Below are 114,906 nucleotides of genomic sequence, written 5' to 3'. Positions count from 1 at the left end.
TACCTCGCCTTTGTGAATCTCGTATTACCACGGACTTTATCCGGGCTTTGCATTAAGGGCCATCAGTGGCCGTTAATAGTCGACATGCCTGTCATTGATTGGGCCCCTGGCGAATCGGCAAATTGGCACCCGGAAAACGGTGCAGGGTAACAGCCTTTGCCCGTAAGATTCACCCCTGCCCCATTTCCAGGCGAGCTGCACCGAATGAATCGCAACGACCTGCGTCGTGTAGACCTCAATCTGTTGATCGTGTTCGAGACGCTGATGCACGAGCGCAGCGTGACCCGCGCCGCCGAAAAGCTGTTTCTTGGCCAGCCGGCGATCAGTGCCGCGCTGTCGCGCCTGCGCAACCTGTTCGACGACCCGTTGTTCGTGCGCACCGGCCGCAGCATGGAACCCTCGGCCCGCGCCCACGAGATCTTCGCCCTGCTGTCGCCGGCGCTGGACTCGATCTCCACCGCCGTCAGCCGCGCCGCCGAGTTTGACCCCGCCACCAGCAGCTCGGTGTTCCGCATCGGCCTGTCCGACGACGCCGAGTTCGCCCTGCTGCCGCAGTTGCTCAAGCGCATCCGCGCCGAAGCCCCAGGCATCGTGCTGGTAGTGCGTCGGGTCAACTACCTGCTGATGCCCGCCCTGCTCGCCTCCGGCGAAATTTCGGTGGGGGTCAGCTACACCAGCGACCTGCCCGCCAACGCCAAGCGCAAGGTGCTGCGCCGCAGCCGCCCCAAACTGCTGCGCGCCGACACCAAGCCCGGCAGCATCACCCTGGACGACTTCTGCGCCCGGCCCCATGCGCTGGTGTCGTTTGCCGGTGATCTATCTGGGTTCATCGACGAAGCCCTGGCTGAAATCGACCGCAAACGCCATGTGGTGCTGGCCGTGCCGCAGTTCAACGGGCTGGGGAGCTTGCTGGCGGGGACGGATATTGTCGCGACAGTGCCGGATTACACGGCGGATGCACTGACAGCGGCGGGCGGGTTGCGGGCCGAAGACCTGCCGATTGAGGTGCGCAGTTTCGAGCTGCATATGGCGTGGCGCGGGGCGCAGGATAATGACCCGGCGGAGCGGTGGTTGCGGTCGCGGATACAGATGTTTTTTGGCGACCCAGATAGTCTTTAAGGGGAATCCGAACAGGTCCCCCAACACCCGACAATTGCTGCCCCCGGGCTCAGAAAAGCTCGATTCGCATGCGCGAACTATTGATAACCGGGGCAGCGCCTAATACCCGTCAGTTAAGCCCATCAGGGCCGCTTTGCGGCCCATCGCGGTGGTTCAACGGTGTGCCGGGTGCGATCGAGCGCTGCTGGCCTGTTTGTCTCTACCGGTAGCAGGCAAGGCTTGACTCTACCGTTAGGGGCAGACTTTACCCTTCGCACTTCATTATCTGGAGTTCGTCATGAAGAGCAAACGCGTGCTCGTAATCCTCGGCCACCCTTCTAACCACAGCTTTTGCGGCGCCGTGACCGAACGGTATGTCGAGGCCGCCACGCAAGCAGGGCATGAGGTGCGGCTGCTACGCCTGGACACCCTGAGTTTCGATCCGGTCTTGCACGACGGCTATAACCAGACCCAGTTGCTTGAGCCCGATTTGATCAACGCACAGAACGACATTACCTGGGCGGAACATTTGACGTTCGTGTACCCGATCTGGTGGGGCGGTATTCCGGCGTTGCTCAAGGGGTTTTTCGATCGCGTGTTTCTGCCCGGTTTTGCCTTCAAGTATCACAAGGGCTCGGCATTCCCGGACAAGCTGCTCAAGGGCCGCACGGCTCATCTTCTGGTGACCATGGACACACCACCGTGGTACTACCGATGGGTGTATCGCATGCCGGGCCTGCACCAAATGCGCAAGACCACCCTGGCGTTCTGCGGCATAAAAACCCTGAAAACCCTGACGTTCGGTCCGGTATTGGGGTCCAAGCCGGAACAACGTGAAGCCTGGCTCAAGCAAGCCCAGGCGGTCGCCAGCCGCTGATCGGGGCGGTTGGGCTGCACCTGCGCTGCCCTGCCGAGTCTCCCTCCTGTGACAGCTTGTCCAACCTGACTTCCCGCTCTTTGGCAGTTGTGCAAAGATGCCGAGCGCTCTTATGAGCGCGAGACATTGTTTGTGCTTCTGATGCGTCAAAAAAGGGATTTTCATGTACATCGGCAAAGCAGCCCAGCTGTCGGGCACCACTGTCAAAAGCATTAGGCATTACGAAGAAATCGGCCTTTTGCCACCCCCGCAACGCCAAGGTAAATACCGGATCTACAGCCAGCAAAGCGTCGAGCTGCTGACCTTCATCAAATGCGCTCAGCAACTGGGTTTCAAGCTCAAGGAGATGCAGGCCATTCTGCAGGATCACCGCGGCCAGGAGCTGCCGTGGGATCTGGCCATGCAGGCCATCGAAAACAAAAAACAGGAACTGTTGGGGCAGATCCAGGCTTTGCAGCAAGTGCATGACGGCCTGGTCGAGTTTGAACTGAACCTCAAGAATGCTCAGGTGCAATGCCAGTTCGAACACCCGGCAAATGCCCGGTGAATCCGCACCGCCGCCCTGTACAACTATTCTTTGGCGCCTCCGACAGTCTGTGAACAGCTGGGCTACCTCTCAACTGCATTGATAGCGCCCGCCAAACGGGTCAACCATTCCCGCGCGTTTTTACCGCCAGATCCATTTGAGCATGGGCGCAACGTCGCACGCCGTGCCGACGGTGTTCGCCCCGAGCATGATGGGCACCGTTCAAACCACCTACCCTGCCCCCCGTTAACGGCGTAACCCTCAAAAACCAACCACCCGTTCCCAGGGAAGCCCAGCATGCCTGTCGACTTCAGACCCGCTCAAACCACGGACGCGCACGATATTGCACGCTTCTTTCAACTGACCTCGGAGGGCATGGCCGATTACATATGGAGCAAGCTTGCCGAGCCGGGGCAAGCCTTGCTCAGTGTCGGTGCCTCTCGCTATGCACGGGAACAGGGCGACTTTTCCTACAAAAACTGCCTGATGGCCACGTCCGAAGGGTGCGTCATCGGCATGATGCATAGCTATGCCTTGCGCGCGAACCCCGACGGGCCTGTCGAGACCGACCCGGTCCTGGCGCCTTATTCCGACATGGAAATACCCAACACTTTGTACATATCCAGCCTTGCGCTGGATGAGGCCTGGCGCAGCCAGGGGTTGGGCGTTCAGTTTCTTCGCCATGCGCAGCAACGGGCTGAGGATGCTGGGTTGGAGGGGCTATGCCTGATCGACTATGCAGAAAACCACGGTGCCCGCCGCTTCTACGAACGCCACGGTTTTCGAATTGTTAAAACCTGCCAGATCATTGCTCACCCGATGCTGCGCGTAACCGGTGAAGCCTTTTTGATGTATCGCCCTCTCCACGACGTGCTCGAGAAAAACAGTATGAACAAGCAACTGACCGTATTCCGCGAACTGGATATTCAACCGCTGCGCGACCTGCCCTTTTTTGAAGAAGTTCTGGAAGGCAGCCCCCACACGCTGACGTCCAAGTACTACCACGATGAACAGCAAGGTCGCATTTGCGGAGAGTGGGAAGCCAGCACCGGCGCGTGGCGCATCGACTACAAGGTTTGGGAGTTCTGCCACGTTCTGAGTGGGCGATGCGTCATCGAGCTTGAGGGTTGCGCCCCCGTCACGCTTGCGGCTGGCGACACGTTCATTATCGAACCGGGCGCCAGGGGCAAATGGACCGTGCTGGAAGACATGAAAAAGAACTTTGTGATTCTTCTGCCTGCGAACTAGGGTCTGTCTGAAATGTGTCTGCGCGAAGGCCAGACACATTTCAGACAGACCCTAACAATCAGAACGAGGCTTGCACCTTGATCCCGCCAACCCAGGCGTCCTCCACCGCGCTCACCCCTCCGGGGTGGTGAACGTACTGCAAGTTGGGGCGTACGGTCAGCCAGTCGGTGACATGTACGCCATAGTTAAGCTCGGCGTTGTACTCGGTGTCCTGCACCGGCAGGTAATCCGGGTCATCGTAATCCGCGACGCCATTGGCCAGGTTGGTCAGCTCGGCGTTCTTGCGATACGCAGGGTTCACATGCACCTCGGAAATGGCCAGGCCGATATCATCTTTTGGCCGGCCCGCAAACAGCCCTTTGTACACCGCGCCGACCGACACATAGTGGTCGACCTTGCTGGTTTTCTTGTCATGCACCGTGGCCATGGCAAACAGGCTCAGCCCACGCGTGGCATCACTCGCCTCGCGCGTGACTTGCTGCATCGCGCCCAGCCACAGCCCGTGCTTGCTCGATGAACTGCGGTAAGCGGCGCCGCTGATGACCGCAGGCTGACCGTTGCTGTCCTTGAGCACGTCGCTGGCGTTGGCGCTGCTGTAGTAATAACCAGCGCGATACTCGCCTGGCAGCCCGTCGATGCGTGGCTGCCATACCAGCTCAACCGGCACCACCGCCCCTTCTGTGCCACTGCCGCTGAGCTTGAAGCCGTTGCCCGACTCGGTGTTGGACGGGTTCTGCTCATACACGCCAACCTGCGCAAACAGCTCAGGGCTGATGGCGTATTTGACCCGCAGCGCCCATTGGGTGATAGGCCAGTTGTACCAGATGCCGCCCCAGTTCCCGACCTGCGAGCCACAGAAGGTCAGGTTCTGGAAATTGCAGTCGAAGCTGTTGAAGTCTTCACCTTCGCCAAAACGCCCGGCCTTGATGTCCAGGCGTCGGTCGAAAAAGGCCTGCTGGTAATACAGCTGGGTCATGCGCCAGTGCGAGCCACGGCCCCAGACTTCCTGGGAAGAGCTCAAGGTACCCACGCGCGGGTCACCCACCCGCTCGTTGGAAATGTTTTCACCATTGCGGTCGGCGACGGTCAGCTGAAACCGTGCGTCGTGCCAACCGAGCAGTTTTTGCAGGTCGAAACGCGCGCCCAGCGAATACTGGTCGCTGTAACTGGCACTGCGGTCATTGTTGTAGCCGCCACCCAGGTTGGCGCCTATTTCACCGACATAGGCAAATTCGAAGTCGATGCCCTGCTGGGCCAGGTCACTGCGCGTGCCGTTCCAGTCGCCCAGGGCCCAGGGGGAATCGCTGGCGAACGGTTCAGCGGCGTGGGCGGCCGGGGCGCAGGCGATGGCGGCGAGCAGAACTCGATGTTTGATGGTGAGCATGGGGTTCTCTTTGTTATTGATTTGCTGCCTGCCAGAGCCCTTTCGCCGGCAGCCCGGCAAAAGGGTTGATGCAGGGACTTACTGAACGCTGGCGCGCATCTGCGCCGGCAAGCCGAGCTGCTTGCGCATCTTCGCCACCTCCTGCTCCGTGACGGCCGTGGCGCTGTTGCCCCAGCTGTTACGGGTGAAGGTGAGGATGTCGGCGATGTCGCTGTCGCTGAGTTTCCAGTCGAACGCTGGCATGCCCGCCCCGGTCACGTAGGTGTGGGTATGCACCGCCTTGGCGCCGCCCAGCACCACGCTGGTCAAGGTATCGGTGTTGGCTGCAAGCACGGCCTTGTTCCCCGCAAAGCCGGTGATCATGTGGCTCACACCCTCACCCTGGGTGCCATGGCACGCCGAGCAATGCACCTCGTAGCCCTGCCCGCCACGCTGCATGCGCGCATCAGTGCTGGCCAGAGCAGCCGGCACCGGTTGTGGCTTGCCGGGTAGCGACTTGAGGTACACGGCAATGGCTCGCAGGTCGGCGTCGGTCAGGTGCTGGGTGGAGTTCTCGATCGCCTCGGCCATTGGCCCGCTGGCCACCGCCACGCCATCACTGCCGGTCTTGAGGTAGTCGACGACCTGCTCGACGCTGCTATCGCCCAGGCCCTGATGCGGGTCGTTGGTGATGTTCGGCGCAAACCAGGTGCCGACCAGGCCACCCTGCAGCGCGCTGGCGGCAATCGGCCCGCCCAGCGCGTTGCGCGGGCTGTGGCAGGCTGCGCAGTGCCCGGCGCCATCCACCAGGTAACGGCCACGGTTCCACTCAGGGCTTTGCGCAGGGTCCGGGGCGAACGGTTTGTTGTCGAAGAACATCCAGTTCCAGCCGGCCATGAGCAAGCGCTGGTTGAACGGGAAATTCATGCCAGCCAGTTCATCGACCTTGTGGTTCTTCGGCTCGAGGGTGCTGAAGAACGCCCAGAGTGCGCGCAGGTCGTCATCGCTCATGCGCACATAGTCGGTGTAGGGCATGGCCGGGAACAGCAGCCCGTGACGGCCCTGGCCCTGACGCACGGCATTGAAGAAGTCGCGCTCGGTGTAGTTGCCGATCCCGGCTTCGCGGTCAGGGGTGATGTTCGACGACTGAATGTCACCGAACGGCGTGCCGATCACATAGCCGCCTGCAAAATCGCCGCTCTTGGCGGTGTGACAGGCTGCGCAGTCAGCGCCGCGCATCACGTACTCGCCTTGTTTGATCAACGCAGCGTCGGTGGCCTTGAAATCGGCCAGGCGCACGACGTCGTCAGCCACGGCCGAACGTGCGGTGGAGTTCGCCTGAATCACCAGGCCAAGCATGACGGCGCCGGCCAGGACCGCCAGCCCGCCGCCAATCAGGGCAGTTTTTTTCTTGATCATGGCGGGCCTCAGACCAGGGAGCCGGGGTTGTGCTGGTACTTCTCGTGGATCGCGCGGGCGGTACGAATCGCCAGCGCACCGACCGTACTGGTCGGGTTGTAGCCGGCGTTGGTCGGAAACGCCGAAGCGCCAACCACGAATACGTTATGCGCGTCCCAGCTCTGCAGGTAGGTGTTGACCGCGCTGGTACGGGGGTCTTCGCCCATGACCATGCCGCCTTGGGTGTGGTTGGAGTTCTCGTCGTACGGGCTCCACGACTTGGCCGCCGAGTTGAAGGTGTGCACATGTTTTGCGCCCATCTTCTTGCCGATATCCACTGCGCGCTGCTCGATGAAACGGGCCATGTTGCGGTCGTTCTGGTTCCAGTCAAAGGTCATGCGCAGCAGCGGCGTGCCCCAGCGGTCTTTGTAGTTGGGGTCCAGGGACAGGTAGGCATCGCGGTCCGGCATCGAGGTGCCTTGGCCGAAGATGATCCCGTAGTTCTGGTAATTATCCTTGTAGGTCTGCTTGAAGCCCTTGCCCCAACGCGGGCTGCCCGGTGGCAGCAGCCCGGAGCGGCCGATCGGCATGCCTTCACGGGACACGGTCAACAAACCCGCGCCACCGATGAAATCCAGGTTGCTGTGGTCGAAGTTGTCGCCGTTGTAATCGTCGACCTGAATGCCCAGGCCGCCAGCACCGATGAACGGGTTTAGCGTTTCGTCCTCGAACCACACATGTGCACCTGCGCACGTCTGGTAGTTGTAGGCGCGGCCGATGGTGCCAGTCTGGGTGACCGGGTCATATTGCTTGCCAATATCGCTAAGCATCATGAGGCGGGCGTTGTCGTAGGTGAAGGAGCACAGCGCAACGATGTCGGCAGGTTGCACCACTTCGCGCCCCTGCTCGTCGAAATAGCTGACGCCGGTGGCGGTCTTGCCGTCTTCGGCCTTGTGGATCTTGGTCACGTAGCCTTGGGTGATCAGGGTAAAGTTCTTGCGCCGCATCAGCGCAGGAATCACACAGGCCTGGGGAGAAGACTTTGAGTAGTTGCCGCAGCCGTGGAACATGCAGTAGCCGCAGTAGGTGCACGGCGCCATGCTGACGCCCAGCGGGTTCACATAGGCCGACCCCACGTGGGCGACCGGGATGTAGAACGGGTGCATGCCCATCTGCGCGGTGCTGTCGCGGTACATCTGCATCAGCCGCGAATCTTTCAGCGGTGGGGTCGGGAACTCACGGCTGCGCGGCCCTTCGAACGGGTTGCCGCCCGGGCGGATTTCGCCATTGATGTTACCGGCGACGCCGGAAATACCGGCAATGCGCTCGAAGCGATCATAGAACGGTTCGAGGTCGGCGTAGGTGATGCCCCAGTCCTGCACCTGGTCCAGGCCCTTGAGTTTGGCAGCGCCGTAGCGCTCAAGCGTGGCCGAGCGCACACGAAAGTCCCACTCGGAGAAACGCCAGGCCATACCGGCCCAGTGGAAGCCTGCGCCACCGACCGACTTGCCCATCTGGAAGGCTTTCAGCTCCCGAGTGGGTACGGCGGTCTGGCCGGAGTTGTTGCGAAACGTCAGGGTGTACTCGCCCGGTTGCAGCAGCAGCTCCCGGCGAATCGACCAGCGCAGTTCATCAGGATCGACGGCTGGCGGCGTGTCGGTTGCAGTGTCGAGCCAGGGGCCGCGGTCGATGGCGACTACTTCCAGCCCCGCACGGGTCAGTTCCTCGGCCATCAGCGAGCCGGCCCAGCCCAGGCCGACGATTACCACGTCAGCTTTCTTGCGTTGAATTGCCATGTTGTTGTCCTCTGGGCTCAGCTAACCGGGATGAGACTGATGGGCTCAAGGCCCAGGTCCTGTCCGCGACGGTCGATGTACTGGCGGTAGTCGTAGCGGGCGCCGGGGAAGCCCACCAGCTTCCAGCCGACCATGCCGCGGTTGCCACCGTACAGCGGGTCGGCGAAGTACCCTTCGCGCACGCTGAGCAGCAGGAATTCAAACAGGCGGCTGCCGCTGCCGGCGCCCTCCCAGTCAAGGCGGCCTTCATCCAGCTGCCGCAGGATCGCGTCCATCTGCTCGCCGTCTAGCTCGGCGAAGGCACGGCCATGCAGCTTTTGCGCGTGGTTGTCGATGAACAGAAGGCCAGCCAGGGTGTAGTCGCGACGGGTGCGCAGGCTGATGGTCAGGCCCATCAGTGCGGACTCGTCGGCGCGCAGCGGGCGGTCCAGGTAGAGGTCCTTGGACTCGCCGTAAGGGCCGTTCATCTGGGCATCAAGGTAGTCGACGCAGCCGGCTTCGCTGGCTGACGCACCCAACTCATCGTGTGGAATCAGGCGATCGAATACGGCAGTCAGGGTGGCGCGGGCCTGGCCCTTGAACACATTGCCCTGGCCGCCGCTCATCACCGGTGACGGCAGCATTTCGCGGTTCAGGCCGGTTTGCGGCGGCACCGACTTCAGTTCGACCGCGCCGACCTTTGCCAGGCCGGCGGCGGCAAACAGCGCACCCATTGAACGCAAGGCGTCCCTACGTTTCATGGAGTTCTCCTTATGGACAATCACGGGGAGCCGTGCGGCAGGTGGCGGATGTTCGGGCGCGCAAAAGCACACGCCGAGCCAGGTCGAGCTCGACGGGTCAAGAATATTGGGCGGACAAACGATAAACGCAGCGCGTTCTGGGGCGTTGCTGGCAACCTGCCGGTTACGGCGGCGCCAGTCTATGGCGCGACAATCCGCCGCGCCATCAAGGCTTTGACGTGTTTACGTCAAAACACCTTCAGAAGGCTGAACCTTCAAGCGTTTCATCGATCACGATGCGCAACTGCGGCTTCACCTGGGGTGGCGCATCGAGGTCACCGTTGGCGTACAGCAGGTGCTGGATAGCCGCTTCAGCCTGGCCTTCGGGGTCTTGATCGAGCACCAGCGACAGCACCCCTTCGCGGAGCATGCCGGCATGCTGCGCAGTGGCTTCATGACTGATCCAGACCGGCTGCCGGGAGCCGCCGAGCAGGGCTCGATGCACGCCGGTCGAACCGCTCCCGGTGGTATAAAGCCCGCACACACCGTGAGGGCGGCTGAGAAAATCACTGATTTTCGAGGCGTTGAGGTCGTCGTCGTCAAAGCACTCAATCGGCCCGATCACCGGCACCTGCGGAGCGCGTTCGGCCATCACCTCCAGGAACCCCTTCACCCGCAGCTGATGCGCGTGGTAAAGCAACGAATTGGTTACCAGCAGTACCGCCCCCTGACCCGGCCCGATCCACTGACTCATCAGCCGCCCTGCCGCGCGGCCAGCTGCGTGGTTATCGATGCCAACATAGGTCGCACCCGGCATCCCCGGCAGGCTGCTGGTCAGCAACACCACAGGCACACCGGCAGCCATCTGGGCCTGCAAGGCTTCGCGTACCTGCGGGGTATCCTGAGCTACCACGATAAGGCCCTGACGGGGCACCCGAGGCTGGCTTATGAGCTCTGGCAGTTGCTGAGCAGCGCGCTCCTGCCAAGTGCTGCGCTGCAGCACCAGCCGCGAGCGGTGCATCTGCGCCTGTTTGGCGAAGGCCACCGCCAGACGCCGAAAATGATCGGTCGCGCTGTCTACCAACAGCAGGTCGAACCGCAGCAGCCCATGCACTGCAGAAGGCAACAGCCGTTTCAAACCCAGCGCTTGGGCGGCCTGTAGCACCTTGCGCCGCTTGCTGTCGGAAACGCTGCCGCGCTCGTTCAGTACACGGTCCACGGTACTCAGGCTCACACCCGCCTGCTGGGCGACATCGGCCATGCCTTGACGGCGGTCAGTCTTGTCCACGGCGAAACATCCAGTAACCAAAAGCGCGGAGTCTGCCACGGCCGCAGATTTTCGCCTACTCCGCGGGCCCGGCTGGCAGCCTCAGGTCAGGAGGACTGGCGATGCGAACATGGGCACAGCCTTCACCAGGCATCATTTCGCGTTCACCAGTTATAACTAACCGCCCCCACCAAACTGCGCTCATCGCCATACCGGCAAGAATTAGCGCAATACAGATACCGCTCATTACCCAGATTCTGCGCCCGTGCGCTCACCTGCCAGTTCTCGTCCACCCGGTAGGTAATGCGTGCATCGAACAAGGTGTAGGCCGGGATCTTGCGGTCGCTGATGCTCGGCACGGTGTGCGTAGTGCCGTTGTAACGAGCGCCGGCGCCGACACTCAGGTTGGGCAAGCCCAGCAAAGCCAGGCGGTAGTCCAGCCACAGCGCGGCGCTGTGGTAGGGGGTGCCTTCGATGCGCGAGCCTTCCAGCGTCTTGTCGTTGTCGGAAATGACATGCGCATCGGTGTAGGCGTAAGTAGCGTTCAACCCAAGGTTTTCGCTCAGTTGCGCCTTGGTTTCCAGCTCGAACCCGGTGCTGCGCTCCTTGCCGGTCTGCTCGTCGAAGTCCGAGCCTGGAATGGAGGTCAGTACATTGCGCTGGGTCAGCTGGTACACCGCAGCACTGATCAACAGCTCGCGGTCGGCGGGCTGGTAGCGCACGCCTATTTCATATTGCTCGCCTTCGGTAGGCTCGAAGGTGGCGCCACTGCTGTCGGTTCCGGCGGACGGCAGGAACGACTGACTGTAGCTGATGTAGGGCGCCCAACCGTTGTCAGTGAGGTACACAAGGCCGACCCGGCCGGTGGTCTTGCTGTCACTGACGGTGCTGCGCGAGCCGTCGCGGTAACTGCGGGTGTTGTTTTCAGCCCAATCCTGGCGTACGCCCAGCATCACTACCCAGCGCTCATCGAACTTGGCCTGCTCTTGCAGATAGATGCCCATCTGCGTGCTGTGCAGGTCTGACCCGCTATCGACGGCGGTATTGACGGTGGGCAGGTTGCCGTAGACCGGGTTGGCCAGGTCCAGGGTCGGCGCGCTGCCGCTGTGGCGGTGGCTGTCGTAGGTCTTGCGGTAGTAGTCGATGCCGCCCAGCAAGGTGTGTTGCCAATTGCCATGGGCGAGGTCCAGCGTCAGGTTGCTGTCGCTGGTCCAGCCGGTGGAAATGTCCTCGCGGGAGTTGTAGCTGCGGGTCAGGTTGTTCAGGTTCGCCCCGGTGACGCGGCTGTTGTTCAGGGTGATGTAGTCGTAGTCGCTGCGCGATTCGAAATAACGGGCGGCATGGCGCAGTTGCAGGTTGTCGCTCAGGCGGCGCTCGAACAAGTAGCCGAAGGTCTGCAGGGTGCCGTCGTAGTCGTCGTAATCCGGCTCGCCGGGGAACAGGTCGTACGGCACCTTGTAGCCGGGGGTATCGCTGAACGTGGTCAGGTTGTAGCGGATTGGCGGGGTGAGCGTGGTTTGCGTGCGCTGGTGGCTGGCCAAGAGCGTGAGGCGCGTGTCGTCGTCCATCTGCCAGGTCAGGGCGGGCGCGATGTACTGTTTATCGTCATCGATCGCATCGAACTGGGTGCCGCTGTCACGCACCAGGGCCGTCAGGCGGTAGCTGAAACGGCCCTCCTCATCCAGTGCACCACTGTGGTCGGTGGAGATCTGCCGGCGCTGATGGTTGCCGTATTCCAGGTTGAGCTCATGCAGCGGCGCCAGGGTCGGGCGCTTGCTGATGGTGTTGATCAAGCCGCCCGGTGCCAGTTGCCCATACAACACCGATGACGCGCCCTTGAGCACTTCGACGCGTTCCAGGCCGTACGGCTCCTGGCCGCCTTCAAACTGCGTGCTCTGCATTTTCATGCCGTCGCGCAGCACGCTGCCGGTCCGCGGGCCGATGTCGAAACCGCGCAGCCGGTAGTCGTCGGCCACTCGGCTGTAGCCGTTGGGCTGGGTGACGACACCTGCGGTGTAGCCGAGCACGTCGGCCAGGCTGTCGTGCTGGCGCGAAAGCATTTCTTCGCGGGTGATGACCGAAATCGACTGGGGGATTTCCACCAGCGGGGTGTCGGTTTTGCTCATGGTTGCGCTGCGCCGGGCCACCTTGCTGTAGGCCGGCCCCCAGGCATCCTGCTCGAACGCCTGGGCCGACACGTTGATGTCAGCAAGGTGCAGCGCGTCGGTTGCGCGCGGCTCGATGCTCAAGGCGCCGCTGGCAGTCACATTGAGCTGCAACGCGGTGCCTTGCAACGCGTGATGCAGGGCCTGCTCGGGGCTGAACTGGCCACGCAATGCAGGCGCGTCGAGCCCTCGGGTCAGCGCAGCGTCATAGGAAATGCTGCGCCCGCTGTACCGGGCGATGGCGGTCAGGGTGGCATCCAATGGGCCGGCTGGCAGGTCGAAAGCCAACTGTTGCTGCTGCGCATCGGCTTCGCTGGCCAGCGCGGCACATACGGGCAATGCGCTCAGGGCCAAGGCCAAGGCCAGCGGGGTCAGGCTGAAACGGTGTGTCCGGTACATGGGCGGCGGTCCCGATAGGTAGTCGATACCCGCTATGTGGCGCGAGGGGCTGCGTTATTAAGGGGGCAACGGAAATAAAATCAGCGCAGGCTCACCTGGGTCCACAACGGCAGCGGCTGCTCGACACGCACCGGCAAGGTTTCTTGCAGCGTGCGTAACACGTGTGCGCTGTCGTCCAGCAGAAAAACCCCGGAAACCCGCAATGCAGCAGCCTCAGGGCTGATGCGCAGCAAACCCCGCCGATACGCACGCAAGGCATCGATCACCACGCCCAGCGGCTGGTCATGGATTTCCAGGTAGCCGTCTTCCCAACGGCCTTCTGCGGCGCGATTGGGGTCCAGGGCATGAACGGCGTTGCTCGTCAGTACGGCGCCCTCCCCGCTGCGCAACTGCACAGTGGCGCCATTGGGTGCTTTTACCTGAACGCGCGATTCCTGCACCCAGACATCGGCTGCGCCTTCACGCAGCGTGACGGTAAAGCGCGTGCCCAGGGCCTGAGCCTCACCAAAGGGGGTGACTACGATCAGCGGCCGCTGCGGGTCGGCAGCAACCTGGATGCTCAACCCGCCCTCGCGCAGGATCAGCGTGCGGGTGTTACCAGCAAACGCCAGGTCCACCCGGCTTTTGGCGTTGAGCACCACACGGCTGCCGTCGTCCAAGGTGAATGCGTGGCGCTCGGCAAGCCCGGTGTGCAGGTCGCCCTGGGCAAAAGGTAGCAAGCCGGTGCGCTGCAACCACCAGCCGCCAACGCCGATACCTGCCACCGCCAGAGCCCCGCGCAAAAGCCCGCGCCGGCTAATCGCCGGGCTGCTGAGCACGTGATGAGCAAGCGGTGGCACATCGGCGAAGGCCTGGCCAACACGTTGTTCAAGGCGTTGCCAGGCAATTGGGTGATCGGCGCTTAAGCGCAACCAATGCTCAAAACGCTTGCGATCTGCATCGGTCATGCAGCCTGAGCGGTGCAGCGCCAGCCATTCGATAGCTTCGGCCACTGCCGGTGGCAGTCGGTTGTGCGCCATGCTCACTCCAGCGCCAGGTAGCACAAGGCCAGTGCCTTGGCCACGTACTGATGCACCCGCGGTGCGGAGATGCCCAGGCGTGCACCGATTTCGGCGTAGGTGAGGTTTTCCAGCTGGCTGTACAAAAAGGCGCTGCGCCCCAGTGGCGACAGCCCGTCCAGGATGCGGTCAAGGCTGGCGAGGGTTTCGATGGCCTGCACCTGCTCCTGTGCCGACGGCTCGTACCCCGGTATCTGCTGGGCCAGCGCTTCGAGGTAGGCACGCTCCAGATCGCGGCGTCGCCAAGTGGCGAATACCAGCCGCTTGGCGATGGTCGTCAGTAGCGCTCGCGGCTCTTGGATAGCTTGCGGGTCGGGCAACTGGACCACTTGGGCAAAGGTCTCCGACGCCATGTCGGCCGCATCATGGCAGCAGCCCAGCCGCGCTCGCAGGCGCTGCAGGAGCCAGTCATGGTGGTCGCCGAACATCTGATGCAACACACAGTTGCGCAGGGCCAGACGCTGGTCGTCGAGGGGGATGGAGGGCATGCGGTGATTTGCTAATGGGAACTATTAGCAAATGATGCCGGGAGATTGGGTTTATCGCAACTGAAGGCTGGTGAATCGCAGGTTTTGCGGTGCTGGAGCTAGTTGACCTTCGCTGTATGGCACCGGCGACGCCGGTGATCGCGGGGCAAGCCCGCTCCCACGCTGCCCGGTTCTCTGCGCGAAAGCACAAGCCCATTCGATTCGGACCGGGCGCAACCTAGTGTAGGAGCGGCCTTGCGTCGCGAAAGGGCCGCAAAGCGGCCCCGGCAATATCAGCTTGAAGCACAAATCCAGGGGCGCTGCGCACCCCTTTCGCGACACAAGGCCGCTCCTACACGAGAGCGTGTTGAGTAATTAACCCGGCACGCCGCTAATCCGCGGCACCACCACCGCCCATTGCTCACAGCGGCAACTCTTGCGGTACGGCTCTTCTGTCTCGTGCGCATACCGAACCAGCACCTCTGCCACCTCGCAGCGCTCAATGGCAAAACCCGGCTTGAACGAACTGGCGGTCCTTCCAACCACGGTGCCATAAGCATCCATAAGCAAAAACCGCCCACCATCGGCCTGCAAGGTCAGTTCCTCGCCCCGGCGCAACCGACGCAGTGCCGAATGGATAGCATGCCCCTCGGCATGCCGGCCCGCGTACCCAATATCGATGTCCTTCAAGCCAAGCTGCTGATAGAGCTTGCCCAGGCTCGGCACCGGCTCGCCGTGGAACAGCTGGCGCGGCACCTGGGCCGGCAGGCAGCCGCTGAATGGGTTTTCGGCGCTGAATTCGCACAAGGTCAAGGTCTGTTCGGCGCGGGTCATGCCGACGTAGTACAAACGCCGCTCATCATCCAGGCCCTCTTGCTTGGTGTTCCAGCCGCCGTCCAGCAGCACCACATGGCGGAACTCCAAACCCTTGGCCGAATGCACGGTACCCAGGTACAGCCCGCTGCCCGGCTGCTCGCGCACCTCGCGGGCATAGTCATACAACCACTCGATAATCGCCTTGCACTGCAACTGGCAGTCACCCAGCTCCACTTTAAGTTCGTCGAACGCAGTTTCGAAGAACGCAGCCGAAAACTCATCAAGCGCTGGCTGCGCCTTGTACAGCGCCTGTTCGGCAGTCAGCGCATCGCGCTCTCGCTCCAGCAGCCCGACCACTTCGACAAAACTGCGCTGGCGGGTCAGCGGCAGGCTGCTGTCCTTGTCCGCCGCCAGGTGGTAAGGCACGCCGTGCTGCTCGCACCAGGCCTGCACGGTCAACAGATAGTGATGGGTGCGGGCCAGTACCGCGCAACCGTCCCATGCCCCCTCCTCCAGCGCCAGCAGGCGCTGCAACTCGTGCATCGCTGCCTGGGCCTGGCGGTTGCCGCTTTCGCGGTCGGCCGGGTCGATCAGCAGGCGCAACACCTGGCCACGGCGCTGTGGGTCCAGGGCGTGCCATTCGCCACCTGCAGGGTCAGCGGCGCGGCGGGTATCGATAGCGACGGGGGTGTCGATCTTCATGCGCTGGGCATTGCAGCCAATCAGGTGATTGGCCGCTGCGATGATGCAGGCGCTGGAGCGGTAGTTCTCGACCAGAAACGCGTCCTTGGCAACGAAAGTGCTGCGAAATTCCTCGATATAACGGTTGTTGGTGGCGCGCCAGGCGTAGATGTTCTGGTCGTCGTCGCCCACGGCGATGATGCAAGGCTTGCCCTCATCGGACGAGCCGCGATGCGCCAGGGCGCTGACCAGGCGGTACTGCACCTCATCGATGTCCTGGTATTCATCGACCAGAATGTAGCGGTAACCCCGCAGCAATGCGGCGCGCTGGTCGGCGCGGGCATCGTCCAGGTCGTCCTGGGTCAGCGCTTCGTCATCGTCTTCATCGGCGTGGGCGGCAAGCGAGCCCTCAAGCAGCTCCACCGCCTCCTTCATGAGGTTGCCCAAGGTGTGCTCGTCCACCTCGTCGCCGCGTTGCAGGCGCGTGCCAGTCAGGCGCATGGCCAGGCTGTGGTAGGTCATCACACTGACCCCATAGGCATCGGCGCCAACCAGCGCCAGCAGGCGCTTGCGGATCTGATGGGCGGCGTGACGGTTGAAGGTCAACGCGACGATGGCGCCGGCCGGTACCCGCCGCACCCGCAGCAGATAGGCGATGCGATGCACGATGACCCGCGTCTTGCCGGAGCCTGGGCCTGCGAGCACCAACCGATTGCTGTCCAGGTCATCGGTGACGATGGCGCGCTGGGTGTCGCTCAACGCCTGCACGATCATCCGCCAGGACGCCTCGCTGGTCGCGTACTTGAGCACGCCCTCGCGGCCGGCGAAGTACTGCTTGAGGAAGCTCGACTTGTCACCATTGAAGTAGTCGGCCACCAGTTGCCGGGCGGCCTGAGGGTTGCCTTGGGCAAGCTCTGCGTACTCACGCATCACATGCACCTGGAAGCGCTTTTCGCGGTAGTGCTCGTCCAGGCGCTGGTAATCCTCGTTGAGAAAACGCGTGCGCTGGGTATCGACCTTCAAGGTCATGGCCCGACGCATCACAGTCATGCCGTGATTGAGGCTGAACACCTCCTGGCGATGCAAAAACAACAGCACCCGCTCTATGTAAGTGCCCCGGTTGCTTGGCACCCGGTCATTGAGTTCCAAGTCCTGTTCGATCAGTTCAACCAGTTCACCGAAAGTACCCTCGGTTGTCTGGTTCTTGCGCTGGCTGGGCAACTTGGCCAGCAGATGTTCCAGCACTTTGCTGGCAACTACCGCGCGGGTTGCGCGCACGTGCTCCAGCCGGCTCCAGCCACGCGGTTCATGGATGCGCAGGCGGATGTAATCATGGCTGAGCTGGCGCAGCTCGAAGCTGTTGACGCGCCGCTGGCCGCCATGACCATCGCGGTCCGGGGAGAGCCCACGCAGCAGCCGCAGCACGCCCAGGGGCAAAATGTCATTACGCTCAAGGCGCACTTTCAGCGCTGAGGTGAGCACCGCGAGGTTGATATCCTGCCAGGTGCCATCAGTGGCATCGGGCGCCTGTTCGGCCAGGGTTTCCAACAGGGCTTTTTCCAGTGCCAGCAGCGCTTTGAGTTGCTGGCGCGCGTTTTCGGTGCGGCCATTGCTCAGCACCACCGTGAACTGCGTATCGCTGACCAGCAGCTTGCGGGCTTCAAGGTCCTTAAGCACATGGGCGACTTCCTGGGGCTCAAGGGCGGTCAGCGTCACCAGGTTGTCAGTGTTGATCCGTTCAGCGCCATTGGCGCTGTACAGGTAGCGCAGAATGGCCAGGTACTCGGCCTTGCGCCGATCAGGCAGATTGGACTCGCGCAGCTCGCGCTCGGCATCTTCACGCGCCTTTGTCAGGCGCGAGGCGAAAATCTGCGTGTGGTTTTCTTCACGGGCCAGGTACCCCCCACGGTCCAGCCAGGCCACGGCGGTAATCACCTTGGTTTCGGCGTCCAGGGCGTCAGCCTCGAACGAGGTCTGGATGCTGTCATCCATAAGCACCTCGCCGGCGGTAATCACCAGTTTGGCCTTGCCCCGGCGCCTGGACTCGGCGATGACCTTCTTCAGGATCTGCTGAATGTCGCGCTGGCTCAGGCAAGCCCTTTCGCACAGGCCAAACTGGGTCTCGATATCCTGCGGGTCGTAGAGCAATACTGCATGCGCGGGCTGCTGGTCGCGCCCTGCCCGGCCAGCTTCCTGCAAATAGTTTTCCAGAGACCCCGGTATGTCAGCGTGCACCACCAGGCGGATATCCTTCTTGTCCACACCCATGCCAAAGGCATTGGTGGCAACCATGATCGGGATCCGGCCGTGTTTGTAGTCCGACTGCACGGCAAGTTTCTCGGCTGCGTCCATGCCAGCATGAAAGTGCCTGGCATCAAGCTCCTGCTGGCGCAGAAACTCGGCCAATTGCTCAGCCGCCTTGCGGCTTGCAACGAATACCACGGCCGCGCCCGGCAGCTCGGTCAGGTACTCATGCAGCAGGCGATGCACCCGTGGCCATTTTTCGGCGCGCGTGCAGGGCATGACTTCAAGGGTCAGGTTGGCGCGTTCGTGGCTACCGATATATTCCTTGAAGCTGACCCGCAGCTCATCTTTGAAGTGCGTGCGGATATCGGCCAGCACCTCAGGCTTGGCCGTGGCGGTGAAGCAGCCAATCGGCGCCGGCTTGCGCCCTGCATGGTACCTCGCGATGTAGCGCGAAACGTAGTGGTAGTCCGGGCGGAAATCGTTGCCCCATTTGGACAGACAGTGGGCCTCGTCGAACACCCAGCCGCCGACCTCGCGTTGCTCGATGGCGGCGCAAAACGCGCGGTTGCGAAACTGCTCCGGCGACACCAGCAGGATACCGATATCGCCCAGGCGGATTTTCTCCAGCACATCGGCGCGCTCGGGCATGTTAAGCAGGCCGTTGAACGCCGCAGCGCAATGGATACCTTTTTCCAGCAAGCCATCGACCTGGTCTTTCATCAGCGACTGCAACGGCGAAATGACCACGGTCAGGCTGGCGTTGCGGTGGTAACGGTTGAGCGCCGGCACCTGGTAGGTGATCGACTTGCCACCTCCGGTGGCCAGCACCGCCAGCACATGCTCCCCGCGCATGCCCGCCAGGGTGATGTCATGCTGCAGCGTTGCGCCAGAGGGCTCGACACGGAAATCCGGGTAGTTGAAATAGCGCTGCAGTTCGTGGCGTGGGTCATGGGTGGTCAGGCAGTACTGGCACGTTTCATCGCCGCAGGGCACATCACGCAGCTCGCGAATCAGCGCGCCGACCTTGGGGAACTGATAACGCACCCAAGGGGCCAGCACCGAATTGCCGCCAGAAACCCGCAGCCAGGCCAGCACGTAGGCCAGCGGCAGGTGCGCCTGCGGGTCGTGCAGGTCATCGTTGAGCAACGTGTTCAGGCGGGTGCGGCAGACTTTGAGATCGCGGTCGGCGTGGGCGTCGCGCTCGGCCATCTGCTGTTCGATCAGCGGGCCGATTTCTGCAACAGGCACCGATTCTCGGCCCGTCAACGCCGCAAACAGCTGGCCGGCGTCCTGGGCTGTGGTGGGCGCCAACAGTGCCTGGTAGCACAGCAGCTCAGCGGGCTCCAACTGCTGCAATTGGGCAAAGGCCTGGCGCTGGTCATTGAACAGTGTCAGCGTCAGTCGGCAGTCTGCCAGTGGCGAATTGAGCGTGTCGCGCACCAGTTTGTAGTCTTTCACCAAGCGGTGATAAGGGTTGCGCGGAAAAGCCAGCGGCGAGAGGCGCAAGGTATCGAGGGTGGGCAGTTCATGCAGCAGCATGTTCGACGCCTGCTCACGCAGAATGCGCAAGTCATGGGCAATCAGGTTATGCCCCAGCAGGTAGTCCGCGCCTTCGGCCAGGTCGTCGACTTGGGCGAGCACCTGGGCCAGGTCTTTGTTTACATCGCATTCGAGCGTTGCGTCCAGGTCCTGGCGCAGCGCCCCAACCTTGAAGATTTCCTCGGGTTTGCCCGGCTTGGCGGGGATGACTTCGAGGTCGACGACCAGACTTTTATCCTGACGAGATGGGAACATGCCTTACGCAATCCTTGCTTGCAGCCTACAAAGTTCGCAGGTTACAGGCAAAGGGCCACAGGCAAAACCCTGTTGCGCGCCGCGTCAGTCCGTGCTCGGCGTCAACTTTTTGATCCCACCCAGCAACCCCTCCAGGCTGAACGGCTTGGTCAGTACAGCGGTCGGCCCCGGCAAGATGCACGCGTCCGCCGGCTGTGGCTCGGCGTAACCGGTCATGAACAGCACCGGCAGTGCGGGCCGTGCGCTGCAACCGGCGTGGGCCATCTTGCGGCCATCAACCCCACCTGGCAGGCCGATATCGGTGATCAGCAGGTCGATCCGGGTGTCTGAGCGCAGCAGTTGCAAGCCGGCCAGGCTGTCGGCAGCCTCGATCACGACATAACCCAGTTCATTGAGTGCTTCACTGACAAACAGCCGCACCGAGGCTTCATCGTCCACCACCAGCACTGTGGTACCGGGCGCAGGCTTTGCCGTTTCGCTACTGGCCAGGGTTTGCGCTGCCGGTGTGCAAGGCTGCGAATGGCTGGGCAGGTCTAGGTACACCCGAGTGCCCTGCCCCGGTTGCGACGCGATGCGCACGCGCCCACCGGACTGCTTGGCAAACCCATAGACCATCGACAGGCCAAGGCCGGTGCCCGCGCCGACCGGTTTGGTGGTGAAGAACGGCTCGAACACCTTGCCCAAGGTCGCCGAGTCCATGCCGACCCCGTCGTCGGCAACGCAAACCGTGAGGTAACGGCCAGCGGCAAGCTCGCCATCGGCGGGTGGCTGCTCGGCAAAGCTGTGTTCGACCGTGCTGATGGTGATATGCCCGCCCCCGACCAGCGCATCGCGGGCGTTGATACACAGGTTAAGCAGCGCATTCTCGAGCTGGGTCGGGTCTACCAGGCAGGTGCTGTGGGAGGTACCGCGCTCAACATTGATTGCCACCGAAGGCCCAACCGTGCGGCGGATCAGCTCTTCCATGCCGTCGATCAAGGCATTGACGTCGGTAGGTTCCGGGATCAGCGTCTGCCGCCGGGCAAAGGCCAGCAGCCGATGGGTCAGCGACGCGGCGCGCTGGGTCGCGCCATGGGCCACAGCCAGGTAGCGCTCCAGGTCCTCGGTACGGCCCTGCTTGAGCCGCAACCGCATCAGGTCAAGGCTGCCGGCAATCCCGGCCAGCAGGTTGTTGAAGTCGTGGGCAATGCCACCGGTCAACTGGCCTACGGCTTCCATTTTCTGCGCCTGGCGCAGCGCGGCTTCGGCGTTTTCGCGCTCGGCGATGGCTTCACTGATGCGTGTTTCCAAGGTCTGGTTGAGCTCGCGCAACTCGGCCTCGGCTTGCTTGCGCGCGGTCACATCAATGGAGGAGCCAATCAGGCCGATCACCTCGCCCGCGTCGTTGAACAGCGGCGCCTTCACCGACAGCCAGCAGGCTGCCGAGCCGTCCGGCATGTCCACCTGCTCTTCAACCTGCACGGTTTTGCCGCCAGCCATGATGCGCTGGTCGGTTTCCATTACCTGGCGCGCCTGCGCCTTGTCTTCAAGGAATTCGAGGTCAGTCTTGCCGATATAGAACTGCGGCGGCTTGCCGATCAATTGCGTCGCACCATGGTTGGCAACCAGCATGCGGCCGTCACGGTCCTTGGCGTAGACCACCCCCGGCACCGCTTCGGTGAACGTACGCAGCAAGGCAGACATGCGGTCGCGCTCGGCCTGGGCATCGCGCCGCGATTCGATATCCATGAGGATGCCGGGAAAGCGCACTGCGCGGCCCTGGGCGTCCATCTCAACCCGGCCGCTAGCTTCGACCCAGCGGTAGTAGCCGTCCTCCTGGCGCACGCGGTACTCGCAGCGAAACGGCCCGCCCCGCGCCAACGCTTGATCGATGGTCTGCGACACGCGCTCGCGGTCATCGCCATGGATCGAAACGAAGGCTTCGGCTATCGGGATACCCGCCAGGCAGCGCTCGGCGGGCAAGCCGAACGAACGGGAAAAGCGCTCATCGGCGGTGACGCAGTCGTTGGCCACGTCCCACACCCAGGTGCCGATGATTGCACCGGCATCCAGGGCGAGCTGCAGCCGCTCCGCGGCATCCACGGCGAAGGCCTGCACCGGCGCAGGCTGGCTGGCAGCACCGGCCTGGTCTGGCCGAGCAATGCGCTGTTGTTCCATGCAGACCTCAAAGAAACACGCGTTGAATGCGAGATGCGGCGTTGGTGAAACGCTTAACGAATGTGCCACAGCATATATAGGTAAAGCGCTTGTGGGTACTGCACTTCCCAGCGACTCCTTGTATCCTTGCGCGGCGCCAGGAATGGCCTTTTGCTATGGGGTTCAGCCACTGAACGCCCACTCCGGGACTCGGATTTCCATCAGGTATCAACGTGAAGCGTGACATCCAACTCGTTATCCTTCTGCTGTCGGTCATTGGTTGTTCGCTTGCCTCGTTGACGCTGTGGAAGGTCATGGCCTCCCGCGAGCGGGCGCTGGAAGAAATCAACACTCACGGCCTGAACCTGACCCAGGCGCTGGTGACCTATTCCGAAGGCATCGTGCGCCAGAGTTCGGTGCTGTTGCTCGGCTTGGTGGAGCGCCTGGAAACCGAAGGCAGCGGCCCTGCGCAGATCAAGCGCTTGCGCGAGCTGGTTGGCCGCCAGCAGCCACTGATGCCGCAAATGAGCGGAATCACCGTCTACAGCCGCGACGGGCATTGGCTGATGTCGTCCAACCGCGCTATCCCGGTCGGTGCCAACAGCAGCGACCGCGCCTATTTCATCCACCACAGGGACAACCCGTCGCGCGAACCGTTCATTGGCCTGCCCATTCGCAGCCGCGCCAACCAGGAATGGGTCATCACCATCAGCCGACGCTTCAACGACGCCCAGGGTGAATTTGCAGGCGTGGTGGCAGTAACCCTCGGGGTGGAAAACTTTCTGCGCCTGTTCGGGCAACTTGATGTCGGCCAGCAAGGCGCCATCAGCCTTACCTACACCGACGGCTCGTTACTTGTGCGCTACCCGTTCCGCGAGCAGGACATGGGCCGCAATTTCTCGCACTCGCCGATTTACGCCAAGTACCTGCAGGGCCAGACGGTCGGCACGGCCTCGTTCAGTTCAAGCCTGGACGGCGTCGAGCGGCTGTATGCCTTTCGCAAGAGCGACAAGCTGCCGCTGGTGACCACCGTGGCCCTGGGCAAGCGCGAAGCCTTGGCCGCCTGGCAGTTCGAGGCGCTGCTGTCGTTGCTGGTGGTGAGTGGCCTGCTGGGCCTTACCGGGGCCATTGGCTGGTTACTGATTGGCGCCATGCGCAGGCGTGACGTGGCCGAAGACGAATTGCGCGTGGCACAGCAGCAACTGGTGGCCAGCAACCAGCAGCTCGAACAGCTGGCCATGCACGATGCCCTGACCGGGCTCGCCAACCGGCGCAGTTTCGATGAAACGCTGGCCCAGGAAAGCGGCCGGGCGCGGCGCAGCGCTACGTCGCTGGCATTGCTGATGATCGATATCGACTATTTCAAGCGTTACAACGACCACTACGGCCACTTGGCCGGCGACGCTTGCCTGCAGCGAGTGGCCACAATGCTGGCCAGTTGCACGCGCCGCCCTCCCGACCTGCTGGCGCGTTATGGCGGCGAGGAAATGGCAGTGATCCTGCCGGAAACCGACAGCGCCGGCGCCGCGGTAGTGGCGCGCGCCATGCTTGAACGCCTGAGCCTGGAACCTATCGCACACCACGACAGTCCGTTTGCTCAGGTGACTGTGAGTATTGGCATCGCCTGCGCCAGTGGCGCCGATGCCGACAGTTTGCAGTCGCTGGTGCAGCGCGCTGATGCGGCGCTCTATGTTGCCAAGGACGCAGGCCGCAACCGCCTGCATATCGGCTGAATACGGCGCGCCCCGGCGCGATCCCCTGGCCCTTTCGAGATTGCACCCTTGGACACTCTCCAGCATCGCGATTCGCACAACCGCGCCCTCGACTGGCTGAACTTCTTTCTCGCCGACGTGCGCGACGGCCTCGGGCCTTATCTTGCGATCTATCTGCTTGCCGTGCACCAGTGGCAGCCGGCAAGCATCGGCCTGGTGATGACCCTGGCCGGCGTCGCTGCGCTGCTGGCGCAGACCCCAGCCGGCGCGCTTATCGACAAAACCCCGGCCAAGCGTGCAGTGGTGGTGATCGCCGCCGTGCTGGTCACGGGCAGTTGCCTGTTGTTGCCGCTGCTTTCGTCGTTCGGCCTGGTCGCCCTGACCCAGACGGTCAGCGCCCTGGCAGGTTCGGTGTTCGCCCCGGCGATCGCCGCGATTTCCCTGGGCCTGACGGGGCCAAAGGCGTTCACCCGCCGGGTGGGCCGCAACGAGACCTTCAACCACGCCGGCAATGCCTGCTCGGCGCTGCTGGCGGGTGGGCTTGCGTACCTGTATGGGCCGGTGGTGGTGTTCTACCTGATGGCGCTGATGACGGTGGGCAGTATCTTTGCAGTCAGCCGCGTGCCGGCAGGCGCCATCGACCACCAAGTGGCACGAGGCCTGGCCCATGGGCCGGGTGGCGATGATCATCCGGCCGGGCTTGGCCTGCTGCTGCATAACCGCACCTTGCTGCTGTTCGCCGTGTGCTGTGGGCTGTTTCACCTGGCCAATGCGGCAATGCTGCCGCTGGTAAGCCAGAAACTGGCGCAGGTCGACCTGCGCCTGGCCACGCCGTTGACCTCGGCCTGCATCGTTGCTGCGCAACTGGTCATGGTACCGATGGCGTTGCTGGTCGGGGCCAAGGCTGAGCATTGGGGGCGCAAACCGTTCTTGCTGGCAGGTTTTCTGATTCTGCCGCTGCGCGGAGCGCTGTATGTGCTTTCGGATAACCCGTTCTGGCTGGTCGGGGTGCAACTGCTCGACGGCATCGGCGCGGGAATATTCGGCGCGTTGTTCCCCATCATCGTCAAAGACCTTACCGAAGGCACCGGGCGCTTCAATGTGAGCCTGGGCGCGCTAAGCGCGGTATTTGGCCTGGGCGCGGCACTGAGCCCAGGCATTGCAGGCCTTGTCGTGCAGAGCGCCGGTTACAATGCGGCGTTCCTCACCCTGGCCGGCATCGCCGCAGCCGCCTTCACGCTGGTGCTGCTGGCCATGCCTGAAACCCACCCCCGTTCGCGCCATGCGCCCACGGCCATGCCTGACCCTGCCGGAAACTGAACGCACCATGCCTGTCTCCTCTACCGCATTGATCATCTGGGCCGTTGCCGCCCTGGCCACCTGCGGCGTCATCCTGCGCCCATGGCGCATTCCCGAGTACGTCTGGGCCATGGGCGGTGCGCTGTTGCTCACCGCATTCGGCCTGATTGCCCCCCACAGCGCCCTGGCAGCGGTTGCCGAGGGCGGCGATGTGTACCTGTTCCTGATCGGCATGATGGTGCTGGCGGAACTGGCCCGCCAGGAAGGCCTGTTCGACTGGTTGGCCCGCTATGCCGTGCGCCATGCCCGCGGGTCCGGGCAGCGGCTGTTCGACCTGGTGTTTCTGGTGGGCACGCTGGTCACGGTGTTCCTGTCCAACGACGCCACGGCCGTGGTACTGACGCCTGCGGTGTACGCGGCGTGTAAAGCCGCTCGCGCCGAGCCATTGCCTTACCTGTTCATCTGCGCGTTCATCGCCAATGCCGCAAGTTTTGTGCTGCCGATCTCCAACCCTGCCAACCTGGTGGTGTTCGGCAGCAAGATGCCGCCGCTGCTGGACTGGCTAGCGCAGTTCACTCTGCCGTCGCTGGCCGCCATCGGCCTGACATACCTGATGCTGCGCCTGACCCAACGCCGGCAGATCAGCCAGCCGTTGGCCCTTGATGTCGATGCCCAACCCCTGCCCTACGGCGCCAAGCTGTGTGCCGTGGGCATTGTGTTGACCGGTGCACTGCTGCTCAGCGCCTCGGCCTTGGACCTGGCACTGGGCCTGCCGACGTTCTGCGCGGGGCTGACTACCACAGCACTGATCCACTTGCGCCAGCGCCGCAGCCCGATGCCGGTACTGTGCCATGTGGCGTGGGGCGTGCTGCCGCTGGTGGCCGGGCTGTTCGTGCTGGTCGAGGCCGTGGCGCAGACCGGTGTCATCGAACGCCTGGCACACGCCTTGGCAGGCCTTGCCGAACGCTCGCCGGCACTGGCCAGCTGGGCTGCAGGGGCCGGTGTAGGCATTGCCAGCAACCTGATGAACAACCTGCCCACTGGGTTGATTGCCGGGTCCATGGGCTCGTTGGTGGAACTGCCGCAGCAGACCACCGCAGCGCTGTTGATTGGCGTGGACCTGGGGCCGAACCTGTCGATTACCGGCTCGCTCGCCACACTACTGTGGCTGGTTGCCATTCGCCGCGAAGGCGAGCATGTCGGCGCCTGGCAGTTCCTCTGCCTGGGGCTGCTGGTAATGCCGCCCGCCTTGATCGCAGCGCTGCTGGCCTTGACGCTTTGACGGGCAGCAATGCCCGTCTGTCGATCTCAACGCACGGGGCGGTGCAGTAGCATGCCCAACGCAAGGTGAACAACCAGATAGGGAGATTCACCATGAAGATCATCAAAGGCCATTCATTGCTGCTTGCGCTATGCCTTACCGCCGGCGCGCCCTTCGCGCTGGCCGCCACAACCCCCGAAGATCAGCGTCCACCCGGGGCGCCACCGCATGATAGCGGCCAGATGAACGGCGCCGGCGATGCGACCGGTTCCGGTACGCCCGGCGATGGAGTGGGGAGCGGATCGGGTGGGACCGACGACAACGGCACCGACAGCACCGGCGGCGATGGCACTACCAGCGGGTCAGGGAATGGGAGCAGTGGTTCTGGCGGGAATGGCTCCGGTAGCTCCGGTAGCGGTGGATCGGGCTCCAAATAAGTCAACAGCGCCGCCCCTGCACTGACCGGGTAGAGTCGGCCTCTGCGACAAGATGGCGCACCGCTGAACTTTTACAGACGCATGCAAATACGGCTTAATGCCCACCTTACCGCTGTGGGAAGGTTCATGCGTCTACGCTGCCGCACTCATCTGTTGCTCATCGCCTGTTTTGCAGTGTTGTTCAACCTGCTGGCGATGCCGCTCGACCGTGCCTTGCGTGAGCCGGTTCTCGACGAGTCGCTTATCCTCGGCAGCTTCTGCAGCCTGCATGGCGTACAAAGCCTGCCCAAAGCCTTGCTGGCTCAGCTCAAGCTCGACCAGCACGCCCTGACCGAACACGGCGACAGCAAGATGCAAACCGGCGACTGCTGCTGTGGCCACGCAGGCCAGGCCGCGCCGCCTGGCGACTATTTCAAGCACCTGTTCCCGCGCTTCTGGCCTGATGCGCTGCTGCTGGGCGACGCCCCGGTGCTGCCCCTGCCGCGCCAGCAAAGGCCCGGCCTTACTCCACGCGCCCCACCCCTGGCCTGATCCGTCGCCACCAACGCCCGTTGCGCCGCTTGCGCGCCACGGCCGTACCCGACTTTCCAGCCAGGAACCGTTTTGATGAATGCGTCCGCAACCCCCGCACGTGCCGTGCTGCCCGTGCTCGCCCTGACCTGCGTGTCTGTTTTAAGCCCATTGTCCCAAGCCGTGGCCCAAGGCCTGGCGCAGGACAACTCCACCCTCACCCTAGGCGCGGTAACCGTCACCGGCGCCAGCACCGGCCCGCTGGCCACCAGCAGCGTGCTCAGCTCGGTGGATATCCTCGGCGGCGACATCCTTGAGAAGATGCCCGTCGCTTACAGCTGGGAGCTGTTCAACCGCGCGCCCGGCGTAATGCTCACCGGCTTCAACCAAGGCACCACCTCCGGCAAGCTGTCGTTTCGCGGCTTCAACGGCGAAGGTGAAGTCAACGCCGTCAAACTGCTGATCGACGGCATTCCCAGCAACACCAACGATGGCAACATGCCCTTTATCGACTCGGTGTTCCCCATGGACATCGACAGCATCGAGGTGGTACGCGGCACCAGCGACCCGCGCTACGGGCTGAACAACATCGCCGGCAACGTCAATATCAACACCCGCACCGGCGGCAACTACAACAAGGCGCGACTGCGTTACGGCAGCTTCAACACCCGTGAAGCGCAATTGGCCAAGGGCATTGAAACCAGCAACTGGACGCAGAACTATTTCTTTGCCCGCCAGCAGGTCGATGGCTACCGTGACCACGGCGATACCGAGCGCTACAGCTTCAGCGGCAAGTGGTTCTACACCCCCGATGCCGGCAATTACCGCCTGGGGCTGATCGCCCGCCACTATGAAGCAGACGCCCAGGAAGCCGGTTACCTCAGCGCCGACGATGCCCGCCACCACCCACGCATGAGCAACGACTTCAACGCCACCGACAAGGGCACCCGGCGCACCAACCAGGTCAGCCTGCACCTGGACGCCGACCTTGCCGACAGCCTCTCGTGGTCGGCAAAAACCTACCTGAACACCTTCGACGACCGGCGCTGGACGCAATACTGGCGCACCAGCTCACAGCAAGAACGCGACGCCTACGAAACCCAGTACGGCGCCCTCACCTCGCTGACCTGGCGGCCTGAAGTGGACTGGCTGCACGCCTTTGCCCTGGAAGGCGGCAGCGATGTGCAGCAGCAGCAAAACCGCAGCGAGCGCTACCGCACCCTAAGCCGCGTGCGCCAGGCGCAGACCCGCGACCAGCAGTTCGACTTCAATACCGTCGGGGCCTATGTGCAGGCCGAAATCGAGCCGTGGGAGTCGCTGAAAATTGTCCCGGCCTATCGCGTCGACAAGCTCAGCGGCGACTTCACCAACGAACTCACCGGCCAGAAGGCGGACATCAACAATTACGGGCTGATCAAGCAGCCCAAGCTGAGCGTGGTCTATAGCCCGTGGCAATTCGCCAGCCTTTACGCCAACTGGGGCCGCACCTTCCAGGTGGGCACGGGCACTGCAGCCTACAAAGTGCCGCCGCGTAACGAGGACCTGGCACCGTCGATCAACGAAGGCTGGGAGACCGGTGTCAAGTTCACCCCCGCCAGCTGGGTTGATGGCCGTGTCGCCTATTGGCGCCAGGACGCGACCGGCGAAGTCAGCCGGCGCCTGAACGACCCCAGCGGCGAGTCGGACAACGTTGGCCAGACGCGGCGCTGGGGCTATGACCTGCAGGTGAACCTGCACCCGGACGCGCGTACCGAGGTGTGGATGTCGTATTCCTGGCAGTACTCGAAGATTCTCGAACCCAGTAGCGCCCTGCCCAGCAGCAAGGGCCAGGAAATCGACCATGTGCCGCACCATCTGTGGAACACCGGGGTCAGCTACCAGGCCACCCCGGCGCTGCAGCTCACCGCGTGGATGAATGGCCAGACCAACTACTACCTGGAGCGGGAAAACACCCAGGGCACCTACGGTGGCTATGTGCTGATGAACCTGGGGGCTACCTACCAGGTCAGCGAGACGCTGAGCGTGGATGTGCAGTTGAAGAACCTGACCAACCGCTACTACGAATATGTGTGGTACGACCCCGATGGCGCCGATGCATCGCTGCACTCGCCGGGTGACGGGCGTGCGCTGTATGCCGGGTTGACGGTCGAGTTCTGAGCTCATCGCAACAAGCGACGCGGCCAGTGCAGGAGCGGGCTTGCGTCGCAACAGGGCTGCGTAGCAGCCCCCGCCCCGCTACATCCGCACCACCCTGGGCACCACCCGCACATACACCAGCTCACTCACCAACTCTACCAACGTCTGGGTAATCACCGCCGCCGCCGCCAACCCGCGGATCGGCTCCGGCAGCGCCAACGCCAACGGCAGCACCACCAGCGAATTACGCGTCGCCGCACTGAACGTCACCGCCCGCGCCGCGCCAGTGGGCAACCCGAACACCCGCGCAGTGCCCCAGCCCAGCAAGGGCGCCAGCAAGGCAAAGCCCACATATACCGGTAGCACCGGCAGCAGCTCATCCAGCCGGCCGACCACCACGCCCACCTGCGAGCCAATTACGGCCACCAGCACCAGCGCCATGGCTGGTACCGGTAGCCATGCCCAAGCGTCGTTCCAGGCCGCGACCGACGAAAAGCGCCGTCCCCCCGCGCTGGTCGCCACCGCCAGCAGCAGCGGCACCACAATCAGCAGCACAAAGGCTTCAACAAACGGCGCCAGTTGAATGTGCACCTCGCTCGCCCCGCCAAGCATCAGCGCCAGGTACAGCGGCAGCAGCGCCAGTTGCACCAACAACAGCACCGGCGTGGCCGCCAGGGTCAGGCGCGAGTCTCCCTTGCCGATATGGGTGAACACCACCACGTAATCGATGCACGGCGTCAGCAGCACCAGCAAGGCGCCGGCTAGCAGCGCCGGGTGCGCGCTGAGGCCGCGGGTGGTGGCCCAGACCAGCAAAGGCACCAGCACGAAGTTGGCCAGCAGCAGCGCGGCCATGAAGCGCCGGTTGCCCAGCCCTGCGCGCAGGTCAAGGAAGGGGATCTGCAAGAACATCGCGTACATCAGCACGGCGATGGCCGGGGTCACCAGTAGCTCCAACGCCCGTGCGGCGGCGGGGGCCAACAGGCCAATGGCGGCGGCAAACGCTACGGCAATGAAGTAAACGGGGATCTGGTTGCGTTCGAGCTGCTCTCTGTCCACGGGGGTCCTGGCATTTGCGGGTAGCGGGTAGGCCCGGCAGGGTACCCTCTGACGCAATGCAAAGGGAGTGGCTGGCACGCAAAAACCATTGGCAGATGGGTGGGGCCTGCGCGCAGCTTGGAGCCTTACAAGGCTGCGCCTACACCGACCGCATTCAATTCGCCTCAGCGCCTGAGCAGCACGATAAAGAACAACCCACCCAGCGCCGCTGTGGCAATGCCGATGGGCAGGTCCTCCGGCGCGATCAACGTGCGCGCGGCTACATCCACCCACACCAGAAATATCGCCCCAAGCAGCGCACTCACCGGCAGCAAACGCCGGTTGTCGGCCCCCACCAGTGCCCGCGCCATGTGTGGCACCATCAGCCCGACAAAACCAATCGCCCCGGACAGCGCCACCAGCACCCCGGTCAGCAACGAGGTGCAGATAAATACCTGCAGGCGCAGCCGGCGGCCGCTGAACCCCAGGCTGATCGCGGTCTGCTCACCACTCATCAGCGCGTTCAGGCCGCGCGCCATGGCCTGCAATGCAAGCAGCACCAGCACCACGCACAGCGCCGGCAGCCAGATCACATCCCAGCGCGCCGCCCCCAGCCCGCCAAGCATCCAGAACACTACCGAAGCGGCCGCATGCTGGTCGCCGCTGTACAGCAGCACGTTGACCAGTGCCATCAGCACGAACGACACCGCCACCCCTGCCAGCAGCAAGCGATCGCTCTCCATGCGCCCGCCGCGGCGCGCTACCGCGATCACCAGCAGCATGCTCCCGGCAGCGCCCATGAACGCCGCCAGAGGCAAACTGAACACGCCCATGAACTCGCCCAAGTAGAGCATCACCAGCACAGCGCCCAGGGCCGCGCCCGAACTCACACCGAGCAGGTGCGGGTCGGCCAGGGGGTTGCGGGTAACCGCCTGCAATGCTGTGCCCACCAGGGCCAGCCCCGCACCCACCAGCGCCCCCAGCACTACACGGGGTGCGCGGATCAGCCAGACGATATGCGCCTGGCTTTTGCCTGGTTCCCCGGCAATGTCCAAGCCCAACTGCCCGGCAACCACCTGCGCCACGTTGCGCATCGGGATCGAGGCCGGGCCAAAGGCCAGCGACATGACGCAGGACGCCAGCAACAGCACCACCAGCCCCACCAACAAGGCTCGCAAGCCTGTCGGGCTGCGCACAGGCATCATGGCTGCGCGCCCTCAAGCGGTTGCGGATGCAGGGCGTCGGCGAGTTTCTCGATGGCCTGGGCGTTTTCGACCGAAGGCGTTACCTCGACATAGCTCAGCACCACGAAACGCTGCTCGCGGATTGCCCGCACGCCCTTGAGCGCCGGCTGACGCAACAGGAAATCGCGCTTCTGCTGCCAGGTGAGCGGGCCGTAATCGACGATCACGATGACCTCAGGGTCGCGCTCGACCACGCTTTCCCAGTTCACCTCAGTCCAGCTCGCCGCCACATCGCCCATCACATTGACGCCACCCGCGGCATCGATCAGCGCTTGCGGCATGCCTAGCCGGCCGGAGGTGGTCGGGCGGTCTTCGCCGCTGTCGTAGAGAAACACCTTGGGGCTGTGCCGAGCCTGGCCAACCCGCTGTTGCACCTGGGCGATGCGGCTGCGCATCTGCGCGATAAGCGCGCGGGCCTGCCCCTGCACGGCAAAGATGCTTCCGAGGTTTTCCAGGTCGCGATACACATCGTCGAGGCTCGCCCGTTGCTGCGGCATTACCCACGAGCACGACTCGCTCAGTTCGTAAACCGCCACGCCGAACGGCGCAAGGGTTGCCGGGGTCAGCGGGCCGCCGACATGCATGCCGTAGTTCCAGCCAGCAAAGAACAACTCGGTGTCTGCCGCCAGCAGGGTTTCGATGGACGCCGAGCGGCTAGCCAGCTGCGGCACGCCTTCCAGCGCCTGGTCGATCCACTGCTCGCGGTGTTTGCTGCGGGTGAACCCGGTGTAGCCGACAATGCGCTCACGCAGGCCCAGGTGCAGCAGCATCGCCGTCATGTTCACATCGTGCACCACCACGCGCTGCGGGGCTTGGGTGAAGGTTACCGAGCGCTCACAACTGTGTACGCTCACGGGGAAGTCGCGGGCAGCGGCAGGCAGCAAAAACAGCAGCCAAAGCAGGCCAAAGAGGTAGCGAAAGGTCATGAACGGGTAACCCAGGTAATACGTGGATAGGGGTGCAGCGGGTGCTGGTCAACCAATGCATCGACGCCGAACACCTGCCTGAGCAGCTCAGGGGTCAGCACCTGGTGCGGTGTGCCGCTGGCGACGATGCGCCCGCCATCAATGACATACAGCCGGTCGCAGAAGGCAGCCGCCAGGTTGAGGTCGTGAAAGCTTGCCAGAATGCTCAACCCTAGCCCGCGCAGGTGCTGCAGCAGCTCCAGCTGATAGCGCGGGTCGAGGTGATTGGTGGGCTCGTCGAGGATCAGCAGTTCGGGCGCCTGGACCAGCGCCCGCGCCAGCAGCACGCGTTGTTTCTCGCCGCCCGACAGCGTGGCGAAGGTGCGCCGGGCGTGCTCCGCCAGCCCCACCTGTTCCAACGCCTGTGCGCTGCGGGCCCGGTCCTCGGCGGTTTCACCGTCGAACAGGGCCTTGTGTGGCGTGTGCCCCATGGCCACCACCTCGGCAACGCTCAGGCCAAACTCTTCGGGAAATTCCTGCAGCACCACTGCAATGCGCTGCGCGCACCAGCGCGGGCTGCGCTGCCACAGGTCTTCCCCGCCCAGGCTGACCCGCCCGGCCGTGGGCTGCGTGGCGCGGTAGGCGCAACGCAGCAGGCTGGTCTTGCCGCTGCCATTGGCGCCGATCAGCCCGACGAATTCGCCTTGTTGCACCTGCACGTTCACGCCATTGAGCAGCAGGCGCGGCCCAGGCAGTGCCCAGTGCAAGTCGTCGATGGTCAAACTGGTCATGCTCGGCGCCTCCTGCGGCAACGGTCAGAAGCTGTAGTCAGCCGTCACGAAGAACGAACGCGGCTCGCCCAGGTACCACTGCCGGCCGCCGTTCTCGCTGGTGGTGGCGTACTGGCGGTCGAACAGGTTGTTCAGTTGCAGGCTCAAGGTCAGGTCCGGCTGCACATGCCAGTCGAAGCTTGCGTCGAGCACGGTGTAGCTCGGCACCTTGACAGTGTTGGCGTTGTCGCCATAACGGCTGTCGACGTACCGCGCGCCTGCACCTGCGCTGAAGCGTTGGGCAAAATCCTTGCTCAGCCACAGGTTGGCCGAACGACGCGGCACGTTGGTCGGGCGGTTGCCGCTGTAGTCGTTGCCGTCAGCGGTAAAGTCGTCGTACCTGGCGCGCAACCAGGCGGCGTTGGCAGACAACTGCAGCTCATAGGGCAGGCGCAGTTCAAGGGTGGCCTCGATGCCGTCCGAGGACTGTTGGCCAACCTGCTGCTGCACTTTGGGGTCGAGCGGGTCGGTGCTGAGCAGCTTCTTCTTGACGATGTGGTAGGCCGCGAGCGTCCACTCGCCACGGCCTTCGGGCAGCATCTGCTTGATGCCAACTTCGGTCTGCTTGGCGGTACTCAAGTCCCAGCTTTGCTGCTCCGAGCTTAGGGTCAACAGGTCGCTGACCCCTTCGGTGCTGGTGGCGTACTGGCCGTACACCGACAGCTCTTCGCTTAGCGCAAACACCAGGCCCGCGCGCCAGTTATCGCCTGTCAGGCTGCGGTCGCTGCGGGTGTCGTCATCAAGGTTGTCGCGGTTCAGGTGCACCTGGTCGCGGCGGGCACCGGTGACCAGCGACACGCGTTCGGTCAGCTGCGTGCGGTTTTCGGCAAACAGCGAGAACTGCCGCGCCTGGTTGGCTTCGCGCGAGCGGAACGGGTCGTCGCTGATGTAGCTGCCGCCGCCAGAGCCTGCCACCGGCACGGCATCGGCCAGGGTATTGCCAAAATCGTGCTTGCGCAGGAAACGAATGGAATTGTAGTCCGCGCCCACCACGGTCTGGCTGTCCAGGCCAAACAGCGGGTGCTGCAGGGTGAACGACTGGCGGTCGCCAATCTGCTCCTGGGTCTGCTTGATGCTGATGAAGCTGCTGCGCTCGATCAGGTTACCGGGCTGCCAGGTGTAGCTTTCGGCGTTGCGCCAGCGGCGTTGGGCCTTGAGGTAATACAGCTGGTTGCTGGCGGTGAGGGTGTCGCTGATTACCCAGTCGGTGACCAGGCGTGTGGACTGGTCGTTGTAATGCAGCTCGGCGTTGGCCACGTTGTAATTGTGGTCGCGCAACGACTCGCGGTAATGCCCGTCGATCAACGGCGTGCCGAGGTACTGCTGCGGGTTCTGGTCGCCGTAATCGTGACTCAGGGTCACGCTCAGGTCTTCGTTGGGCTGCCAGCGCAGCGCACCGCTGAGGGCGATGCTGTCGGACTCGCCGCGGTCCACCCAGCCATTGCTCGCCAGCTTGTTGAGGTTCAAGCGGTAGCTCAGGGTGTCGCTCAGCGACCCGCCGCTGTCCAGCGCCATCTGCTGGCGGTCATTGGAGCCGTAACCCAGGCGCAGGCGATTGCGGATGTCACCTTCGAACGGCTTTTTCGGCACCACGTTGATCACCGCCCCCGTGGCGCCCTCCCCGTACAGCACCGATGCTGGGCCGCGCAGCACGTCGATGCGCTCCACCGCCCAGGTGTCGACCGGAAAGGTCACGGTGCCGGCGCCGACATACAGGCGGGTGCCGTCGTACAACTGCATGGTCGAGCTATGGCCGGTGAAGCCACGTGCCGACAGCGCCGTGCCGCCGTTGCCGGGCGTGCCGATGAAGGTGATGCCAGGGGAACGGGTGACGGCGTCCTGCACGGTGGCGTTATTGCGCGCCTGGATCTGCTCGGCGCTGATGCTGGTGACGCTGGCAGGGGTTTGCAGCGGCGTGAGGTTCAGCCTAGAACCGCTGGTGCCAGGGGTGCGCAGGTCGGGCTGGGCAGCCGCGTCAGCGAATTCGGTGATGGCCGTGGCGGGCAATGCCAGCGGCTCATCTTCAGCGGCTTGGGCGCCTGCGCTGAGGAATACACAAGGCACCAGGCTTGCACGCAGCATGTGGCCAGGGAAGGAACGGAACAACGAATAACGGGACATATCTTTCCACTTGAAACAGGAATGAAAGAATCCCGGAGGGAACAACGCATAGGGAAAGCGCAGGCGCACGCGCCTACGAAAACCGGCCTGCGCCCGCCCACCGCGGGTTTGCCAAACGATGCTTCAGGCCGGTCTCCGGGCTCACGAGGGTCATGAAACATTCGCCTTCCCATGCCAGAGCACAGTGGCGTATCGAATGCTTCGCTCGTATACCGTTGCGGGGGCAGCGCCGGACTGATCACCGCAAGGATGACGAACCGGCTTCCCGTTTCACCCCATGCACGGCGGCAGGGGGCACCTGAAACAGGCGCGCAGATGACCATCAAAACGGCCCGTGGTCAACAGGCACGTTGCCATCGTGCGGCGATAGCGTTTTAGTCAGCACAGATGTTATGTTATTACATCTACCATGGAGAACCCCCTGTTGAAACATCACGCACCCCTGCTGGCCGGTTTGACCCTCGGTATGTTTGGACAACCGCTCTACGCCGCAGAACCCCTGACGCTGGAAGCCATCTCGATTACCGACGCCTACGTTGAAGAACGCGCCGACGGCCCGGTGCAAGGCTATCGGGCGACCCGTTCGGCCACCGCCAGCCGCACCGATACCGACATCCGCGATACCCCGCAAAGCATCGAGGTCATCCCGGCGCAGGTACTCAAGGACCTCAATACCACGCGTATTGACCGAGCCCTGGACTTTGCCGGCGGCGTGGCGCGGCAGAACAACTTCGGCGGCCTGACCTTCCTCAACTACAGCGTGCGCGGTTTCACCACCGGCGAGCTGTACAAGAACGGCTTTGCCGTCAACCGAGGCAGCTACAGCGCCCCGGACACCTCCAACATCGAGCGCATCGAAGTGCTCAAAGGCCCGGCGGCCAGCCTGTACGGCCGTGGCGACCCCGGCGGGCTAGTCAATATCGTGACCAAGCGCCCGCAGGCCGAGACCTTCAGCAACCTGAGCCTGAGCGCCGGCAGTTGGGACCGCTACCGCACCAGCCTGGACGCCAACGCGCCGCTGGACAGCGAAGGCAACCTGTTGGGGCGGATAAACATGGCCGTCGAAGACAACGGCAGCTTCCGCGACCATGTGAACAGCGAACGGCGCATCGTCAGCCCGTCGTTGAGCTGGCAGTTGTCGCCCGATACGCGGTTGCTGCTGGACACCGAGTTTTCCCGCACCGAGTCGGTATTCGACCGGGGCATTGCGGCCGTCAACGGTGACCTGGGTTCGGTCAAACGCTCGACTTTCCTCGGTGAGCCCAATGATGGGCAGGTCCGCAACGACAACCAGACCGTGGACCTGGCGCTTGAGCACATGCTCAGCGATGACTGGAAGCTGCGCCTGGCCAACCACTACACCCAAGGCACGCTCAAGGGCGCCAGCTCCGAACCACAGGCGGTGGTCGGCAGCACCATCACCCGCTTCTACCGCGAGCGCGACTTCGAGTGGAACGACAACATCACCCAGGCCGAGCTGCACGGCACCTTCAATTGGGCGGGCTGGGAGCACCAGACGCTGATCGGCCTTGAATACGAGAATTACCGCAACAGCCAGAAGTACCCACAAAGCGCCACCCTGCTCGGCTACGGCCTGGACATCTACAACCCGGTGTACGGCCAGGCCAAGCCCGCGCTGACCCGCGCCAACGATTTCCACGAGCACACCGAAAGCTACGCACTGAACCTGCAAGACCAGATTGCCTTCACCGAGCGCCTGCGTGGCTTGGTGGGCGTGCGCCTGGAGCACATCGAGCAGACTTCCCTGAACCGTACCAGCGGGGTCAGCAGTAGCCAGGAGAAGGACGTTGCCACCCCGCGCATCGGCCTGCTTTACCAACTGACGCCGCAGGTGGGCGTGTTCGCCAACGCCTCCACCTCGTTCAAGCCCAACACCCTCGGCACCCAGGGCCAGGTGTACAAACCGGAAAAAGGCTTGGGGTACGAGACCGGCGTGAAGCTCGACCTGCTCGACAGCCGTCTTGGCGCCACCATTGCGCTGTTTCGCATCGACAAGGAAAACGTCCTCACCACCGATGCCCTTGGCGACAGCGTTGCCGCTGGCAAGGCGCGCAGCCAGGGCCTGGACATGCAGTTCAGCGGCCAGGTCACCGACGCTGTGCGCGTGATAGGGGCGTACGCCTACATCGATGCAGAAGTGACCAAGGGTGATGCCAGCCTGCCTGAGGGCAGCGACCTGCTGGGTATTGCCCGGCATAGCGGTAGCCTGCTGGGCGTTTACGAGTTCCAGGATGGTGCGCTGCGCGGCTCGGATGTCGGCGCTGCATTCAACTATGTGGGCGAGCGTTCAGGCCAGGCCGGCGGCAACTTCACCCTACCCGCCTACAGCACGGTTGACTTGCTTGCGCACTACAAGGCCAGCGAGCAAGTCACCTTGGGGCTGAACTTGAACAACCTGTTCGATCGCACGTACTACGAGCGTTCGTATAACAGCGCGTGGGTAGTGCCGGGTGAGCCGCGCAATGTGAGTGTCAGCCTGAGCCTGAGCCTGTGACTCAGCTGCTGGGTGCCCCGGGCCCGCCCCGTTCTCAGGCAGCACGCGGTCCTAGCAGGAAATCGCCCAGCTCTTTGGGCTGAGCTGTCACGTAGAGAACTGGGCTGCGTGTGAGATTCGATGGTTTTGTACAGCCCTGTTCTCGCCAGGCATATCTCCTTGTGGCGAGCGGGCTTGCCCCGCGCTGGGCTGCGCAGCAGCCCTGAAAACCCAAGGGTAATCCTCAGGGGCTGCTGCGCAGCCCAACGCGGGGCAAGCCCGCTCGCCACAACTGTCTACCATTTCCCACTGGATTGGGTCCATCAAGCAATGTTGCGGTTGAGCAGGGCCTGGGAGGGAGATTCTATGGTTCTGTACAAGCCTGCTCTCGCCGGCACTGCCCTCAGAAGCTGTACTTGACGTTGAACATCACATTGCGTGGGTCGCCATAGTAAGCGGTGTTGTAGTTGCCAATGCCGCTGTAATAGACCCGATCAAACAGGTTATTGACGTTCACCGTACCCTTCAGATGCTCGTCGAAGTCGTAGCTGGCCATCAGCCCAACCACCGCGTAGCTGCCGCGCTCGAACTTTTGCGGGCCAACTGCGGCGGCAAAACTGTCATCGCCGAAGAAAGTCGCACTCTGCCACTGCACATTACCGCCCACGATCGCCCGGTTCAGCACGCCCGGCAGGCGGTAGGTGGTTGCGGCCTTGAACAGGTGCTGAGGCTGGGTGGTGGCCACACGCACATGGTCGGCATCGTAGGAAGCCTGGTACACGTAGCCTGCATTGATGTTCCAGTCAGGTAGCAACTCGCCGGCAACCTCAAGCTCTACGCCGTTGGTGGTCGCGCCCGACACCGCACGCATTTCTTCAAAACCTTCGCTGTTGGTACGCCCGGTGCTCTGCGCCAGGTTGTCCTGTTTGAGCTGGAACAGCGCAAGGCTTGCGTTGAGGCGCCCATCAAAGTACTCACCCTTGATGCCCAACTCGTAGCTCTGCCCGGTCAGCGGCTCGATGGGGTTGTCGTTGGCGTCCTTGTTGTAAGGCTGCGGCTTGAAGATATCGGTGTAGCTTGCGTACACCGTGTATTGCTCATCCAGGTCATACGTAATACCGGCGTACGGAATGACCTCACCGCTGTTGGTGGTCGGGTAGGACCTGCTGATACCCGCGCCGTTGATGCTGTCCAGCGACCATTCATAGTCGTTGACCCGCGCACCCAGAATGACGCTCAAGGCATCGGTGGGTTTGAGCACCACGGCGGCGTAGCTGACTTTCTGCGTGGCTTCGATCTGCTGCGTCGACCACCAGGCCCAGTCGGTCGGGTACGCGGCGTTGTTATCCCAGGTAAACGGGTTGACGCTGGCGTCGGTGGTGCCGTCAGTCCGTTTGGAGGTCGAGCTATTGCGCGCATAGTTGTAGCCGACGACCAATTCGTGGGTGCGGCCAAACAGCTCGAATGGCCCTTTGGCAAACAGGTCGACGGATTTCTCGTCGGTGTCGGTATTGAACTTGGACGCGCCGCCGGCATAAAAACCGTGATCGATGGTGTTGGTCACCGGGTCGATATGCGCGCCCGACAACCCCGCCAGAATTTCGCGAGAGGTGTACTTGCGATAGGACACGGTGCCTTTGACCACCCAGTCGTTCTGCAACTGGTGCTCAAGGCCTACGAACGCGCGGTGGGTGTTCTGGTTGCGGTACGCCCACTTGTCGCCGGGGTTGCTTGAGCGCGACAGGTCGACCCGCCGGCCATCGCTGTAAAACACCGGCAGGTGGGCGTTGGTAGTCGCGTCGTTATTGTTCTTCTGGTAGTCGTAGCCAACGCTCAGGGTGGTGGCATCGTTCAGGTCGGCCTCGACAATGCCGTAGAACACCTGCTGCTCGCCCTTCTGGTAGTCGATGAAACTGTCGTGCTGCTCGGTCCCGGCGACCATACGCCCGCGCAGGGCGCCGCTATCGACCAGCGGGCCAGACACATCCACCTCGGTGCTGTAACGGTCCCACGAGCCCGCTCCTGCCGCCACATGGCCCTGCGCCTCGCGGGTTGGGCGCTTGCGCACCATGTTGATCACCCCGGATGGGTAACCCACGCCGTTGACCAGGCCGGTGGCGCCCTTGAGCACTTCGATGCGGTCATAGATCAGCGAGTTGCCGATGCTGTAGTTGTCGCGCACGTTGCCGCCATCGCTGCTCAGGCTGGGGATTCCGTCGTACTGGAAGGCCTGGATCTCGAAGCCGCGGGCGTAGTAGGTGTAACCTTCGGAGTTTTCCCGGTTGACGGTGATGCCTGGGGTTTGTTGCAACACCTTGGCCAGGTCGACCAGGCCCTGGTCATCCATTTGCTGACGGGTGATCACACTGACCGACTGCGGCGTCTCGCGCAGCGACAATGCCATGCGCGTGGCCGAGGCGCTCTGGCCGGTGGTGTACGACCCGCTGCCTTCGGTGGTCAGGCCCAGCGCTGCGCTGTTGATGGTGGTGGCGCCCAGCTCTACCGCGCCGTCGGCTTTGTAAAGCGGGCGCAGCGCGTAGCTGCCATTGCTTTGCGGTATGGCTTGCAGCCCGGAGCCTTGCAGCAGCACAGCAAAGCCTTCGGCGACGCTGTAGTTGCCTTCAAGCCCTGCAGATTTCAGCCCGTCGAGCAGCGCCGCATCGAACGACAGCGCACTGCCTGAGGCCGAGGCAAAGGCACTGAGCGCGCGGGTCATGCTGCCGGCCGGCACATGGTAGTACTGCGCGCCGCTGGCCTGCGCGGCGTGTGCCACGTTCGGCAGGCTGGCAACGCCCAGGCCACAAAAACTCAGGCCAAATGCAACGGCAGCGGGCTTGAGCAGCCCATGGTGCGGGTATTTCATTGTTTCCCTTCCCCAAATTGAATCGATCAATCGATACCTGTCAGGGGATGAGCCGAGCGAAGGGTGCAAACAGTGCAATGCGAATGAAAATATTTTTCAATGGGCCGGTCATGCTGGTAGCACGGTCACCCAGTAATCGGTGCGGCGCACGATGCGCAGGCCGAAGCCGCTGTGCAGGGCCGCCAGGGCAAGGTCGATGTCATGCAGAGGAAACGCCCCGGAGATCTTCAACCCGGCGATGGCGGGGTCACACCTCAGCCAGCCATGGCGGTAGCGCGCAAGCTCATCGAGCAGGTCCGCCAGCGGGCGCTCGATGGCGATCAGGCTGCCGGTGCGCCAGGATGCAGCAGTTATGTCACTGTTCCAGGGCTGGCCCAGCGCGTTGGCATCGAAACGCACCTGCTCCCCGGCATTGACCCGCAACGAACCCGCAGTCGCAGCCGGCCGTACCAGAACCGCGCTTTCCAAAACCGCCACTTCGCAGAACTGCGCTTCGACCTGCACGGTAAAGCGCGTCCCCAGTGCCTCGACCTGACCCTGCGCCACATCCACGCGCAACGGCCTGCCCAGCGGGTCGGCAGCGGTTTCGACCAGCACTCGCCCACTCAGCAGATGCAGTAAGCGCTGCGCGTTGTCGAAGCTGACATCCAGTGCCGATTGGCTATCGAGCAACACCCGGCTGCCATCGGCAAGCAGCACCTGGCGCTGCTCACCGACCCGCGTGCGGTAACTGGCCATCAGGCTTGCCCGCCAGTCGCTGTGCCAGCCGTTCCAGCCGACCACGCCGAACCCCGCCAACATCAGCAACTGCTGCAGTACCCGGCGCCGGGTTTCACCGGTATGTTGCAGCACCGGAGCGCCAAGTTCGCCTGGCACACGGGCAATCATCTGCTGCACAGCTTCCACCTGCTGCCACGCCTCGCGGTGCAGCGGGTCGGCGTTGTGCCACTGCTGCCAGCGGGCCTGTTCGGCGGCGCCGCCCTGCCCCGACGACAGCCGCGCATACCACTGCGCCGCGCTGCGCAACGCCTGGCGCTCGGCCAGCCCGAGCACGGCACGTGGCGTAGTCATAGCAGGCCCATGCGCATCAGGCAGCAATGCTCCATGGCCTTGGCCATGTGGTTGTTGACGGTGCGCAGCGAGATACCCAGGCGCTGGGCGATGGCCGGGTAACTCAGGCCTTCGAACTGCGACAGGATGAACGTCTGCCGGACCTTGTCGCCGAGGCTATCGAGCATGCGGTCGATCTCCATCAGCGTTTCCAGCACCAGCGCCTGGGTTTCTTCGCTGGGGTAGACATCTTCGGGCAGCGCCGCCAAGGCTTGCAGGTAGCTCTGCTCCAGGGCACGGCGCCGGTACAGGTCGATCACCAGGCCCTTGGCAACTGTGCTCAGGTACTGCCGAGGCTGGCGCACATCCAGGGCCTGACGGGCTTTGATCACCCGCACGAAGGTGTCTTGCACCAGGTCCGCGGCATCGCAGCTGCTGCCAAGGCGCTTGCGCAGCCAGTTGCGTAGCCATGGGCTGTGGTCGGCATAGAGGTTATGCAGCGCGGTGCTCAGCGCAAGGTCGAATGAGGCCATGAAGATCAAGTCACTAATGAGAATTAGTTGCAATTTGCCATTTTATTGTGTGTCTTGGCAATGCCAACGCCATGCCCACCACTGGAACAGTTCACCTGAACTTTCCCTCCCCCATTGGCTTCCCCTGCATAGACCACCTCAAAAACAGGCCTCTGCAGGAGTAGAACAATGCGAGCACTGACCTATCACGGCGCCAACGATGTCAGGGTCGACACCGTCGCGGACCCGATCATTCAGGATGAGGACGACATCATCCTCAGGGTGACTGCAACCGCGATCTGCGGCTCTGATCTGCACCTGTACCACGGCAAGATTCCGCATACCGAAGCGGGCGATATCTTCGGTCACGAGTTCATGGGTGTGGTGGAGGACACCGGGCGCGGCGTTACCGACCTGCAAGTCGGCGACCGTGTGGTAATTCCCTTCGTGATCGCCTGCGGCAGCTGTTTTTTCTGCCAGCTCGACCAGTTCGCCGCCTGCGAAACCACCAATACGGGCCGGGGCGCGATCATCAACAAGAAAGGCATCCCGCCGGGCGCCGCGTTGTTCGGCTACAGCCACCTGTACGGCGGCGTGCCTGGCGGCCAGGCCGACTACGTGCGCGTGCCCAAGGCCAACGTCGGGCCGTTCAAGGTGCCGGGCACGCTGAACGACGATAAAGTGCTGTTTCTGTCGGACATCCTCCCCACCGCCTGGCAGGCCGTCACCAATGCACAAATTGGCCAAGGCTCGACGGTTGCCATTTATGGCGCAGGGCCCGTCGGCCTGCTCAGCGCGGCATGCGCGCGCATGCTGGGGGCACAAAGCATCTTCATGGTCGACGACAACGACTACCGGCTGGCCTTCGCCCGCGACACCTATGGCGTGATCCCGATCAATTTCACCCAGGACGACGACCCCGCCGACAGCATCATCCGTCAGACCCCGGGCATGCGCGGGGTGGATGCGGTCATCGATGCGGTGGGTTTTGAGGCCAAAGGCAGCACCACCGAAACGCTGCTGACGGCGCTGAAGATCGAAGGCAGCAGCGGCAAGGCGTTGCGCCAGAGCATTGCAGCGGTGCGCCGTGGCGGGGTGGTCAGCGTGCCGGGGGTGTACGCGGGGTTCATCCATGCCTTCATGTTCGGCGATGCGTTCGACAAGGGCCTGACCTTCAAGATGGGCCAGACCCACGTGCAGAAGTTTCTCCCGGAGCTGCTCGATCATATCGAGGCTGAGCGCTTGCACCCCGAGTTGATCGTCACCCACCGCCTGGCGCTGGAGGAAGCGGCCTTGGGCTACAAGCTGTTCGACCAGAAGCAGGACGACTGCCGCAAGGTCATTCTGGTGCCCGGTGCTGCCTCTGGCACGCTGGGCGATTTTGGAGGGGCGCGGCCATGATTGACTTGGCAACCGGCATGCGCCCGGGTGAGCGTTATCGCATCGAGAATACGGAGCGTGCGCATCCTTTCCCGGGGTTCTTTCTGGACGGCAAGTACTACCTGGGCCCGGAACTACTCACCGCCGTCGGCTGGCTTGAAGGGACCCGATTCATCTACGACGCGCTGGACCCGACCGGCGAACCGGTATTTCCCAACCGCGCAGCGGGTAATATCGAGAACCTGGTGTTAACGCTGGTTGACGGCACCCGCCTTGAGGTTTCTCGTCTCAAACAGTGGCCCCCTGAAGACGCCGAGCCGGTGGCGGGTGATAGTGCACAAGGCAGCGGTGACGCCGACGCAGGGCTGGCGCCGGAAACGGACGCTGGGCAGGCTGGTGGGCGCCAGCGCACGCCAGCCGTGTCGCGCTTGTGGGTGGCAGGTGCGCTTGTGCTGGTAGGTGCATCCGTGGTGCTGGCCTGCTTGCGTGGCCGGCGCTGAAACCAAGGTGGGCACGGCGTCTGTAGGAGCGGCCTTGCGCCGCGAAAGGGCTGCGCAGCAGCCCCTATGATCTGCAAATCATGCAGAATCGCTGGGGCTGCTTTGCAGCCCTTTCGCGGCACAAGGCCGCTCCTACATTGACCGTGTTGACTCAACGGTGCGTTTTGTTTTCAACCTCTGCCAACTGCCGCTTGATCGCTTCTGCCTGCTCTTCCTGCTCTTTGATCGAGGTCGGCGTAATAACCTTGTCCACGGTCTCGGTACCCGGTTCTGGACGCTCCAGCACTGGGTCAGGGGAACCCTCGCCACGCTGCGCCTGCTCGGAAGAAATCGGCCGAGGCACTTTGTCGGCCGCTTTGCTTTCGGTACGGTTCATAACGCTCTCCTGATGGGCTGATGTCCTTCAGAAGAGCCCTGGTCTGCCGCAAAAGTTTGATTTAACTGCCCCGCACAGCGGTTGAATGTTAAAAAAGATTTCTGCCGCACGCTGTGGTCCGACTATGGAACGATCACACGGAGGTAGCTCATGAAGTTCGCGCAATTCTGCCAATGGCTGTCCAATCAGGCCGGCCGCCCTAGCACATTTCTGATCGCCATCGTGCTGATCATCATGTGGGCAGTATCGGGGCCATGGTTTCATTACAACGATACCTGGCAACTGATCATCAACACCTCGACCACCATCGTCACCTTCCTCATGGTGTTTTTGATTCAGAACACCCAGAACCGCGACAACGACATCATTCATGTGAAGCTCGACGAACTGATCCGCGCATCGAAATCGGCGCAACGCTCGGTGCTGGACCTCGAAGCCATGGACAGCAAGGCGCTGCGCGAACTGCGCAAGGAATATCGCGCTCTGGCGGGGGATTGCCCTGAAAAGGATGACTGCACGCCCCCGCAGGCTTGAGGCCGCTCAAATACCAATGCTTGCGACGCCCCTGCTGGCCGGGGCCGCAGTTGCCTTGCGCCGGGCGTAGCCCACTCCCCAGACCATTGCCCGGCTGACACTCTCACCGGGCCGCTGGGTGTATGCACGCTCGCACACCACAGCGCCATCGGCGCGATACACGCCAATGAACAATTGCGTTGCGCCTGTGCGTGACAAGCGACCCTGGACCTCTATGCAGGTGCCGTCATCCAGAGTTTCTTCGTGGATCTGGTGGTGCAGAATCACGTCGCACCACTGCCGATAGACCTCGCCTCGTTTTTTCATCGATCTGCCCTCGTTGTCATTGTTCTGGGTAGAGCGTCAGGCACCTGTAAAGGGTCGAAATGAATCAACGCCAGCAGACAGTCGGGCGCCCGACTACAGCAGCCTGGCCCTCACCTGCCAGAACATTGGTCTGCCAGTCGGCCCTTGGGTGGCCATAAGCCGTGGGGTAAACTGCCTTCGCAGTCTTATCGAGCAATTGGCCAGTGCCATGATTCAACCTGATCTCGACCTGTTTGGCCCTGCACCGCAGCAACTAGCCGCCCATACGGTGCTGCTGCCAGGGTTCGCCGTGGCGCAGACCGAACCGCTGCTTGACGCCCTGCGGCCAGTGCTCAGGGCCGCGCCTTGGCGCCATATGCTGACCCCCGGGGGGCGCAGCATGGCCGTGGCCCTGAGCAACTGCGGCGCGTTGGGCTGGGTGAGTGATGAGCGTGGCTACCGCTACAGCGCACTCGACCCACAAAGCGGCGCGCCTTGGCCTGCCCTGCCCCCGGTACTGCTGGCCTTGGCCAGCGCCGCTGCTACACAGGCCGGCTTTGAAGGCTTTGTGCCTGACGCCTGCCTGATCAACCACTACCTGCCCGGCACTGGCCTGAGCCTGCACCAGGACCGCGACGAACAAGACTTCAGCCAGCCTATCGTGTCGATTTCTCTGGGGCTGCCGGCAGTGTTTCTGTTCGGCGGCCTGCAACGCGGTGATCGGCCCCAACGTATCGCCCTCAATCATGGGGACATACTGGTGTGGGGCGGCGAAGACCGGCTGCGCTTTCATGGAGTGATGCCGGTCAAGCCTGGCGTGCATCCGCGCTTGGGCGAGCGACGGATCAACTTGACTTTGCGCAAGGCCGGTTGAATCGGGGTATGGATAGCCCGCCTGATAACGCGCGCTCGTTTTTACGAGCCTGGCACCTAATAGTTTTGTCAGTTTCGGCTGGTGCCCGGGTTGGTTAAGGTCAAGTCATTGTGAGACAAGTGGAGGTGACCTATGGCAGGTAAACTTAGAGTGTTCTATTTAGGGGACCAGCCCGTAACCTTGATCAACGAACAGAAAAAAACCCAGTTATTCCGATCAGGATCGATGCCTTTGGCGCAGGCCACGCAGCACCTCGACTTGAATACCCTAGCGCTACTGGGTTGCGACGCCATAGACTCTGTGATTGGATCTATACCGTCGAGTACTCAGTCGCGTGGATACACAGCCTACGGCTATAGCAAGACAATCGAGACAATAGCCCAAGGCTTTGCCGGGCAGCTAAATTTCTTTCTGCAAGGGATCTACTATTCAGGAAATGGCGTACGCCTTTTCAGTCCGACACTGATGCGCTTCTACAATCCCGATATTTCATACAGCCCATTTGGCGCTGGCGATATCAACTGTTACGGGTACTGCTCAGGTGACCCGATCAACTATTCAGATCCTTCTGGCTTTATGAAACGCTCGCCCTCCCTAAAACTCCAAAAACCCGCTAAGCGCATCAAGACCTCCCCTTCCGGCAGTGTGACAGCGCCATCTACAAGCGCATCGCAACATGCATCAGCCAATTCAAAAAATACTCCATCAAGCGCTTTAAAACCTAACGTGCCACCATCGGAACCAGATTCTCAGGCTCCCCCCCCGAGCCACACTGCCTCTGCGGATACAGAAACAGATATTCTCCTCAGCTGGAACTTCCAGTCCAATAGAGCGGCTCGCTACTTAACCCTAGAAGATACGCTAATAGGGAGACAACTAATTATTCTTGCAAAATGGGCTAAGACCTCTCCTTCCTCAGCGCTCAGAGAAGCGGGAATTGGCCCCGAAATAGCGAGATCAAACCTAATCAAAGCAGTCGACAGAAAAATTCACCTTATTCGCCACCCTGAAAAATCACGCGAAGCCGATGCCAAACCGACAACTACTGGCAGGCCCCGACATAACAGCAAATAAAAACTTCGCACCGCATACATACGCACTTGGCATATAATTTCTACACAATTGGGTATGTATGGATCGTGCGTTACCCCTTAGGACCCAGCCTACTTCCGGGGGAAAGGAGCCCTTAACGGACAGCTATAAAAACAAGACCCGAAACTATACTTCGAGCATAGTTAGCTGGGACAGCAAGCCATACAGTCCGGGAAACTCCTAGGTGTTCCGCCCCCAAGCCTTGGGCCGGCACCGAGTTCAGGTCACTCTTCCCGCTGTTCAGCAAACGCCCGCTGCTCATCCCACCCCCCACCCAATGCCGCAATCAACTGCACACTGGCGAGCAAGCGCCCTTGCAGCAATGTCAGTGCACTGCGCTCGTTGCTCAGGGCCGTGGTCTGCACGTTGACCACGTCCAGGTAGCCGATAAGCCCGGCCTTGTACTGGTTCTCGGTCAACCGCAACGATTCGCGGGCCGCTTCCAGCGCCTCCTGGCGCACCACGGCTTCATCGGCGTACACCTTCAACTGCACCAGGTAGTTTTCGACCTCCTTGAAACCGTCCAGCACGGTCTGGCGGTACTGGGCGACGGTTTGATCGTAGACGGCCACCGTGCGGTCCACCTCGGCGCTGCGTTTGCCGGCGTCGAACAGGGTCAGCGCCAACTGCGGGCCGACCGACCAGAAGCGGTTGGGCAGTTCGATCCAGTTGTTGAAACTGCTGCTGGAATAGCCGCCGCTCATGCTCAGCGACAGGTCCGGAAAGTACGCCGCGCGGGACACGCCGATATTGGCATTGGCGGCCATCACGCTGCGCTCGGCAGCGGCGATGTCGGGGCGCCTTTCCAGCAATTGCGACGGCAGCGCCACAGGGATCTGCGGCAGCGTCGGGATGCTCTGGGTCGCCGCCAGGGCGAAATTGGCCGGCGCCTTGCCCATCAGTACCGCGATGGCGTTTTCGTACTGCGCGCGCTGCCAGGCCAGGTCGATCAGGTCGGCCTGGGTACTTTTGAGCTGGGTGCGCGCCTGCGCCACCGCATCCGGGCCGGCGACCCCTGCGCGGTACTGGTTCTGGTTCATTTTCAGCGACCGCTCGTAGGCGGCCACGGTGGCTTCGAGCAGGCGCTTCTGTTCGTCGATCACCCGCAGTTGCAGGTAGTTCTGCACCAACTCCGACTGCTGGCTCAGGCGGATAGCCGCCATGTCGGCAAGGCTTGCCTGGGCGCTGGCCTGGTTGGCACTGAGGGTTTCGCGCAGCTTGCCCCACAGATCGACTTCCCAGCTAACGCCCAACTGGGCGTTGTAAGTGTCGCGGATGCCACTGCTGTTGTTCGACAGGCTCGAGCTGGAGCTGCCGGTGCCCTGCGCCGAGCGGGTCTTGCCGGCAGACAGCTCAAGGGACGGGAACAGCGAGGCGCGGCTGCTGCGCACCAGGGCCTGGGCCTGGCGGTACTGGGCTTCGGCCTGGGCGACGGTCTGGTTGCTGCGGTTGAGCTCCTCGACCAGCGCATTGAGCTGGGCATCGCCATACAGCTCCCACCAGGCCCCCCGGGCAATGGCGTCGGACGGGTTGGCCTGGGTCCAGCCTTCGGCCTGTTTGAACTGCGCCGGGGTGGCGAGTTCAGGACGCTGGTAGTCAGGGCTCAGGGTGCAGGCGCTGAGCATCACCAGGCATAGCCCGGCGCCTGCCAGGCGCGAACCGCGACCCGCAGTGAGCATTTGCAGGGCACGGTGCAGTGGAGAATGGGCAAAAGTCATAGCGGGGTATCCAGGGCAGCGTCGGTGCGCACGCCGCGCCAACGGTTGAAACGGTGGCGCAGGCGGTCGAGGTACAGGTAGACCACAGGCGTTGTATAGAGCGTCAGCACCTGGCTGAACACCAGCCCGCCAAGAATGGTCAGGCCCAGCGGCTGGCGCATTTCGGCGCCCTCGGCGCTGCTCAGCAGCAACGGCAGCGCGCCGAGCATTGCCGCCAGCGTGGTCATCAGGATTGGTCGCAGGCGCAGCAAACACGCGCGACGGATCGACTCTTCAGGCGAATAGCCCTCGTTGCGCTCAAGTTGCAGCGCCAGGTCGATCATAAGAATGGCGTTTTTCTTCACTACACCAATCAGCAGGAACAGCCCCAGCAGCGAAATCAGGCTGAACTGCCCGCCGGTGAGGTACAGCGCAAGCAACGCCCCGACCCCGGCCGAGGGCAAGGTGCTGAGGATGGTCAACGGGTGAATGTAGCTCTCGTAGAGAATGCCCAACACCAGATACACCAGCAACAAGGCACCCAGGATCATGAATGGCTGGCCTTCGGCGGTCTTGCTGAAGGCATCGGCGGTGCCGCCAAGCTTGGCGATGACCGACTCCGGCAAGCCAAGCTTGGCCACCGCACGCTCCAGCGCCGCCATGGCCTGGTCCGGGCTGTAGCCTTCAGCGACATCGAAAGCGATGTCCTCGGAAGCAAACTGGTCCTCGTGGCTGACGCGGTCGTTGGCCAGGGTGTTCTCATAGCGGGCAATGCTCGACAACGGCACCCGTGCACCCTCGGCGGTGATCACCTGCACCTGCTCCAGCGTGCTTGGGTCCCAGGCATAGCGTGGGTTGATTTCGAGCACTACCTGGTACTGGTTGAGGCTGTCGTAGATGGTGGAGATCTGCCGCTGGCTATAGGCGTTGTTGAGCACCGTGGTGACCATGTCCATGTCGATGCCCAGGCGCTTGGCCTGGTCGCGGTCGACCACCAAGGTCACCTGTTGGGTGCCGGCACCGTCACGGGCGTCGATAGCGGTGAGTTCGGGCAATTTGCGCAGCTCGGCAACCACTTTCGGGAACCACTCGCGCAGCGCCGCAAGGTCGCCGCTCTGCAGGGTATAGAGGTACTGCGAGGTGCTTTGGTCACGGCCGCCACCGCCCAGTTGCAAGTCCTGGTCGGCCATCAGGTACAAACGCCCACCGGGCACCTTCGGCAGCTCCTTGCGCAGGCGCTCGATCACTTTCTGTGCATCTTCCTTGCGTTCGCCGATGGGTTTCAGGCGCACCAGCACGAAGGCATTGTTGGTACCGCTATTGCCGCCGATGAACCCCGCCACGCTTTGCACCGCAGGGTCCTTGAGCAGCGCCCGGCGGTAGATTTCCATCTTTGGTTGCATGACGCTGAAAGACAGGCCGTCGTCGCCACGCACAAAGCCCTGCAACTGGCCGGTGTCCTGCTGCGGCATCAGGGTCTTGGGCACCACCACATACAGCACCACATTGAGCACGATGGTCGCCAACAGGCTCAACAGCGTCAGGCGGCGATGGCGCAGCGCCCAGCCCAGGCTCTTGTCATAGCCGTCAACCATGCGCTGGTGAATGCGGTCACTGAAGCGTTGCAGGCGCGTCTGTTGCTGCGGCCCATGCACCTTCAGCCAGCGTGAACAGAGCATCGGCGTAAGGGTCAGCGACACCACCAGAGAAACGATGATCGCCGCTGCCAAGGTGATGGAAAACTCCTTGAACAGCCCGCGCACGATGCCGCCCATGAACAGGATCGAGACGAACACTGCCACCAGCGACACGTTCATCGACAGCAGGGTAAAACCAACCTCTTTGGCGCCCTTGTAGGCGGCGCTCATGGGGTTTTCGCCGTTTTCGATGTGCCGCGAGATGTTCTCCAGTACCACGATGGCATCGTCCACCACCAGGCCCGTAGCCAGGATCAGCGCCATCAACGACAGGTTGTTCAGTGAAAACCCGCACAGGTACATCACCGCAAAGGTGCCGACCAGCGACACCGGTACCGCAAGGCTTGGGATCAGCGAGGCGCGGAAGTTGCCGAGGAACAGGTAGACCACCAGGATGACCAGCACCACGGCGATCAACAAGGTGTGTTCGGCCTCTTTCAAGGTGGCCTTGATCACCGGCGAGCGGTCCATGGCGATATCGAGCTTGACGCTTGCCGGCAGCAGCGACTGCAAGGCCGGGATCTGCGCCTTGATCTGCTCGACGGTCTGGATGATGTTGGCGCCGGATTGGCGGTTGACCACCAGCAGCACCGCGGCCTGGTCGTTGAAGAAGCCGCTGTTGTAGCGGTTTTCGACGCCATCGCTGACCTTGGCTACATCGGACAGGCGCAGAATGGCGCCGTCTTGCTGGCGAATGACGATGGGCTTGTAGTCTTCAGCCTTTTCCAATTGGTCATTGGCACGCACCTGCCAGTTGCGCTCCTGGTCTTCGACAAAGCCCATCGGCCGGCGCTGGTTGGAATTGGCAACCGCTGTGCGCACATCGTCCAAGGCCAGCCCGTACTGGTTGAGCAATTGCGGCTCCAGTTCGATACGCACGGCAGGCAAGGAGCTGCCGCCGATCTGCACTTCCCCTACCCCGCTGACCTGGGCCAGGCTCTGCGACAGAATGGTGTCGGCCAAATCGTACAACTGCCCCTTGGCCAGCACCGCTGAGGTGAGCGAGAGCACCATGATCGGCGCCTGCGAAGGGTTGATCTTCTTGTAGGTGGGCATGCTGCGCATGCCGCTGGGCAACAGGTTGCGCGAGGCGTTGATGGCCGCCTGCACCTCACGGGCCGCACCGTCGATGTCGCGGCCCAGCTCGAAGCCGATGATCACCCGAGTCGAGCCCTGGTTGGAGCTGCTGGTCAGCGTGGTAACGCCGGCGATGCTGCCCAGCTTGCGCTCAAGCGGCGTGGCCACGGTGGAAGCCATGACTTCAGGGCTGGCGCCAGACAGGTTGGCGCTGACCACGATGACCGGGAAGTCCATCTGTGGCAACGGCGACACCGGCAGCAGGTTGAAGCTCACCGCCCCCAGCAGCATGATCGCCAGGCTCAGCAGCATGGTTGCTACCGGGCGGCGGATGAATGGGCCGGACAGGTTCATGCGTCAGCCTTCTGCACGTCCGCTGCCGGGCGCCAACGGCGTGCCAGGCGGTCGAAGTACAGGTAGATGACCGGCGTGGTGAAAAGCGTCAGCACCTGGCTGACCAACAGCCCGCCGACCATCACCAAGCCCAGCGGCTGACGCAGCTCGGCGCCGGAGCCGGTGGCAAGCATCAGCGGCACCGCCCCAAACAAGGCCGCCAGCGTGGTCATGAGGATTGGCCGGAAGCGCAGCAACGCCGCCTGGTAGATCGCATCCTGGGGGCTCATGCCTTGGTTGCGCTCGGCCTCAAGCGCGAAGTCGATCATCATGATCGCGTTCTTCTTGACGATACCAATCAACAGGATGATGCCGATGATGGCAATCATGCCCAGGTCATTGCCGCTGAGCAGCAACGCCAGCAACGCCCCCACCGCCGCCGAGGGCAGCGTGGACAGGATGGTCACCGGGTGCACGTAGCTTTCGTACAGCACGCCCAGCACGATATACATGGTGACCACGGCCGCCAGAACCAGCAGCAAGGTGCTCGACAGCGAGGCCTGGAACGCTTCGGCAGCGCCCTGGAAGCGCGTCTGCACGCCCAGCGGCATGCCGATGTCCTTCTGCACCTGCTCGATCACCTGCACCGCCTCGCCCAGCGACGAGCCGTGGGCCAGGTTGAACGACATCATCACCGCCGGGAACTGGCCGATATGCGAGATGGCCAGTTGCGCCTGGCGCTGTTCGATACGCGCCAGCGCCGACAGGCGCACCTGGCCGCCATCTGCGGCTTTCACATGGACCGATTCCAGGGCCTTGGGGCCAAGGCTGGCGGCGGTCTGCGACTGCAACACCACGCGGTACTGGCTGGCCTGGGTATAGATGGTGGAAATCTGCCGTTGGCCGAACGCATCGTACAGCGCGTTGGTAATCTGCGACACGCTGATGCCCAGGCGGCTGGCCATGTCCCGGTCGATCACCAGGTACACTTGCAGGCCCTTGTCCTGCAGGTCGCTGGCCACATCCTGCAACTCGCTGCGCTGCTGCAGCGCCTGCACCAGTTTGCCCGACCATTCGGCCAGCATCTCGGCATCTGGGGAGCTGAGGCTGAACTGGTACTGGGTGCGGCTGACCCGGTCCTCGATGCTCAGGTCCTGCACCGGCTGCATGAACAGGCGGATACCCACCAGCCGGTCGAGCTGCGGCTGCAGCCGGGTGATCACTTCGGCGGCGCTGACATCGCGCTCGCCATGGGGCTTGAGGTTGATCAGCAGGCGACCGCTGTTGAGCGTGGCGTTGTCGCCATCGACGCCGATATACGACGACAGGCTCTGCACCGCCGGGTCCTTGAGGATGACATCGGCCAAGGACTGCTGGCGCTGGCTCATGGCGGCGAACGAGGTGGCCTGGGGCGCTTCGGAGATGCCCTGGATGACACCGGTGTCCTGCACCGGGAAGAACCCCTTGGGCACTATCAGGTACAGCACCACGGTCAGCGCCAGGGTTGCCACCGCCACCAGCAAGGTCAGCGGCTGGCGCTTGAGCACCCAGGTCAGACCGGTGGCATAGTGCTTGATCAGCCAATCGATCCAGGCGCCGCTGGCGCGGTAGAAGCGGCTTTGCTCCTCTTCCTTGGGTTCACGCTTGAGCAGCCGCGCGCACATCATCGGCGTCAGGGTCAAGGACACTACCAGTGAAATCAGAATGGCCACTGCCAGGGTGATGGCAAACTCACGGAACAGGCGCCCGACCACATCGGCCATGAACAGCAGCGGAATCAGCACCGCGATCAGCGAGAACGTCAGCGAGATCAAGGTGAAGCCGATCTGCCGGGCGCCCTTGAGCGCCGCCTGCATCGGCGCCTGCCCTTCTTCGATGTGGCGCGAAATGTTCTCCAGCATGACGATGGCATCGTCGACCACAAAGCCGGTGGCGATGGTCAGCGCCATCAGGGTCAGGTTGTTGACCGAGAAGCCCGCCAGGTACATCACCCCGAAGGTGCCGATCAGCGACAGCGGCACTGCAATCGAGGGAATGATGGTGGCACTGAACCGGCGCAGGAACAGGAACGTCACCATGACCACCAGGGCAATGGCGAACAGCAGTTCGTGCTGCACGTCGCGCACGGCGGCGCGGATGGTCTGGGTACGGTCGGTCAGCACGCTGACATCCAGGCCCGCGGGCAGGTTGTCGGTGATCGACGGCAGCATCTGCTTGATGCGGTCGACCACATCGATGACGTTGGCACCCGGCTGACGCTGGACATTCAGCAGCACCGCTTCGTTCTTGTTGGCCCAGGCGGCCAGGCGTTCGTTCTCGGCACCGTCGACGATTTCGGCGACGTCCCTCAGGCGCAACGGCGCGTCGTTGCTGTATTTGAGGATGAGGTTGGCGTACTCCTCGGGCGAACGTAGCTGGTCGTTGGCATCGAGCATCGACACCCGCGTCGGGCCATCGAAGTTACCCTTGGGCTGGTTGACGTTGGAAGCGCCGATCAAGGTGCGCACGTCATCCAGGTTCAGGCCATTGGCGGCCAGGGCATCGACGTTGACCTTGATGCGTACCGCCTGGCGCTGACCGCCGGCGATACTGACCATGCCGACGCCGCTGATCTGCGCGATTTTCTGCGCAACACGGGTATCGACCAGGTCGTTGAGCTTGGGCAACGGCATGGTTTTCGACGAAATGGCCAGGGTCAGCACCGGGGTGTCGGCCGGGTTGACCTTGTTGTACACCGGCGGCGCCGGCAGGTCGCTGGGCAGCAGGTTGCTGGCCGCGTTGATAGCCGCCTGCACCTGCTGCTCGGCGACATCCATGTTCATGTCGAGGCTGAAACGCAGGGTCAGCACCGAGGCGCCGCCAGAACTGGTCGAGGCCATCTGTTCCAGGCCCGGCATTTGCCCGAACTGGCGTTCGAGCGGCGCGGTGACAGCACTGGTCATCACCTGCGGGCTGGCGCCAGGGTACAGGGTCATGACGCGGATGGTCGGGTAATCGACCTGGGGCAAGGCTGCCACCGGCAGCATCTTGTAGGCAATCAGGCCGGCCAGAACGATGGCCAGCATGCTCAGCGTGGTTGCGACCGGGCGCAGGATGAACAGGCGAGAGAGGTTCATGCGCCAGCCTTGCTGCCCGATTCAGCGCTGTCTGCCGAGCCTTTGGCGTCCTGGCCCTGCAAGTGCTGGCCAGGGGTGGTCGGCACTTGCGCGCTGTCTTCGACCACCTCGACCTTGGTGCCCTCACGCAGGCGGTCGGTGCCTTCGAGCACCAGCCGGTCGCCTGCGGCCAGGCCTTCGAGGATCACACTGTCCTGACCATCGCTCGGCCCCACCTTGAGTTTGCGGATGTTCACCGTGTTCTCCTGGTTGACCACATAGGCAAAGGTGCCGTCGTTGCCAAACTGGATAGCCGCTGCCGGGGCCAGTACCACCTGTTTGAGGGTGTCGGCCAGCAGGCGCACGTTGACGAACTGGTTGGGGAACAGCGCATGGTCCTTGTTCTGGAACGTGCCTTTGAATTTCAAAGTGCCAGTGGTGGTGTCGATCTGGTTATCGAGGCTGCCCAGCACACCGCTGGCCTGCAGCTTGCGGTCGCCACGGTCCCAGGCCTCGACCGCCAGGCTTGCGCCGCTGCGGTAGCGTTCGAGCACGGTATCGAGCTCAGTTTCAGGCAGCGTGAAAGCGACGTTGATCGGCTCGGTCTGGGTGATCACCACCAGCGCGGTGGTGTCGTTGGCCGTAACCAGGTTGCCCAAGTCGAGCTGACGCAGGCCCAGACGGCCGCTCAAAGGTGCGCGAATCTGGGTGAAGTCGAGGTTCAGGCGGGCATCGTTGACTGCCGCCTGGTTGGTCTTGACCAGCCCCTGGAACTGCGCAACCTGCGCCTGAGCGGTGTCGAGGGTCTGTTTGGCGATGCTGTCTTCGGCGTACAGGCCTTTATAGCGGGCCAGGTCCACCTGGGCGTTTTGCAACTGTGCCTGGTTTTGCGCCAGGGTACCTTCGGCCTGTTGCAAGGCGATGCGGTACGGGCGTGGGTCGATTTCGGCGAGCAGGTCGCCGGCCTTGACCTGCTGGCCTTCCTTGAAGTGGATCTTCACCAGTTCCCCTGCCACCCGGCTGCGCACATTGACCGTGTTGGTGGCGGTAACGGTGCCCAGCGCCTTGTAGTACAGCGGGAAATCGCCGACTTTCACAGGTTCGACGCGTACCGGCACCGGGTCTGCCGAAGCGCCGAACCCTGGCCGCCCGCCCTTGCCCGCCCGGCCACCGGAGGCGTGCTGGTCAGCAGTCGTTGCGGGCCACAGCCACCAGGCCAACAGGGCCACCAGCAGCAGGATCAGCAGGCCGAACAGCCAGCGACGAGAGGTACGGGAATTGGACACTTGCATGGGTCGAACGAACCTTGTTCAGAAAAGGACGGGCGTGGCGAGGGTGAACGATAAGCACTGGCATTGGATAAGCAAAGGAGCTTTACCAGTGATTTACCTTCGGCTGACGATGCCAAGGGTGTGAACTTTAAACGAAAACGGCCCGGAACAGGTTCCGGGCCGTTATCAGCGAGTAACAGGCGAACTCGCCGTGGCAGAAGCCGTTACTTCAGGACAGCCAGTGCGGCGTCATAGTTCGGCTCTTCGGCAATTTCGCCAACCAGCTCGCTGTGCAGCACCTTGTCGTTTTCATCCAGCACCACGACGGCGCGGGCGGCAAGGCCGGCCAGTGGGCCGTCGGCGATGGCAACGCCGTAGTTTTCGAGGAACTCGCGGCCACGCAGGGTCGACAGGTTCTTCACGTTTTCCAGGCCTTCAGCGCCGCAGAAGCGTGCCTGGGCGAATGGCAGGTCGGCCGAGATGCACAGCACCACGGTATTGGCCACGTCGTTGGCCTGGGCGTTGAACTTGCGCACCGAGGTGGCGCAGGTTGGGGTGTCGACGCTTGGGAAGATGTTCAGCACTTTGCGCTTGCCGGCGAAATCTTTCAGCGAGGTGTCAGCCAGGTTGCCAGCAACCAGGGAGAAAGCAGGTGCCTGGGCGCCAACCTGTGGCAGGTTGCCGTTGACTTGTACCGGGCCGCCTTTGAGAGTCACTTGAGCCATTGCGAAATCCTTCATGCGAGGTGGGGAAAAGGAACCAGAGTTAAGCATGAAGGCGTGCAAGTGCCTATAAGCAGAGGGGAAATTGTTTTATTGCCGGACAATTCCTGTGGACAAAAAAATGTCCGGGTGGCTACAGCACACCCGGACATGTCTTACAGCAAGGATACGTCAGGCCAGCAAGCCGTAAACCACCGAGGTCAGCGCAACCAGGCCGATGACCACAACGAACAGGTTGGACAGCGCGCCACTGTACTTGCGCATCGAGGGTACGCGGCGGATGGCGTACATCGGCATCAGGAACAGCAGCACCGCGATGATCGGGCCGCCGAGCGATTCGATCATGCCCAGAATGCTTGGGTTGAGGGTGGCGACGATCCAGCACACCACCAGCATCAGCGCAGCGACGGTGCGGTCCATGGCCTTGGCGCCTGGGCGCAGGCCGGTCTTGAGGATCATGCCCTTGAGGCCTTCGCTGGCACCGATGTAGTGGCCCAGGAACGACTTGGCAATGGCAATGAACGCAATCAGGGGCGCTGCAAAGGCGATGGTCGGCTGCTCGAAATGGTTGGCCAGGTAGGACAGGATCGACAGGTTCTGCGCCTTGGCCTCGGCCAGCTGAGCGCTGCTCAAGGTGAGCACGCAGCTGAACACAAAGAACAGCACCATCAGCACCATCAACAGGTGTGCACGGCGCAAAATCTGGCCACTGCGCTGATCGGCGTGGTCGCCATAGCGGCGCTTCTGGTCCACGGCAAAGGCCGAGATGATCGGTGAATGGTTGAACGAGAACACCATCACCGGAATAGCCAGCCACACGGTGTGCAGGAACGCCGAGCCGGTCGGCACCTGGGTCGCGGTGTCGAGAATACCGCCCGTCCAGTGCGGCACCAGGTACAGCGCCAGCAGCGCCAACGCGACGATGAACGGATACACCAGCAGGCTCATGACTTTCACCGTCGCCTGCTCGCCGCAGCGCACGATGGCCAGCAGGCCCAGAATCAGCACGAATGACAACAGCGCACGCGGTGGCGGCGCGATGTGCAGTTGGTGCTCCAGGAAGCTGCTGACGGTGTTGGTCAGGGCCACGCTATAAATAAGCAGGATCGGGAAAATTGCAAAGAAGTACAGCACGGTGATCATTGCACCGGCGGTAATGCCGAAGTGTTCCTCGACCACCTTGGTGATGTCGCCATCGCTGCGCCCAGACAGCACGAAGCGCGTCAGGCCGCGGTGGGCGAAATAGGTCATCGGGAACGCCAGTGCGGCGAGGATCAGCAGCGGCCAGAAACCGCCCAGGCCGGCGTTGATCGGCAGGAACAAGGTGCCGGCGCCGATGGCTGTGCCGAACAGGCCTAGCATCCAGGTAGTGTCGTGACGCGACCAATCGCCAAGGGTGGCGGGTGTCGATTCTGTAAAGCGTTGCTCAACGCTTGAGGCCTGCTCATTCATTCCGGGTGACGCTCCACTCGCAAGACTGCAACAGGCTGAGAATGGCGAAACAAACGATTCGCACAACTCAACCGGATAAAGAGGGGCGCGATTGTGCATGCAAAGGTTGCACTTGGGGAAGCCCTGTCCGAAGGGCGGTTGCACTTGTCTGTACAACAAAGCGGGTTTCAGAGCTGAGAAGCGTGAAACCCTGCACCGGCCTTATCGCAGGCTAGCGCCAGCTCCCACAGGTTCTGGGCCAGCCCCCCGACATCAAGGCTGAGCAAGTTCGAACTGTGGGAGCTGGCGACAGCCTGCGATGAGGCCAATGCAGGCTTGCCCCGTGGCTCAGCCCTTCTGGTGCACCGCCGCAAAGGCTTCAGCAACCTGGCGCAGGTTGGCCGGACGCAGGCCCGACATGCACACACGGCCGCTGTCGATCAGGTAAACGCCGAACTCGTCACGCAGGCGACGCACCTGCTCGACACTGAAACCTGTGTAGCTGAACATGCCGCGCTGGCGCAGGAAGAACTGGAAGTCCTCGCCAGGCAGCAGCTCGCCGAGCAGGTCAACCAGGCCCTGACGCATGTCGAGGATACGCTTGCGCATGACCTCGACCTCAGCCGCCCACTGGGCGTTGAGCGCGGCATCACCCAGCACACCCGCCACCAACTGCGCACCAAACGCAGGCGGGCTCGAGTAGTTGCGCCGGACAGTAGCCTTGAGCTGGCCCAGCACGCTGCCTGCGGTTGCCACGTCGTCACAGACTACCGACAAACCGCCGACCCGCTCGCCGTACAGCGAGAAGATTTTCGAGAACGAGTTGCTCACCAGGCACGGCACACCGGCACGGGCCATTTCGCGGATGGCGAAGGCATCTTCGACCAGGCCTTCACCGAAGCCTTGGTAGGCGATGTCAAGGAACGGGATCAGCTCGCGAGCCTTGACCACTTCGACCACTTGCTGCCATTGCTGCTGGTCGAGGTCTACGCCGGTTGGGTTGTGGCAGCACGGGTGCAGCAGCACGATGCTGTTTTTACCCAGGGTGTTCAGCGTGGCCAGCATGCCGTCGAAGTCGACGCCGCGGGTGGCGTCATCGAAGTACGGGTAGGTATTCACCTTGAAGCCCGCGCCTTCGAAAATTGCCCGGTGGTTGTCCCAGGTTGGGTTGCTCACCCAAACCTCGGAGCCTGCGAAGTAGCGCTTGAGGAAGTCGGCGCCGACTTTCAGCGCGCCGGAGCCGCCGACGGTCTGCACGGTGGCCACGCGACCGGCGGTGACTGCCGGGTGGTCGGCACCGAACAGCAGCGCCTGGATGGCCTGGCGATAGGCGGCCAGGCCTTCCATTGGCAGGTACAGCGAGGCTGCGTGTGGCTGGCCGGCCTGGCGTTGCTCAACGTCGGCCACCGCCGCCAACTGCGGCACTACACCGGCTTCGTCGTAATACAGGCCGATACTCAGGTTGACCTTGTCGGCACGGGGATCGGCCTTGAAAGTCTCCATCAGCGAGAGGATCGGGTCGCCGGCATAGGCATCGACATGTTTGAACACAGCGTGCAGCTCCTTGGAAATCAGGACAGTTCGGGAAAGGCTGCACGGAGCATACCCGCTGTGCGGCGCGAGGAACATCACTGATGTGCAAGGCGCTGGGTGCAGGGCTGCAAAGGCCCGCTCAGCGCAGCAGCGCGTTCAGCCCGGCGAGCTCCTCTGCACTCAACGCCACCCCTTCCCTGCTCGCGATTTCGCGTTCGCGGTAACGCCGCTCGCCGGGCAGGCGCGTCAGCCCCACGGCGTGCATCTGCTCGACCATCGCCCGGCTGCGTTGGGCAAAGCGCTCGCCCTCGGCCTTGCTGGGGTCGATAACAATGATCAGTTGCCCGGTCCAGGGCGTCTTTGCGCCTGGATGGCCGGCCCAGTCGAACTCCCAGGAGAAATTGCCGCCAGTCAGGGCTGCCGCCAGCAGCTCGACCATCATCGACAGCGCCGAGCCTTTGTGGCCGCCAAACGGCAACAGCGCGCCGCCGTCCAGTATCGCCTGCGGGTCAGTGGTTGGCTGGCCGTCGGCATCGACGCCCATCCCCTCAGGCAAGGCCTGCCCGGCTCGGGCGGCGATCTGCACATCGCCATGGGCCATGGCGCTGGTGGCCATATCGAACACGATCGGCGGATGGCCGGCGCACGGGGCGGCGAAGGCAATCGGGTTAGTGCCGAACAATGGCTTGTGCGCGCCGTGGGGGACCACGCAGGTCATGCTGTTGACCACGCTCAGAGCAACCAGCCCCTCATCGGCAAACGGCTCGACATCTGGCCACAGGGCAGCGAAGTGATGGGAATTGTGGATGGCCAGCACCGCGATGCCGGCACTGCGCGCCTTGCTCACCAGCAACGGGCGCGCCGCCGCCAGTGCCGGCTGAGCGAAGCCACCCGCGGCGTCCACCCGCACATAGCCTGCAGCCACGTCGGTTACCTTGGGCTCGGCCTGGCCGTTGACCCAGCCACTTGCCAGCGTCGAAACATAGCCGGGCATGCGGAATACCCCATGGCTATGGGCGCCATCGCGTTGCGCGCTGGCGCAGTTACAGGCCAGTGCAGCGGCCACTTTCTCGCTGCAGCCATGGTGCTGGAAAATGGCCCGTAGTAGTTGCTGCAGCTCATCGAAGGGCAAGCGTATTGCGGGGCTTGCGGAAGACGCGGACATCTGGTGCTCCTTTATAGGTATTGTTTCAGCAACAGCGCAGTGAGGGGACTGTCCCGCGAATGGGGTGTGGCTGTCAAAGGCACCCAGCAGCGCTGGAGAGTTGACGCGCGAGGGCTTGCCGGGGCCGCTTTGCGGCCCATCGCGGAGCAAGCCCGCTCCCACGCCGCCCACTCTCTGCGCGAAAGCACAGCCCCAAACGGCTGGGTGATCTTCCACAGAATGCATGTAAAGCTGCTTGTGTGGGAGCGGGTTTGCCCCGCGATGAGGCCGCCTCAACACTGCATTCGAGCGCATTTGCGGGTGGACAGACACGCTGGACATTGCAGCCACGCAAAGACCCAACTGCATCGTTAAATATTATTGACCCAATCCCCTGCCAAACCCTTGCCGATCAAGGCGCCGAACACCTCCACCCCCCGAAAAACCTCCCTTTAAGGCCATGCCACTCGTTTGACATATCGAACGGCTCTGGCAAGCTACATCTCAGGCCCCGACCGGTATCGCTGCAACAGCGAACCGGCAGTGCTCGGGGCCACAGGCTGCATCGCTGGCTCCGGCTCTGCGCCTGCACAACAACGACAGGCACGACCTGTCCCAAGGTGACATATGTCCAACAGCAACATTGGCAATAAACAACCCGCCCTGCGCAAACCCGTCGTATTGATGACCATGGGCAGCCAGGAGCGCAAAGGCCATGACTATCAGGTCATGACCCACAAATACATCACCCCGCTGGTCGAGTTTTCCGAGTGCGTGCCGGTGCTGGTGCCCACCTGCTGCGGCATCGACGACCTTGAGTCGTACCTGGACATGGCCGACGGCGTTTACCTCACCGGCGCGGGCAGCAACATCGACCCGGCCCTCTACGGCCAGGAAAACCAAACGCCAGGCAAAGGCCAGGACCCACAGCGCGACTTGTTCGATATCCCGCTGGTCAAGGCCGCCCTCAAGCGTGGCCTGCCCATTTTCGGCGTGTGCCGCGGCATGCAGGAAATCAACGTGGCGCTGGGCGGTGACATTTACCAGAAGGTCTACGCCGAGCCGGGTTTCAATGACCACCGCGAAAACCCCGAAGACCCGGTCGAGGTGCAGTATGCCCAAGTGCATGCGGTGAACATCCAGCCGGGCAGCTGGCTGCAAGACGTGCTCGGCACCGACCAGATCCGTGTCAACTCGCTGCACGGCCAAGGCCTGCGCAACCTGGGCGCTGGCCTTGAGCCTATCGCCCACGCCGAAGACGGCCTGGTTGAAGCCATTCATGGCCCGAGCATTTCGCCCTTCCTGTTCGCGGTGCAGTGGCACCCGGAGTGGCAGGCAGCGAAGAACCCCGACTCGATCAAGATTTTCCAGGCCTTCGGCGACGCTTGCCGGGCCCAGGTGCGCAAGGCCCAGGTCAAGCGCCACCACGCGGCCTGATCAGCCGAAGCTTCGTCAGGCTTTGATCGCGGGGCGGCGCAAGGTCGCCCCTGCTTCCCGGTCACCCTCTGCTGGTCCCAGAACACCTTCCGTGGAAGCGGGCGGCGGGCGTGTGCCTGTCCCCGCGATCTTTTTTCTTTTTTTGAAGAGATACGATGACTCACTTGATGAGTCGTTGCGATGGGCTGTGGCCGCTCTGCGCCTGGGCTGGCGCCATGGCGGGGCAAGCCCGCTGCCACGCTGGAATACCGTTCATAAGGCGGAAAGGGGAAAAAAATGCTGAGGGGGACTAGTCATCTGCTAGGTTGTACGATAACTTACCTCCAACGCAGAACAACAACCTTCACCCCAAGCGCCACAGGATGCTAACAACAATGAATCCACAAGAACTGAAATCCATCCTCTCCCACGGCCTGCTGTCTTTCCCGGTCACCGACTTCAATGCCCAGGGCGACTTCCACCAGGCTGGCTACATCAAGCGTCTGGAATGGCTCGCCCCTTACGGTGCCAGCGCGCTGTTCGCCGCCGGCGGTACCGGTGAGTTCTTCTCCCTGGCCGCCAGCGAGTACAGCCAGGTGATCAAGACTGCGGTCGACACCTGCGCAACATCGGTACCGATTCTGGCCGGCGTTGGTGGCTCCACCCGCCAGGCCATCGAATACGCTCAAGAAGCCGAGCGCCTGGGCGCCAAGGGCCTGCTGCTGCTGCCGCACTACCTGACCGAAGCCAGCCAGGACGGCGTTGCCGCCCACGTTGAGGCCGTGTGCAAGTCGGTCAACATCGGCGTAGTGGTCTACAACCGTAACGTCTGCCGCCTGAACGCCGACCTGCTGGAGCAACTGGCCGAACGCTGCCCGAACCTGATCGGCTACAAGGACGGCCTGGGCGATATCGAGCTGATGGTTTCGATCCGCCGTCGCCTGGGCGACCGTTTCAGCTACCTGGGCGGCCTGCCGACCGCAGAAGTGTATGCTGCGGCCTACAAAGCCTTGGGTGTGCCGGTTTACTCCTCGGCCGTGTTCAACTTCGTACCGAAGACCGCGATGGACTTCTACCACGCCATCGCCCGCGAAGATCACGAAACCGTTGGCAAGTTGATCGACGATTTCTTCCTGCCCTACCTGGAAATCCGTAACCGCAAAGCTGGCTACGCGGTGAGCATCGTCAAGGCTGGCGCCAAACTCGCCGGTTACGATGCAGGCCCCGTGCGTACCCCGCTGACCGACCTGACCGCACAAGAGTACGAGATGCTCGCAGCGCTGATGGACAAGATGGGCCCGCAAGGCCTGTGATGCTCCGGACTCGCTAAGCGGTCCATCGTAGCCAGGGCTGGCTCTCCACGGATGATGTGGGGGCTGGCACCTGCCTGCGATGGGCCTTGAGGCGGTTCCCGCACCCTGCCCTGGTGCGACATACAATTCGAAAGCCCGCAAAAAAAATAACTAGTGGGAGTTACCAGCATGCAAGCGAAAAAGACGCATGTGCGCTACCTGATCCTGTTGATGCTGTTCCTGGTGACCACCATCAACTATGCAGACCGCGCCACCATTGCCATTGCCGGCTCCAGCCTGCAAAAAGACCTTGGCATTGACGCCATCACCCTCGGCTACATCTTCTCGGCGTTCGGCTGGGCCTACGTGGCGGGTCAGATTCCTGGCGGTTGGCTGCTCGACCGCTTCGGCTCGAAAAACGTCTACGCCTTCAGTATTTTCACCTGGTCGCTGTTCACCCTGCTGCAAGGTTTCGTCGGCGGCCTGCCGATCGCCTGGGCAGTGGTAACCCTGTTCACCCTGCGTTTCCTGGTCGGTTTCGCCGAAGCGCCATCGTTCCCCGGTAACGCGCGCATCGTCGCGGCCTGGTTCCCGACCCAGGAACGCGGCACTGCCTCGGCGATTTTCAACTCGGCGCAGTACTTCGCCACCGCCCTGTTTGCTCCGATCATGGGCTGGATCGTGTTCACCTTCGGCTGGGAGCACGTGTTCGTGGTCATGGGCGTGCTTGGCATCCTGTTCTCCGGTGTCTGGCTCAAGACCATCTACAACCCTCGTCAGCACCCGCGCATCAGCCCCGCAGAGCTTGAGCACATCGAGCAGAATGGCGGCCTGGTCGACATGGACCAGAAACGCGGCAACGATGGCCCGAAATGGGGCTACATCAAGCAACTGCTGACCAGCCGCATGCTGCTGGGCGTCTACCTGGGCCAGTACTGCATCAACGCCATCACCTACTTCTTCCTGACCTGGTTCCCGGTGTACCTGGTGCAGGAGCGCGGCATGACCATCCTCAAGGCCGGCATCATCGCCTCCTTGCCGGCTATCTGCGGCTTCATCGGTGGGGTGCTCGGTGGCGTGCTGTCCGACTGGCTGCTGCGCCGCGGCAACTCGCTGACCTTCTCGCGCAAGCTGCCGATCGTCTGCGGCCTGTTGCTGTCCACCACCATGGTGTTCTGCAACTATGTCGACGCTGAATGGATGGTGGTGGGCTTCATGACCCTGGCCTTCTTCGGCAAAGGCATCGGTGCACTGGGCTGGGCCGTGGTTGCAGACACCTCGCCCAAGCAGATCGCCGGCCTGTCGGGTGGTTTGTTCAACACCTTCGGCAACATCGCCTCGATCACCACGCCTATCGTGATCGGCTACATCATCAACGCCACCGGCTCGTTCAAGTGGGCCCTGGTGTATGTCGGCGCCAACGCACTGGTGGCGGTGTTCAGCTACGTGGTGATTGTCGGCCCGATCAAGCGCATCGAGCTCAAGGATGTGCCCAAGGATGCACCAGCACCCAAGGCAGAACTTGCCGGCTCCCGTCCGTAACTGAAATACCCCGGCGCCCGTCATACGGCGCCGGTGGCCGTATAAAAGCCTGAAAGAAATGACAAGAAGGGCCTGACCATGCAGTTGATCGAACATTCCGAGTCGCCCCGCTACGTCCGCCTGCACGATGACGACAACGTCGTGGTGGTGGTCAACGACGGTGGTCTGGGCGAAGGCGCCCGTTTCGCCGACGGCCTGACCCTGGTTGAAGGCGTGCCACAAAGCCATAAGGTCGCCACCGTCGACATCGAACAAGGCGCCCCGGTGCGCCGCTACGGCCAGATCATCGGCTACGCCCGTGAGCACCTGCTGCAAGGCAGTTGGGTCAAGGAAGATCAACTGGACATGCCGGCAGCGCCCGAACTCGACAGCCTGCCACGCTGCGATGCCGTCCCCGCGCCGCTGCCAGCGCTCCAAGGCTTTACCTTCGAGGGCTACCGCAACGCCGACGGCACTGTCGGCACCCGCAACATCCTTGGCATCACCACCACCGTGCAGTGCGTGACCGGCGTACTGGACCACGCCGTCAAGCGCATCCGCAGCGAACTGCTGCCCAAATACCCCAACGTCGACGACGTGGTCGCCCTCACCCACAGCTACGGCTGCGGCGTGGCAATCAACGCCCGCGACGCCTACATCCCGATCCGTACCGTGCGCAACCTGGCGCGCAACCCGAACCTGGGCGGCGAAGCCTTGGTGATCAGCCTGGGCTGCGAAAAACTCCAGGCCGGCCAGGTGATGCACGAAGGCGACCCATCGGTAGACCTCAGCGAGCCGTGGCTGTACCGCTTGCAGGACGCATCGCTGGGCTTCGTCGAGATGATCGAGCAGATCATGCAGCTGGCCGAAACCCGCCTGAAAAAGCTGAACCAGCGCCGCCGCGAGACCGTTCCGGCCAGCGAGCTGATTCTGGGCATGCAATGCGGCGGCAGTGACGCCTTCAGCGGCATCACCGCCAACCCGGCACTGGGCTACGCCGCCGACCTGCTGGTGCGCGCCGGCGCCACGGTGCTGTTCTCGGAAGTGACCGAGGTGCGCGACGCCATCTACATGCTCACCTCGCGCGCCGAAACGCCGGAAGTGGCCGAAGCGCTGGTGCGCGAGATGGACTGGTACGACCGCTACCTGCAACAGGGCGCAGCCGACCGCAGCGCCAACACCACGCCTGGCAACAAAAAGGGCGGGCTGTCGAACATCGTCGAAAAATCGCTGGGGTCGATCGTCAAATCCGGCAGCGGCGCCATTCAAGGCGTGGTCGGCCCTGGCGAGCGCGTTTCGCGCAAGGGGCTGATCTTCTGCGCAACCCCGGCCAGCGACTTTGTCTGCGGCACCCTGCAACTGGCTGCCGGCATGAACCTGCATGTGTTCACCACTGGCCGCGGCACCCCCTATGGCCTGGCCATGGCGCCGGTGGTGAAAGTCTGCACCCGCACCGAGCTTGCACAGCGCTGGCCGGACCTTATCGATATCGACGCCGGGCGCATCGCCAGCGGCCGTTCGAGCATCGAGGAGCTAGGCTGGGAACTGTTCCATTACTACCTGGACGTGGCCAGCGGCCGCAAACAGACCTGGGCCGAAAAACACGCATTGCACAACGACATCACCCTGTTCAACCCGGCGCCAATCACCTGATGCCCGGCGCCTGCCCGATTTCCCAGTGTGTCGCGACCGTTATGGGGCCCGCCCCCACAACGGTCAAGCGAACCTGCCCCAATAGCATTCTTCCTTCAGCTACTACAGGAGCACACCATGCCTGAGATTCTCGGCCACAACTTCATCAATGGTCAGCGCAGCGCCGCCGGCCAGCAACGCCTGCAGAGCCTGGACGCCACCACCGGCGAAGCCCTGCCCTACAGCTTCGCCCAGGCCCTGGAAAGCGAAGTAGACCAGGCCGCCCAGGCCGCCGCCGCGGCCTTTGTCGAGTTCCGCCAACTGGCGCCTGCGCGCCGCGCTGAATTCCTCGAAGCCATCGCCGCCGAACTGGACGAGCTGGACGACAGCTTCGTGGCCATCGTCTGCCGCGAAACCGCGCTGCCGGCTGCCCGTATCCAGGGCGAACGTGGCCGCACCAGCGGCCAGATGCGCCTGTTCGCCCAAGTGCTGCGCCGTGGCGACTACCTCGGTGCACGCATCGACCTGGCCCTGCCAGAGCGCCAGCCGCTGCCACGCGTAGACCTGCGTCAGATGCGCATTGGCGTAGGCCCGGTGGCCGTGTTCGGCGCCAGCAACTTCCCGCTGGCGTTCTCGACCGCAGGCGGTGACACCGCAGCCGCCCTGGCTGCCGGCTGCCCGGTGGTGTTCAAGGCCCACAGCGGCCACATGGCCACCGCCGACCTGGTCGGTTGCGCCATCGTCCGCGCCGCCGAACGCACCGGCATGCCCAAGGGCGTGTTCAACATGGTGTTCGGTGGCGGGGTCGGCGAATGGCTGGTCAAGCACCCGGCCATTCAGGCAGTGGGCTTCACCGGTTCGCTCAAAGGCGGTGACGCCCTGTGCCGCATGGCCGCCGAGCGCCCGCAACCGATCCCGGTATTCGCCGAGATGTCCAGCATCAACCCGGTGATCGTGCTGCCTGGCGCACTGGCCAAGCGTGGCGAGGCAATCGCCCGTGAACTGGCAGGTTCGGTGTGCATGGGCGCTGGTCAGTTCTGCACCAACCCAGGCATGGTCATTGGCCTGCAGTCCCCCGCCTTCACCCAGCTGCTGGGCGAACTGGGCCAGCACCTGGACCAGCAAGCCGGTCAGACCATGCTCAATGCCGGCGGCCTGCGCAGCTACGTGGGTGGGCTTGAACACCTGCATGCCCATGCCGGCATCGAGCACCTGGCAGGCCAGGCACAGGAAGGCAGCCAGGCACGCGCCCAGCTGTTCAAGGCTGATGCCAGCCTGCTGGTAAACGCTGACCCGCTGCTGCAGGAAGAAGTGTTTGGCCCGACCACGGTCGCAGTCGAAGTGGCGGACAACGCGCAACTGCGCGCTGCCCTGCAAGGCCTGCGTGGCCAACTGACCGCCACGCTGATCGGTGAAGCCGAGGACTTCGAGGCCTTCGCCTGGCTGGTGCCGCTGCTGGAAGAAAAAGTGGGCCGTATTCTGGTCAACGGCTACCCGACTGGCGTTGAAGTGTGCGATGCCATGGTCCACGGCGGCCCATACCCCGCCACTTCCGATGCCCGTGGCACCTCGGTCGGCACCCTGGCCATCGACCGCTTCCTGCGCCCGGTGTGCTACCAGAACTACCCACAGGCCCTGCTGCCAGAAGCGCTGCGCGACACCAACCCGCTTGGGCTGCGACGGCTGGTCAATGGCAAGTGGAGTGAGGCGGCGATCTGATCGCTCGCTTTGGATCGACGAGGGCCGCTTTGCGGCCCTTTTTGCGTTTTAAGGCTGGGGCAGATGGATGTGTTCATCCCTGCAGGGGCTGCCTTGTGCCGCGATGGGCTGCGCAGCAGCCACAAATCAACGCCATCGCAGGGTTTCAGTCCCCCTGCGCTTCAGCCTCTTCATGGGCCTGACGCAAACGCTCACGGCTGTTGCTCAGGTGCAGGCGCATGGCCATTTTCGCCCCCTCGGTATCACGCCGGGCAATCGCCTCGAAGATCGCTTCGTGTTCGTGCACCAAGCGGCCCATGTAATGGGCCTGGTCATCATGGGCCAGACGCGCCGAATTCAACCGGGTACGCGGGATGATGCTGGTGCCCAGGTGATGGATGATGTCGGCAAAGTAGTGGTTGCCACTGGCCTGGGCGATGCGCAGGTGGAACTGGAAGTCCGCCGACACTGCATCAGAGGCGTGCGCCGCCCCTTCATTGAGCTCATCGAGCGCAGCGCGCATGCCTGCCAGTTCTTCATCGCTACGGCGCAATGCCGCAAGGCCGGCTGATTCGATTTCCAGGGCGATGCGCAGCTCCAGCACCGAGAGCACCTCGCGCAGGGTGACGATGGTCGCGGGGTCGATACGGAAACCGCCGCTGCTGGGCGTATCGAGCACGAAGGTGCCGATGCCGTGGCGTGTCTCGACCTGGCCTGCGGCCTGCAGGCGCGAGATGGCCTCACGCACCACAGTGCGGCTGACGCCTTCCTCGACCATGATCTGCGATTCGGTGGGAAGCTTGTCGCCGCGCTTGAGCTGGCCACTGCGAATGCGCTCGGTCAGCACCGTGACCAGTTCCTGCGCCAGACTGCGCGGCTTGCGCCGGGTGCGTGGCTGTACCTGCTGCTCTGTCATGCCCTGTACGTTTAGTAGTGATAGACGGCGTAATGATAGCGCATGCAGTTGTACGATCACATATGCGCCTGTGTATTTAATGCGCAGCGGCTTGGGGACTTCAAAGTGCTGGCCCCCTGCTACCGCAACACAGGGCAAACTCCGTTTTCCTTCAGACGCTTAGGACAGCAACATGCGGGTATTTCTAGCAACTGTCGCCGGCTGCCTGCTGGCCGCAACCGCCTTCAGCGCCCAGGCCCGGGCCTTGAGCCAGAACGAACGGCAGGTGTGCGGCTGGGGCGCGCAGATTGCCGCCGAGGCGCAACAGGCCAAGCTTTCCGGGGTTACGTTGTACGCCACCCGCAAGAAACTTCAGGCGCGCAAATTCAGCAAACCATGGATGCGCATGACCGCCTTCGGCATTACCGAACAGACCTACAACAGCCGATCGCGGCTCAAGCCAGCGGCGATCAAGCAAACGTACTACGAACAATGCGCCCAGCACGCGGTAGCAAAGAAATAATTAAATAGAATCAAATAGTTAGAGTTACAAACTAAAGTCTATTACTAACTTTACCAGGGGCGCGCCGCCAGGGCGCGCCCTCCTTGAAAACACCTTCCAGCCACGCCTTGAATGCCTGCAAGGCTGCCGTGTTCAGCCGCGCTGATGGCCGAACCAGGTAAATGCCCGCCGCGACGTCCAGTTGCCAGCCCGGCAGCACCCGCTGAAGCAACCCCGCCTGCATATCCTCGACCATCAGCCAGTCACCGCCGGCCAGAATCCCTACCCCACGCCGTGCGGCCTCAAGCAAGGCCTCGTTATCGTTGCCACGCAAGTTACCGGCCACCTTGACGCTGAACTGCCGCCCTTCACTGGTGAGCCGCCATTCAGGAAACGAACGTAAGCCACTGAAACCCAAACAATTGTGCGCACTCAAATCGGCAGGCTGCTGCGGTACTCCGTGCTTGGCCAGATAACCCGGCGCTGCGCAGAGGATGCGCCGGTGATCACAGAGTTTGCTGGCCACCAGGCGGTTGTCCGCTAGCTCACCGATGCGGATGGCGGCATCGAAGCCTTCGCCAACCAGGTCCACGAAGCGGTCGGCATATTCCGCCTCCACCGTGACCTGCGGGTAGGCCAGCACGAAGTCGGCAATCACGCCGCTCAGCCAGCGTCGGCCCATGGCGGCCGGCAATGCCAGGCGCAAACGGCCGCGCACCTGGGCCGCGCCCTCGGCGGCCTCCTGCTCGGCCTCATCAATCAGCCTGCTGGCAAGGCGCAGCCGCTCAACCAGGCGCTCCCCTTCATCGGTAAAGCGCAACTGCCGGGTGGTACGCTCGACCAGGCGAATACCCAAACGCTGTTCCAGCGTACCCAAACGGCGCGACAGCACCGAAGGATGCCGCTCCAGCTGGCGGCCGGCAGCGGCGAACGAGCCCTGCTCGTGCAGGGCCAGCAACGTAGCGATTTCGTCGGCCCGGCGGCTGTCGAAGGGGTCCATGGCAAGGCTCGTGTGGCTCAGGGGGTGAGAATCAGCGCGCCTTCGGTTCGCCCCTGCTCCAGGTCCTCATGGGCCCGGGCAGCGTCGGCCAACGGGTAGCTACGCCAGATGCGCGCCTGGATGATACCTGCGCCCAGCGCTGCCAGCACCTCGCTTGCACGGGCCTGGTATTCCTCGGGCGTGCGGGTATGGGCGGCCAGGGAGGGCCGGGTGACAAACAACGAGCCCTTGGCGTTGAGGGTCGCCATCGCGATGGCGGCGGGTGCGCCCGAGGTGCCCCCTAAGGACACCAGCAAGCCGCGCGGGCGCAGGCTGTCGAGGGAAGCTTCCAGCGAGACTCGGCCAACGCTGTCGTAAACCACGTCCACACCCTGCCCCGCAGTCAGCTCGCGCACTTGCGCGGCCAAGGTCACCGCGTCGAACACCAGCACATGGTCGCAACCGGCGGCCTGGGCGCGGGCAACGCTTTGCGGGCGCGATACCACACCGATCACGCTTGCCCCAAGGTGCTTGGCCCACGGCACCATCAACTGCCCCAGCGCACCGGCCGCGCCGTAGATCAACACCCGCGTACCGGGCCCGACCGGGTAGGTGCTGGTCAGCAGGTATTGCGCAGTAATGCCCTTGAACAACACCGCCGCTGCCTGCTCGTCGCTCACCCCATCGGGCAGCTTCACCAGGCGCTCGGCCGGAAACAGCCGGCCACTGGCGTAGCCACCCACAGGCCCGGTGGCGTAACCCACCCGGTCACCGGCCTGCACGCTTGTCACGCCAGCGCCTACTGCGCTTACCCGGCCTGCCCCTTCAAGGCCCAGCCCGCAAGGCAAGGGCAATGCCGCACCGCCCTTGCGCTGCAGGACGTCCAGCGGGTTGACGCCGATAGCACTCTGCTCCAGCCAGACTTCGCCGGGGCCGGGCTGCTGAACGGGGGTGTCCTGCAACTGCAACACTTCAACGCCGCCGGTTTGCTGCAGCACGATTCGCTTTGCCATGGTGGTTTCCTCAACGTTCGATCAGTGGGCTCAGCCTAGGCTGCTGCACCAAAGCGAACAATCAGGGCTGCTGCAGATCATTCGTGCACTGCCCGCACTAATGATTTCAGCGTTTGCGCGCAACCACCCCAAAGGCCATGTCACCGATGTAGATACCCTTGGACTGACGGCGCTCCGCATCGAGGCGCGCCTGCAGGGTATCAATCGCTACTTGCCGCGCCGTCGCCACACCATGGGCGATGATGCGCGGCAGGCATGCCCGGACGATGTCAGCCAAGGCGTAGGCAATTTCGGGGGTTTGCACCAGCGCCTCGGCGCGCAGGTCTTCGATGTCCAGCCCGGCATCGGCAAAAACAGGCTGAAGGTTGAAGCCGATATGCAGGTCGGCGCCCTCTTTGGCCAGCATGCCCTGCAGCCATTTTTGCGCTTTGCGGTGCAGCGGGAACGGTGCAAGGCTGGCCGGCGTGAGGGTGCTGTCATGTTCCTGGAAGACCATCACCCCACCGGGCAGCAGGTACTTGGCCAAACCGCGCACAGCCTTCACCGGGTCCGCCTGATACATCAGCACCCGGCGCCCGACGATGGCGTCGAACAGCCCAAGGCTGGCTGGCAGCGCATGCAGGTCGCAGGCGATGAACTCAGGCGGCCTGGCGCCCTTGGGCGTCTGCCGCTGCCGCGCCTGATACAGCGCGGATTCAGCCTGGTCGATACCGACCACAGCACCATCAAGCCCCACCAGGCGTGCCAGCAACCAACTGACATCACCACTGCCACAGCCGACATCGAGCACACGCATGCCTGGGCCGATCTGCGCGTCCTGCAGCAAGCGCGTGGTGAAATCAGCTTTCGCAAGTGCCATGCCGTGCTCCTTCGCGAGGGAGCGCCAGTGTGCCGAGGCCTGGGGGCCGGGCACAAGGCGTAATCACTGATCGCCCAGCAAATGCAGTTCACCGTCGCGGTACAGCACTTCACGCCCAACCCAACTGGCGTCAACCTGTGGCAGCACCGCCGAGGGCTTGCGCAACTCGCGCAGCAGCGTGGAGCCATGGGACAAACGCCCGCCCATGCGCGCGATCACCGCCCGAGCCGCCTGGTAGTCGGCATGCCGGCCCGGATCAAGGGCATCCTCAAGCAGGATGTCCTGGCCCAGAACGCCTTGCACCTGGCCCGGGTAGATCATGAAGCCGCTGGCCTGCTCGGCGCCGTCGCGCCCGTCCTGCCAGAAACTGCCGGTGCGGCTGCGCGCCTGCGGATGCGGGCCGAACCAGTACCCTCGGTCGGCCTGGGGCATGGCGTGGTGCAGGCGCATGAAGATGCGCATGAGGTTGTCGCGGTACCACTCACGCACCTGCAAGTAGTAGCCGCGCATGCCCGGCAGGCCCAGGCGATGGGCAAGCCTCGCCCGGCGCGGCCACGCCGGCAGCGCTTGCAGTGGCAGTTCTGCAGTCACCGGGCGTGGCGTGGCCGGGTCGGTCTCCCACGGCAGGCGGTGGGGCTGCTGATGCACATTGTCATAAGCGGTTGGCGGTCGCCCAAGCAACGGCCCGCCGCTGCTGGCAAGCGCAGTAGCGATGCACAGGTTGCCCTGTACCACGAACACGTAGAAGCGGCAGAACCAATCAGCCAACTGCTGGCCATCGGCGCCGTCCTTGCACAGTTGTGCCAGCTCCTGGTCGAAACGCTGCAAGCCAGGCGCGAGCGTTTGCAGGTGCGCACGCGCCTTGTGCTGCATGCGCAGCAAGCGCGGCGCAGCCCTGAGCAGGCGCAACGGGCGCCAAGGCAGATGCGGCGCGGCCCCGCCCACCTCACCGGCATAGCTGGCCGAGGCGATGCCCCAGTCAGCCAGACGGGCCAGGAACAGATCGTTGTTGATGTAGGAGGCGCCGTCATACAGCGCCGTGAAGGGTTCATTGTCCTGCAAGACACGGCTGTCCCAACGCGCCATCACCGCGGGAATACTGGCGGCAGCGCGGCGCTGGGCATATTCGACGAAACGGCTGGGTTGCGGCGGCAGAATTTCGCCGATATTGGCCGCCGTCAGGTGGCGACGCCAGCCGTGTTCGCTGATCGGGCGGTATTGCAGCAGCCACAGCTGTTGGCCATCCCACGCCCACTCGACATCGCCGGGCACGTAATGAAACACCTTGAGCACACCTTGCAGGAAGCCCCACAGCCGCTCTGCGCTCAAACCCTGCAGCGTTGCAAAGCGCCCGCTCTGCCATGCGCTGCCAAGGCGTGAAAGGACCGCGCGCTGCGGCGAAGCACGGCCATCAGCAAGCGCCTCAAGGTGGCCTTCGACCCATTCCAGCTCAACGGCCAAGTGGCGCACGAAGGCAATGCCGGAGACCTGCGGGTTGATAAAGCGCTGCACCACGACTTCTTCGACGCCCATGCCACGCAGGTCGGCGACCCGTGGCGCCACTTCAACGGCGGGCACACGCAGGTAGGTGGTGCTAAGGCCTGCATTGGCGGCATCGGCTTGATCCTCGCCGTAGCTCGATGAGCGCACCGCCCAAGTGACGCCGGGCGTGGCTGCAAGCAACGCGCTCAAACGCGGGTCGGCAGGGTCTTCCAAGGTCAGCGCCTGCGGCACCGGCTGCCCGGCAAGCTGCGCCAGACGCAGCCGCCCGCCCTTGGTGTGGGCGACGAAGCCGGCCTCAGCCGAGTCCAGCCAAGCGGCAAAGGTTGCGGGTGCATCGATCCACGGATAATGCCCCCAGCCAGGTTGCAAGCTTACCCGCAGGTCTGCCCGCGCAAGGATTGCCGACCACGCCGCAGCCTGGGCAATGCCCAGCAGCCTGTCCTGGTCTCCCCAGACCAACTCGACCGGGTCTGTCACCCACTCAAGCAGGGTCAGCGCGTTGTCCGCTCGCAACTGCTCCCAGGACGGCACAAACGCACGGCACCGCGCATAACCGCGCCCCATGCGCAGGTATTGCCCAGGGGTCCAGCGCAGGCGTGAAAACTTATGGGCAAACCGCTCTGGATAGTGGCTCAACAACCAATGAATGGCCGTACGCAAAGGCCGCGGCGACATCAGTGCCGGCAGCCTGCGCTGCCACAAAAACGCCCCCACTGGCGCCAGCAGCACACTGCGCGCGAAGTGCCCAGGGCGCCGTTGCAGGGCGTGCAGCACGATCAGCCCGCCGACCCCCACGGCCATGATCGCCTGCCCAGGCTCGGTCAGCGCCAGTAGCGCATCGGCGTAGCCCCCCAGGTCATCACAAGGCGGCTGCGGGTTATCGCCGAACCCCGGCAGCTCCAATGGCTGCACCCGGTACGTGTGAAAATGCACCAACGCGTCGTCCCACCAATCGGCGGCACTGCCGTTACCGGCCAGCAGGTACATCAAGGGCTTGCTCATCGGCACGATCACATCCTTTGGCTCAGGCGACACGGTCATGGCGGCGCAACCAGTAAAGCGGTGGCAGCAAGGCCAGCAGTGCCAGGCCGTCGACCAGCAGGTGCGACCACATGCCCACCTGCAACGACACCACGATGTCCTGTGGCGCCCACAGCAACAGGCCAGCCATCAGCCAGCCCCAGGCGGCGCTGCTGCGGTAGCGGTCGGCCAGCCGGACCAGCGCCAGCATGTACAACGCGTAGCTTTGCAGCGTGGCCCCAAACAGTGCCACCCACCAGACTTGCTGGCTGTGGCCCGCTGCCGGCGCCGCCTGGCCCCAGAACGCCAGCTCAAGCGACAGCAGGTAACCGCTGAGCAGGCCTGTATTGCCGGCCCAGGTCAGCAGCAGGCCACCCAGCAGATGCAAAACCGCAACGGCTTGCAACCAGAGGATCAGTTTACGGCGGAGGGTCATCGCGGCTCCCTGGGGCGCAACATGGCGCGGTAGGCGATATCCAGTGCAACGGCGAGCAACATCAGGCCACCATTGAGCCCTGCGGTCAGCGTGCCGCGCAGAGGGTGGTCAGGCAACAGCCAGACGAGCACCAGCGCGGTCATCAGCACAGTGGCGACCAGGCGCGCCTTGAGGTTACTGACGAAAATCAGCGCCAGGTTAAGCACCACGAAGAGGTTGAGCAAAAAATGCAGGGTCATGCCCAAGGCATAGCCGGTGCGCCGTGGCACACCGTAGATGCCGGTGTAGATATCCCAGGCCAGGCCCCACAGGAGTGGGTAGGCAATGCACGCCAGCACATGGCCAGCCGCCCGAGCCAACCACGGCATACGTACGAAACACGCCTTGGCCCGCAATGCCAACGCTGTCATCAGGCCACCCGCTGGTTGAGGTAATAGGTGCCCACGGCATGCAACACCGGCATGCACAACATGGCCAGCACGCACAGCACGCGGTACGCCCGCGCCCGGCGCAGCGGCCCGTAAAGGCCGGCAATCAACACCGCCAGGTTGAACAGCGCCAGGCTGCCGAACAGGTCGCGGTCGGCCAACATGGCCAGGTAGCTGTGCAAAGGGTAGTCGTTCATGGGTGGGTTTCAGTCCGTTGAAGGGTGGCGGGGGCGAATGCTACACGCCTTGAATACGCCACGGGAGAGCCATCGCGGCCTTGTTTGGGGCCGATACCGGCGCTATGGTCGGCAACTGCCCTGCCGCTGACACAAGGACCACTGCCCATGCCCCGCCCCAACGCCATGCTGCTAGCCCTTGCCGCAGTGCTGGCTGCCCCGCCGCTGCTGGCCGCCGACCTGCAAAGCGAGGTCGATGCGGCCATTGAGCCGCTGATGCGCGAACATGGCATTGCCGGCATGGCAGTTGCGATCTACGACAACGGCCAGGCCCACTATTTCAACTACGGCTGGGCCAGCAAGCGCGACAAGGTCGCGGTGACCCGCGATACGCTGTTCGAGGTGGGTTCGGTGAGCAAGATCTTCACCGCCACCCTTGTTGCCATGGCCAGCGTCGAAGGCAAGCTGGACCTCGATGCCCCCGCCAGCCAATACCAGCCAGCCCTGGCCGGCAGCGCCATTGGCAGTGCCACGGTGCGTGAGCTTGGCGCGTACAGCGGCGACTGCCTGCCCTTGCAGTTCCCCGATACGGTGCAGACGCCAGAGCAGACATTGGCCTTTTTCCAACACTGGCAGCGACGTAGCGAGCGCGGCAGCCAGCGTTGCTATTCCAACCCGAGCCTGGGGCTGTTTGGCGACTTGGCTGCCCGTGCCCAGCAACAACCTTTCGCCCAGGTGATGACAGAGAATGTGCTGCCGCGCCTAGGCCTGCAGCACACCTGGCTGGAAGTACCGGCAAACGACCGCGGGCTGTATGCCCAAGGCTATGACGCCGATAACAAGCCCGTGCGCGTGGGGCCAGGCCCTTACGCCGAGCAAGCCTACGGCATCAAGACCAGCGCCAGCGACCTGTTGCACTTCGTGCAGTTGCAACTGCAGCCCGCCCCGCGCGATGCCGCCGTGCGCCAGGCAATTGCCATCACCCAAGGCGGTTATTTCGAAGTGGGCGCCATGACTCAAGGCCTGGGCTGGGAGCGCTACCCCTACCCGGTCAGCCTGGAGACCTTGCTTGTCGGCAACAGCGCGGCAATGATCCGGGAACCCCAGGCCACTCGCCCCATCACCCCGGCGCTGCCCGCAGAGCCTGCCGCCTGGTACAACAAGACCGGCGCCACCAATGGCTTTGGCGCCTATGTCGCATTTGTGCCAGCCCGGCAGGTAGGCATCGTCATCCTGGCGAACCGCAACTACCCCAACGAGGCACGCGTACGCGCCGCCTATCGCATTCTGTCCAGCATGGAGCAATGAAGATGTTGAAGATTCTCGGCAAGGCCTCGTCGATCAACGTGCGCAAGGTGTTGTGGGCGTGCAGCGAACTAGGCCTGGGCTACGAACGCGAGGACTGGGGTAGCGGCTTTCAGCCCACAGACACGCCTGCCTTCCTGGCCTTGAACCCAAACGCCATGGTGCCAGTCATCGTCGATGGCTATTTCGTGCTGTGGGAGTCCAACACCATCCTGCGCTACCTGGCCAACCAGCACGGCGGCGCGCACTTGTACCCGGCCGCCCCTCGCGCCCGCGCAGCCGTGGACCAGTGGCTGGACTGGCAGGCCACCGACCTCAACGACGCCTGGCGCTACCCGTTCATGTCTCTGGCGCGCCAGTCACCGGCCCATCAGGACCCCAACCTGCTGGCTGCCGGCTGCGCGTTGTGGAACGCCAGGATGGAGCTGCTGGAAAGCCGCCTGCAGGCCACCGGTGCCTACGTTGCCGGTGCCGATTTCAGCCTTGCCGATGTGGTGATCGGGCTGTCGCTCAACCGCTGGCGGCGCACGCTGACAGAGCGCCCGCACCTGCCGGCGCTTGAGGCTTATCACGCCCGTCTGCGCGAACGCCCAGGCTATCTCGAGCACGGCGACAACGGTTTGGTCTGATAGGCACTGATGGATTGTCCGACAAGATGTAGTGACTAAAAATATTCACTACAAAACCATTGACGCCTTTCTCACAGCTTGTGCATGATGAGGCCGTCTCCCTGATCGGGAGCAGTGGCAAGGGTGTTCCAGACGGCTTGCGCGGTAACGCAGGCCGTTCGTGGAGAGGGAATCTGCCCAGAAGGCAGCGTGTGAAAGCCCCTGTTGCAATGCTGCTGTAGCAGCCTTGGTAGTGCGCTACATAGGTGGCGCCAATGTGAACTTCACCTTCGAACTTCACCAACAAATGAGCGTAATGGGGGCTTTATGATGAACTTGAACGACAAACCAACCATCGACCAATTGGCTGAGCTGTTCGCTGCACGCAAGGACAGCCTCGACGACCACCTGCTGTGGGTTAGCCAGTCTGGCGAAGTCCGTCTGGACCGCCTGCCGCCTAACACGGTCGAGGACGAGTTCGAATCGCACATGCCGAGCATGCGCGCCCGCTTCAAGGTGTACCGCCGCGGCCAAGGCTACGTCGGCAAGAAAGCAGCCGCCGACACCGGTTTTGTAGGCCGCGTGCTGCAAACCCTGCAACAGGAATGGCCCGACGCCTGTGAGCATCAGGCAGTGAAGGTGATCGAAACCTTGAACTGACCCGGCCTTTCGCACAGCACATCAGCCCGGCCCAAAAGGCCGGGCTTTTTCATGCCTGGCGCCTTTGCGGCAATGTGCTGGGCAGCGGCAATGCACCCGTGGCCAGTGCGCGTGCCCGGTTGACGCCCCATACCAGCGCGCGGGTCATGGTTTCGCCTGGGCGAGCTGGGTAGTACTCCTCGAGCAGCGCCCCGCCCCCTCGTGCGTAGATCCCCAGAAACAGCTGGGTGGCGCCCAGCCGCGACAGCCGCACCTGCACATCTATGCTGGTGCCATCGCTGAGTTCTTCATCGTGGCAGCGGCTATGCAAGTGTGCATCAGCCCACTGCCAGTAGGTTTCTTCCCTGATTCGCATCGGCGTCACTGCTCCATTTGATCGAATGCCGCGCAAGGAGAGCACAGTTGCCAACGCGCCGCGAGCGCGACCCGCAAAAAACCTGCGCAGGGTCAACAAACCGTTGGAAAACCTGCCGTTGGGCGGTTTTGTGCACCCCATATGCAACTGGGGCTGCAGAGGCAGCCCCAAGTGGGTGTGGAATGAACGGTTACTTTTTAGCGGGCAGGCGCGGCGTGAAGCGGCCCTTCTTGCTGCGCTGCAAATGTGCCGGCTGCAGCTGTTCGGAATCGTCCAGAGTCATGTTGGCAAAGCCCAGCCGTACCGCCGCCTGGCCACAGCGCACCTGACTGTTGATCGGAAATGAATCGTTCAAGTCTTCGAAGTAGGATTCGCTCATGCCCTTGTCTCCCTCAACTGATGACCGTGCCGGCAAACAACCTGTTTGCCCAGAATTAGCAGCGGCCCCGATGAAATGAGACTAGCCGGTCATTTGCAGACCAGTCGGGCAATAAACCGCTGCCCGACCAATGGCACATTGCCTTATCTGAGCCGCACCGCCGTGCCGGTGGCGAACACTACAACCATGCCACCCTGCACCGAGGGCATGCTGATTTCAAAGTCGACGCCCAGCACGGCATCAGCTTGCAACTGCCGTGCCCGGGCCTTGAGTTCTTCGGTGGCCTGCTCACGCGCCAGCTTTAGCGCGCTCTCCAGGGTTTGCGAGCGGCCCCCGAAGAAGTCGCGAAAACGCGCGAAGAAATCGCGCACGAAGTTGATACCCTGCACCGATTCGGCGCTGACGACACCCAGGTATTCAGCGACGGGCCGACCTTCGAGTTGGCTGGTGGTGGAAATGATCATGGCGATGGCTCCGTTGGCCTGGCAAAGAGGGGCCGAGTCTAACAGAGCCAGGCTAAACAGCTGAGCGGGGGTGTTTGCGTCTGTGTCAACGCGCCGTGGCACTACGCAAGCGCTGGCGCAAACGTGGCCCGAACACATTGATGAGCAAACCGAGCATCACCAGAACGGCACCCCAGCACTGCGCCACACTCAGGCGTTCGCCAAGCAGCAGCGCCGATGAACTCAGGCCGATCACTGGCACCAGCAGCGAAAATGGCGCCACCTTGCCTGCCGGGTGGCGCGACAGCAGCGTGCTCCACAGGCTGTAGCCGAGCATGGTGGCAACGAACGCCAGGTAGATCAGCGCCAGCACCGAAGCCCAGCTGATGTTCAACAGCGCATGGCTGATGACCTGCGGCCCCTCCAGCCACCACGACAAAGCCAGAAACGGCAACGGCGGAATCAGCCCGCCCCAGATCACCAACGCCACCAGATCGACCTGGCCAAAACGCCGGGTGATGATATTGCCCATACCCCACATCGCGCCGCCGCACAGGGTCAGCAGCAAGGCGATCAGCGGAACGTGGCTGCTGTTTTCGCTGCCAATGACGGCAAGCCCCGCTGCCGCCACCAACAGCCCGAGAACACTGGCCACACGCAAGCGCTCCCCGAGGAACAGCGCAGCAAAACCTAGGGTGAAGAACGCCTGGGATTGCAGCACCAGCGAGGCCAGCCCTGGCGGCATGCCGCTGTACATGGCCTGGAACAGGAACGCGAACTGGCCCAAGGAAATGGTGGCGCCATAGGCAATCAGCCAGCGCCACGGCAGGTTCGGGCGCTTGACCAGCAATACCGCAGGGAATGCCACCAAGGTGAAACGCAAGGCACCGAGCAGCATCGGCGGCAGGCCGTCGAGGCCGACCTTGATCACTACAAAATTGACGCCCCAGGCGATGATCACCACCAGGGCGATCAGCAGGTCCTTGACTGGCATTGCACGCATTCCTTCTTCAGGCTTCTATTCGACATATTTCGTAACAGCATAAGGTTATACCCCCGGATCAGACCGATACAGTTCCGCGTACGCATTGCATAACAGTCGGGTGTAACGCCCTGCCCCCACAAGGCTGCGCCCGGCCACTACCTGGGTGGTTGGCTTGGGCACCTGCGGGAGATTCCGTGGTTTTGTGCAAGCCCGCACTGGCCTCATCGCAGGCTGGCGCCAGCTCCCACAGGGGGTGGGTCAACCCCAATATCGAGGCTGGACACATTCACTGTGGGAGCTGGCGCCAGCCTGCGATGAGGCCGCAGCAGGCCTGCGTCATCGAACAGTCACGCAACTGTCGTAATCTGCGGCGCATCTCCGTGCCAGAGGTTATCCGGCATGCACCGCCCCTTCGCTCTCCTGCTTTGCCTGCTCTCAAGCCTGGCCTTGGCCGAGCCCGCACAACTGCGTATCCAGGGTTCCAACACCATTGGCGCTGCACTGGCCCCGGCACTGGTGCGCGGCTTGCTGCAAAGCCAAGGCGCCAGCGCAATCGAAACCACCCCGGGCACTGCGGCAAACGAAACCCAGGTTCTCGCCCGCAGCCGCGACAACCAGCCGCTACGCACCGAAATAGCCGCCCACGGCACAAGCACTGGCTTCGCCGCGCTGGCGTCAGGCAATGCCGACCTGGCAGCGGCTTCGCGGCCGATCAACGACAGCGAAGTACAGCAACTGCAAGCGTTCGGCGACATGCGCGGCGCCAGCGCTGAACAGGTGATTGGCCTGGATGGTGTGGCAATCATCGTCCACTCCGACAACCCACTGGGCCAACTGACCACCGCGCAACTGGCGCAGGTGTTTTCAGGCCAGGTGCAGCGCTGGGAACAGTTGGGCGTGCAAGGCGGCAACATCCACCTTTATGCCCGCGATGATCGCTCAGGCACCTTCGAAACCTTCAAGGCATTGGTGCTAGACCCGCAACAGCGCCGGCTGGCCGCCGATACCCAGCGCTTCGAGTCGGCAGATGAACTGGCCGAGCGGGTCAAGCTTGACCGCCAGGCCATTGGCTTCAGCGGCCTGGCCACGGTGCACGGGGCCAAGGTGCTGGCGGTCGCCGAGGGCGATGCCACGGCACTGCCGCCAAGCCGGGCACTGGTGGCCAGCGAAGATTACCCGCTGTCTCGCAGGCTCTACCTTTACCTGCCAGCCCATGCCCGGCCGCAGGCGCGCGCGCTGGTTGAATTTGCGCAGAGCCCGGCCGGGCAGGCGATTGTCGCTGAGCAGGGGTTTGTCTCGCAGCAGATCAAGGCGCTGCCGGTACCCGCGCAGGCCGACCTGCCGCCAGGCTATCGAGCACTCAGTGCCCAAGCGCAGCGGCTGACGGTGAATTTTCGTTTCCAGCAAGGCAGCGCCAGCCTCGACAATAAGGCCCTGCGCGATGTGCAGCGGGTCAGCGACTACTTGCGCCAGGCTGGCAAGTTGCAGGGCAAGGCCGTGCTGGTAGGCTTCGGCGACCCCAAGGCAACCCCAGGGCGCGCTGCCCTGCTCTCGCGCCTGCGGGCCATGGCGGTACGCCGCGAGTTGGCGCGGGCCGGGGTCGAGGTCAAGGACGTCACCGGGCTCGGTGACGAGCTGCCGGTAGCGGGCAATGAGCTGGAACAGGGGCGGTTACGCAACCGCCGTGTGGAGGTCTGGGTGTACTGAGGCTTCAGGGTGCGACGCCTTCGACGATGATCACCTCGGCCTTGGCCACCCCTTGGCGATGCTTGCACGCCTCTTGGTAGAGGTCCGAACGGTAGCAGGCCAACGCCTGTTCATAGGAGTCGAATTCGATCACCACGCTACGCTGAGGTGTTTCCCTCCCCTCCATGGCCTGGCTGCGCCCGCCCCGGGCCAGAAAGCGCCCGCCAAAGGCCACGAACGCCGCCGGAGCACGCTGGGTGTATTGCTGGTATTGCTCAAGGTCGCTGACATCGACGTGGGCGATCCAGTAAGCCTTCATGGGTCATGCTCCTGCTTCAGGGTTATTGTGTATGATGGTATACCATAAAAATCACCCAACCACCGGGAGCGTGCAGCATGGCATTCAACAGCATCGAAGAACTTCTCGAGGACTATCGCCAAGGCAAGATGGTCCTGCTGGTCGATGACGAAGACCGCGAAAACGAGGGCGACCTGCTGATCGCCGCAGAGCATTGCGACGCCGCAGCCATCAATTTCATGGCGCGCGAGGCGCGCGGTTTGATCTGCCTGACGTTGACCGACGAGCATTGCCAGCGCCTGGGCCTTGAGCAGATGGTACCGGCCAATGGCAGCGCGTTCAGCACCGCCTTCACTGTATCGATCGAGGCAGCCAGCGGCGTTACCACGGGTATTTCCGCCGCTGACCGGGCGCGCACCGTGGCTGCCGCCATGGCCGCCGACGCCCGCCCTGAAGACCTGGTGCAGCCGGGGCATATTTTCCCCCTGCGCGCCCGCGAAGGCGGCGTGCTGACCCGCGCCGGGCACACTGAGGCCGGCTGCGACCTGGCGCGCCTGGCGGGCTTCAGTCCGGCGTCGGTGATTGTCGAGGTGCTCAACGATGACGGCACCATGGCGCGGCGCCCCGACCTTGAAGTATTCGCCGCGCGTCACGGCATCAAGATCGGCACCATTGCCGACCTGATCCACTATCGCCTGAGCACCGAGCAGACCGTCAAGCGTATTGGCGAGCGCGAAATGCCCACCGTGCATGGCACGTTCCGCCTGGTGACCTACGAAGACCGCATCGAAGGCGGCGTGCACATGGCCATGGTGATGGGCGACATTCGTCGCGAACAGCCGACGCTGGTGCGGGTGCATGTGATCGACCCGTTGCGCGACCTGGTCGGCGCCGAATATGCAGGCCCCGCCAACTGGACGCTGTGGGCAGCGCTGGAGCGGGTCGCCGCCGAAGGCGCCGGGGTGGTGGTGATTCTGGCCAACCATGAGTCCTCGCAGGCGCTGCTCGAGCGGGTACCCCACCTCACCCAGCCGCAGCGCCCGTACCAACGCGGCCAGTCGAAGGTGTACTCGCAAGTCGGTACCGGCGCGCAGATTCTGCAGGACCTGGGCGTAGGCAAGCTGCGCCACCTTGGCCCGCCACTGAAGTACGCAGGGCTTGCGGGCTACGAGCTGGAAGTGGTGCAAAGCATCCCTTTCGCAAGCTGAAAGCGGCAAGCGGCAAGCGGCAAGTGAAAAGCGGATCTGCGTAGCCACGCGGTCCGCTTTTTTCCTTCAGCTTGCCGCTTGAAGCTTGCCGCCAGGAAAAGAGTGATGGCCGGTCGCCCACTCCCCCTTGCGAAAAGTTTGGAATACCATAATATGATATCCCGTAGACCTTGAATTCCCCGGCCGTACCTACACTCATAGGGCGACCACACGACGCACATTGATTTCTGCTCCCCGAACACAGTTGGCGGGCGCACTACCAGCCCCGCCTCGAATAACAAAAGCAACGAGGGCGTAACCATGCTGTTGAGCAAACGTGTAACCGCAGTGCTGTCTGCCAGCCTGCTGACCTTGGCCTGCCAGGCCGCGCAGGCCGCTGATAACGTCAACTTCGTAAGCTGGGGTGGTAGCACCCAGGATGCGCAGAAAGACAGCTGGGCTACCCCATTCAGCAAAGCAACCGGGATAAAAGTCGTCCAGGACGGCCCCACCGACTACGGCAAACTCAAAGCCATGGTCGAGAGCGGCAATGTGCAGTGGGATGTGGTCGATGTCGAAGCCGACTTTGCCCTGCGCGCCGCCAGCGAAGGCCTGCTCGAGCCCCTCGATTTCAACCAGATCAAGCGCGACAAGATCGACCCACGCTTTGCGTCCGATCACGGCGTCGGCTCGTTCTTCTTCTCCTTCGTACTCGGTTACAACGAAGGCAAGCTCGGCGCCAACAAGCCTGTGGACTGGTCCGCGCTGTTCGACACCAAGGCTTACCCCGGCAAACGCGCCCTGTACAAATGGCCAAGCCCCGGCGTGCTGGAACTTGCCCTACTGGCGGACGGCGTAACCCCTGACAAGCTCTACCCGCTGGACCTGGACCGCGCCTTCAAGAAGCTCGACACCATCAAGAAAGACATCGTCTGGTGGGGCGGCGGCGCCCAGTCCCAGCAACTGCTGGCATCCGGTGAAGCAACGCTTGGCCAGTTCTGGAACGGCCGCGTCTACGCCCTTCAGCAAGATGGCGCCCCGGTGGGCGTGAGCTGGAAGCAGAACCTGGTCATGGCTGATTTCCTGGTCGTCCCCAAAGGCGCCAGGAACAAGGATGCGGCCATGAAATTTATCGCCAATGCCAGCAGCGCCAAAGGTCAGGCTGATTTTGCCAACGCCACGGCCTATGCGCCGGTCAACGTCGATAGCGTGCCCATGCTGGACGAGCAGCTCGCCCCGAACCTGCCCACCGCCCACGCCGCCGACCAGGTCACCCTGGACTTCGCCTACTGGGCAAAAAACGGCCCGGCCATCGCCGCCCGCTGGAATGAGTGGCTGGTCAAATGAAAGTCGCCATCAACGCCCTGCACAATGCGCAAGGAGCCCCTTCGGGGGCCGGCGCACCACCGGCGGCCGAACGCCGCCCAGCCCTGAGCCAGCGCTGGAAAGGCAGCCGTAACCTGCTGCCGGCCCTGCTCTTTCTTGGCCTGTTCTTCTTTGCCCCGCTGATCAGCCTGCTGCTGCGCGGCGTGCTGGAGCCGGTGCCAGGGCTGGGCAACTACGAGCAGCTGTTCGCCAACTCGGCCTATGCACGGGTGCTGTTCAACACCTTCTCGGTGGCCGGCCTGGTGACGCTGATCAGCGTACTGCTGGGCTTCCCGCTGGCTTGGGCGATTACCCTGGTGCCTAAGGGCTGGGGCCGCTGGCTGCTGAACATCGTGCTGCTGTCGATGTGGACCAGCCTGCTGGCGCGGACCTACTCGTGGCTGGTGTTGCTGCAGGGTTCGGGGGTGATCAACAAGGCGTTGATGGCCATGGGCATCATCGATGCCCCGATCGAAATGGTGCACAACCTCACGGGCGTGGTGATCGGCATGAGCTACATCATGATCCCGTTCATCGTGCTGCCGTTGCAGGCGACCATGCATGCCATCGACCCAATGGTGCTGCAGGCCGGCTCCATCTGCGGCGCAAGCCCCTGGACCAATTTCTGGAAGGTGTTCCTGCCACTGTGCCGCTCGGGCCTGTTCTCCGGGGCACTGATGGTTTTCGTCATGTCTCTGGGCTACTACGTGACGCCGGCACTGCTGGGCGGCGCGCAGAACATGATGCTGCCCGAATTCATCATCCAGCAGGTGCAGTCGTTCCTGAACTGGGGCCTGGCCAGCGCCGCCGCGGCACTGCTGGTGATCATCACCCTGGTGCTCTTCTACCTGTACCTGAAGCTGCAGCCGGAATCCCCGGTCGGCAACGCGAGGTAATCCGCCATGCTTCTGTCCCCCAATGCCATGGGTCGCCCGCTGCGCACCGGCCTTTATGTAACCACCGGGGTTATTGCAGCCTTTCTGCTGCTGCCGGTGGTGTTCATCATTCTGCTGTCGTTCGGCTCCTCGCAGTGGCTGGTGTTCCCGCCACCGGGCTGGACGCTCAAGTGGTACGAGCAGTTCTTCTCCAACCCAGAGTGGATGGACGCAGCGCTGGCCAGCCTGAAGGTGGCGATACTCACCACCGTCGCGGCCGTAGCGCTGGGCCTGCCCACCGCGTTTGCCCTGGTACGCGGCCGCTTCCCGGGCCGTGAAATGCTCTATGGCCTGTTCACCATGCCGATGATCGTGCCGCTGGTGATCATCGCCGTTGCCGTGTACGCGCTGTTTCTGAAGCTCGGCTACACCGGCACGCTGTTCGCGTTTGTGGTCAGCCACGTGATCGTCGCCCTGCCCTTTACCATCATTTCCATCATCAATTCGTTGAAGCTGTTCGACCAGTCCATCGAGGACGCTGCGGTGATCTGCGGAGCTTCGCGCCTGCAAGCCATCTTCAAGGTGACCTTCCCGGCCATTCGCCCAGGCATGATCGCCGGCGGCCTGTTCGCGTTTCTGGTGTCGTGGGATGAAGTGGTACTGAGCGTGATGATGGCCAGCCCCGACCTGCAGACCCTGCCGGTCAAGATGTGGACCACCCTGCGCCAGGACCTGAGCCCGGTCATCGCAGTCGCCTCGACCCTGCTGATCGGCCTGTCGCTGCTGGTCATGGTAATTGCCGCCGCCCTGCGCCGCCGCGCCGAAAACGCCTGAGTGCCCGGAGAGAATAAAAAATGAGTGCAGTGATCAAAGAAAACGCGCCGAACAAGACCCTGGTCAGCCTGCGCGGCCTGAACAAGCACTACGGCGACTTTACCGCCGTAGACAACCTCGACCTGGAAATCCAGGACGGGGAGTTTCTGACCTTCCTCGGCTCCAGCGGCTCGGGCAAGTCCACCACGCTGTCGATGCTGGCAGGCTTTGAAACCCCAAGCAGCGGCGAGATTCTGGTCGATGGCCAGTCGCTGGTGAATGTGCCACCGCACAAGCGTGACATCGGCATGGTGTTCCAGCGCTACTCGCTGTTCCCGCACCTGAACGTGCGCGACAACATCGCCTTCCCGCTGGCCATCCGCAAGCTGTCCAGTGCCGAGACCAAAAAGCGCGTCGACGCCATGCTCAAACTGGTGCAACTGGACCCGTTCGCGCACCGCAAGCCTTCGCAGATGTCCGGTGGCCAACAGCAGCGTGTGGCAATCGCCCGCGCGCTGGTGTACGAGCCGCGTATCCTGCTGATGGACGAGCCGCTCGGCGCGCTGGACAAAAAACTGCGTGAAGACCTGCAGGATGAACTGCGCCAACTGCACCGCAGGCTCGGCATCACCATCGTCTACGTGACCCACGACCAGGAAGAAGCCATGCGCCTGTCGCAGCGTATCGCGATTTTCAGCCACGGCAAGATCGTCGGCCTGGGCACCGGTTTCGACCTGTACCAGAACCCGCCCAATGCCTTTGTCGCCTCGTTCCTGGGCAATTCGAACTTCCTGCGCATCAAAGCCAGCAGCAACGGCGCCGGCAGCTTCGAAGGCCAGCAGTTGGCCATTCGCCTGACCCCGGGGCTGGCCGCCGAGCAGCAGGCACTGATCATGGTCCGCCCAGAGAAAGCCCTGGCGCTGAGCGCCGAACAGGCTGCCCGCGAGCCGTTGCCGGCGGGCTGGAACGAAGTCGGCGCGACCGTTGGCGAGGTCTTGTTCCTCGGCGAAAGCCAGACCTGCCATGTTGTTACCCAGGGCGGCACCGAACTGACGGTCAAGGCATTGTCTGCGGCGGGCATGCCCATGCGGCCGGGGGAGCAGGTGAAAGTGCGCTGGGCAGTGGCCGATGCGTGCATCTACACCGAATGGGCAGAAAGCGATTTGAGCAAGTCTGCCGGCGCGCACTGAGGCGCTGCGGGTTGAGATGACCAGTTGTTGCAGGCGCCGCATGCGCGCCTGCAACAACGTGTACTGCTCGGTGAAACCTGCTCTAATACGCGCCTTTCCACCTCCAGCAGCACACTCTCATGCTCTATCGCCTGGCCGCAGACGCGTTGGTTCTGTTTCACCTGTCGTTCATTCTTCTGGTGCTGTTCGGCGGCCTGTTGGTGCTGTGGCGGCGCCGCGCCGTCATCTTGCACCTGCCGGCCCTGGCCTGGGGCCTGGCGGTGGAAGGGTTGCATTTGCAGTGCCCACTCACCGAATGGGAAAACCGCCTGCGCTTTGCTGCCGGCGACCAGGGCTACCCTGGCGGTTTTGTCGAACACTACATCTGGCCGATGATCTACCCGGCAGGCCTTACCCCGCACATCCAGCTCTGGCTGGGCAGCTTCGTCGCGCTGCTCAACCTGGGCGTCTATGCCTATGTGCTGTGGCGCTTAACGCGTCGCCACCACGAATAACCGCGGGAACGGCAGCAGCACCTTGCCGTCACTGGCGGCCGGGTAGTCGTTCTGCATGGCCTGCTGGTACAACTGCAGGAAATCTTCCTGCTCCTGGGCATCCAGGCGGGCCAGGTAAGGGCGCAGTGCCGAACCCTTGAACCACTCCACTACCGCTTGCGCGCCGCCTTCGAGTGGATGGTGATAGGTGGTGCGCCACACTTCAACCCGCGCGCACAACGGGCTGAGCAGGTCGTAATAGAACGCGGCACTGTGCCGTGGCGGCAGGCTGAAGTCGGCGAAACGCTCCGCCCATGGGCCGCACGCGGCGATCTCGCGCAATTGGCGATGGGCGGGCTCGTCGAGGTTGTCGGGGGTTTGCACGGCAAGGCTGGCGCCGTCGCTGAGCTGGCGCACCAGGTGCGGGTACAAGGTGCCGTGGTCGGCCACCCACTGCAACGAGGCGTTGGCGAGAATCAGGTCCTGGGGCACCGCGGCCGTCCAAGTGGCGATGTCAGCGATCTCGAAGCGCACTCGGGGGATGCTCAGACGCGGGCGTTGGCGGGCCTGGCCGATCATGTCCGGGTCGCTGTCCAGCGCCATTACCTGGGCATCTGTGTGGCGCTGCAACAATACTTCGGTGGAGTTGCCCGGGCCACAGCCAAGGTCGGTGGCATTGCGCACAGGCCGTGGCGGCACGGCAGCAAGCAGATCGCGTACGGCGCGGGTGCGTTCAGCTTCGAATAGCGAATATTGGGTGGCGGACCAGGCCATGTGCGGGCTCCTTGAATGGCGATGCAGCTAGCATAAAACAGAACGGGCGGCGCCAGGCCGCAGTGTTGCCTACAGGGCGTGACGCAGCATCTGCAGCAGTTGCGCATGCAGGGCGGGGTCGCCGCAGGCAACCACGCAACCGCCGTTGTGCGCCGAGCTGCCGTCCCACGCGGTAATCACACCGCCTGCGCCTTCGATGATGGGTATAAGCGCCTGCACATCGTAGGGTTGCAGGCTCGCCTCGACGATCACATCGACAAAGCCCGAAGCAAGCATGCAGTAGGCATAGCAGTCGCCGCCATAACGCAACAGCCGGGCCTGCTCGGCCACTTGGGTGAAGGCCTGCTTGCGCGCCTCGGTGTCGAACATGTCCGGCGTGGTGCACATCAGCGTGGCCGAGCTCAGGTCGGCGCAGCGGCGGGTCTGCAATGGCGCGCCATTGCACCAGGCGCCCTGCGGCGTGCCGACGAAGCGTTCAGCGGTGAACGGCTGGTTCATCACCCCGATGCGCGGCGCAGTGCCATCGTTCAGCGCAATCAAGGTGCCCCACAGCGGCAGGCCGGTAATGAACGCGCGCGTACCGTCGATGGGGTCGAGCACCCAGGTCAGCGGGCTGCTTCCGACTGCAACGCCGTGTTCTTCACCGAGAATACCGTGCTCGGGGTAACGCGCCTGGATCAACGCCCGCATGGCTTCTTCGGCGGCCTTGTCGGCCACGGTGACTGGGTCATACAGCCGCCCGCCCTTGTCCTCGACCGCAAGCGGCGCGCGAAACCAGGGTTTTATCGCCGCCGCCGCAGCCTCGGCCAGCTCTTCGGCAAAGATGCGCAACTGGCCAATCTGTTCGGCGCTCAGGGACATGGGGGCAGGCCTCTTGAAGGATGAAAGGTTGGCATCATACCCGAGCCAGACGCACCTCATCGGCCAGACCGTTGCATTTGCCGCCGGGCTGTCCCAAGCTTTGCCCTCCACGCCGCCACGGATCGCACAATGTCAAGACCCCACCACCTGTTGATCGCCCTTTTGCTGTTGATCCTGGTGCCGGGCGTGCTCAGCTATATGTGGCGCCCGCAGCAAACGCCTGCGCCGACACTGCCACCGCACAGTTACGCCAAGGCGCTGCGCCAGGCCCACGATGGCCTGCCCGGCGCTGCACGGGTGTTGTACCAGCAGTTGCAGCGCGACGATCTGCAGCCCATCCGCCGTGCCGCGCTGTATGCAGAGTTGCCCAACTACCCTTCGCCGCAAGCGCTCAAACTGGCGCGCCTGGACCTTGAGCACGATGACCCATTGGTACGCCGCGCCGCCATCGCCAGTATCCGCCGCCTGGTGCCTGCGGCGCAGCGCAGCCTGGTACTCGGCCCACTGCTCGAAGATGACGAACAAAGCGTACGCTTTGCTGCCGTCGATGCGTTGCTGGGCCTGGACCCGGATGCCATCGGGTTGTACTTCGGGCCGTTCCAGGAAGCGCTGGAGAACTACCAGCAAACCCTGGAACAACAGCAGGATGACGCCGAGGCGCAAGTGCACCTGGCACGCCTTTACATGCACGAGCAAGCTTACGAGCAAGCGAATACCGCCCTGCAGCGCAGCCTGGCGCTGGCACCCGAGGGGCTCGACGCACTGGCAGCGCAGGTTCACCTGCTGGAGCAGCAGGGTCAGCAGGATGCTTCACGCCAGGTGCTGGCCAAAGCGCTGGCCATACGCCCAGACTCGGCATTTCTGCAATACCAGCTGGGTTTGTGGCTGACCCGCCACCAGCAGCAAGAGTACGCACTGCTGGCGCTGTCCCGCGCCGTCGAGCTTGAGCCGGACAACAGCGACTACCGTTACACTCTGGCGGTAACCCTGCACCAGCTCGACCAGGTGCAGGCCGCGCAGCAGCAGTTGGAGACGCTGCTCAACCACCAACCAGCCAATCGCCGCGCACGGGTGCTGCTGATCCAGTACTGGAAAGAAACCGGCCAGTTGCAAAATGTGCAGGTGTTGCTGGCCGAACTTGAGCAGCAAAACCCTGACGACCCGGCGCTGCAACAAGGGCTGTAAGCCAAGCGTGGCTCACTCGTGCAGCATGTGCTGCACCTGGCGGCAGAGCGTGTCCAGACTGAAAGGTTTGTACAGCAAGGCAGTGCCGGGCTGGTCGAGTACGTGTTGCTCGACCGGCTCTTCGGTGTAGCCGGTTATAAACAGAATTTTCTGCCCAGGGTCCAGCATGCGCAGCGCCCTGGCCACCTGGCGGCCATTGAAGCCGCCTGGCAAGCCGATATCTGTGATCACCAGCTCGAAGGGGCCGGCACTGCGATAAGCGCCCAGCGCCGTATTGGCGTCAGGGGCGTCACTCACCTCGTAGCCACGGTCAACCAAAGCCTCTTTCATCAGGGCGCGCAGGTTGACCTCGTCATCGATCAGCAACAAGCGCTCACCATGGGCCTGCATGGGCTTGGGCTGAAGCTCCGGCTGCACCGGCACGCTGCCTTGGTATCTGGGGAACATCATCACCACCCGCGTACCGTGGCCGAGCTTCGACTCCAGCCACACCTGGCCGCCGGACTGGTGCACGAAACCATGCACCATGGCCAAGCCCAGCCCTACGCCATGCCCCATTTCCTTGGTGGTGAAGAACGGCTCGAAGGCGTGGGCAGAGGTCCCGCCGGACATACCGTGCCCGTCGTCCTCGACCTGAATGACCACATAATCCCCTGCTGGCAAGCCTGAGGGCTGCTCGGCGGTGTAGCTGAGGCGTTCGTTGTAGCTGCGGATCTGCACCTTGCCGCGCCCCAGGCACGCCTCGCTTGCGTTGGCGCAAAGGTGCATCAGAGCATTGCGCAACTGGTCCGGGTCGAGCTGGACCGGCCACGGCGCGCTGTCGAGCTGCCACTCCAGGTGAATGTCCCCACTCAGTGCCTGGCGCAGCATCGGTTCGGCCTCACGCATCAGCCGGCTGACATCCAACGGGCTAGGCGACAGCGGCTGGCTGCGGGCGAACGCCAGCAGGTTGTGGGTCAGCCCGATGGCGCGCTCGGCGCAGTCGCGGGCCATCTTCACATAGTCTTCCAGGCGCTCGGTGCGGCCCTGCAACAACCGCCGCTCGAGCCACTCAAGGCTGCTGCTGACGCCGCTGAGGACGTTGTTCATCTGATGGCCGTAACTGCCCGCAACCTTGACCACCGACTCCATGCGCTGGCTGTCGCGCACCGCCGCCTCGGCCAGGCGCTGTATGGACTTGCGCGTTTCGGTAATATCGCGCCCGACCAGCATCGGCATGGTTTGCCCCGCCAGCGTGGTCCAGCTGAACCAGCAGTAGTGGCCCTCGGCATGGCGCATGCGCGCCTCGAAGGTCGAAGCCGCACCACCCTTGTACAGCGCCGTAAGGGCCAATATGCAGTCGGTCCGCTCGGCAGGGTGCACCAGCTCGGAAAGGGGCGTTGCCGGCTGGCTTTGCGCGGTCCAGCCTAGCAACCGCTGCCATGCCGGGTTGGCCATGCGCACCTGCTGGTTGTCATCGAGCATCAGCATGACATCGGGCGATAGCTGCCAGGTATGCTGGCTGTCAGCCAGGTAGCTGGCCAGCTGCGCCTCGAACGACAGCGCCCGCTCACGCCATTCGCTGGCAGCCTCCGCGCTGGCTGAAGCAGCAATCAAGGTATGAACAAAGCCCGCCACCGCGCCTTGCTCGTCGCGAATCGGCGAATAACAGCAGGTGAAGCGGGTTTGCTGCTGGTCTATAGGCAGCAACACTTCGGTAATACTGCCCTGCCCCTCCAGCGCCTGGAACACCGCAGCGCCCATCACCGCCCAGGCGTTGCCCCACAGCCCATGAAAGGCACAGCCTTGGCGTGCCTGGATTGGATAGGCATCGTTATGGATGACACTCAGGTCCGAGCCCCACACCAGTGCACAGGGAAATGGCGACAAGTGCAGCATGTCGACGGCAATGCGCAGCGTTGCCGACCACTTGGCCAGCGGGCCTAGCGGCGTGCGGCTCCAGTCGGTGCCGGCAATCGACTCGTTGGCGGCAGGCAGCGGCGCCAGATGGATGACTTGAATGTTGTTTTCCATCGCCAGGTCATCAGCAGCCAATGTCTTCATTCCAGAGCTTTGGTTGCTCTGTGATAAACCGGCGCATCATGTTTTGGCAGGTTTCGTTGTGCAACACCTCAAGCCTTACGTCGCGGCTTTTCAGCAGCTTCTCTTCGCCCATGAAGGTCACGTTCTCGCCGATTACCACATGCTTGATGCCGTACAGCAGAATCGCACCGCTGCACATGGCACAGGGCGACAGGGTGGTGTAGAGGGTGGCCTCGCGGTAAACGCTTGCGGGCTGGCGGCCTGCGTTTTCCAGGGCGTCCATCTCGCCATGCAGAATCGCGCTGCCTTGTTGCACGCGGCGGTTGTGGCCACGGCCGAGAATCCTGCCGTCGTGTACCAGCACAGAGCCGATCGGAATACCGCCCTCGGCAAGCCCTTTCTGGGCTTCATCGATAGCGGCCTGCATAAACTCGTTGATGACCTGTTCCATAGGTAGCGTTTCCTTCGGCTGCGTTTGCAGCAGCCTAGCACAACGCCTTGAGCACGATTCAAGGGGGCACCGCACTGGCTGGTGATGGACATCATTGTGGGAGATCGCCCAGCCCTTCGGGCTGCGCTGTCGCGCAGAGAACTGGGCAGCGTGGGAGCGGGCTTGCCCCGCGATACCGGCGTAGCCGGTGCCATCCATCGCGGTGGTTCGGCATTCCGAGCAAGCCCGCTCCAACTTTTCTAATAAAATCAGTTAGTTAGCGTTTGTTCTATGAGAGCGGCCTTATGCAGCGATGGGCTGCGAAGCAGGCCCAGCGATTCTGCATGAGGCGCAGATCCTGGGTCTGCTTCGCAGCCCATCGCGGCGCAAGGCCGCTCCTACACCGGGCCGCGTCGCTTGGGGTTTATCTAGCGCGCTGCGGATGGGTCGCGGTGTTGGTCCAGATCGAACCGGTCCAACTCCATGACTTTTGTCCACGCCCTGGCAAAGTCCCGTACGAACTTCTCGCCCGCGTCACTGCTGCCATAGACCTCGCTCAGTGCACGCAACTGCGCGTGCGAGCCCATTACCAGGTCTACCCGGCTGGCACTCCACTGCCGCTGGCCGGTGGCGCGGTCACGGCCTTCGAAGGCTTCGTTGTCGGCCGAGGTCGGCTTCCATTCGATGCGCATATCCAGCAGGTTGCGGAAGAAGTCGTTGGTCAGTACGCCGGGCCGCTCAGTGAAAACGCCCTGAGTGCTGCCGCCGTGGTTGGCGCCAAGCACGCGCAGGCCACCTATCAGCACGGTCAGCTCCGGCGCCGTGAGCGTCAGCAACTGGGCCTTGTCCAGCAGCAGTTTCTCAGCCTTGACGCTGTAGCGCGCCTTGCTGAAGTTGCGAAAGCCATCGGCCAACGGTTCGAGCACGGCGAACGACTCGACATCGGTCTGTTCCTGGGAGGCATCTACCCGGCCTGGACGGAATGCCACCTTGATCGGATGGCCCCCCTCTGCAGCCGCTTTTTCCACTGCGGCGCTGCCGGCCAGGACGATCAGGTCAGCCAGGGAAATATGCTGGCCGCCGGCCTTGAAGCCGTCCTGGATCTGCTCCAGCACCCTGAGCACCTTGTACACGCCCTTGTTTGCGTCCCAGTCCTTCTGCGGTGCCAGACGGATACGCGCGCCATTGGCGCCGCCGCGCTTGTCTGACCCGCGGAAGGTAGACGCGGCGGCCCAGGCGGCCGAGACCAGCTCGCCGACACTCAGGCCCGAAGCCAGCACCTTGGCCTTGAGCGAGGCAATATCGGCCTCACCCAGCAGGGGGCCATCGGCCTTGGGCAGCGGGTCTTGCCACAACAGCTCCTCCTGGGGCATTTCCGGGCCCAGGTAACGTGCCAACGGGCCCATGTCGCGATGGATCAGCTTGTACCAGGCACGGGCAAATGCGTCTGCCAACTGCTCAGGGTTTTCCTTGAAATGCCGGGCGATGGGCTCGTAGATCGGGTCGAAGCGCAGCGCCAGGTCAGAGGTCAGCATCGACGGGGCATGGCGTTTGGCGGGGTCATGGGCGTCCGGCACGCTGCCGGCGCCTTTGCCGTCCTTGGGCCGCCACTGGTGTGCCCCGGCGGGGCTTTTGGTCAGTTCCCAGTCAAAGTTGAAGAGGTTCTCCAGGTACTCATTGCTCCAGCGCGTCGGCGTCGAGGTCCAGGTCACTTCCAGGCCGCTGGTAATGGTGTCGCCGCCCTTGCCAGTACCAAACTTGTTGCTCCAGCCAAGGCCCTGCATTTCCAGCCCGGCAGCTTCTGGCTCGGCGCCGACATTGTCGGCAGGGCCTGCGCCGTGGGTCTTGCCGAAGGCATGGCCACCGGCGATCAGTGCCACGGTTTCTTCATCGTTCATGGCCATGCGGCCGAAGGTTTCGCGGATATCCTTGGCGGATGCCGCCGGGTCAGGGTTGCCTTCCGGGCCTTCGGGGTTTACGTAGATCAGCCCCATCTGCACGGCCGCCAGCGGGTTCTCAAGGTTACGCTCCCCGGCCAAGGTGCGGCTCTGCTCCTCGCCATGCTTGGCGGGTTCGGCTACCAGGTCGCCCTGGCCCGGCGCCTGCGCCTTCGCGTAACGGGTATCGCCACCCAGCCAGACCTTCTCCGAACCCCAGTACACGTCTTCATCCGGCTCCCACACATCAGCCCGCCCGCCAGAGAAACCGAAGGTCTTGAAGCCCATGGATTCCAGCGCGACGTTGCCGGTGAGCACGATCAGGTCGGCCCAGGAAATCTTGTTGCCGTATTTTTGCTTGATCGGCCACAAAAGGCGCCGGGCCTTGTCCAGGCTGACGTTATCCGGCCAGCTGTTGAGCGGTGCAAAGCGTTGCTGGCCGGAGCCTGCGCCGCCACGGCCATCGCCAATGCGATAGGTGCCTGCACTGTGCCAAGCCATGCGCACGAACAGCGGGCCATAGTGGCCGAAATCGGCCGGCCACCAGTCCTGGGAGTCGGTCATCAGCGCCGTCAGGTCTTGCTTCAAGGCTTGGAAATCGAGGCTCTTGAATGCCTTGGCGTAGTCGAAGTCCGGGTCTGGGCTGGCCTTTGCAGAGTGCTGGTGGAGGATTCTCAGATTGAGCTGGTCGGGCCACCAGTCACGGTTGCTGGTGCCGCTGCCGGCAGTGTGATGGAACGGGCATTTCGATTCGTTCGACATCTGTTTCTACCTTTGGGTCGGGTCTGCTCATCAGGTGTCGTCGGTCTGTGCCGACATCCGGGTTGCCAAGGTGTCAGGGCGGCGGGGCCTGCGTCTTGCACCAGGGTGCTCAGGGGCCTAACGCGGCGGGCATCCGAAGCTGCCACGCAGAAGACTAGCCGACCTTGCGCAGAGGTCTAATAGAGCCGCTATTGAGCGCCAATAGCCTGCGCACATCGGTACAAGCCAGACGCCATGATCTGTGCTTGAATCTGCTGCCCCCTTCCTGCTGCAAGGCCCCCGTGCATGAACCGCAACGACCTGCGCCGCGTCGACATGAACCTGCTGGTAGTGTTCGAGGCGTTGATGATCGAACGCAACCTGACCCGCGTTGGCGAAAAACTGTTCATCACCCAGCCCACGGTCAGTGCCGCCCTCGCCCGCCTGCGCGACCTGTTCGACGACCCGTTGCTTATCCGCAATGGCCGGGCCATGGAGCCTACGCCCCGGGCAATGCAGATCTTCCACGAGCTGGGGCCAGCCATGGATGTCATCTCGGCGGCCATCAGCCGTGCCAAGACCTTCGAGCCGGCAAGCAGTTGCAACGTGTTCCGCCTGGGGCTGTCGGACGACGCCGAGTTCGGCCTGTTCCCGCCACTGCTTGAAGCGCTGCGCAACGAAGCACCGCAGATCAGCGTGGTGGTGCGCCGGGCAAACTTTCTGCTGATGCCGGCACTGTTGGCATCGGGTGAAATTTCGGTGGGGGTCAGCTACACCACCGACCTGCCGGCCAATGCCAAGCGCCGCAAGCTGCGCGATATCGGCGTGCGCGTGCTGCGCGCCGATGATCGGCCGGGGCCCTTGACGCTGGATGAATACTGCAGCCGCCCGCACGTCATGGTGTCGTTCTCAGGCGATATGAGCGGCAACATCGACCTGGACCTTGCACGCATCGGGCGCTGCCGCAAGGTGGTGCTGGCGGTGCCGCAGTTCGGCAGCCTGCGGGCGCTGCTGCGTAATACCGAGATGATTGCCACCGTGCCCGACTACGCTGCCTGCGCACTGGCCGATGACGGCAGCTTGCGCGCAGACCCTGCGCCGTTCGAAATCAGCGAAGCTGAGCTGTCGATGGCTTGGAGCAGCGCCCATGACAACGACCCTGCCGAACGCTGGCTGCGCGAGCGTATTTTGCAGTTCATGAGCACCCAGTGAACCATCAACCCCGTCGATAGCTACCATGCCTGCCATCGAGTTCCCTCGCCGTAACGGCTTGGCCAGAATGGCGCCATTGGATCTTCGACGAGGCACTTCCCATGAAAACCGGCATGTTTGCCGCCCTGCTGGCCCTGCTCGCCACCCTCACCGGCTGCGCCAGCCAACCTGGCAGCCAGCCCGCGGGCCACTTCTATTCGGCCACCGCCCTCTCCAGCGTCACCCTGAGCCATGGCCAGCACGTGGCGGTACTGCTGGGCCGCGACAGCGCATCGACCATGGACTACCTGCAACATCGCCACGACCGCGGCGCTGCGGCCAATGGCCAGGCGACGCCGGTGGCCACCCTGGGTGGCAATCAGGCCTATGCCTGGCTGGCTGACTCACTGAGCCAGAACTTCGCAGAAGTGACCTTCTATGAAGACCTCGATACCCTGCTGGGCGACAGGCCCGATGTGATCGTGCTGCTGGACAGTGACGACAAACTGGCCAGCGGCGCGCAGAACCCGCGGGCGGGCGCGCGTTTTTTCGATAATCAACTGACCTACATTGGCCGCATGGAAAACCCGGGCCGGTAGCCAGCGCCGAATTCCGGGGCCGCACACTTCTGTGCACGCATGCTCCGGCCTCATCGCAGGCTGTCGCCAGCTCCCACAGGGATCCGGGGAGGCCTCGATATTGTGGCTGTGCGCAATCTTTGTGGGAGCTGGCGACAGCCTGCGATGAGGCCAGGCCAGGGTTGTACAAAACCCTGGAGTTTCCCACAAGCCCACAGAACCAATCGTTCAAATCACCTGCTCAGCCAGCAACTCGGTCAGCACCTCAGCCAGCGCCTTGACCATCAGGTCGGCAGTCGGCCGGCAGACGATGACAATCTCATAGCTGTCCACCTCCGGTAGCCCTTGGCCCACACCCAATACCCGGTGCTCCGCCGTCGCCGCACGCGGCGGCAGCAGGCTGATGCCCATTCCGTCAGCCACGGCCGCCTGGATGCCACTCAGGCTAGAACTGGTGAAGCTGATGCGCCAGCGCCGGCCCATGCCTTCGATGGCGCTGATCATGTCATCGCGGTACAGCCCACGGGGCGGAAAGGTCACCAGCGGCACCGGGTCCAGCTCGAAGGCTGGCAGGCGCGCACTGTCGATCCACTGCAACCGCTCCGGCCAGCAGGCGACGCCTTCGCGGCTGTTGCGCCGCTGCTTGAGCAGCACCAGGTCGAGCTCGCCGTTGTCGTAAGCCTGGCTGAGATCGCGGCACAGGCCGCTGGTAACCTCCAGCTTGACCTGCGGGTACTGGCGGCTGAACGCCGACAACGCATTGGTGGTCCGCCCGCCGACAAAGTCTTCCGGCACACCCAGGCGCACGGTGACACCCACCATCGCCCCCGCCAGCGCTTCGAGCATCTGGTCGTTCAGGGCCAACATGTGCCGCGCATAGCCCAGCAAGGTTTGCCCGGCATCGGTGGCCAGCACATCGCGGTTGCCGCGAACCAGCAGGCGGTGGCCGACCATGTCTTCGAGGCGGCGCACCTTCTGGCTGATGGTCGACTGCGTAGAATGCAGCCGCGCCGCCGCCGTGGTGAAGCTACCGCAATCGGCAACCACCACGATGGCACGCAGCAGGTCGAGGTCGAACAGGGCTCTATTCGATTTCAAGCTGATGGACATCGGGTTATTCAACTTTTGAATGATAGTGCCGATTTCTACCATGCCCTGGGGGCCAATGACAGCTTATACCGGTTTAATCCGCATCGCGGGGCTAGCCCGCTCCCACAAAAAGCGCGCGCCCTGCGCAACAACACAGCCGAGTCGCACGCATTTGACCACTGCTAAAAACCCGTAATTGTCAGCAGTCGCCAAGCAACAAGCGCAAATCAGCCCCACCCTCGCCCATCGGCGGGAACCAGTAATACCCCCCGCTAAGCGGCCGGCTGAAGCGGTACAAGGCATCGACCACCCCATCTTCCAGGCCGCTCATGCGCCGCAGTTGAACCTCAAACGCCTCAAGCGAAAAGCCCAAGGCAACAAATGCCAGGCCCGCGCCACGCTCATCAGCCCAGGATACCGAACGCCGCACCATGAACGCCTCAGGGTCATAGCTCTCCTGGGCGGTACGTTTGACGTGGGCAGACTCCGGCGCATCCTCCAGCTCTTCGTTGTCGCTCAGCCGACGGCCAATGATGTCGTCCTGCTCAGCCTGCGGCAAAGACTTGAAGTAGTTCAGGTCGTGCTTCCACAGCTGGAAGGCAGCAAAGCTTGAGCCAGACAGCCCGGCAACCTCGCCCGGCACGATAGCAGCCTGCACCGCATCATCATCGGCGGGGTTTTCGGTGCCGTCTTCATAGCCGGTCAGGTCGCGCCCGCCGTCGTGCAGAAAACCGTCAACGCTGTCCACCAGCCGCAACGCCGGGGCCAGCCGTTGCTGCAGCGCCTGAGCACGCAAGAACAGCTCGCCACGCTCCTCGCCCCGCAACCACAGCCACAAGGCGTGCTGGGTAGCCGGGTTTTCCACCACTGCCTCAAGCTGCGGGAAGCTGCGCAGGCCCGGCACTTCACGGCCCAGGGCTTTGGCCAACGGCGCGCCGATGGCCAGCAGCAGGCTGCGCCCGTCAACCTCGGCAAGCAACGGGTCGAGTACGCCGGGCAAGGCCTCGACCACGTCGAGGGCAAAGAACAGGTGACGCGCGTGGGTCGGCACCGGGGTGGCGAGCAGGCCTTGCTGGAACGGCATGGTGGGCTAATCCTTCGGCAAAAGCGCGAATGCTACTGCGCCAGGCGCTGTACCGCAACGCGGCGCGTGGCCGCTGCCCGTCGGGCTTGTCGTAACAAACAGTTACCAAGTATGGCCTATTGCGATTAGCTATCGATTCCACGCCACCTAGACTGCGCAAGATCCTTCGTCGAGAGCGCCTTCATGACCGCATCCCCGCTGCTCACCGCCCTTCTGCCGCTTGCCCTGGGCATCATCATGCTGGGCCTCGGCCTGTCGCTGACCCTGGCGGATTTCGCAAGGGTGGTGAAATACCCAAAACCGGTGGTGATCGGGTTGGCCTGCCAGATCCTGCTGCTGCCGTTGGTGTGCTTCATGATTGCCAACGGCTTTGGCCTGGAGTCGGCGCTCGCGGTCGGCCTGATGCTGCTCGCAGCCTCCCCCGGCGGCACCACGGCCAACCTGTTCAGCCACCTGGCCCATGGCGATGTGGCGCTGAACATCACCCTCACGGCAGTCAACTCGCTGATCGCCATTCTGACCATGCCGCTGCTGGTAAACCTTTCGTTGATGTGGTTCATGGCCTCTGACCAGGCCATCCCGCTGCAGTTTGCCAAGGTCATGCAAGTCTTCGCCATCGTCCTGCTGCCGGTGGCACTGGGCATGCTGATCCGCCATTTTGCCGCAGGCTTTGCCGCGCGCATGGAAAAACCAATGAAGCTTGTAGCAGCGTTGTTCCTGGCCTTCACCATCGTCCTGGCACTGGCCAAGGACTGGCAAACCGTGGTCGAGTACGCGCCCATCGTCGGCGGCGCGGCGCTGCTGTTCAACCTGTTGAGCCTGGCGGTGGGCTATTGGGTACCGCGCCTGCTGAGCATCCCCAAGCGTCAGGCGATTGCCATTGGCATGGAGATCGGCATCCACAATGGCACGCTGGCGATTGCCCTGGCACTGAGCCCAAGCTTGCTCAATAACGCCACCATGGCGGTGCCAGCCGCGATCTACAGCCTGATCATGTTCTTCACGGCTGCGGGGTTTGGCTGGTGGGTGAGCCGTGGGCGGGCGTCCGAAGCTGCCTCAACTGCCGCTTGAGCACCGGCATGGGCGGGGCGTAAAAAAAGCCGAACGACACACCGCCCTGCCGCCCCTTGACCGCATGGTGCAGCCGGTGCGCGCGATACAAGCGCTTGAGGTAACGGTTGACCGGCCTGGGCGCGCGCGGCCAGTGGCGGTGGAACAGCCCGTCATGCGCCAGCACATAGGCCACACCATAGGCCGCCACCCCGCCGCCCACCCACTGCAATGGCGCGTGCCCGGCCTTGCCGAGCGCCACCAGTGCAGCGGCAATCACGGCCAGCGCCGCCAGGTAGATATCGTTGGTTTCCAGCACCCCAAGTTGGGGTTCATGGTGCGAGCGATGCAGCCACCAGCCCCAGCCGTGCATGACGTACTTGTGGGCCAGCGTACCGACGCCCTCCATGGCCACCAGTGTGCCAAAAAGCACGGCGAGATTGAGCAACATGGGACGGTCCGGCAAAGGCGATAACGGGCACTAAGGTTAACATTGCCGGGTTTGTTGCAGGAAAGTTCGCCATGACGCAATTGTCATGATCCTGCCCTTGACCCCGGCGAAGCTGCGGCGTAACGTCCGCGTCGCACTCTTGCCCCCTACGGAGAACCCTGCATTGGACAGTAGCCCCAGTCGATTGCGACAGGCCCACACGGCGAGCTAGTCCGGCAGCGTCCCTGCCACTGTCTGGCCGCCTTACGGTAGACGGTGGTTTTTCAGCCTCACACGGCTGACCCCTCCTCTTCTATTCCCAGCCTTTACGCCCTTGGCGTATGGCATGTGGCCCTGCGCATTCACCGTTTTTGCTTTTGCGCCGCCCGCTGGCGACGCTTGAACGGGCACAGGCCCGTGCAACGAGGTTTGCGATGGATTGGAAAATTTTTCTGCTGCGCGTAAGCGTGGCTCTGGTACTCGGCGCGCTGATCGGCGCAGAACGTCAACTGCGCCAGCGCATGACCGGCCTGCGCACCAATGCCCTGGTCAGCACCGGCGCCTGCCTTTTCGTACTGATGACCCAGGCAGTGCCGGGCATGCTGCCCGCCGATGCCTCGCGGGTGGCTGCCTACGTGGTGTCCGGCATCGGCTTTCTGGGCGGTGGCGTGATCATGCGTGATGGCTTCAATGTGCGCGGCCTGAACACCGCTGCAACGCTGTGGTGCACCGCCGCAGTTGGCGTGCTGTGCAGCCTGGGCCTGTTGCTGGAGGCCGCTATCGGCAGCCTGGTGGTGCTGTGCGCCAACATTCTGCTGCGCGACATCGCCCAGCGTTTGGACCGTCAGGAGGTACTGCCGGCAAGTGAAGTCGAGCAACGCTTTGGCGTGCGTATCGTCTGCCGCGCCGAGGACGAGATCCAGGTGCGTAGCCTGATGCTGCATAGCCTGAGCGACCCCTGCCTGCGCCTGCAATCGCTGCACAGCGAAGACCTGGACGACGCGGCGCGCTTGGAAGTGCGCGCCGAGCTGCTCGGCACAGCACAAGCGCACACCTCGCTGGAGCGGCTGGTAAGCCGGGTCAGCCTTGAAAAAGGCGTGAGTGCGGTGCGCTGGCAGTTGCTGGCTGAGCCAATGACGGCCGACTAGGCGGTCGGGTTCAACTGCCCCTGCCCAGCACCGGCGTCCACGGCGCCGGCCAGGCAGTAGCGGTCGCGCCCCTGGCGCTTGGCTTGATAAAGCGCGGCGTCCGCAGCTGCCATGAGGTTTTCTGGGGATACCGTCTCAAGCGTCGGCGCCCCCATCGCAAGGCCTGCGCTGACCGTCACATGCCCAAGCGGGCTGCCGCCATGCTCGATGGCCTGGCGGCGCAGCAGTTGCAGAATCTCCTGCACCAGCTGGCTGGCGCCTTGGGCGTCGGTGTCCGGCAGCAATACCGTGAACTCCTCGCCGCCATACCGTACGGCCAGGTCACCGGGGCGCTTGAGCACTTGCTTGAGTACCTCGGCGAAACGCCGCAGGCACTGGTCACCGACCAAGTGGCCATAGCGGTCGTTGTAGGCCTTGAAGTAGTCGAGGTCGAGCATCACCAGCGCCAGCGGGTAGCCTTGGCGCCGGGCGCGACCGATCTCAGCCTCCAACACCCCATCCAGGCGGCGGCGGTTGCCAAGACCGGTCAGGCTGTCCGTCAGCGCCAGGGCCTTGAGCGTCTGGTGCGCCTGATGCAGGGCGCGCTCGATGGCGATACGTTCGCGCAGTTGGCGCAGTACCACCCAACCGAACGCGGCAAGGCCCACCAGCAACAGCAGCAACACCACCAGCGAACGGATCATGTCGTGCCGCCATGGGGCGATGATCGACTCGCGCGACAGCCCCGCCTCTACCACCAGCGGGTAGCTCGACAGCGCACGGTAGCCATACAGCCGCGGGGTGCCGTCAACGACCGCCACCGCCTGCGCCACGCCTTCGCTGGCGAACGGCAGGTATTTGCGGAAGATTTCGCTGTCGGCCAGGCTGTTGCCGATCACCCGTTCAACCGAGGGCCTGCGCACCAGGATGGTCCCGTCGCGCTTGGCCAGCACCAGGGCGCCACGCTCGTCGATCTTGAAGTCGCCGTAATAGCGCACGAACCAGTCGACCTTGATGGTACCCAGCAGCACACCGGCAAAGCGGCCATCGGGGTATTCCAGACGGCGTGAAATGGGGATGATCAGGTCGCCGGTGGAGCGGCTGCGCACCACCGAGCTGATCAGAACCTGGCGGCCAGTATGGGTGCGGTGATAGATGAAGTAGTCGCGGTCGGCGTTGTTGGCATCCGGCGGCACCGCGTCCTGGTCGGTGACGATCCAACTGCCGTCCGGGGCATACACGAACAGGCCGTGCAACTGCGGCATGATGCGCGCCTGCTGCTTGAGCAGCGCGTGCAAGCGTGCCTTGTCGATATGGTCGAAACCATCGCCCTCTAGGCGTTCGGCCAAGGCCGCGGTCATTGCATCGACCTGCCGGATAGCATCTTCAGCGTGCTGGGCGGTGGCCCGGGCCAGGTTGGTCACGGCATTTTCGGCAGTCAGGAATGCCTGGCGATAGTCGCGCCAGACGCGCCAACCCTCGATCAGCACAAAGGCGATCATCACCGCAGCCATAAACCCCAGCACCAGGCGAAACAGCGCTACAGCGCGTTGTTCGCTGGTCGGCGCCAATAGACTGTCGTCAGTCTGTTTGCGGGCTGCACACATTGAAATCCCTTGTCATCGAGTGTTTGCCGCCCATGACGATAGTCCAGCACGTAGTTGCGCAGGGCCCGGGGCGCCGGCGCGCGGATTGTAGAGCCAAGGATGCGGCGCCACAACGTCCAAATGCTCACGCATCGGGATCATCGACGCGCGCCCGCACTGCCGCCTGCAAGGCGAGCACATGCGCGTCGTCGGCCAAGGCCTTCAGCGCCAGCCAATCGTCCCACTCGATAGCGCCATCGTCGCGCAGCGCTTCGGCCGTGCGCACAAGCTCATGGTGGTAAGCGTCGGGGGCTTCGCGGCGGTAGCTTTCGTCGTCGTACTGGGCGTACCAGGCTGCAAGTTCCGGGATGCTGCGCTCGATGCTCATGGCGTTTCTCCAAGGGCTGTCGGTGTACAGGCATCTGAGCCTGGACGCCAGGCGTTGTTCAACCGGATTGCCATACGGCGCCGCCGTTGCAATCAAATCAAACCTTTGGCCAGGGGCGAGGCTCAACCGTACGCGACACTGACGTCGCGCCACCCGTTAAGGAGTTCGCCATGACCTTCAAATCACTGTCCCTGGCCATTGCCATGTCCATCGGCGCTGTGCCGGCCGCGTTCGCGGCCTCCGACGATTTTGTCGACAGCGCAGCCGAAGGCGGTATCGCCGAAGTGGTCACGGGCAAGTTGGCACTGGAAAAAAGCCAGAATGCCGAGGTGCGCAAATTCGCCGAGCAAATGGTCAACGACCATACCAAGGTGAATCAGGAGCTGATGGCACTGGCCAAGCGCCTGAATATCGACGTGCCAGATGAAGCCAGCCTGACCGACAAGGCGCGCAAGATGATCCTGGACATGCGCGAGGAGTCGTTCGACCGCGCCTACGCCAACAATCAGGTCGATGCCCACGAAAAAACCATCGAACTGTTCAAACGTGAGGCTGAGTCCTCCGACAAGGCCGAACTGAAGGCCTTCGCCAAGGAAAAGCTCCCAGCCCTTGAGCACCATCTGCAAGAGGCCAAGAAACTCCAGGCCACCCACAGCAAGTAAAAGAGGTGCACCGATGAGCAATACCGATCTGCAAAACGAGCTACTGACCCGCCTGCTGCACGCCCACCCACAGGGCCTGGGCAAGGAAATCCTCGACAACTATCGCGGTGAGCGGGCGGTTGCCGGCATGCTCAAGACCCTGCAGGAGCAGGGCCTTATCCATGACGGCAGCGTGAGTGTCGATGACAGTCACGAGCTAAGCGTGAGCTACCCGATCAAGCTGTCGTCGGCGGGCGTGGAAGCGGCGAAAAGAGCTGAGGCGTAAGACCCATCGGTTGAGCTATCAGGGCCGCTTTGCGGCCCATCGCGGTGGTTCGGCATTTCGAGCAAGCCTGCTCCCACGCCGAGGTTGGCGGCACAGCTATGTACAGGGCTGTGCCGGCCTCATCGCAGGCTGGCGCCAGCTCCCACAGGGACCGCGTTGCTTTTGATCTTGTGGGAGCTGGCGCCAGCCTGCGATGGGCCCCAACACAGCGATTGGCCTTTACTGTTGCTTTTCAACGTCCCGCGGCGGTTTGGCTGGCCCTTGCGGGTCGACCTGCGGGTCATCGACATCTGGGGAATCCGGGTCGAAACCCGGATTCTCAGGCTCGGTTGCATGCTCTGAAGAGTGCGGGCCTTTGTCGTGCTTGTCGTTCGCGGCTTGCGGCATGACAGTTTCTCCTTAGGGTGTCCTGAAGAGAACACGCGCAGGCCGGCAAAGTTTGATCGATATGCCCGGCGGTCACTCAGCGCCAGTACTGGGGCTGCTCGACAACCTGCATGTGCGCGGCAAACACCAGCGGCAATTGCTCTTTGAGGTAGTCGATCCAGGTGCGCACCTTGGCATCCAGATAATGCCGCGAGGGGTAGATCGCGTAGATTTCGCGCTGGCGCAGCCGGTGCGGTGCCAACAGCCGGCACAAGCGCCCGTCCTCCAGCGCCTGGCTTGCCGAATAATAAGGCAGCAGGCCAACCCCCATCCCCAGCTCAGTGGCCCTGACCATGGCGTCGGCGACGTTGGTCAAGAACGTATCCTGCGGCTCGATCACGCAGTTTTCCGGTGCCTGGCCAAACGACCAGTCCTCTTCGAACAAGGGGTCGACAGTGCGCAGGCAGACATGCTGGCGCAGGTCTTGCGGGGACTGCGGCACACCTTTGCGGGCCAGGTAATCGGGCGAGGCACACAGGATGCTGTGGATCCCGCCCAGCGGGATGGCGATCAGTTGCGAGTCTGGCAGGCCCTGGCCGATGGCGATCACTACATCGTGGCCTTCGGCAAGCGGGTCGGGGTTGCGCTGTGACAGCGTCAGTTCCATGACCACTTCAGGGCACGCAGCGTTGTAGCGCGCCACCAGCGGCATCATCAACAGGCCCAGGCCGTGGGTGCAGTGCACACGCAGCCGGCCTCGGGGCGTGAGGTGCGCCCCGCGAGCTTCGTCCATGGCTTCGTTGGTCAGCAGCAGGATCTGCCGCGAACGCTCCAGAAAACGCTCACCCGCCTCGCTCATGCGCAAGCGCCTAGTGGTGCGATGCAGCAGACGGGTCTGCAACTGGTTTTCCAGCTCTGCGACAATGCGCGACACCTGCGCCGCCGAGATGTCCAGGGCATTGGCGGCAGCGGCAAAACTGCCGCATTCCACTACGCGGGCGAAGGTGCGCATTGCGTGCAGCATGTCCATGGGCGGGGGTCTCACTCCTGCGTCAAAGGCAAGAATCTAGCACGGCCCTGCCCTTTTATTGTGAAACGCCAAGGAGTGAGTCAGGCCAGCACCGTGCTGATCCACTCGATCTGGCGCTGGAAATCTTCGATCTTCTCTTGCGCCACCGCCTCGCGGGCACGGCCAAAGTTGGCCAGGGTCTGTTGCTTCTGGCGCAGCATGCGCTGCCACTTGAACAGAAACGCCGGGCTACGGGCCGCGAGCAGGCAGGGGCCGAAATACAGCTGCTCCGGGCTGTAAACGGCCGCCTGGCCTGGTTCGGCGACGATGATTTCGTAGTCGAAGCGGTTTTCCCGCAGGACTTCTTCGCAGACGATGCCGTAGCCGTTGTCCATCAGCCACTGACGCAGCGGTTGCTCGCCGCCATTGGGCTGCAGCACCAGGCGCTCGTGGCCGCTGAGGTACGCCTTGCCGGCGTCGAGGATGTCGCGAATGGTCTCACCGCCCATGCCGCACAGGCTCACAACCGTAATGTCGTCACCCGGTTCGATGGCCGCCAGCCCGTTGGCCAAGCGCACCGTGGCCTGTTGCTCAAGGCCGTTGTCGCGCACGCTGCGCATGGCCGCATGGTACGGGGTCAGGGCCACCTCGCCGGCCAGCGCCGACGCAATCGCCCCGCGCAGCAGCAGCGCCACCGGCAAGTAGCCGTGGTCCGAGCCGATGTCAGCCAGCCGTGCGCCGGCCGGGATGTGCGCTGCGACCCGTTCAAGGCGCATGGACAATGTGTTCTGGTTCAACGGTTGCCTCGTTCTACAGCGAGCCCGGCGCTTGCGCCCGGTTGGGGGCGCGATTTTGCCCGTCGCCGCGGCCCTTTTCAAATCCGCACGACCGAGCGGGCGCGTGAAGATGCAATTGGGGCAACGTCTGGAGTAGGCTTGGCCGCTTTCCCTCCGTTGCAAGGCGAAGCACCCATGGCAAACGCAGATATCATCTTCACCCCAGACTCTGACGCCGGCTCCATCTCTTCGGACGTCGCTGAATACAACGGCGTGCTGGTCACCACGCAAATCCCGATCCGGGCCGATGGTGAACTGGAGCTGGGCGATATCACCACCCAGTGCGAAGCCACCCTGCAGGCACTCAAAGATGCGCTGGAGCGCGCCGGCAGCTCCATGGGCCGCGTGCTGCACCTGACCATCTACCTGACCGATATGGCCGACCGCGCCGTGTTCAACGAGGTTTACCAGCGCTTCTTCAGCAAGCCCTGGCCGGTGCGCGCGGCAGTGGGCGTTGCCGCGCTGGCCTTCCCAGGCATGCGCGTGGAAGTCACGGCGATGGCCGCCAAGGGCTGAATGCACGGTGCGGTGACGGGAAGCGCGTGCGGCCCGTTCACTGCACCGGCAGGAAGTTCATCAGCAACAGGCTCTGCGCATAGTTGAGCCCGATGCGCCGGTAGCGCTCGTCGAGCATCTGCGCCAGCAGGTCCAGGCGGGCGACGATCTTGCCGAACTCCACGGCAAAACTCAGGTTGCTGCCCTGCTCGGAAATTTCGTTGGAAAACAGCAGCAGTACGCCGTTGGCATCCTGGCGCTGGCTGAGCATCCAGGTGGCTTTTTCGATATTGCGCGCAGCGTTGTTGACGAACAGCGGGTCGATGGTATCGGTCATGTAGAACTCGGTACGCCCGCCGTGGGCGGTGACGATCATGCTGCCGATGGCGTAGATGAATGCGCCGACGCGGTCGCCTTTGAACTGCGGGTCAAGTGCGTAGCTCAGCGCCGCCAGGTCACGCCGGTCACCCAGTTGCGCCAACGGCTGGCGCTGCTCGATGGCAATACGGATCTGCCGCGCCGCGGTGGTGGCATCGAGGTAGCCAGACTGTTTCCACTGGTTGGGGTTGCGCAGGTAGAGTTTGTCCATCAACAGGTACAGGCTACGCAGGTTGTCGCGCATGGCCAGGGTCGCCATGCGGTCGACGCTGGTCTGGAACAGTTCGTCAGGCTTGCCCTTGCCGAACTGGTTGAGCATGTCGCGGCTCTGCTGCTGGGTGCAGGCGGCGAGGCACAGCAATACACCTGCAAGCAGCAGGCAACGCGGGAGGATGGGGAGTCGTGTTGCAGCCATCTGCACCGGAAAATGTCAGCGGCCCAGCCGGGGGTCGGCGCAGCCCAACGCTTGATAGAACACGAAACCTTGAAAAAGTGCGGTGGCGCGGGTGGATTTGTGCAATTGCGCCTAGCTCTGGGCGTCACGGTAGTGCCCGCGTGACAAGCCGTTCTAGCGCGATCCGGCATTACCCTTCGTCGAAGCCCGCTGCGTGGCCGACGGCCGCCAGGTGTGCTACGCCGCGCGCTCCCACGAGAGTTTTCCCTAGGCATAATCACCGGTGGTCATCGCCCTGCCCTCACCCTTCCCCGCCCTGCACCACTACCAGCAACTGCGCCTGCTGCTCGCCCACCGAGCGCAGGCGGTGCGGGGTCTGGGCGTTGAAGTGCAAGGCGTCACCTGCTTGCAGCAACACCCGTTCGCTCATGAAGTCGACTTCGACCTGGCCTGCATGAACGAACAGGAATTCTTCGCCCTCGTGTTCCTTGAACGTCGGGTCGCTGAACTCGGTAGGCGGTTGAATGAGAAACGGCAACAGGCTGCGCTGGCCCACCTGGGAGGTCAGCACCGCGTAGCCCGGCCCCTCGCCGCTGCCCACCAGCGCCTGCCGCTCGCCCTGACGCACCAGGCTGTAGCGCGCCTGGCCTTCGGCCTCGTCTGCAAACAGCTCCTCGACATTGACGTTCAACGCCCGCGCAAGCTTGAGCGCCGCCGCAATCGACGGCGTGTTCAAGCCACGCTCGACCTTGGACAGGTAGCTCTTGGTCATGCCGGACTTTTCAGCCAGCAGCTCAAGGGTGACTCCCAGTTTTTTACGCAGCAATTTCAGTCGGATAGACATTTAAAGCAGGTTTCCCGGACGTACGCACTTGCTTATGACACTTTGTGTCATGTAATGTTTTGTGTGTCATCGAAGTGGCCACCCCTCCACCGTCGAAAGCTGAAGGGCGGCCCGGCCATGACCTCTACCATCACGCCACCGAGGATAACCCCCAATGGCCAATACCCTGACACACAGCAAAGCGCAGCTGGTGCAAGCGGCACTGACGCAGATGCAAGGCGCGCTTGCGGATAATACGTGGACCGTGCGCGAAAAGCTGGCCCTGACCTGCCGAATTCTGTTCGACAACGGCCATGACTCGGGCCTGGCCGGCCAGATCAGTGCGCGCGGGCCGCAGCCAGGCACGTTCTATACCCAGCAGTTGGGCCTGGGTTTCGACGAGATTACCGCCACCAACCTGCTATTGGTCAACGAAGACCTCGAAGTGCTCGAAGGCCAGGGCATGCCCAACCCGGCCAATCGCTTTCACACCTGGGTGTACCGGGCACGGCCTGATGTAAATTGCATCATCCACACCCACCCCACCCACGTTGCCGCGTTGTCCATGCTCGAAGTGCCGTTGCAGGTATCGCACATGGACCTTTGCCCGCTGTACGAGGATTGCGCATTCCTGCAAGCCTGGCCTGGCGTGCCGGTGGGCAATGAGGAAGGTGAGATCATCAGCGCGGCACTGGGCGACAAACGGGCGATTCTGCTCGCGCATCACGGCCAGTTGTCGACCGGGACCAGCGTTGAACAAGCGTGCGTTTACGCGCAACTGATCGAACGCGCCGCGCGCCTGCAATTGCTGGCCATGGCCGCTGGCAGCATCAAGCCGATTTCCCCTGAGCTTGGCCGCGACGCCCACAACTGGATCGACCGACCAAAGCGCCATAGCGCAGCATTCAGCTATTACGCCCGGCAGGCCTTGCGCAAGCATGCCGACTGCCTTGCCTGACCCCCTCTTTTGCCTTGCCTGCGGAGCGTTACCCCATGACCACCCCATTTCACGGCATCATCGGCTACACCATTACCCCGTTCAGCCCTTGCGGCGAACAGCTTGACCTGCCAGCGCTGGGCCAGTCCATCGAGCGCCTGATCGAAAGCGGCGTGCACAGCATCGCGCCATTGGGCAGCACCGGTGAAGGTGCCTACCTGAGCGACACCGAATGGCAGCAGGTAGCCCGGCACAGCCTTGAGTGCATCGACAAGCGCGTGCCGAGCATCGTCAGTGTGTCCGACCTCACCACCGCCGGTGCCGTGCGCCGCGCTCGCTACGCCCAACAGCACGGCGCCGATGCAGTCATGGTGCTGCCGTGCGCGTACTGGAAGCTGAGCGAGGCGGAAATTATCCAGCACTACCGCAGCATCGGCGCGGCTATCGATTTGCCGATCATGCTCTATAACAACCCCGCCACCAGCGGCACCGACATGCCGGTGGAGCTGATCCTGCGCATCGTTGGCGAGGTCGATAACGTCACCATGGTCAAGGAGAGCACGGGCGATATTCAGCGCATGCACAAACTGCAGGTGCTCGGCGAAGGCCAGGTGCCGTTCTACAACGGCTGTAATCCTTTGGCGCTGGAAGCCTTCGTTGCCGGGGCGAGCGGCTGGTGCACGGCAGCGGCAAACCTGATTCCCGAGCTCAACCTGAGCCTTTACCAGGCGGTTGCAGCCGGCGATCTGCAACAGGCGCGGGCGCTGTTCTACCGGCAGTTGCCGCTGCTGGACTTCATTCTCAAGGGCGGTTTGCCGGCAACGATCAAGGCAGGGCTAGCGCTGACCGGGCTCCCCGTTGGCGAGCCACGCCGGCCGGTGTTCGGGCTCGATGGCAGCGGCAAGGCCACGCTGCGCAGCCTGCTGGAGGAGCTGCACGGGGCTGCATGATGTGGCCTGACTCATCGTAGCGGCTCCACGCAGAGCCCCCGTCAGATAGGGCTGTTGTGGCGAGCGGGCTTGCCCCGCGTTGGGCTGCGAAGCAGCCCTGAAACTCACCTAGGTATTCGCTCAAATACCGTAAATGGGTAAGGTCCAGGGCCGCTTCGCAGCCCAACGCGGGGCAAGCCCGATTGCCACAAGGATTTGTGTGGGTTTGGACCCAGCAAGCTGGTCGCGCCCGGTGCCAGCCTCGGATCACCAAGCTCGACGCCCCTGCCGGCAATTGTCTATCATCCTGCATCAAACGTTTCAGCATGTTTCGCAAGGATATAGATGTCTCTCCCCCAATCTCCCCCGCAACTCCCCGCCAAATCCACCGTCGTGAAAATGGAAGCCGCCATGGCCCTTGGCAGCTTCGCCATCGGCACCGGCGAGTTCGCCATCATGGGCCTGATGCCCGATATTGCCAGCAACCTGAACCTGACCGAACCCCAGGTGGGCCATGCCATCAGTGCCTATGCACTGGGGGTGATGGTCGGCGCGCCGGCGCTGGCGATTCTTGGCGCCAAGCTGCTGCGCAAGCACATGTTGTTGCTGCTGATGGCGCTGTACGCCATCGGCAACCTGGCAACCGCCTTCGCCCCGTCGTTCGGCGGGCTGGTGGCGTTCCGCTTCATCAGCGGCCTGCCCCATGGCGCTTATTTTGGTATCGCCGCCGTGGTGGCATCGAGCATGGTGGCCAGCAACCAGCGCGCCGGGGCCGTCGCGCGGGTGATGATGGGGCTCACCTTGGCGATGTTGCTGGGCAATCCGGTGGCCACGCTACTCGGGCAGTGGTTCGGCTGGCGTTCGGCGTTCGTGCTGGTGGCCGCCATCGCGCTGTGCACCATCGCCCTGGTGTGGCGCTATGTGCCGCAGCCACACGATGAGCCTCGCAGTGACCCGCGCAAGGAGCTGCGCGCCTTTGCCCTGCCGCAGGTGTGGATGGCGCTGGCCATCGCCTCCATCGGGTTTGCCGGCATGTTCTGTGTGTTCAGCTACCTGGCGCCGACCATGCTGCAGGTGACCAAGGCCTCGCCACAGTGGATTCCCTTCGGCCTGGCGGCTTTTGGCATTGGCGGCATCGTTGGCAATATCGTCGGCGGCAAGCTGTTCGACCGCCTGCAGTTCCGCGCCGTCGGTATTGTGCTGGTGTGGTCGATGGCGGTGCTGGTGTTCTTCTCCTTCGCCGCGCATTCGCTGTGGACGCTGCTGCCTGCAGTAGCGCTGGTCGGCACCATGATCGCGCTGGCCGCACCGCTGCAGATCCGCCTGATGGACATCGCCCATGAAGCCCCAAGCCTGGCAGCTGCCTCCAACCACGCTGCGTTCAACCTGGCCAACGCCCTAGGCCCGTGGTTTGGCGGCATGGCCATCAGCGCAGGCCTGGGCTGGACCAGCACCGGCTACATCGGCGCTGGCGCAGCGCTTGCGGGGCTGGTGATCTACTTGATTGCCCGGCGCATGAAAGGCGGCCACTGACCCGCCCCTGCCTGGCGCAGCGACACGCGCTGCGCCAGGCACACCTGCAACAACCTGGTACGCCCGTCACAGCCGGCATCCAGTATGCCAAAACATCTGGTAATGGGAATTGTTACCAGATAATATCGCGCCGCGTTTACACCCTCTCCGTGACCTTTCTTCCAGGACCTGAACCGATGCGTTACAGGATTGTTTCGCTGTGCCTGCTACACGCTGCCCCAATGCTCACTTGGGCGGCAACCACCCCCGTCGATACCTCGGCAGGCATTCAGCTTGAAGCGGTGAACATCAACGCCGACGCCGACTACG

General features: G+C 63.2%; 99 protein-coding genes, 2 pseudogenes and 1 riboswitch (1 of these 102 only partly in view). Of the genes and pseudogenes, 45 read left to right on the top strand and 56 right to left on the bottom strand.

What is annotated here, in order from left to right; translation table 11 throughout:
* The first annotated feature begins 204 nt into the window (after positions 1–204).
* From HU719_RS08290 to HU719_RS08270, 5 genes and pseudogenes are all read left to right on the top strand, one after another.
* Positions 205–1,119 (top strand): LysR family transcriptional regulator, encoded by a 915-nt coding sequence (locus tag HU719_RS08290; protein WP_225917129.1) that lies wholly within the window; start codon positions 205–207, stop codon positions 1,117–1,119.
* A gap of 277 nt (positions 1,120–1,396) precedes the next feature.
* Positions 1,397–1,975 carry an NAD(P)H-dependent oxidoreductase gene (locus HU719_RS08285; RefSeq protein ID WP_186534675.1) on the top strand — a complete coding sequence of 193 codons (579 nt, stop codon included), beginning with the start codon at positions 1,397–1,399 and terminating at the stop codon, positions 1,973–1,975.
* Positions 1,976–2,138: 163 nt separating this feature from the next.
* Positions 2,139–2,522 carry a MerR family transcriptional regulator gene (locus HU719_RS08280; RefSeq protein ID WP_186516399.1) on the top strand — a complete coding sequence of 128 codons (384 nt, stop codon included), beginning with the start codon at positions 2,139–2,141 and terminating at the stop codon, positions 2,520–2,522.
* Positions 2,523–2,798: 276 nt separating this feature from the next.
* A pseudogene (locus HU719_RS08275) lies at positions 2,799–3,383 on the top strand (GNAT family N-acetyltransferase); the annotation flags it as partial.
* 6 nt (positions 3,384–3,389) lie between these two features.
* Positions 3,390–3,749, top strand: coding sequence for a cupin domain-containing protein (locus tag HU719_RS08270; RefSeq protein WP_186534691.1), 360 nt, complete (start codon positions 3,390–3,392; stop codon positions 3,747–3,749).
* A gap of 58 nt (positions 3,750–3,807) precedes the next feature.
* On the opposite strand, the gene HU719_RS08265 is transcribed toward HU719_RS08270, so the two are convergent.
* The 10 genes from HU719_RS08265 to HU719_RS08220 all read right to left on the bottom strand — a co-directional run bounded on the left by HU719_RS08265 (position 3,808) and on the right by HU719_RS08220 (position 22,061).
* Complete coding sequence (locus HU719_RS08265; protein ID WP_186534674.1) at positions 3,808–5,133, bottom strand: carbohydrate porin; 1,326 nt, start codon at positions 5,131–5,133, stop codon at positions 3,808–3,810.
* Between the two features lie 78 nt (positions 5,134–5,211).
* Positions 5,212–6,531: a cytochrome c gene (locus HU719_RS08260; protein WP_186516380.1), complete on the bottom strand. Its 1,320-nt coding sequence runs from the start codon at positions 6,529–6,531 to the stop codon at positions 5,212–5,214.
* A gap of 8 nt (positions 6,532–6,539) precedes the next feature.
* Entirely contained in the window at positions 6,540–8,306 is a 1,767-nt protein-coding gene (locus HU719_RS08255; RefSeq protein WP_186516378.1) for a GMC family oxidoreductase, read from the bottom strand.
* 17 nt (positions 8,307–8,323) lie between these two features.
* Positions 8,324–9,046, bottom strand: a complete 723-nt coding sequence (locus HU719_RS08250) for a gluconate 2-dehydrogenase subunit 3 family protein (protein ID WP_186534673.1) — start codon at positions 9,044–9,046, stop codon at positions 8,324–8,326.
* Positions 9,047–9,284: 238 nt separating this feature from the next.
* On the bottom strand, positions 9,285–10,313 hold the full coding sequence (locus HU719_RS08245) for a LacI family DNA-binding transcriptional regulator (RefSeq protein WP_186534672.1): 1,029 nt from the start codon (positions 10,311–10,313) through the stop codon (positions 9,285–9,287).
* Positions 10,314–10,456: 143 nt separating this feature from the next.
* Positions 10,457–12,856 (bottom strand): TonB-dependent siderophore receptor, encoded by a 2,400-nt coding sequence (locus HU719_RS08240; RefSeq protein ID WP_186516372.1) that lies wholly within the window; start codon positions 12,854–12,856, stop codon positions 10,457–10,459.
* An 80-nt stretch (positions 12,857–12,936) separates the two neighbouring features.
* Positions 12,937–13,875 (bottom strand): FecR domain-containing protein, encoded by a 939-nt coding sequence (locus tag HU719_RS08235; protein ID WP_186534671.1) that lies wholly within the window; start codon positions 13,873–13,875, stop codon positions 12,937–12,939.
* Between the two features lie 2 nt (positions 13,876–13,877).
* Positions 13,878–14,402 carry a sigma-70 family RNA polymerase sigma factor gene (locus HU719_RS08230; RefSeq protein ID WP_186534670.1) on the bottom strand — a complete coding sequence of 175 codons (525 nt, stop codon included), beginning with the start codon at positions 14,400–14,402 and terminating at the stop codon, positions 13,878–13,880.
* Positions 14,403–14,756: 354 nt separating this feature from the next.
* Entirely contained in the window at positions 14,757–19,919 is a 5,163-nt protein-coding gene (locus HU719_RS08225; protein ID WP_186534669.1) for a RecQ family ATP-dependent DNA helicase, read from the bottom strand.
* Positions 19,920–20,003: 84 nt separating this feature from the next.
* The gene (locus HU719_RS08220; protein WP_437179658.1) at positions 20,004–22,061 is read right to left on the bottom strand and encodes a hybrid sensor histidine kinase/response regulator; all 2,058 of its coding nucleotides are present in this window, start codon (positions 22,059–22,061) and stop codon (positions 20,004–20,006) included.
* A gap of 227 nt (positions 22,062–22,288) precedes the next feature.
* Here HU719_RS08220 and HU719_RS08215 point away from each other — a divergent pair, with 227 nt between their 5' ends.
* The 6 genes from HU719_RS08215 (at position 22,289) to HU719_RS08190 (ending at position 29,431) form a co-directional block, all read left to right on the top strand.
* Complete coding sequence (locus HU719_RS08215) at positions 22,289–23,788, top strand: sensor domain-containing diguanylate cyclase (protein ID WP_186534667.1); 1,500 nt, start codon at positions 22,289–22,291, stop codon at positions 23,786–23,788.
* 48 nt (positions 23,789–23,836) lie between these two features.
* Positions 23,837–25,087, top strand: a complete 1,251-nt coding sequence (locus tag HU719_RS08210) for an MFS transporter (RefSeq protein ID WP_186534666.1) — start codon at positions 23,837–23,839, stop codon at positions 25,085–25,087.
* Between the two features lie 7 nt (positions 25,088–25,094).
* Positions 25,095–26,348, top strand: coding sequence for an arsenic transporter (locus tag HU719_RS08205; RefSeq protein ID WP_186534665.1), 1,254 nt, complete (start codon positions 25,095–25,097; stop codon positions 26,346–26,348).
* Positions 26,349–26,440: 92 nt separating this feature from the next.
* Positions 26,441–26,764 carry a hypothetical protein gene (locus tag HU719_RS08200; RefSeq protein ID WP_186534664.1) on the top strand — a complete coding sequence of 108 codons (324 nt, stop codon included), beginning with the start codon at positions 26,441–26,443 and terminating at the stop codon, positions 26,762–26,764.
* Between the two features lie 126 nt (positions 26,765–26,890).
* On the top strand, positions 26,891–27,295 hold the full coding sequence (locus tag HU719_RS08195; protein ID WP_186534663.1) for a DUF2946 family protein: 405 nt from the start codon (positions 26,891–26,893) through the stop codon (positions 27,293–27,295).
* 75 nt (positions 27,296–27,370) lie between these two features.
* Positions 27,371–29,431 carry a TonB-dependent receptor gene (locus HU719_RS08190; protein WP_186534662.1) on the top strand — a complete coding sequence of 687 codons (2,061 nt, stop codon included), beginning with the start codon at positions 27,371–27,373 and terminating at the stop codon, positions 29,429–29,431.
* A gap of 78 nt (positions 29,432–29,509) precedes the next feature.
* On the opposite strand, the gene HU719_RS08185 is transcribed toward HU719_RS08190, so the two are convergent.
* From HU719_RS08185 to HU719_RS08165, 5 genes are all read right to left on the bottom strand, one after another.
* A complete protein-coding gene (locus HU719_RS08185) occupies positions 29,510–30,466 on the bottom strand; it encodes an arsenic resistance protein (RefSeq protein WP_186534661.1) in 957 nt (318 codons plus the stop codon).
* 164 nt (positions 30,467–30,630) lie between these two features.
* Positions 30,631–31,650, bottom strand: a complete 1,020-nt coding sequence (locus HU719_RS08180; protein WP_437179645.1) for a FecCD family ABC transporter permease — start codon at positions 31,648–31,650, stop codon at positions 30,631–30,633.
* Complete coding sequence (locus HU719_RS08175) at positions 31,647–32,615, bottom strand: ABC transporter substrate-binding protein (RefSeq protein WP_186534660.1); 969 nt, start codon at positions 32,613–32,615, stop codon at positions 31,647–31,649. Before HU719_RS08175 ends, HU719_RS08180 begins: the two co-directional genes overlap by 4 nt.
* Entirely contained in the window at positions 32,612–33,385 is a 774-nt protein-coding gene (locus HU719_RS08170; protein WP_186534659.1) for an ABC transporter ATP-binding protein, read from the bottom strand. Before HU719_RS08170 ends, HU719_RS08175 begins: the two co-directional genes overlap by 4 nt.
* A gap of 24 nt (positions 33,386–33,409) precedes the next feature.
* Positions 33,410–35,545, bottom strand: coding sequence for a TonB-dependent receptor (locus HU719_RS08165; RefSeq protein WP_186534658.1), 2,136 nt, complete (start codon positions 35,543–35,545; stop codon positions 33,410–33,412).
* Positions 35,546–35,654: 109 nt separating this feature from the next.
* Positions 35,655–35,862: riboswitch (cobalamin riboswitch) on the bottom strand.
* 107 nt (positions 35,863–35,969) lie between these two features.
* On the opposite strand from HU719_RS08165, the gene HU719_RS08160 reads away from it, so the two are divergent.
* A complete protein-coding gene (locus tag HU719_RS08160; RefSeq protein ID WP_225917128.1) occupies positions 35,970–38,060 on the top strand; it encodes a TonB-dependent siderophore receptor in 2,091 nt (696 codons plus the stop codon).
* Positions 38,061–38,442: 382 nt separating this feature from the next.
* Here the strand turns inward: HU719_RS08160 and HU719_RS08155 are convergent, their stop codons facing one another.
* The 3 genes from HU719_RS08155 to HU719_RS08145 form a co-directional block, all read right to left on the bottom strand.
* The gene (locus HU719_RS08155) at positions 38,443–40,902 is read right to left on the bottom strand and encodes a TonB-dependent siderophore receptor (RefSeq protein WP_186534656.1); all 2,460 of its coding nucleotides are present in this window, start codon (positions 40,900–40,902) and stop codon (positions 38,443–38,445) included.
* A 108-nt stretch (positions 40,903–41,010) separates the two neighbouring features.
* Positions 41,011–41,973, bottom strand: coding sequence for a FecR domain-containing protein (locus tag HU719_RS08150; RefSeq protein WP_186516343.1), 963 nt, complete (start codon positions 41,971–41,973; stop codon positions 41,011–41,013).
* Positions 41,970–42,485, bottom strand: coding sequence for a sigma-70 family RNA polymerase sigma factor (locus HU719_RS08145; protein ID WP_186534655.1), 516 nt, complete (start codon positions 42,483–42,485; stop codon positions 41,970–41,972). The genes HU719_RS08150 and HU719_RS08145 overlap by 4 nt, the downstream gene beginning before the upstream one ends.
* Positions 42,486–42,653: 168 nt before the next feature.
* Here HU719_RS08145 and HU719_RS08140 point away from each other — a divergent pair, with 168 nt between their 5' ends.
* Positions 42,654–43,865 carry a zinc-dependent alcohol dehydrogenase gene (locus HU719_RS08140; RefSeq protein WP_186534654.1) on the top strand — a complete coding sequence of 404 codons (1,212 nt, stop codon included), beginning with the start codon at positions 42,654–42,656 and terminating at the stop codon, positions 43,863–43,865.
* Positions 43,862–44,137: pseudogene (locus HU719_RS23590) on the top strand (SDR family oxidoreductase); the annotation flags it as partial. The gene HU719_RS08140 and the pseudogene HU719_RS23590, both read left to right, overlap by 4 nt.
* Before the next feature lie 358 nt (positions 44,138–44,495).
* Here HU719_RS23590 and HU719_RS08130 read toward each other — a convergent pair.
* Positions 44,496–44,720 (bottom strand): hypothetical protein, encoded by a 225-nt coding sequence (locus HU719_RS08130; RefSeq protein WP_186516328.1) that lies wholly within the window; start codon positions 44,718–44,720, stop codon positions 44,496–44,498.
* 150 nt (positions 44,721–44,870) lie between these two features.
* On the opposite strand from HU719_RS08130, the gene HU719_RS08125 reads away from it, so the two are divergent.
* Positions 44,871–45,254 (top strand): low affinity iron permease family protein, encoded by a 384-nt coding sequence (locus tag HU719_RS08125; protein WP_186534652.1) that lies wholly within the window; start codon positions 44,871–44,873, stop codon positions 45,252–45,254.
* A 6-nt stretch (positions 45,255–45,260) separates the two neighbouring features.
* On the opposite strand, the gene HU719_RS08120 is transcribed toward HU719_RS08125, so the two are convergent.
* The gene (locus HU719_RS08120; protein WP_186534651.1) at positions 45,261–45,560 is read right to left on the bottom strand and encodes a hypothetical protein; all 300 of its coding nucleotides are present in this window, start codon (positions 45,558–45,560) and stop codon (positions 45,261–45,263) included.
* 208 nt (positions 45,561–45,768) lie between these two features.
* Here HU719_RS08120 and alkB point away from each other — a divergent pair, with 208 nt between their 5' ends.
* A complete protein-coding gene (gene alkB, locus HU719_RS08115) occupies positions 45,769–46,413 on the top strand; it encodes a DNA oxidative demethylase AlkB (protein WP_186534650.1) in 645 nt (214 codons plus the stop codon).
* Between the two features lie 132 nt (positions 46,414–46,545).
* Positions 46,546–47,487, top strand: a complete 942-nt coding sequence (locus HU719_RS08110) for an RHS repeat-associated core domain-containing protein (RefSeq protein WP_186534649.1) — start codon at positions 46,546–46,548, stop codon at positions 47,485–47,487.
* A gap of 242 nt (positions 47,488–47,729) precedes the next feature.
* On the opposite strand, the gene HU719_RS08105 is transcribed toward HU719_RS08110, so the two are convergent.
* From HU719_RS08105 to HU719_RS08070, 8 genes are all read right to left on the bottom strand, one after another.
* Positions 47,730–49,223, bottom strand: a complete 1,494-nt coding sequence (locus HU719_RS08105; RefSeq protein ID WP_186534648.1) for an efflux transporter outer membrane subunit — start codon at positions 49,221–49,223, stop codon at positions 47,730–47,732.
* Complete coding sequence (locus HU719_RS08100) at positions 49,220–52,330, bottom strand: efflux RND transporter permease subunit (protein WP_186516319.1); 3,111 nt, start codon at positions 52,328–52,330, stop codon at positions 49,220–49,222. The genes HU719_RS08105 and HU719_RS08100 overlap by 4 nt, the downstream gene beginning before the upstream one ends.
* Complete coding sequence (locus HU719_RS08095; protein ID WP_186534647.1) at positions 52,327–55,425, bottom strand: MdtB/MuxB family multidrug efflux RND transporter permease subunit; 3,099 nt, start codon at positions 55,423–55,425, stop codon at positions 52,327–52,329. Before HU719_RS08095 ends, HU719_RS08100 begins: the two co-directional genes overlap by 4 nt.
* A complete protein-coding gene (locus tag HU719_RS08090) occupies positions 55,422–56,696 on the bottom strand; it encodes an MdtA/MuxA family multidrug efflux RND transporter periplasmic adaptor subunit (protein ID WP_186534646.1) in 1,275 nt (424 codons plus the stop codon). Before HU719_RS08090 ends, HU719_RS08095 begins: the two co-directional genes overlap by 4 nt.
* A gap of 203 nt (positions 56,697–56,899) precedes the next feature.
* Complete coding sequence (gene tpx / locus HU719_RS08085; RefSeq protein ID WP_186534645.1) at positions 56,900–57,400, bottom strand: thiol peroxidase; 501 nt, start codon at positions 57,398–57,400, stop codon at positions 56,900–56,902.
* A 168-nt stretch (positions 57,401–57,568) separates the two neighbouring features.
* Positions 57,569–58,849, bottom strand: a complete 1,281-nt coding sequence (locus HU719_RS08080) for a serine/threonine transporter (RefSeq protein WP_186534644.1) — start codon at positions 58,847–58,849, stop codon at positions 57,569–57,571.
* A gap of 327 nt (positions 58,850–59,176) precedes the next feature.
* Entirely contained in the window at positions 59,177–60,379 is a 1,203-nt protein-coding gene (locus HU719_RS08075; protein WP_186534643.1) for an amino acid aminotransferase, read from the bottom strand.
* Between the two features lie 121 nt (positions 60,380–60,500).
* A complete protein-coding gene (locus HU719_RS08070; protein WP_186534642.1) occupies positions 60,501–61,526 on the bottom strand; it encodes an Ldh family oxidoreductase in 1,026 nt (341 codons plus the stop codon).
* Between the two features lie 606 nt (positions 61,527–62,132).
* Here HU719_RS08070 and HU719_RS08065 point away from each other — a divergent pair.
* The 5 genes from HU719_RS08065 (at position 62,133) to HU719_RS08045 (ending at position 69,085) form a co-directional block, all read left to right on the top strand.
* Positions 62,133–62,942: a gamma-glutamyl-gamma-aminobutyrate hydrolase family protein gene (locus HU719_RS08065; protein WP_186534641.1), complete on the top strand. Its 810-nt coding sequence runs from the start codon at positions 62,133–62,135 to the stop codon at positions 62,940–62,942.
* A 374-nt stretch (positions 62,943–63,316) separates the two neighbouring features.
* Positions 63,317–64,234, top strand: a complete 918-nt coding sequence (kdgD, locus tag HU719_RS08060; protein WP_186516296.1) for a 5-dehydro-4-deoxyglucarate dehydratase — start codon at positions 63,317–63,319, stop codon at positions 64,232–64,234.
* A gap of 168 nt (positions 64,235–64,402) precedes the next feature.
* Positions 64,403–65,755 (top strand): D-galactonate transporter, encoded by a 1,353-nt coding sequence (locus HU719_RS08055; protein WP_186534640.1) that lies wholly within the window; start codon positions 64,403–64,405, stop codon positions 65,753–65,755.
* A gap of 78 nt (positions 65,756–65,833) precedes the next feature.
* Positions 65,834–67,387: a galactarate dehydratase gene (gene garD / locus HU719_RS08050; protein ID WP_186534639.1), complete on the top strand. Its 1,554-nt coding sequence runs from the start codon at positions 65,834–65,836 to the stop codon at positions 67,385–67,387.
* Positions 67,388–67,504: 117 nt separating this feature from the next.
* Entirely contained in the window at positions 67,505–69,085 is a 1,581-nt protein-coding gene (locus HU719_RS08045) for an aldehyde dehydrogenase (NADP(+)) (protein ID WP_186534638.1), read from the top strand.
* Between the two features lie 145 nt (positions 69,086–69,230).
* Here the strand turns inward: HU719_RS08045 and HU719_RS08040 are convergent, their stop codons facing one another.
* Entirely contained in the window at positions 69,231–69,980 is a 750-nt protein-coding gene (locus HU719_RS08040; protein ID WP_186534637.1) for a FadR/GntR family transcriptional regulator, read from the bottom strand.
* A 172-nt stretch (positions 69,981–70,152) separates the two neighbouring features.
* Here HU719_RS08040 and HU719_RS08035 point away from each other — a divergent pair, with 172 nt between their 5' ends.
* Complete coding sequence (locus HU719_RS08035; protein WP_186516282.1) at positions 70,153–70,482, top strand: hypothetical protein; 330 nt, start codon at positions 70,153–70,155, stop codon at positions 70,480–70,482.
* Between the two features lie 31 nt (positions 70,483–70,513).
* On the opposite strand, the gene HU719_RS08030 is transcribed toward HU719_RS08035, so the two are convergent.
* The 7 genes from HU719_RS08030 to HU719_RS08000 all read right to left on the bottom strand — a co-directional run bounded on the left by HU719_RS08030 (position 70,514) and on the right by HU719_RS08000 (position 76,896).
* Positions 70,514–71,461 carry a LysR family transcriptional regulator gene (locus HU719_RS08030; RefSeq protein ID WP_186534636.1) on the bottom strand — a complete coding sequence of 316 codons (948 nt, stop codon included), beginning with the start codon at positions 71,459–71,461 and terminating at the stop codon, positions 70,514–70,516.
* 17 nt (positions 71,462–71,478) lie between these two features.
* Complete coding sequence (locus HU719_RS08025) at positions 71,479–72,453, bottom strand: quinone oxidoreductase family protein (RefSeq protein ID WP_186534635.1); 975 nt, start codon at positions 72,451–72,453, stop codon at positions 71,479–71,481.
* Between the two features lie 106 nt (positions 72,454–72,559).
* Positions 72,560–73,312 carry a methyltransferase domain-containing protein gene (locus HU719_RS08020; RefSeq protein WP_186534634.1) on the bottom strand — a complete coding sequence of 251 codons (753 nt, stop codon included), beginning with the start codon at positions 73,310–73,312 and terminating at the stop codon, positions 72,560–72,562.
* Between the two features lie 63 nt (positions 73,313–73,375).
* Positions 73,376–75,817: an alpha/beta hydrolase gene (locus HU719_RS08015; RefSeq protein WP_186534689.1), complete on the bottom strand. Its 2,442-nt coding sequence runs from the start codon at positions 75,815–75,817 to the stop codon at positions 73,376–73,378.
* 22 nt (positions 75,818–75,839) lie between these two features.
* The gene (locus HU719_RS08010; RefSeq protein ID WP_186534633.1) at positions 75,840–76,271 is read right to left on the bottom strand and encodes a cell division protein; all 432 of its coding nucleotides are present in this window, start codon (positions 76,269–76,271) and stop codon (positions 75,840–75,842) included.
* Positions 76,268–76,681 carry a hypothetical protein gene (locus HU719_RS08005; RefSeq protein ID WP_186516273.1) on the bottom strand — a complete coding sequence of 138 codons (414 nt, stop codon included), beginning with the start codon at positions 76,679–76,681 and terminating at the stop codon, positions 76,268–76,270. The genes HU719_RS08010 and HU719_RS08005 overlap by 4 nt, the downstream gene beginning before the upstream one ends.
* Entirely contained in the window at positions 76,681–76,896 is a 216-nt protein-coding gene (locus HU719_RS08000) for a hypothetical protein (RefSeq protein WP_186534632.1), read from the bottom strand. Before HU719_RS08000 ends, HU719_RS08005 begins: the two co-directional genes overlap by 1 nt.
* Positions 76,897–77,043: 147 nt before the next feature.
* On the opposite strand from HU719_RS08000, the gene ampC reads away from it, so the two are divergent.
* From ampC to HU719_RS07985, 3 genes are all read left to right on the top strand, one after another.
* The gene (gene ampC / locus HU719_RS07995; protein ID WP_186516268.1) at positions 77,044–78,183 is read left to right on the top strand and encodes a class C beta-lactamase; all 1,140 of its coding nucleotides are present in this window, start codon (positions 77,044–77,046) and stop codon (positions 78,181–78,183) included.
* Positions 78,184–78,185: 2 nt separating this feature from the next.
* Positions 78,186–78,809 carry a glutathione S-transferase family protein gene (locus tag HU719_RS07990; protein WP_186534631.1) on the top strand — a complete coding sequence of 208 codons (624 nt, stop codon included), beginning with the start codon at positions 78,186–78,188 and terminating at the stop codon, positions 78,807–78,809.
* 306 nt (positions 78,810–79,115) lie between these two features.
* Positions 79,116–79,448 carry a hypothetical protein gene (locus HU719_RS07985; RefSeq protein WP_186534630.1) on the top strand — a complete coding sequence of 111 codons (333 nt, stop codon included), beginning with the start codon at positions 79,116–79,118 and terminating at the stop codon, positions 79,446–79,448.
* Between the two features lie 49 nt (positions 79,449–79,497).
* Here HU719_RS07985 and HU719_RS07980 read toward each other — a convergent pair whose 3' ends face one another.
* The 4 genes from HU719_RS07980 to HU719_RS07965 all read right to left on the bottom strand — a co-directional run bounded on the left by HU719_RS07980 (position 79,498) and on the right by HU719_RS07965 (position 81,619).
* Entirely contained in the window at positions 79,498–79,803 is a 306-nt protein-coding gene (locus tag HU719_RS07980; protein ID WP_186534629.1) for a hypothetical protein, read from the bottom strand.
* A gap of 190 nt (positions 79,804–79,993) precedes the next feature.
* Positions 79,994–80,182: a hypothetical protein gene (locus HU719_RS07975; protein ID WP_186516261.1), complete on the bottom strand. Its 189-nt coding sequence runs from the start codon at positions 80,180–80,182 to the stop codon at positions 79,994–79,996.
* Positions 80,183–80,325: 143 nt separating this feature from the next.
* Positions 80,326–80,646, bottom strand: coding sequence for a YbjQ family protein (locus HU719_RS07970; protein WP_186534628.1), 321 nt, complete (start codon positions 80,644–80,646; stop codon positions 80,326–80,328).
* Positions 80,647–80,731: 85 nt separating this feature from the next.
* The gene (locus HU719_RS07965; RefSeq protein WP_186534627.1) at positions 80,732–81,619 is read right to left on the bottom strand and encodes an EamA family transporter; all 888 of its coding nucleotides are present in this window, start codon (positions 81,617–81,619) and stop codon (positions 80,732–80,734) included.
* A gap of 390 nt (positions 81,620–82,009) precedes the next feature.
* Here HU719_RS07965 and HU719_RS07960 point away from each other — a divergent pair, with 390 nt between their 5' ends.
* Positions 82,010–83,317, top strand: coding sequence for a substrate-binding domain-containing protein (locus tag HU719_RS07960; protein ID WP_186534626.1), 1,308 nt, complete (start codon positions 82,010–82,012; stop codon positions 83,315–83,317).
* 4 nt (positions 83,318–83,321) lie between these two features.
* On the opposite strand, the gene HU719_RS07955 is transcribed toward HU719_RS07960, so the two are convergent.
* The gene (locus HU719_RS07955; protein ID WP_186534625.1) at positions 83,322–83,615 is read right to left on the bottom strand and encodes a DUF1330 domain-containing protein; all 294 of its coding nucleotides are present in this window, start codon (positions 83,613–83,615) and stop codon (positions 83,322–83,324) included.
* 77 nt (positions 83,616–83,692) lie between these two features.
* Between HU719_RS07955 and ribBA the strand changes: the two genes are divergently transcribed.
* The 6 genes from ribBA to HU719_RS07925 all read left to right on the top strand — a co-directional run bounded on the left by ribBA (position 83,693) and on the right by HU719_RS07925 (position 89,518).
* On the top strand, positions 83,693–84,802 hold the full coding sequence (gene ribBA, locus HU719_RS07950; protein ID WP_186534624.1) for a bifunctional 3,4-dihydroxy-2-butanone-4-phosphate synthase/GTP cyclohydrolase II: 1,110 nt from the start codon (positions 83,693–83,695) through the stop codon (positions 84,800–84,802).
* A gap of 300 nt (positions 84,803–85,102) precedes the next feature.
* Positions 85,103–86,128: an ABC transporter substrate-binding protein gene (locus HU719_RS07945; protein WP_186534623.1), complete on the top strand. Its 1,026-nt coding sequence runs from the start codon at positions 85,103–85,105 to the stop codon at positions 86,126–86,128.
* The gene (locus tag HU719_RS07940; protein WP_186516250.1) at positions 86,125–87,042 is read left to right on the top strand and encodes an ABC transporter permease; all 918 of its coding nucleotides are present in this window, start codon (positions 86,125–86,127) and stop codon (positions 87,040–87,042) included. The genes HU719_RS07945 and HU719_RS07940 overlap by 4 nt, the downstream gene beginning before the upstream one ends.
* A 6-nt stretch (positions 87,043–87,048) precedes the next feature.
* Positions 87,049–87,855 (top strand): ABC transporter permease, encoded by an 807-nt coding sequence (locus HU719_RS07935; protein WP_186516249.1) that lies wholly within the window; start codon positions 87,049–87,051, stop codon positions 87,853–87,855.
* A 20-nt stretch (positions 87,856–87,875) separates the two neighbouring features.
* Positions 87,876–89,024: an ABC transporter ATP-binding protein gene (locus tag HU719_RS07930; protein ID WP_186516248.1), complete on the top strand. Its 1,149-nt coding sequence runs from the start codon at positions 87,876–87,878 to the stop codon at positions 89,022–89,024.
* A 119-nt stretch (positions 89,025–89,143) separates the two neighbouring features.
* On the top strand, positions 89,144–89,518 hold the full coding sequence (locus HU719_RS07925; RefSeq protein ID WP_186534622.1) for a DUF2784 domain-containing protein: 375 nt from the start codon (positions 89,144–89,146) through the stop codon (positions 89,516–89,518).
* Here HU719_RS07925 and tam read toward each other — a convergent pair.
* Both tam and hisN read right to left on the bottom strand, forming a co-directional pair.
* Positions 89,495–90,271: a trans-aconitate 2-methyltransferase gene (gene tam, locus HU719_RS07920; RefSeq protein ID WP_186534621.1), complete on the bottom strand. Its 777-nt coding sequence runs from the start codon at positions 90,269–90,271 to the stop codon at positions 89,495–89,497. The two genes, HU719_RS07925 and tam, sit on opposite strands and share 24 nt — an antisense overlap.
* A 69-nt stretch (positions 90,272–90,340) precedes the next feature.
* Positions 90,341–91,132, bottom strand: coding sequence for a histidinol-phosphatase (hisN, locus tag HU719_RS07915; protein WP_186534620.1), 792 nt, complete (start codon positions 91,130–91,132; stop codon positions 90,341–90,343).
* A gap of 129 nt (positions 91,133–91,261) precedes the next feature.
* Here hisN and HU719_RS07910 point away from each other — a divergent pair, with 129 nt between their 5' ends.
* Positions 91,262–92,317, top strand: coding sequence for a tetratricopeptide repeat protein (locus tag HU719_RS07910; RefSeq protein ID WP_186534619.1), 1,056 nt, complete (start codon positions 91,262–91,264; stop codon positions 92,315–92,317).
* Positions 92,318–92,329: 12 nt separating this feature from the next.
* Here HU719_RS07910 and HU719_RS07905 read toward each other — a convergent pair whose 3' ends face one another.
* From HU719_RS07905 to katG, 3 genes are all read right to left on the bottom strand, one after another.
* Positions 92,330–94,360, bottom strand: coding sequence for an ATP-binding protein (locus tag HU719_RS07905; RefSeq protein ID WP_225917127.1), 2,031 nt, complete (start codon positions 94,358–94,360; stop codon positions 92,330–92,332).
* A complete protein-coding gene (locus HU719_RS07900; RefSeq protein ID WP_186534688.1) occupies positions 94,341–94,778 on the bottom strand; it encodes a nucleoside deaminase in 438 nt (145 codons plus the stop codon). Before HU719_RS07900 ends, HU719_RS07905 begins: the two co-directional genes overlap by 20 nt.
* A 419-nt stretch (positions 94,779–95,197) precedes the next feature.
* A complete protein-coding gene (gene katG / locus HU719_RS07895; RefSeq protein ID WP_186534618.1) occupies positions 95,198–97,468 on the bottom strand; it encodes a catalase/peroxidase HPI in 2,271 nt (756 codons plus the stop codon).
* Positions 97,469–97,753: 285 nt separating this feature from the next.
* Between katG and HU719_RS07890 the strand changes: the two genes are divergently transcribed.
* Both HU719_RS07890 and HU719_RS07885 read left to right on the top strand, forming a co-directional pair.
* Positions 97,754–98,659: a LysR family transcriptional regulator gene (locus tag HU719_RS07890; RefSeq protein ID WP_186534617.1), complete on the top strand. Its 906-nt coding sequence runs from the start codon at positions 97,754–97,756 to the stop codon at positions 98,657–98,659.
* Between the two features lie 101 nt (positions 98,660–98,760).
* The gene (locus tag HU719_RS07885; protein WP_186534616.1) at positions 98,761–99,237 is read left to right on the top strand and encodes a hypothetical protein; all 477 of its coding nucleotides are present in this window, start codon (positions 98,761–98,763) and stop codon (positions 99,235–99,237) included.
* A gap of 207 nt (positions 99,238–99,444) precedes the next feature.
* On the opposite strand, the gene HU719_RS07880 is transcribed toward HU719_RS07885, so the two are convergent.
* Both HU719_RS07880 and HU719_RS07875 read right to left on the bottom strand, forming a co-directional pair.
* Complete coding sequence (locus tag HU719_RS07880) at positions 99,445–100,326, bottom strand: LysR substrate-binding domain-containing protein (RefSeq protein ID WP_186516224.1); 882 nt, start codon at positions 100,324–100,326, stop codon at positions 99,445–99,447.
* Between the two features lie 178 nt (positions 100,327–100,504).
* On the bottom strand, positions 100,505–101,389 hold the full coding sequence (locus HU719_RS07875; protein WP_186534615.1) for a Dyp-type peroxidase: 885 nt from the start codon (positions 101,387–101,389) through the stop codon (positions 100,505–100,507).
* Between the two features lie 183 nt (positions 101,390–101,572).
* Here HU719_RS07875 and HU719_RS07870 point away from each other — a divergent pair, with 183 nt between their 5' ends.
* A complete protein-coding gene (locus HU719_RS07870) occupies positions 101,573–102,460 on the top strand; it encodes a bile acid:sodium symporter family protein (RefSeq protein WP_186534614.1) in 888 nt (295 codons plus the stop codon).
* Here HU719_RS07870 and HU719_RS07865 read toward each other — a convergent pair.
* Positions 102,390–102,890 carry a sterol desaturase family protein gene (locus tag HU719_RS07865; RefSeq protein WP_186534613.1) on the bottom strand — a complete coding sequence of 167 codons (501 nt, stop codon included), beginning with the start codon at positions 102,888–102,890 and terminating at the stop codon, positions 102,390–102,392. The genes HU719_RS07870 and HU719_RS07865 overlap by 71 nt on opposite strands.
* Before the next feature lie 413 nt (positions 102,891–103,303).
* Between HU719_RS07865 and HU719_RS07860 the strand changes: the two genes are divergently transcribed.
* Positions 103,304–104,017: an MgtC/SapB family protein gene (locus HU719_RS07860; RefSeq protein ID WP_186516219.1), complete on the top strand. Its 714-nt coding sequence runs from the start codon at positions 103,304–103,306 to the stop codon at positions 104,015–104,017.
* Here the strand turns inward: HU719_RS07860 and HU719_RS07855 are convergent.
* Both HU719_RS07855 and HU719_RS07850 read right to left on the bottom strand, forming a co-directional pair.
* A complete protein-coding gene (locus tag HU719_RS07855; RefSeq protein ID WP_186516217.1) occupies positions 104,014–105,603 on the bottom strand; it encodes a sensor domain-containing diguanylate cyclase in 1,590 nt (529 codons plus the stop codon). The two genes, HU719_RS07860 and HU719_RS07855, sit on opposite strands and share 4 nt — an antisense overlap.
* A gap of 124 nt (positions 105,604–105,727) precedes the next feature.
* The gene (locus HU719_RS07850) at positions 105,728–105,970 is read right to left on the bottom strand and encodes a hypothetical protein (protein ID WP_186516215.1); all 243 of its coding nucleotides are present in this window, start codon (positions 105,968–105,970) and stop codon (positions 105,728–105,730) included.
* A 170-nt stretch (positions 105,971–106,140) separates the two neighbouring features.
* Here HU719_RS07850 and HU719_RS07845 point away from each other — a divergent pair, with 170 nt between their 5' ends.
* Positions 106,141–106,632, top strand: a complete 492-nt coding sequence (locus HU719_RS07845; RefSeq protein ID WP_186516213.1) for a DUF4142 domain-containing protein — start codon at positions 106,141–106,143, stop codon at positions 106,630–106,632.
* Positions 106,633–106,645: 13 nt separating this feature from the next.
* On the top strand, positions 106,646–106,897 hold the full coding sequence (locus HU719_RS07840) for a hypothetical protein (protein ID WP_186516211.1): 252 nt from the start codon (positions 106,646–106,648) through the stop codon (positions 106,895–106,897).
* A gap of 219 nt (positions 106,898–107,116) precedes the next feature.
* Here the strand turns inward: HU719_RS07840 and HU719_RS07835 are convergent, their stop codons facing one another.
* From HU719_RS07835 to HU719_RS07825, 3 genes are all read right to left on the bottom strand, one after another.
* Positions 107,117–107,284, bottom strand: a complete 168-nt coding sequence (locus HU719_RS07835) for a DUF6021 family protein (RefSeq protein ID WP_186534612.1) — start codon at positions 107,282–107,284, stop codon at positions 107,117–107,119.
* A 76-nt stretch (positions 107,285–107,360) separates the two neighbouring features.
* Positions 107,361–108,293, bottom strand: coding sequence for a LysR family transcriptional regulator (locus HU719_RS07830; protein WP_186534611.1), 933 nt, complete (start codon positions 108,291–108,293; stop codon positions 107,361–107,363).
* A gap of 80 nt (positions 108,294–108,373) precedes the next feature.
* Entirely contained in the window at positions 108,374–109,069 is a 696-nt protein-coding gene (locus HU719_RS07825; RefSeq protein WP_302474589.1) for a tRNA (adenine(22)-N(1))-methyltransferase, read from the bottom strand.
* 174 nt (positions 109,070–109,243) lie between these two features.
* On the opposite strand from HU719_RS07825, the gene HU719_RS07820 reads away from it, so the two are divergent.
* Positions 109,244–109,624 carry a RidA family protein gene (locus HU719_RS07820; protein WP_186516206.1) on the top strand — a complete coding sequence of 127 codons (381 nt, stop codon included), beginning with the start codon at positions 109,244–109,246 and terminating at the stop codon, positions 109,622–109,624.
* 37 nt (positions 109,625–109,661) lie between these two features.
* Here the strand turns inward: HU719_RS07820 and HU719_RS07815 are convergent, their stop codons facing one another.
* Both HU719_RS07815 and HU719_RS07810 read right to left on the bottom strand, forming a co-directional pair.
* A complete protein-coding gene (locus HU719_RS07815) occupies positions 109,662–110,396 on the bottom strand; it encodes a hypothetical protein (RefSeq protein ID WP_186534610.1) in 735 nt (244 codons plus the stop codon).
* Positions 110,397–110,676: 280 nt separating this feature from the next.
* Positions 110,677–111,219, bottom strand: a complete 543-nt coding sequence (locus HU719_RS07810) for a helix-turn-helix domain-containing protein (protein ID WP_186516202.1) — start codon at positions 111,217–111,219, stop codon at positions 110,677–110,679.
* Positions 111,220–111,373: 154 nt separating this feature from the next.
* Here HU719_RS07810 and HU719_RS07805 point away from each other — a divergent pair, with 154 nt between their 5' ends.
* The 4 genes from HU719_RS07805 to HU719_RS07790 all read left to right on the top strand — a co-directional run.
* Positions 111,374–112,156 carry an aldolase gene (locus HU719_RS07805; RefSeq protein ID WP_186534609.1) on the top strand — a complete coding sequence of 261 codons (783 nt, stop codon included), beginning with the start codon at positions 111,374–111,376 and terminating at the stop codon, positions 112,154–112,156.
* A 35-nt stretch (positions 112,157–112,191) separates the two neighbouring features.
* Positions 112,192–113,085 carry a dihydrodipicolinate synthase family protein gene (locus tag HU719_RS07800; protein ID WP_186534608.1) on the top strand — a complete coding sequence of 298 codons (894 nt, stop codon included), beginning with the start codon at positions 112,192–112,194 and terminating at the stop codon, positions 113,083–113,085.
* Positions 113,086–113,463: 378 nt separating this feature from the next.
* The gene (locus HU719_RS07795) at positions 113,464–114,597 is read left to right on the top strand and encodes an MFS transporter (protein ID WP_437179657.1); all 1,134 of its coding nucleotides are present in this window, start codon (positions 113,464–113,466) and stop codon (positions 114,595–114,597) included.
* 176 nt (positions 114,598–114,773) lie between these two features.
* Positions 114,774–114,906, top strand: partial view of a TonB-dependent siderophore receptor gene (locus tag HU719_RS07790; RefSeq protein WP_186534606.1) — the start only. It continues 1,994 nt past the right edge of the window; the window shows 133 of its 2,127 coding nt (coding positions 1–133); the start codon lies at positions 114,774–114,776; the stop codon falls past the right edge of the window.

The sequence above is a fragment of the Pseudomonas farsensis genome, from assembly GCF_014268805.2.
Lineage (GTDB): Bacteria > Pseudomonadota > Gammaproteobacteria > Pseudomonadales > Pseudomonadaceae > Aquipseudomonas > Aquipseudomonas farsensis.
This window is presented reverse-complemented; position numbering and strand designations above follow the sequence as displayed.

Coding starts and splice junctions, on each gene's coding strand:
- HU719_RS07860 (WP_186516219.1), top strand. CDS start 103,304: ATGGATTGGAAAATTTTTCTGCTGCGCGTAAGCGTGGCTCTGGTACTC.
- HU719_RS07910 (WP_186534619.1), top strand. CDS start 91,262: ATGTCAAGACCCCACCACCTGTTGATCGCCCTTTTGCTGTTGATCCTG.
- HU719_RS08020 (WP_186534634.1), bottom strand. CDS start 73,312: ATGGCACTTGCGAAAGCTGATTTCACCACGCGCTTGCTGCAGGACGCG.
- HU719_RS07795 (WP_437179657.1), top strand. CDS start 113,464: ATGGAAGCCGCCATGGCCCTTGGCAGCTTCGCCATCGGCACCGGCGAG.
- alkB (WP_186534650.1), top strand. CDS start 45,769: ATGATTCAACCTGATCTCGACCTGTTTGGCCCTGCACCGCAGCAACTA.
- HU719_RS08005 (WP_186516273.1), bottom strand. CDS start 76,681: ATGACAGCGTTGGCATTGCGGGCCAAGGCGTGTTTCGTACGTATGCCG.
- HU719_RS08045 (WP_186534638.1), top strand. CDS start 67,505: ATGCCTGAGATTCTCGGCCACAACTTCATCAATGGTCAGCGCAGCGCC.
- HU719_RS07840 (WP_186516211.1), top strand. CDS start 106,646: ATGAGCAATACCGATCTGCAAAACGAGCTACTGACCCGCCTGCTGCAC.
- HU719_RS08280 (WP_186516399.1), top strand. CDS start 2,139: ATGTACATCGGCAAAGCAGCCCAGCTGTCGGGCACCACTGTCAAAAGC.
- HU719_RS08285 (WP_186534675.1), top strand. CDS start 1,397: ATGAAGAGCAAACGCGTGCTCGTAATCCTCGGCCACCCTTCTAACCAC.
- HU719_RS07935 (WP_186516249.1), top strand. CDS start 87,049: ATGCTTCTGTCCCCCAATGCCATGGGTCGCCCGCTGCGCACCGGCCTT.
- HU719_RS08250 (WP_186534673.1), bottom strand. CDS start 9,046: ATGAAACGTAGGGACGCCTTGCGTTCAATGGGTGCGCTGTTTGCCGCC.
- HU719_RS08035 (WP_186516282.1), top strand. CDS start 70,153: ATGCGGGTATTTCTAGCAACTGTCGCCGGCTGCCTGCTGGCCGCAACC.
- HU719_RS07850 (WP_186516215.1), bottom strand. CDS start 105,970: ATGAGCATCGAGCGCAGCATCCCGGAACTTGCAGCCTGGTACGCCCAG.
- HU719_RS07945 (WP_186534623.1), top strand. CDS start 85,103: ATGCTGTTGAGCAAACGTGTAACCGCAGTGCTGTCTGCCAGCCTGCTG.
- HU719_RS07815 (WP_186534610.1), bottom strand. CDS start 110,396: ATGGCTGCAACACGACTCCCCATCCTCCCGCGTTGCCTGCTGCTTGCA.
- HU719_RS08265 (WP_186534674.1), bottom strand. CDS start 5,133: ATGCTCACCATCAAACATCGAGTTCTGCTCGCCGCCATCGCCTGCGCC.
- HU719_RS08010 (WP_186534633.1), bottom strand. CDS start 76,271: ATGACCCTCCGCCGTAAACTGATCCTCTGGTTGCAAGCCGTTGCGGTT.
- ribBA (WP_186534624.1), top strand. CDS start 83,693: ATGGCATTCAACAGCATCGAAGAACTTCTCGAGGACTATCGCCAAGGC.
- HU719_RS07845 (WP_186516213.1), top strand. CDS start 106,141: ATGACCTTCAAATCACTGTCCCTGGCCATTGCCATGTCCATCGGCGCT.
- garD (WP_186534639.1), top strand. CDS start 65,834: ATGCAGTTGATCGAACATTCCGAGTCGCCCCGCTACGTCCGCCTGCAC.
- HU719_RS07810 (WP_186516202.1), bottom strand. CDS start 111,219: ATGTCTATCCGACTGAAATTGCTGCGTAAAAAACTGGGAGTCACCCTT.
- HU719_RS07960 (WP_186534626.1), top strand. CDS start 82,010: ATGCACCGCCCCTTCGCTCTCCTGCTTTGCCTGCTCTCAAGCCTGGCC.
- HU719_RS07930 (WP_186516248.1), top strand. CDS start 87,876: ATGAGTGCAGTGATCAAAGAAAACGCGCCGAACAAGACCCTGGTCAGC.
- HU719_RS08055 (WP_186534640.1), top strand. CDS start 64,403: ATGCAAGCGAAAAAGACGCATGTGCGCTACCTGATCCTGTTGATGCTG.
- HU719_RS08070 (WP_186534642.1), bottom strand. CDS start 61,526: ATGTCCGCGTCTTCCGCAAGCCCCGCAATACGCTTGCCCTTCGATGAG.
- HU719_RS07990 (WP_186534631.1), top strand. CDS start 78,186: ATGTTGAAGATTCTCGGCAAGGCCTCGTCGATCAACGTGCGCAAGGTG.
- HU719_RS08040 (WP_186534637.1), bottom strand. CDS start 69,980: ATGACAGAGCAGCAGGTACAGCCACGCACCCGGCGCAAGCCGCGCAGT.
- HU719_RS08260 (WP_186516380.1), bottom strand. CDS start 6,531: ATGATCAAGAAAAAAACTGCCCTGATTGGCGGCGGGCTGGCGGTCCTG.
- HU719_RS07890 (WP_186534617.1), top strand. CDS start 97,754: ATGAACCGCAACGACCTGCGCCGCGTCGACATGAACCTGCTGGTAGTG.
- HU719_RS08290 (WP_225917129.1), top strand. CDS start 205: ATGAATCGCAACGACCTGCGTCGTGTAGACCTCAATCTGTTGATCGTG.
- HU719_RS08270 (WP_186534691.1), top strand. CDS start 3,390: ATGAACAAGCAACTGACCGTATTCCGCGAACTGGATATTCAACCGCTG.
- HU719_RS07905 (WP_225917127.1), bottom strand. CDS start 94,360: ATGAAGACATTGGCTGCTGATGACCTGGCGATGGAAAACAACATTCAA.
- HU719_RS08200 (WP_186534664.1), top strand. CDS start 26,441: ATGAAGATCATCAAAGGCCATTCATTGCTGCTTGCGCTATGCCTTACC.
- HU719_RS07970 (WP_186534628.1), bottom strand. CDS start 80,646: ATGATCATTTCCACCACCAGCCAACTCGAAGGTCGGCCCGTCGCTGAA.
- HU719_RS08100 (WP_186516319.1), bottom strand. CDS start 52,330: ATGAACCTGTCCGGCCCATTCATCCGCCGCCCGGTAGCAACCATGCTG.
- HU719_RS08155 (WP_186534656.1), bottom strand. CDS start 40,902: ATGAAATACCCGCACCATGGGCTGCTCAAGCCCGCTGCCGTTGCATTT.
- HU719_RS07885 (WP_186534616.1), top strand. CDS start 98,761: ATGAAAACCGGCATGTTTGCCGCCCTGCTGGCCCTGCTCGCCACCCTC.
- HU719_RS07820 (WP_186516206.1), top strand. CDS start 109,244: ATGGCAAACGCAGATATCATCTTCACCCCAGACTCTGACGCCGGCTCC.
- ampC (WP_186516268.1), top strand. CDS start 77,044: ATGCCCCGCCCCAACGCCATGCTGCTAGCCCTTGCCGCAGTGCTGGCT.
- tpx (WP_186534645.1), bottom strand. CDS start 57,400: ATGGCTCAAGTGACTCTCAAAGGCGGCCCGGTACAAGTCAACGGCAAC.
- HU719_RS08205 (WP_186534665.1), top strand. CDS start 25,095: ATGCCTGTCTCCTCTACCGCATTGATCATCTGGGCCGTTGCCGCCCTG.
- HU719_RS08095 (WP_186534647.1), bottom strand. CDS start 55,425: ATGAACCTCTCTCGCCTGTTCATCCTGCGCCCGGTCGCAACCACGCTG.
- HU719_RS07880 (WP_186516224.1), bottom strand. CDS start 100,326: ATGTCCATCAGCTTGAAATCGAATAGAGCCCTGTTCGACCTCGACCTG.
- HU719_RS08240 (WP_186516372.1), bottom strand. CDS start 12,856: ATGTACCGGACACACCGTTTCAGCCTGACCCCGCTGGCCTTGGCCTTG.
- HU719_RS07835 (WP_186534612.1), bottom strand. CDS start 107,284: ATGCCGCAAGCCGCGAACGACAAGCACGACAAAGGCCCGCACTCTTCA.
- HU719_RS07985 (WP_186534630.1), top strand. CDS start 79,116: ATGATGAACTTGAACGACAAACCAACCATCGACCAATTGGCTGAGCTG.
- katG (WP_186534618.1), bottom strand. CDS start 97,468: ATGTCGAACGAATCGAAATGCCCGTTCCATCACACTGCCGGCAGCGGC.
- HU719_RS08120 (WP_186534651.1), bottom strand. CDS start 45,560: ATGAAAAAACGAGGCGAGGTCTATCGGCAGTGGTGCGACGTGATTCTG.
- hisN (WP_186534620.1), bottom strand. CDS start 91,132: ATGTCCCTGAGCGCCGAACAGATTGGCCAGTTGCGCATCTTTGCCGAA.
- HU719_RS08195 (WP_186534663.1), top strand. CDS start 26,891: ATGCGTCTACGCTGCCGCACTCATCTGTTGCTCATCGCCTGTTTTGCA.
- HU719_RS07805 (WP_186534609.1), top strand. CDS start 111,374: ATGGCCAATACCCTGACACACAGCAAAGCGCAGCTGGTGCAAGCGGCA.
- HU719_RS08110 (WP_186534649.1), top strand. CDS start 46,546: ATGGCAGGTAAACTTAGAGTGTTCTATTTAGGGGACCAGCCCGTAACC.
- HU719_RS08130 (WP_186516328.1), bottom strand. CDS start 44,720: ATGAACCGTACCGAAAGCAAAGCGGCCGACAAAGTGCCTCGGCCGATT.
- HU719_RS07800 (WP_186534608.1), top strand. CDS start 112,192: ATGACCACCCCATTTCACGGCATCATCGGCTACACCATTACCCCGTTC.
- HU719_RS08235 (WP_186534671.1), bottom strand. CDS start 13,875: ATGGCGCACAACCGACTGCCACCGGCAGTGGCCGAAGCTATCGAATGG.
- HU719_RS08000 (WP_186534632.1), bottom strand. CDS start 76,896: ATGAACGACTACCCTTTGCACAGCTACCTGGCCATGTTGGCCGACCGC.
- tam (WP_186534621.1), bottom strand. CDS start 90,271: ATGGCCTGGTCCGCCACCCAATATTCGCTATTCGAAGCTGAACGCACC.
- HU719_RS08090 (WP_186534646.1), bottom strand. CDS start 56,696: ATGCAAGTGTCCAATTCCCGTACCTCTCGTCGCTGGCTGTTCGGCCTG.
- HU719_RS08225 (WP_186534669.1), bottom strand. CDS start 19,919: ATGTTCCCATCTCGTCAGGATAAAAGTCTGGTCGTCGACCTCGAAGTC.
- HU719_RS07875 (WP_186534615.1), bottom strand. CDS start 101,389: ATGCCGTTCCAGCAAGGCCTGCTCGCCACCCCGGTGCCGACCCACGCG.
- HU719_RS07965 (WP_186534627.1), bottom strand. CDS start 81,619: ATGCCAGTCAAGGACCTGCTGATCGCCCTGGTGGTGATCATCGCCTGG.
- HU719_RS08030 (WP_186534636.1), bottom strand. CDS start 71,461: ATGGACCCCTTCGACAGCCGCCGGGCCGACGAAATCGCTACGTTGCTG.
- HU719_RS08190 (WP_186534662.1), top strand. CDS start 27,371: ATGAATGCGTCCGCAACCCCCGCACGTGCCGTGCTGCCCGTGCTCGCC.
- HU719_RS08125 (WP_186534652.1), top strand. CDS start 44,871: ATGAAGTTCGCGCAATTCTGCCAATGGCTGTCCAATCAGGCCGGCCGC.
- HU719_RS08015 (WP_186534689.1), bottom strand. CDS start 75,817: ATGAGCAAGCCCTTGATGTACCTGCTGGCCGGTAACGGCAGTGCCGCC.
- HU719_RS08170 (WP_186534659.1), bottom strand. CDS start 33,385: ATGACCAGTTTGACCATCGACGACTTGCACTGGGCACTGCCTGGGCCG.
- HU719_RS08140 (WP_186534654.1), top strand. CDS start 42,654: ATGCGAGCACTGACCTATCACGGCGCCAACGATGTCAGGGTCGACACC.
- HU719_RS08230 (WP_186534670.1), bottom strand. CDS start 14,402: ATGCCCTCCATCCCCCTCGACGACCAGCGTCTGGCCCTGCGCAACTGT.
- HU719_RS08145 (WP_186534655.1), bottom strand. CDS start 42,485: ATGGCCTCATTCGACCTTGCGCTGAGCACCGCGCTGCATAACCTCTAT.
- HU719_RS08025 (WP_186534635.1), bottom strand. CDS start 72,453: ATGGCAAAGCGAATCGTGCTGCAGCAAACCGGCGGCGTTGAAGTGTTG.
- HU719_RS08105 (WP_186534648.1), bottom strand. CDS start 49,223: ATGACTTTTGCCCATTCTCCACTGCACCGTGCCCTGCAAATGCTCACT.
- HU719_RS07830 (WP_186534611.1), bottom strand. CDS start 108,293: ATGGACATGCTGCACGCAATGCGCACCTTCGCCCGCGTAGTGGAATGC.
- HU719_RS08165 (WP_186534658.1), bottom strand. CDS start 35,545: ATGTCCCGTTATTCGTTGTTCCGTTCCTTCCCTGGCCACATGCTGCGT.
- kdgD (WP_186516296.1), top strand. CDS start 63,317: ATGAATCCACAAGAACTGAAATCCATCCTCTCCCACGGCCTGCTGTCT.
- HU719_RS07865 (WP_186534613.1), bottom strand. CDS start 102,890: ATGTTGCTCAATCTCGCCGTGCTTTTTGGCACACTGGTGGCCATGGAG.
- HU719_RS07980 (WP_186534629.1), bottom strand. CDS start 79,803: ATGCGAATCAGGGAAGAAACCTACTGGCAGTGGGCTGATGCACACTTG.
- HU719_RS08065 (WP_186534641.1), top strand. CDS start 62,133: ATGTCCAACAGCAACATTGGCAATAAACAACCCGCCCTGCGCAAACCC.
- HU719_RS08180 (WP_437179645.1), bottom strand. CDS start 31,650: ATGATGCCTGTGCGCAGCCCGACAGGCTTGCGAGCCTTGTTGGTGGGG.
- HU719_RS07855 (WP_186516217.1), bottom strand. CDS start 105,603: ATGTGTGCAGCCCGCAAACAGACTGACGACAGTCTATTGGCGCCGACC.
- HU719_RS07940 (WP_186516250.1), top strand. CDS start 86,125: ATGAAAGTCGCCATCAACGCCCTGCACAATGCGCAAGGAGCCCCTTCG.
- HU719_RS08175 (WP_186534660.1), bottom strand. CDS start 32,615: ATGACCTTTCGCTACCTCTTTGGCCTGCTTTGGCTGCTGTTTTTGCTG.
- HU719_RS07925 (WP_186534622.1), top strand. CDS start 89,144: ATGCTCTATCGCCTGGCCGCAGACGCGTTGGTTCTGTTTCACCTGTCG.
- HU719_RS08150 (WP_186516343.1), bottom strand. CDS start 41,973: ATGACTACGCCACGTGCCGTGCTCGGGCTGGCCGAGCGCCAGGCGTTG.
- HU719_RS08080 (WP_186534644.1), bottom strand. CDS start 58,849: ATGAATGAGCAGGCCTCAAGCGTTGAGCAACGCTTTACAGAATCGACA.
- HU719_RS07955 (WP_186534625.1), bottom strand. CDS start 83,615: ATGAAGGCTTACTGGATCGCCCACGTCGATGTCAGCGACCTTGAGCAA.
- HU719_RS07870 (WP_186534614.1), top strand. CDS start 101,573: ATGACCGCATCCCCGCTGCTCACCGCCCTTCTGCCGCTTGCCCTGGGC.
- HU719_RS08255 (WP_186516378.1), bottom strand. CDS start 8,306: ATGGCAATTCAACGCAAGAAAGCTGACGTGGTAATCGTCGGCCTGGGC.
- HU719_RS07975 (WP_186516261.1), bottom strand. CDS start 80,182: ATGAGCGAATCCTACTTCGAAGACTTGAACGATTCATTTCCGATCAAC.